General features: G+C 30.0%; 75 protein-coding genes, 2 tRNA genes and 1 pseudogene. 44 read left to right on the top strand and 34 right to left on the bottom strand.

Features of this window, described 5'->3' with window-relative positions:
- Window positions 1-1385: pseudogene (locus ACWYN7_RS13230) on the bottom strand (hypothetical protein); the annotation flags it as partial.
- A gap of 525 nt (window positions 1386-1910) precedes the next feature.
- Here ACWYN7_RS13230 and ACWYN7_RS13225 point away from each other — a divergent pair.
- From ACWYN7_RS13225 to ACWYN7_RS13190, 8 genes are all read left to right on the top strand, one after another.
- Complete coding sequence (locus ACWYN7_RS13225; RefSeq protein WP_462860454.1) at window positions 1911-3122, top strand: RsmB/NOP family class I SAM-dependent RNA methyltransferase; 1212 nt, start codon at window positions 1911-1913, stop codon at window positions 3120-3122.
- Window positions 3123-3196: 74 nt separating this feature from the next.
- Entirely contained in the window at window positions 3197-5368 is a 2172-nt protein-coding gene (locus ACWYN7_RS13220; RefSeq protein ID WP_462860453.1) for an endonuclease, read from the top strand.
- Window positions 5369-6469: an endonuclease gene (locus tag ACWYN7_RS13215; protein WP_462860452.1), complete on the top strand. Its 1101-nt coding sequence runs from the start codon at window positions 5369-5371 to the stop codon at window positions 6467-6469.
- 157 nt (window positions 6470-6626) lie between these two features.
- Complete coding sequence (gene purL, locus ACWYN7_RS13210) at window positions 6627-10310, top strand: phosphoribosylformylglycinamidine synthase (protein ID WP_462860451.1); 3684 nt, start codon at window positions 6627-6629, stop codon at window positions 10308-10310.
- A gap of 97 nt (window positions 10311-10407) precedes the next feature.
- Window positions 10408-11619, top strand: a complete 1212-nt coding sequence (locus tag ACWYN7_RS13205) for a threonine/serine exporter family protein (protein ID WP_462860450.1) — start codon at window positions 10408-10410, stop codon at window positions 11617-11619.
- A 204-nt stretch (window positions 11620-11823) separates the two neighbouring features.
- Window positions 11824-12606 (top strand): pentapeptide repeat-containing protein, encoded by a 783-nt coding sequence (locus ACWYN7_RS13200; protein ID WP_462860449.1) that lies wholly within the window; start codon window positions 11824-11826, stop codon window positions 12604-12606.
- Between the two features lie 281 nt (window positions 12607-12887).
- Entirely contained in the window at window positions 12888-14663 is a 1776-nt protein-coding gene (locus ACWYN7_RS13195) for an AMP-dependent synthetase/ligase (RefSeq protein ID WP_462860448.1), read from the top strand.
- Window positions 14664-14695: 32 nt separating this feature from the next.
- Window positions 14696-15112: a BLUF domain-containing protein gene (locus ACWYN7_RS13190; RefSeq protein WP_462860447.1), complete on the top strand. Its 417-nt coding sequence runs from the start codon at window positions 14696-14698 to the stop codon at window positions 15110-15112.
- A 58-nt stretch (window positions 15113-15170) separates the two neighbouring features.
- Here the strand turns inward: ACWYN7_RS13190 and ACWYN7_RS13185 are convergent, their stop codons facing one another.
- Both ACWYN7_RS13185 and ACWYN7_RS13180 read right to left on the bottom strand, forming a co-directional pair.
- Entirely contained in the window at window positions 15171-15776 is a 606-nt protein-coding gene (locus ACWYN7_RS13185) for a thioredoxin family protein (protein ID WP_462860446.1), read from the bottom strand.
- Between the two features lie 6 nt (window positions 15777-15782).
- Complete coding sequence (locus ACWYN7_RS13180; RefSeq protein WP_462860445.1) at window positions 15783-16316, bottom strand: TlpA disulfide reductase family protein; 534 nt, start codon at window positions 16314-16316, stop codon at window positions 15783-15785.
- 159 nt (window positions 16317-16475) lie between these two features.
- On the opposite strand from ACWYN7_RS13180, the gene ACWYN7_RS13175 reads away from it, so the two are divergent.
- Complete coding sequence (locus tag ACWYN7_RS13175) at window positions 16476-19151, top strand: chondroitinase-B domain-containing protein (protein ID WP_462860444.1); 2676 nt, start codon at window positions 16476-16478, stop codon at window positions 19149-19151.
- A gap of 77 nt (window positions 19152-19228) precedes the next feature.
- Here the strand turns inward: ACWYN7_RS13175 and ACWYN7_RS13170 are convergent, their stop codons facing one another.
- Complete coding sequence (locus ACWYN7_RS13170; RefSeq protein WP_462860443.1) at window positions 19229-20011, bottom strand: S1/P1 nuclease; 783 nt, start codon at window positions 20009-20011, stop codon at window positions 19229-19231.
- A gap of 123 nt (window positions 20012-20134) precedes the next feature.
- Here ACWYN7_RS13170 and ACWYN7_RS13165 point away from each other — a divergent pair, with 123 nt between their 5' ends.
- From ACWYN7_RS13165 to ACWYN7_RS13120, 10 genes are all read left to right on the top strand, one after another.
- Window positions 20135-20992, top strand: coding sequence for an SPFH domain-containing protein (locus ACWYN7_RS13165; protein WP_462860442.1), 858 nt, complete (start codon window positions 20135-20137; stop codon window positions 20990-20992).
- 1 nt (window position 20993) lies between these two features.
- On the top strand, window positions 20994-21158 hold the full coding sequence (locus ACWYN7_RS13160; protein WP_462860441.1) for a hypothetical protein: 165 nt from the start codon (window positions 20994-20996) through the stop codon (window positions 21156-21158).
- Window positions 21155-21313, top strand: coding sequence for a DUF4177 domain-containing protein (locus ACWYN7_RS13155; RefSeq protein ID WP_076686431.1), 159 nt, complete (start codon window positions 21155-21157; stop codon window positions 21311-21313). Before ACWYN7_RS13160 ends, ACWYN7_RS13155 begins: the two co-directional genes overlap by 4 nt.
- A 1-nt stretch (window position 21314) precedes the next feature.
- Entirely contained in the window at window positions 21315-21821 is a 507-nt protein-coding gene (locus ACWYN7_RS13150; RefSeq protein WP_462860440.1) for a hypothetical protein, read from the top strand.
- The gene (locus ACWYN7_RS13145) at window positions 21818-22729 is read left to right on the top strand and encodes an alpha/beta hydrolase (RefSeq protein WP_462860439.1); all 912 of its coding nucleotides are present in this window, start codon (window positions 21818-21820) and stop codon (window positions 22727-22729) included. The genes ACWYN7_RS13150 and ACWYN7_RS13145 overlap by 4 nt, the downstream gene beginning before the upstream one ends.
- 1 nt (window position 22730) lies before the next feature.
- The gene (locus ACWYN7_RS13140) at window positions 22731-22895 is read left to right on the top strand and encodes a type II toxin-antitoxin system antitoxin (RefSeq protein ID WP_081411166.1); all 165 of its coding nucleotides are present in this window, start codon (window positions 22731-22733) and stop codon (window positions 22893-22895) included.
- A 103-nt stretch (window positions 22896-22998) separates the two neighbouring features.
- Window positions 22999-26178 (top strand): WD40/YVTN/BNR-like repeat-containing protein, encoded by a 3180-nt coding sequence (locus tag ACWYN7_RS13135; protein ID WP_462860438.1) that lies wholly within the window; start codon window positions 22999-23001, stop codon window positions 26176-26178.
- A gap of 7 nt (window positions 26179-26185) precedes the next feature.
- Window positions 26186-26857 (top strand): DUF2490 domain-containing protein, encoded by a 672-nt coding sequence (locus ACWYN7_RS13130; protein ID WP_462860437.1) that lies wholly within the window; start codon window positions 26186-26188, stop codon window positions 26855-26857.
- Window positions 26858-28252: a DUF819 family protein gene (locus tag ACWYN7_RS13125; RefSeq protein WP_462860436.1), complete on the top strand. Its 1395-nt coding sequence runs from the start codon at window positions 26858-26860 to the stop codon at window positions 28250-28252.
- A gap of 68 nt (window positions 28253-28320) precedes the next feature.
- Window positions 28321-29025: a DUF4369 domain-containing protein gene (locus ACWYN7_RS13120; protein WP_462860435.1), complete on the top strand. Its 705-nt coding sequence runs from the start codon at window positions 28321-28323 to the stop codon at window positions 29023-29025.
- A gap of 250 nt (window positions 29026-29275) precedes the next feature.
- Here the strand turns inward: ACWYN7_RS13120 and ACWYN7_RS13115 are convergent, their stop codons facing one another.
- From ACWYN7_RS13115 to ACWYN7_RS13075, 9 genes are all read right to left on the bottom strand, one after another.
- On the bottom strand, window positions 29276-30922 hold the full coding sequence (locus ACWYN7_RS13115; protein ID WP_462860434.1) for an alpha-amylase family glycosyl hydrolase: 1647 nt from the start codon (window positions 30920-30922) through the stop codon (window positions 29276-29278).
- A 62-nt stretch (window positions 30923-30984) separates the two neighbouring features.
- A complete protein-coding gene (locus ACWYN7_RS13110; RefSeq protein WP_462860433.1) occupies window positions 30985-32859 on the bottom strand; it encodes an alpha-amylase family glycosyl hydrolase in 1875 nt (624 codons plus the stop codon).
- 7 nt (window positions 32860-32866) lie between these two features.
- Window positions 32867-35293 (bottom strand): TIM-barrel domain-containing protein, encoded by a 2427-nt coding sequence (locus ACWYN7_RS13105; protein ID WP_462860432.1) that lies wholly within the window; start codon window positions 35291-35293, stop codon window positions 32867-32869.
- 46 nt (window positions 35294-35339) lie between these two features.
- The gene (locus tag ACWYN7_RS13100; protein WP_462860431.1) at window positions 35340-36305 is read right to left on the bottom strand and encodes an alpha/beta hydrolase; all 966 of its coding nucleotides are present in this window, start codon (window positions 36303-36305) and stop codon (window positions 35340-35342) included.
- Window positions 36306-36357: 52 nt separating this feature from the next.
- Complete coding sequence (locus tag ACWYN7_RS13095) at window positions 36358-38295, bottom strand: glycoside hydrolase family 13 protein (RefSeq protein ID WP_462860430.1); 1938 nt, start codon at window positions 38293-38295, stop codon at window positions 36358-36360.
- Window positions 38296-38313: 18 nt separating this feature from the next.
- Window positions 38314-40605, bottom strand: a complete 2292-nt coding sequence (locus ACWYN7_RS13090) for a glycoside hydrolase family 65 protein (protein ID WP_462860429.1) — start codon at window positions 40603-40605, stop codon at window positions 38314-38316.
- 1 nt (window position 40606) lies between these two features.
- Window positions 40607-41260, bottom strand: coding sequence for a beta-phosphoglucomutase (gene pgmB, locus ACWYN7_RS13085; RefSeq protein WP_462860428.1), 654 nt, complete (start codon window positions 41258-41260; stop codon window positions 40607-40609).
- The gene (locus tag ACWYN7_RS13080; protein WP_462860427.1) at window positions 41261-42613 is read right to left on the bottom strand and encodes an MFS transporter; all 1353 of its coding nucleotides are present in this window, start codon (window positions 42611-42613) and stop codon (window positions 41261-41263) included.
- Between the two features lie 140 nt (window positions 42614-42753).
- Window positions 42754-43776 carry a LacI family DNA-binding transcriptional regulator gene (locus ACWYN7_RS13075; protein ID WP_462860426.1) on the bottom strand — a complete coding sequence of 341 codons (1023 nt, stop codon included), beginning with the start codon at window positions 43774-43776 and terminating at the stop codon, window positions 42754-42756.
- A 200-nt stretch (window positions 43777-43976) separates the two neighbouring features.
- Between ACWYN7_RS13075 and ACWYN7_RS13070 the strand changes: the two genes are divergently transcribed.
- The 4 genes from ACWYN7_RS13070 (at window position 43977) to ACWYN7_RS13055 (ending at window position 52963) form a co-directional block, all read left to right on the top strand.
- On the top strand, window positions 43977-46889 hold the full coding sequence (locus ACWYN7_RS13070) for a SusC/RagA family TonB-linked outer membrane protein (protein ID WP_462860425.1): 2913 nt from the start codon (window positions 43977-43979) through the stop codon (window positions 46887-46889).
- A gap of 10 nt (window positions 46890-46899) precedes the next feature.
- A complete protein-coding gene (locus ACWYN7_RS13065; RefSeq protein ID WP_462860424.1) occupies window positions 46900-48789 on the top strand; it encodes a RagB/SusD family nutrient uptake outer membrane protein in 1890 nt (629 codons plus the stop codon).
- Window positions 48790-48800: 11 nt separating this feature from the next.
- Window positions 48801-50123, top strand: a complete 1323-nt coding sequence (locus ACWYN7_RS13060) for a SusE domain-containing protein (RefSeq protein WP_462860423.1) — start codon at window positions 48801-48803, stop codon at window positions 50121-50123.
- 62 nt (window positions 50124-50185) lie between these two features.
- On the top strand, window positions 50186-52963 hold the full coding sequence (locus ACWYN7_RS13055) for an alpha-amylase family glycosyl hydrolase (protein WP_462860422.1): 2778 nt from the start codon (window positions 50186-50188) through the stop codon (window positions 52961-52963).
- A gap of 39 nt (window positions 52964-53002) precedes the next feature.
- On the opposite strand, the gene ACWYN7_RS13050 is transcribed toward ACWYN7_RS13055, so the two are convergent.
- Together ACWYN7_RS13050 and ACWYN7_RS13045 are read right to left on the bottom strand one after the other, a co-directional pair.
- Window positions 53003-54136 (bottom strand): cysteine desulfurase family protein, encoded by a 1134-nt coding sequence (locus ACWYN7_RS13050; protein ID WP_462860421.1) that lies wholly within the window; start codon window positions 54134-54136, stop codon window positions 53003-53005.
- A 15-nt stretch (window positions 54137-54151) separates the two neighbouring features.
- The gene (locus ACWYN7_RS13045; RefSeq protein ID WP_462860420.1) at window positions 54152-54697 is read right to left on the bottom strand and encodes a Smr/MutS family protein; all 546 of its coding nucleotides are present in this window, start codon (window positions 54695-54697) and stop codon (window positions 54152-54154) included.
- Window positions 54698-54763: 66 nt separating this feature from the next.
- Between ACWYN7_RS13045 and ACWYN7_RS13040 the strand changes: the two genes are divergently transcribed.
- Window positions 54764-55396, top strand: a complete 633-nt coding sequence (locus ACWYN7_RS13040; protein ID WP_462860419.1) for a low molecular weight phosphatase family protein — start codon at window positions 54764-54766, stop codon at window positions 55394-55396.
- Window positions 55397-55416: 20 nt separating this feature from the next.
- Here the strand turns inward: ACWYN7_RS13040 and ACWYN7_RS13035 are convergent, their stop codons facing one another.
- From ACWYN7_RS13035 to ppk2 (ACWYN7_RS13020), 4 genes are all read right to left on the bottom strand, one after another.
- Entirely contained in the window at window positions 55417-56373 is a 957-nt protein-coding gene (locus ACWYN7_RS13035) for a PorP/SprF family type IX secretion system membrane protein (RefSeq protein ID WP_462860418.1), read from the bottom strand.
- A complete protein-coding gene (locus ACWYN7_RS13030) occupies window positions 56373-61679 on the bottom strand; it encodes a tandem-95 repeat protein (RefSeq protein WP_462860417.1) in 5307 nt (1768 codons plus the stop codon). Before ACWYN7_RS13030 ends, ACWYN7_RS13035 begins: the two co-directional genes overlap by 1 nt.
- Before the next feature lie 80 nt (window positions 61680-61759).
- A complete protein-coding gene (ppk2, locus tag ACWYN7_RS13025; protein ID WP_462860416.1) occupies window positions 61760-62545 on the bottom strand; it encodes a polyphosphate kinase 2 in 786 nt (261 codons plus the stop codon).
- 6 nt (window positions 62546-62551) lie between these two features.
- On the bottom strand, window positions 62552-63412 hold the full coding sequence (gene ppk2 / locus ACWYN7_RS13020; protein WP_462860415.1) for a polyphosphate kinase 2: 861 nt from the start codon (window positions 63410-63412) through the stop codon (window positions 62552-62554).
- Between the two features lie 91 nt (window positions 63413-63503).
- Between ppk2 (ACWYN7_RS13020) and ACWYN7_RS13015 the strand changes: the two genes are divergently transcribed.
- The gene (locus ACWYN7_RS13015; RefSeq protein WP_462860414.1) at window positions 63504-64454 is read left to right on the top strand and encodes a lipid A deacylase LpxR family protein; all 951 of its coding nucleotides are present in this window, start codon (window positions 63504-63506) and stop codon (window positions 64452-64454) included.
- Here ACWYN7_RS13015 and ACWYN7_RS13010 read toward each other — a convergent pair.
- Window positions 64451-65878: an ATP-dependent DNA helicase gene (locus ACWYN7_RS13010; RefSeq protein WP_462860413.1), complete on the bottom strand. Its 1428-nt coding sequence runs from the start codon at window positions 65876-65878 to the stop codon at window positions 64451-64453. The genes ACWYN7_RS13015 and ACWYN7_RS13010 overlap by 4 nt on opposite strands.
- Before the next feature lie 104 nt (window positions 65879-65982).
- Between ACWYN7_RS13010 and ACWYN7_RS13005 the strand changes: the two genes are divergently transcribed.
- The 3 genes from ACWYN7_RS13005 to ACWYN7_RS12995 are packed head-to-tail and all read left to right on the top strand — an operon-like array spanning window position 65983 to window position 68079.
- The gene (locus ACWYN7_RS13005; protein ID WP_462860412.1) at window positions 65983-66717 is read left to right on the top strand and encodes a hypothetical protein; all 735 of its coding nucleotides are present in this window, start codon (window positions 65983-65985) and stop codon (window positions 66715-66717) included.
- A complete protein-coding gene (locus tag ACWYN7_RS13000; RefSeq protein WP_462860411.1) occupies window positions 66686-67519 on the top strand; it encodes a DUF3822 family protein in 834 nt (277 codons plus the stop codon). The genes ACWYN7_RS13005 and ACWYN7_RS13000 overlap by 32 nt, the downstream gene beginning before the upstream one ends.
- Window positions 67519-68079: an RsmD family RNA methyltransferase gene (locus tag ACWYN7_RS12995; RefSeq protein WP_462860410.1), complete on the top strand. Its 561-nt coding sequence runs from the start codon at window positions 67519-67521 to the stop codon at window positions 68077-68079. The genes ACWYN7_RS13000 and ACWYN7_RS12995 overlap by 1 nt, the downstream gene beginning before the upstream one ends.
- On the opposite strand, the gene ACWYN7_RS12990 is transcribed toward ACWYN7_RS12995, so the two are convergent.
- The 5 genes from ACWYN7_RS12990 to ACWYN7_RS12970 are packed head-to-tail and all read right to left on the bottom strand — an operon-like array spanning window position 68076 to window position 73142.
- The gene (locus ACWYN7_RS12990; RefSeq protein ID WP_462860409.1) at window positions 68076-69029 is read right to left on the bottom strand and encodes an AAA family ATPase; all 954 of its coding nucleotides are present in this window, start codon (window positions 69027-69029) and stop codon (window positions 68076-68078) included. The genes ACWYN7_RS12995 and ACWYN7_RS12990 overlap by 4 nt on opposite strands.
- The gene (locus ACWYN7_RS12985) at window positions 69029-70408 is read right to left on the bottom strand and encodes a peptidylprolyl isomerase (protein ID WP_462860408.1); all 1380 of its coding nucleotides are present in this window, start codon (window positions 70406-70408) and stop codon (window positions 69029-69031) included. The genes ACWYN7_RS12990 and ACWYN7_RS12985 overlap by 1 nt, the downstream gene beginning before the upstream one ends.
- Window positions 70374-71222, bottom strand: coding sequence for a hypothetical protein (locus ACWYN7_RS12980; RefSeq protein ID WP_462860407.1), 849 nt, complete (start codon window positions 71220-71222; stop codon window positions 70374-70376). The genes ACWYN7_RS12985 and ACWYN7_RS12980 overlap by 35 nt, the downstream gene beginning before the upstream one ends.
- Window positions 71222-72856, bottom strand: coding sequence for a peptidylprolyl isomerase (locus ACWYN7_RS12975; protein ID WP_462860406.1), 1635 nt, complete (start codon window positions 72854-72856; stop codon window positions 71222-71224). Before ACWYN7_RS12975 ends, ACWYN7_RS12980 begins: the two co-directional genes overlap by 1 nt.
- A gap of 4 nt (window positions 72857-72860) precedes the next feature.
- The gene (locus tag ACWYN7_RS12970; RefSeq protein ID WP_462860405.1) at window positions 72861-73142 is read right to left on the bottom strand and encodes a DUF493 family protein; all 282 of its coding nucleotides are present in this window, start codon (window positions 73140-73142) and stop codon (window positions 72861-72863) included.
- Window positions 73143-73395: 253 nt separating this feature from the next.
- Between ACWYN7_RS12970 and ACWYN7_RS12965 the strand changes: the two genes are divergently transcribed.
- From ACWYN7_RS12965 to ACWYN7_RS12945, 5 genes are all read left to right on the top strand, one after another.
- The gene (locus ACWYN7_RS12965; RefSeq protein WP_462860404.1) at window positions 73396-73947 is read left to right on the top strand and encodes an AAA family ATPase; all 552 of its coding nucleotides are present in this window, start codon (window positions 73396-73398) and stop codon (window positions 73945-73947) included.
- The gene (locus ACWYN7_RS12960; protein ID WP_462860403.1) at window positions 73944-75833 is read left to right on the top strand and encodes a RecQ family ATP-dependent DNA helicase; all 1890 of its coding nucleotides are present in this window, start codon (window positions 73944-73946) and stop codon (window positions 75831-75833) included. Before ACWYN7_RS12965 ends, ACWYN7_RS12960 begins: the two co-directional genes overlap by 4 nt.
- Window positions 75834-75838: 5 nt before the next feature.
- Window positions 75839-76783, top strand: a complete 945-nt coding sequence (gene fmt / locus ACWYN7_RS12955; protein ID WP_462860402.1) for a methionyl-tRNA formyltransferase — start codon at window positions 75839-75841, stop codon at window positions 76781-76783.
- A 186-nt stretch (window positions 76784-76969) separates the two neighbouring features.
- Entirely contained in the window at window positions 76970-77242 is a 273-nt protein-coding gene (locus ACWYN7_RS12950) for an HU family DNA-binding protein (protein WP_462860401.1), read from the top strand.
- Between the two features lie 79 nt (window positions 77243-77321).
- A complete protein-coding gene (locus tag ACWYN7_RS12945) occupies window positions 77322-77879 on the top strand; it encodes a YqgE/AlgH family protein (RefSeq protein ID WP_462860400.1) in 558 nt (185 codons plus the stop codon).
- Here ACWYN7_RS12945 and ACWYN7_RS12940 read toward each other — a convergent pair.
- Both ACWYN7_RS12940 and ACWYN7_RS12935 read right to left on the bottom strand, forming a co-directional pair.
- The gene (locus ACWYN7_RS12940) at window positions 77876-78709 is read right to left on the bottom strand and encodes an aminotransferase class IV (RefSeq protein ID WP_462860399.1); all 834 of its coding nucleotides are present in this window, start codon (window positions 78707-78709) and stop codon (window positions 77876-77878) included. The two genes, ACWYN7_RS12945 and ACWYN7_RS12940, sit on opposite strands and share 4 nt — an antisense overlap.
- Before the next feature lie 101 nt (window positions 78710-78810).
- Window positions 78811-79191: an START-like domain-containing protein gene (locus ACWYN7_RS12935; protein WP_462860398.1), complete on the bottom strand. Its 381-nt coding sequence runs from the start codon at window positions 79189-79191 to the stop codon at window positions 78811-78813.
- A gap of 110 nt (window positions 79192-79301) precedes the next feature.
- Between ACWYN7_RS12935 and ACWYN7_RS12930 the strand changes: the two genes are divergently transcribed.
- The 7 genes from ACWYN7_RS12930 (at window position 79302) to ACWYN7_RS12900 (ending at window position 91254) form a co-directional block, all read left to right on the top strand.
- Window positions 79302-79375 (top strand) — tRNA-Met (locus ACWYN7_RS12930).
- A 310-nt stretch (window positions 79376-79685) separates the two neighbouring features.
- Entirely contained in the window at window positions 79686-81359 is a 1674-nt protein-coding gene (locus ACWYN7_RS12925; protein ID WP_462860397.1) for a tetratricopeptide repeat-containing sensor histidine kinase, read from the top strand.
- Window position 81360: 1 nt separating this feature from the next.
- Window positions 81361-82026, top strand: coding sequence for a DNA-binding response regulator (locus ACWYN7_RS12920; protein WP_462860396.1), 666 nt, complete (start codon window positions 81361-81363; stop codon window positions 82024-82026).
- 588 nt (window positions 82027-82614) lie between these two features.
- Entirely contained in the window at window positions 82615-89799 is a 7185-nt protein-coding gene (locus ACWYN7_RS12915) for a PAS domain-containing protein (RefSeq protein WP_462860395.1), read from the top strand.
- Window positions 89792-90445, top strand: a complete 654-nt coding sequence (locus ACWYN7_RS12910) for a response regulator (RefSeq protein WP_462860394.1) — start codon at window positions 89792-89794, stop codon at window positions 90443-90445. The genes ACWYN7_RS12915 and ACWYN7_RS12910 overlap by 8 nt, the downstream gene beginning before the upstream one ends.
- Before the next feature lie 219 nt (window positions 90446-90664).
- A complete protein-coding gene (locus ACWYN7_RS12905) occupies window positions 90665-91039 on the top strand; it encodes a response regulator (RefSeq protein ID WP_462860393.1) in 375 nt (124 codons plus the stop codon).
- A 142-nt stretch (window positions 91040-91181) separates the two neighbouring features.
- Window positions 91182-91254, top strand: a tRNA-Gly gene (locus ACWYN7_RS12900).
- Window positions 91255-91328: 74 nt separating this feature from the next.
- On the opposite strand, the gene ACWYN7_RS12895 is transcribed toward ACWYN7_RS12900, so the two are convergent.
- On the bottom strand, window positions 91329-91985 hold the full coding sequence (locus tag ACWYN7_RS12895) for a rhomboid family intramembrane serine protease (protein WP_462860392.1): 657 nt from the start codon (window positions 91983-91985) through the stop codon (window positions 91329-91331).
- 80 nt (window positions 91986-92065) lie between these two features.
- Here ACWYN7_RS12895 and ACWYN7_RS12890 point away from each other — a divergent pair, with 80 nt between their 5' ends.
- Both ACWYN7_RS12890 and ACWYN7_RS12885 read left to right on the top strand, forming a co-directional pair.
- Window positions 92066-92983, top strand: coding sequence for a lysophospholipid acyltransferase family protein (locus ACWYN7_RS12890; RefSeq protein ID WP_462860391.1), 918 nt, complete (start codon window positions 92066-92068; stop codon window positions 92981-92983).
- 43 nt (window positions 92984-93026) lie between these two features.
- A complete protein-coding gene (locus ACWYN7_RS12885) occupies window positions 93027-93947 on the top strand; it encodes a lysophospholipid acyltransferase family protein (protein WP_462860390.1) in 921 nt (306 codons plus the stop codon).
- On the opposite strand, the gene ACWYN7_RS12880 is transcribed toward ACWYN7_RS12885, so the two are convergent.
- The 4 genes from ACWYN7_RS12880 to rpsA all read right to left on the bottom strand — a co-directional run bounded on the left by ACWYN7_RS12880 (window position 93925) and on the right by rpsA (window position 99771).
- Complete coding sequence (locus ACWYN7_RS12880; RefSeq protein ID WP_462860389.1) at window positions 93925-95391, bottom strand: aminotransferase class V-fold PLP-dependent enzyme; 1467 nt, start codon at window positions 95389-95391, stop codon at window positions 93925-93927. The two genes, ACWYN7_RS12885 and ACWYN7_RS12880, sit on opposite strands and share 23 nt — an antisense overlap.
- Window positions 95392-95400: 9 nt before the next feature.
- Complete coding sequence (locus ACWYN7_RS12875; RefSeq protein WP_462860388.1) at window positions 95401-96192, bottom strand: hypothetical protein; 792 nt, start codon at window positions 96190-96192, stop codon at window positions 95401-95403.
- A 40-nt stretch (window positions 96193-96232) separates the two neighbouring features.
- A complete protein-coding gene (gene glmM, locus ACWYN7_RS12870; protein ID WP_462860387.1) occupies window positions 96233-97624 on the bottom strand; it encodes a phosphoglucosamine mutase in 1392 nt (463 codons plus the stop codon).
- A 323-nt stretch (window positions 97625-97947) separates the two neighbouring features.
- On the bottom strand, window positions 97948-99771 hold the full coding sequence (gene rpsA, locus ACWYN7_RS12865) for a 30S ribosomal protein S1 (RefSeq protein WP_462860386.1): 1824 nt from the start codon (window positions 99769-99771) through the stop codon (window positions 97948-97950).
- A 215-nt stretch (window positions 99772-99986) separates the two neighbouring features.
- On the opposite strand from rpsA, the gene ACWYN7_RS12860 reads away from it, so the two are divergent.
- Together ACWYN7_RS12860 and ACWYN7_RS12855 are read left to right on the top strand one after the other, a co-directional pair.
- Window positions 99987-100439 (top strand): RidA family protein, encoded by a 453-nt coding sequence (locus tag ACWYN7_RS12860; protein WP_462860385.1) that lies wholly within the window; start codon window positions 99987-99989, stop codon window positions 100437-100439.
- A 3-nt stretch (window positions 100440-100442) separates the two neighbouring features.
- Entirely contained in the window at window positions 100443-101072 is a 630-nt protein-coding gene (locus ACWYN7_RS12855) for a 7-carboxy-7-deazaguanine synthase QueE (RefSeq protein WP_462860384.1), read from the top strand.
- A gap of 175 nt (window positions 101073-101247) precedes the next feature.
- Here the strand turns inward: ACWYN7_RS12855 and cmk are convergent, their stop codons facing one another.
- Together cmk and porQ are read right to left on the bottom strand one after the other, a co-directional pair.
- The gene (cmk, locus tag ACWYN7_RS12850; RefSeq protein WP_462860383.1) at window positions 101248-101937 is read right to left on the bottom strand and encodes a (d)CMP kinase; all 690 of its coding nucleotides are present in this window, start codon (window positions 101935-101937) and stop codon (window positions 101248-101250) included.
- Window positions 101938-101943: 6 nt separating this feature from the next.
- Window positions 101944-102966: a type IX secretion system protein PorQ gene (gene porQ / locus ACWYN7_RS12845; RefSeq protein ID WP_462860382.1), complete on the bottom strand. Its 1023-nt coding sequence runs from the start codon at window positions 102964-102966 to the stop codon at window positions 101944-101946.
- Window positions 102967-103104 lie beyond the last annotated feature (138 nt).

Raw genomic sequence — 103104 nt, 5'->3', positions numbered from 1 at the left:
GTTGTAGTTACATCATCACTTGCATCTCCAGGTGTTCCTGGATCTAAAGTTACAGTTGCGCCTTCTAATCCGTTTTCGCCTGCTTGTAAACCATCGTTATTAGCATCATACCAAACTGTATCTCCTATTGAACCAACTTGAATAATTCCAAAATTCACTTCTGCTTCTATTACTGTACCTACAGAAACTGAAATAATTCCGTTTGTATTTCCATCATTTCCTGCAGATGTACCTTGATTTTCTCCAGTATTAGACCAGTTAGCTGGTAAATTAGGAGTGGTACTGCCAGAAGGAGTTGTGTGTAATACTACTGTATAATCTGTATTTGGTTCAACATTATTTAAAAATTCGTAAGAACCATCATTATTAATAGGTACTGTATCTATAATATTATTAGAACTATCTACTAAACTTGCATATAATTGTGTTCCACTTGGCGTAGAAATACCTGAACCATCTACAGTGTTATCATCTAATTGATCTAAATCGTTAAAAACATTACCTGTAATTCCTGGTACTATTGGATTTGTAGGGTTATTATCGAAAGTATCATCTGAGATACCATAAAACTTAACGTCTGCATTTCCATTGTTATCAATTCTAAATCCATAAATTGGTTGACTTGTATTAAATAAAGATACATCTACAACAGAAAAATATTGCGGTTGATTTGCATTTCTTCCTTCAGAACCATACCCAATATTCCAATCATATTTTTTGTTACCATTACTAGAAGTTGTTCCGTTTTGAAATCCAAATCTTAATTGTCTTGCAGTTCCAATAGGATCACCATTTTCATCTAAAGGAATCATTCTAAAAAACGTATTACCATCTCTTTCACTAACTACTAAATAATCATCATTTGTTAATGCTTTAGACCAGTAAATGTCAAAATCATCAGCTGGAGGTGTATTAGTAGAAGCATCGTAAAACATGTAGCTTAAAGCATTTCGGTTTGTTACCATGTTTTGCATGGCATCTTCCCAAGCAGCAACACCATCTGATATTAAGGTTTCAGTACCTTCATTATAAATCCCTACTCCTGTTGTAGCATTTGTAAAATTATTACTAGCTAAATAAGCGCCTTCTGCATTTAAAAAATCTAGCGTTTTAATGGTACCTCCATCATTAATTTTAATGTAATTCATTAAAACTGGAAGTGAGGTTTGGTTCGCTGCAGGCGTAGGATCTGTACCTCCAGTTGTTTGGGTAATTACGTCTCCATTAAATTCTATTTGAACTTCGGTAATTTCTATATTGTCTGTACCCAAAACAACATCATACAAAGTTTGTGCTTTTACAATTGCAGAAAATAGAAAAATGAAAAGAGTTGATAAAAGTAATTTTGATTTCATTTGATTGATTGTTTTTAATTTGATTTTCATTTTTTAAGCTCAACTATAAAAAAACAATTTGTGTTGTATAAATTGTTGTTTGATAAAAAAATGAAATATTTTAGGTGATTTCTTTTTAGAATTAGGGTTACTTAGGTTTATTATTTATTTCTTAGGTGATTTTATTAATTATACTTTTATGTAACAAATATAGTTCTACACTATTCTATTTTTTTTAGAATATAGATGAACTGCATTGATACTTAGTTAAAAGGTTAGGAAATTAGGACAATACCTGCTACAGAAAGTGAATCTATAACTATAATTCAAATTCAGAATTACGGGGGTTAGTTTAAGGTAATCTATTGGAAATTAAAGATTTATTCGCTTTACAAAGCATTTTTAGCTAATAAATAACACTAAAAACTAGAACTAGTACTAAATAAATTGAGGAATTGCAAACCTAAATAAATATATCAATAATTACAAATAGTTTACAATTATTTTATCTTTAACAAAAGAAAACATTTATGCTTATATTTTGATGTATATTTGCAGCCCATTATTATTAAACCAATGAGACTACATAGAAATTTAACTTTTGCAGTTATAGATAGCATTAGAGATATATTTAACGAAGGCGTTTATGCAGACAAAGCTGTAGAAAAAGCACTTAAAAGAGACAAACGTTGGGGAGCTAGAGATCGTAAGTTTGTGGCAGAGACTATATACGACATTGTACGTTGGAATCGTTTGTACGCAGAAATTGCCGAAGTTAAGGTACCTTATGATAGAGATAATATATGGAGATTATTTTCTGTTTGGTGTATTTTAAGAGGAATTGCATTACCAGATTGGAACCAAATTGGTGATGTACCAGAAAGAAGAATTAAAGGGCGTTTTGCTGAATTATCTAAAACTAGAAAATTTAGAGAATCGATACCAGATTGGATGGACGAGCTTTGTGCCTCTGAATTAGGTGAAGAAGTGTGGACCAAAGAAATTGCTGCCTTAAACGAACAAGCCAAAGTTATTCTTAGAACCAATACCTTAAATATTTCTAGAGAAATTCTTCAGAAAAAATTAAGATCAGAAAATGTAATTACCCAAATTTTACCTAATCATCCAGATGCTTTAATTTTACCAGAAAGAGCCAATGTTTTTAGAACAGAAGCTTTTCATAATGGGTATTTCGAAGTGCAAGATGCTTCATCTCAATTAGTAGCAGCTTACTGTGATGTAAAACCAGGGATGAAAGTTGTAGATACTTGTGCTGGTGCTGGTGGTAAAACGTTGCATTTATCTGCTTTAATGGAAAACAAAGGCCAGGTAATTGCCATGGATATTTACGAAAGTAAATTGCGCAAATTAAAAGTTAGAGCCAAAAGAAATAAGGCTCATAATATTGAAATGCGTGTTATTGGTTCCACTAAACCAATTAAAAAATTACATGGTAAAGCAGATCGTGTTTTAATTGATGCTCCTTGCTCTGGCTTGGGTGTAATCCGAAGAAACCCAGATTCTAAATGGAAATTACAACCAGAATTTATCGACAACATTAAAAAAGTACAGCAAGATGTTTTACAACTATATTCTAAAATGGTAAAACCTGGTGGAAAAATGGTATATGCTACTTGTTCTATTTTACCATCCGAAAATCAAAATCAAGTTAATACTTTCTTAACATCAGAGGCAGGAAAAGACTTTACTTTTGTAAAAGATAAAAAAGTATTGGCTCATAAATCTGGTTTTGACGGATTTTACATGGCGCTTTTAGAAAAAAAGTAAGTTTTATACATGAATTGCTGGTATAAAATTGTAGTGATATTGAAAAAGAAATCATTTCAAATTAAAAGGTATTAATGAAAAGATTATTCAATGTACTTATCATTTTAAGTATTACCCTAAACACATTAGCGCAAGAAAGTTATTATAATGATGTTAATTTAAATCTAACAGGTGTAACCTTAAAAGAAGAATTAGCTACTAAAATTATAAGCACCCACACTCAGTTTTTGTTTTACGACCAAGTTTGGGATGCAAGTAAAGCTACAGACATAAACCCTAATAATAGCAACCAAGTTTTATTAATTTATGGTTATGAAGATGGTTCTGATACAGATGCAACTAACGATCGTGAACGTGGTATAAATGACAATAGTGGTAGTACAGGCGATTGGAATAGAGAGCACGTTTACTCTCAATCTTTAGGTACACCAGCATTATCAGATTCTGGTCCTGGTTCAGATGCTCATCATTTAAGACCTGCAGATACCCAAAGAAACTCTTCTAGAAATAATAGAAAATTTACTTTAGGTTCTGGTAATTCTGGCATACAAACTGATGGTGGTTGGTATCCAGGTGATGAATGGAAAGGAGATGTTGCAAGAATGATGATGTATATGTATGTAAGATATGGAGATCGTTGTTTGCCAACAAACATTGGTTTTGGAGACAACTCCTCTACTCCAGACGACATGATTGATTTGTTTTTACAATGGAATGTCGAAGATCCTGTTTCTGATTTTGAAAAACAAAGAAACATGTATCACGAAAACACAACCAATCTAAATGCACAAGGTAACAGAAATCCTTTTATAGACAATCCTATCTTAGCCACAAGAATTTGGGGAGGTACAAAAGCAGAAGATACTTGGGGAATTTACACAAGTTCAGATACACAAGCTCCAACTGCTCCAACAAACTTATCAGCAACCAATGTTACTACTTTTTCTGTGGATTTATCTTGGGATGCAGCAACAGATAATATTGAGGTAACTAGTTACGATGTTTATGTAGATGGCAATTTAGTTACGGCAACTTCAAATACATCTGTTACTATATCTAACTTAACATCGAATACAAATTATAGTTTTACAGTTTTAGCGAAAGACATTGTAAATAATTCATCTGACTTTAGTACAGCATTAAATGTTTCTACTTTAGCTGATAACGAAGCACCTACAGTACCTACAAACATTACAATAAGCAACGAAACTGAAACTACTTTTATCGTTTCTTGGTCTGCATCAACAGATAATACAAAAGTAGATGAGTACAAGGTTTATATTGATGATGTTTTTGTAAATTCTACCGAAAATGAAATGTTTACAGCTACAAATTTAACGCCTTCTACAACATATAAAGTTCAGGTTTTGGCGGTTGATGAAGTTGGTAATGAATCAAATTTATCGAACGCAGTTAACGCATCTACAACAAATGGTAGTACTACAGCAAACGAATTATTTTTCTCTGAATATGTAGAAGGTTCTAGTAACAATAAAGCCCTAGAAATTGTAAATTTAACAGATGTAGACATAGACATGTCTATTTATAGCATAAAAAGACAAACTAATGGTGGTGTAAATGGTGATGAGTGGGAATTTAATTTACCTCTTACTGGTACAATAAAATCTCAAGATGTGTATGCAATTGTTAATGAAGCTGCTGGCGAATCTACTTCAAGCACATCGCAATCTGTAAAAGAAGCTGGCGAATTTTTAATTCAGCAAGCCGATTTTATTCAAATTCATGATGGAGATACAAATTTTGGAGCTCCTATTAATTTTAACGGAAATGATCCTGTTGGTTTATTTAAAAATGATATTTTAATAGATATTATTGGTACTTACAATGCAGGAACATCTAATTTTGCAAAAGACAAAACCATCCGCAGAAAAAGTGGTGTTTCTCAACCAAATACTACTTTCGATTTAGATAATGAATGGGATGTATACGCCAAAGACAATGTAGAAAATATTGGTACGCACAGTGCAATTGTACTTTCTACAGATCAGTTTTATTTAGAAGGCATTAAGTTTTATCCTAATCCTGCAAACGATTATATCAGAATACAAAACAACGCTAATAAAGTTATTAAAAACTTAAGTATTACTAATGTTTTAGGCAAAAAAGTAGTTTCTGAGCAAAATCCATCAGAAGAAATTAACATTCAAAATTTAACAAAAGGTATTTACATTCTTCAATTTCAAGTTGATGGAAAAATATATTCAACTAAAATCATCAAAAAATAAATGAAAAAAACATTACTTTTTTTACTTACTATTTTCTATACTTTATCAGGATTCTCTCAAATTCCTACAGATTATTATAGCACTGCCACTGGTAATGGTTACACATTAAAAACTCAATTAAATGCCATAATTAGCAATGGTCATACAGACCAAGGTTATAGTGCTTTATATACGGCTTACGAAACATCAGATACAGATCTTTTTTATGAAAATGATAATTCTGTCTTAGATATGTATTCTGAAAATCCAACAGGAACAGATGCATATAATTATCAGCATTTTTCTAGAAATTGTGGTAATTACAATTCAGAGAATGACTGTTATAATAGAGAGCATATTTTTCCCCAAGGATTCTTCAATAGTCAATATCCTATGAGGTCAGATATTCATCATGTTGTGCCTTCAGATGGCTATGTAAATGGGAGAAGAAGCAATTATCCTTTTGGCGAAGTTTCTTCTGCAAGTTACACCTCTAACAATGGTTCTAAAGTTGGTTCTAATACTTTTGATTCGTTTACTGGAACTGTTTTTGAACCTATTGATGAATTTAAAGGTGATATTGCTAGGATGTTGTTTTACTTTGCAACTCGTTATCAAAATGATGTTACAGACAGTTCTTGGGATAATCATGATAGTTCTATAAGCAACCCTTTAGATGGCACAAACGATCAGGTTTACGAAGACTGGTACATTAAATTATTATACAAATGGCACACAAACGATCCTGTAAGTATTAGAGAAACTGTAAGAAATGATGAAGCGTATAAGTTTCAAGGTAACAGGAATCCGTTTATAGATCATCCAGAATATGTTGCAGAAATTTGGGGTTCAATTTTATCAACAGAAAATTTTTCTTCTATTAGTAACATTAAAGTTTATCCAAATCCAACAACAATTAATAGCATAACTATATCAATTCCTGCTGATTTAACAATAAATTCTGTAGTGTTGTATTCTGTAATTGGTGCTAAAATTTACGAAGCTAAAAAACCAGTAATTACCAATAACAAAATAAAAATACAGAATCTAAATAACGGAATGTATCTTTTAAAAATTAATGATGATAAAAGTAGTATCACTAAAAAAATCATTGTAAAATAAATTACATCTAAAAACACTTTTAAAAGACGACTAATTTAGTCGTCTTTTTTTGTTGATAACAACGTTTACAAATCGATAAACAATTTTTCTTTTTTGATAGCCTATTAGACCTAATATTTCTAAATTTACAGCTTTAACAAAATCTAACTCGCAACAAATGATTCATTTCTTTGGAAACGAAAACAGCAAAGTATATGCTGTACAAACTGCAACAGAATTAACACAAGAAACAATTTCTAAATTGGTCTGGCTTTTTGCCAATCAACCTAAAATAGAGCAAAAATCTATTGATGCTTTTTTTATTGGCCCAAGAGCTGCAATGATTACTCCTTGGAGTACAAATGCTGTAGAAATAACCCAAAACATGGGCATTTCTGGCATTATAAGAATTGAAGAATTTATTTCAGTTTCTGAAGAATTCACTGATTTCGATCCAATGATTTCAGAAAAATTCAACAAATTAGATCAAGAATCATTTACAATTGACATTCAACCAGAAGCAATTTTAGAGATTGATGATATTGCAGCTTATAATAATCAAGAAGGTTTGTCTTTAAGTGATGAAGAAGTTGCTTATTTAGAAAGTGTTGCTACTAAAATCGGAAGAAAATTAACAGATTCTGAAGTTTTTGGTTTTAGCCAAGTAAACTCAGAACACTGTAGACATAAAATATTTAACGGAACTTTTGTAATTGATGGAGAAGAAATGCCAACTTCTTTATTTAAATTGATAAAAGAAACCTCTCAAAAAAATCCAAACGACATTGTTTCTGCATACAAAGACAATGTTGCTTTTATAAAAGGACCAAAAGTGGAACAGTTTGCACCTAAAACAGCAGACAAACCAGACTTTTACGAAACTAAAGAATTTGAATCTGTAATTTCATTAAAGGCAGAAACACATAATTTCCCTACAACTGTAGAGCCTTTTAATGGCGCTGCAACTGGTTCTGGAGGAGAAATTAGAGATAGATTGGCTGGTGGAAAAGGTTCTTTACCTTTAGCAGGTACAGCTGTTTATATGACTTCGTATTCTAGATTAGAAGAAAACAGACCTTGGGAACAAAAATTTGAAGCAAGAGATTGGTTGTACCAAACTCCTATGGATATTTTAATTAAAGCATCTAATGGAGCCTCAGATTTTGGAAACAAATTCGGGCAACCTTTAATTGTTGGTTCTGTTTTAACTTTTGAGCACGAAGAAAATGCTGCTTCTAGTGATGCTGCTGCAAGAAAATTAGGTTTCGATAAAGTAATAATGCAAGCTGGAGGAATTGGTTATGGAAAAGCAGCACAAGCATTAAAAGACACCCCTAAAGAAGGTGATAAAATTGTAATTCTGGGTGGAGAAAATTACAGAATTGGAATGGGTGGTGCTGCAGTTTCTTCTGCTGATACAGGAGAATTTGCATCAGGAATTGAGTTAAATGCAGTACAACGTTCTAACCCAGAAATGCAAAAACGTGCTGCAAATGCTGTTCGTGGAATGTTAGAAAGTGATGAAAACTTTATTGTTTCTATTCACGATCATGGTGCAGGTGGACACTTAAATTGTTTGTCTGAATTGGTAGAAGATACAGGTGGTAACATCGATTTAGATAAATTACCAGTTGGAGATCCTACCCTATCAGCAAAAGAAATTATTGGTAATGAATCTCAAGAAAGAATGGGATTAGTTATAGCTGACAAACATCTAGAAACTTTACATAAAATTGCAGATAGAGAACGTTCTCCTATTTACGATGTTGGTGAAGTTACAGGAAATGATCGTTTTACTTTTGAGTCTAAAACTACTGGCGAAAAACCAATGGATTTGGCTTTAGAGGATATGTTTGGTTCATCACCAAAAACAATAATGACAGATAAAACTGTCATCAGAAAATATAAAAACCCGCGTTATAAAACCAAGAATTTAAAAATCTATTTAGAGCAAGTTTTACAACTAGAAGCTGTGGCTTGTAAAGATTGGTTAACAAATAAAGTAGACAGATGTGTGGGGGGGAAAGTTGCCAAACAACAATGTGTTGGACCTTTGCAAATTCCGTTAAATAACGTTGGTGTAATGGCCTTAGATTATAATGGAAAAGAAGGAATTGCTACTTCAATTGGGCACGCTCCTATTTCTGCATTAATCAATCCAGAAGCTGGAAGTAGAAATGCCATTACTGAGAGTTTAACCAACATTATTTGGGCTCCTTTAAAAGATAATTTAGATTCAATTTCTTTATCAGCAAATTGGATGTGGCCTTGTAAAAATGAAGGTGAAGATGCACGTTTATACAAAGCTGTTAAAGCAGTTTCAGAGTTTTCTATTGATTTAGGAATCAACGTTCCAACAGGAAAAGATTCGTTATCTATGAAACAAAAATATCCTGATGGAGATGTAATTTCTCCAGGAACTGTAATTATTTCTGCAGCAGGAAACTGTAACGAAATAACTAAAGTTGTTGAACCAGTTTTACAAGTTGATGGAGGAAATATTTACTACATCAACATTTCTCAAGACGAATATAAATTAGGAGGTAGTTCTTTTAACCAAGCATTAAACGCAATTGGTAACGAAACTCCAGATGTAACAAATACTGCATTTGTAAAGAATAGTTTTAATACAATTCAAGAATTAATTAAAGCAGATAAAATTACAGCAGGTCATGATGTTGCTTCTGGTGGATTGATTACAACCTTACTAGAAATGTGTTTTGCTGATGTAAATTTAGGAGCGGATTTTGATATCTCTTCTTTACAGGAAGAAGATTCTATAAAAGTATTGTTCTCAGAAAATGCAGGAATTGTTTTTCAAGCAGATGCTTCTGTAGAAACAATTTTATCAGAAAATAACATTGAATTTTTTACTATTGGAACTGCAAATAATTCAGGAACTATAAACATCAAAAACAATGAAGATAATTTCTCTTTTGATGTAGCAGAACTGAGAGATGTTTGGTACAAAACTTCTTTTTTATTAGATCAAAAACAAACTGCTAATAATTTAGCTCAAGATCGTTTTGATAATTATAAAAATCAGCCTTTAACGTATAAATTCCCTGAGAATTTTACAGGTAAACTTCCTGTCATTTCGAACGCAGTTGAGAAATCTCGTCCAAAAGCTGCAATCATCAGAGAAAAAGGTTCTAACTCAGAACGTGAAATGGCAAATGCAATGTATTTAGCTGGTTTTGATGTAAAAGATGTTCATATGACCGATTTAATTTCTGGTCGTGAAACTTTAGAAGACATTCAGTTTATTGGTGCTGTTGGAGGTTTTTCGAATTCGGATGTTTTAGGCTCTGCAAAAGGTTGGGCTGGTGCTTTTAAATACAACGAAAAAGCAAATACGGCATTAAAAAACTTCTTTAAAAGAGAAGATACTTTGTCTGTTGGTATTTGTAATGGTTGTCAACTTTGGATGGAATTAGACCTAATCAATCCAGAACACGAAGTTCATGGAAAAATGGTTCATAATGATTCTCAAAAGCACGAAAGTTCTTTTACATCCGTAAAAATTCAAGAGAACAATTCTGTAATGCTATCTTCTTTAGCAGGTACAGAATTAGGAGTTTGGATTTCTCATGGAGAAGGAAAATTCAGTTTACCAGAAGCTGAAGAAAACTATAATATTGTAGCAAAATATGGTTATGAAGGGTACCCAAATAATCCTAATGGTTCTGATTATAATACTGCAATGCTATGTGATAAAACTGGTAGACATTTAGTTACAATGCCACATATTGAGCGTTCTACTTTTCAGTGGAATTGGGCAAACTACCCAGCCAACAGAAAGGATGAGGTTACGCCTTGGTTAGAAGCATTTGTAAACGCCAAAAACTGGTTAACAAAATAATATTGTCCTTAGTAATAATACAATAAAAAAGGGCTTTACAAAAAGCCCTTTTTTGGGTTTTAATCAAAAAAAAAATCAAATTATTACGTAATTAAAAATGAAAGTTCCAAAGAAATATCAATTTATAGTAGACATTGGAAAAGCCTTACACATATACGGAATTCCTTCCTACAAAATTCAATCATACCTAACACAGGTAGCCAAAACAAAAGGGATTACTGGAAGTTTTATGGACTTACCTACTTGGATAAATTATGTATTTTATGAAGATAAAAATTCTTATAATTACATTGAATCCATTCCACCTGGATCTTTAAATTTAGGTGCCTTTTCTAGAATTGACGAATTAACCAATAAAGTTATTGATACAGCAATTAATGAAGATGAAATAGAAGAAGAATTAAAAATTATACACGCAAAAACTAAAGAGGTAAATCATTTTTATTTAACCTTAGCTCATGCTTTTGCTGCTGGCTCTTTTAGTATGATGATTGGTTCTAACTGGATTTCTTTTGGATTTGCTTTGTTATTAGGAGCATTGACTTATCTTTTAGTTTTTTTATCAACTAAATCTAAATATATAGAAAGTGTTTTCGAATCTTTATCTGCTTTAGTAATTACAATTATTTCTTGTGTACTAACCTACATCTTTCCTAATTTTAATTTAGGTTTAACCATTCTAGCATCTATCATTATTTTTATACCCGGTTTAGCTATAACTACTGCTTTAGAAGAAATAACATCTAAAAGTTTAGTTGCTGGTAGCGCAAAACTTTTTGATGCTATCGTGGTTTTATTTAAACAATTTTTTGGTGTAATACTCGGTTTGGGATTAATGACTTCTTTAATAGATATTGATTTAACATATTATGCTTCGAATCTACCAAAATGGACTATATTTTTGGCAATTCCGATGTTTTCAATTACTGTTTTACCTATATTCCAGGTTAGAAAAAAAGAGATGTTTTTTGGTGTTTTAACTGGTATTTTAGCCTTTTTTTTAACGGTTATTTTATCTTCAGGTTTGGGCATTTTAGGAAGCACATTTATAGCCACTTTAGCCGTTGTTGGAATTAGTAGAATATTTGGTCGAATTTCTAAAACTCCTAAATCTGTTTATTTAACGCAAGGTATTGTTATGTTGGTACCCGGAAGCAAATCTTTTATGGGGTTAAGTAATTCTTTTTTTAATCCTTCTATTACTGCTTCTGCTAACTTATTTGGAGAAGTTGCTTTTATTTTAATGGGGATAATTGGCGGTTTACTTTTTGCGGGTACCTTTAGAGAAAAAAGGAATAAAAGAGATTAACTTTATAGATAGAACATTAACCTATATTTTTCATAAATGATAATCAAGTAATTAAACAATAAAATGTTCAAGAAAAAATATTATTAAGGATTTTGTAAATAAGATATTTCATCAAATTTTTATTAAAATAAACATTGTTTTATAAAAACTGTCACAATTTAGGTTTTGATTGGTCTTTAAATAAAACACCAAAACTTTTTAAATATGAAATATAAAATTACACTATTCACTGCTTTATTTTTATCGATATCACTTTTTGCGCAAAAAAAAATTGAAGCATCAGATATTTTAAAAGATATTAAAAATGGTAAATCAATTAACTACCAAAATGCAACAATAGTTGGTACTTTAGATTTTACTTATATGGATGAAGCCCTGGAAAAACTACCATCTAAAAGAAAAAGTAGTTGGTGGGGAAATGGAAGTTCATCCAATGAGATTAAAAAGTTAATTGAAGTTAAAATTTCATTTACAAACTGTACTTTTAAAGATGATGTTTTAGCTTACATACCAGATGAATATTCTGGTTACACTTTTACGGCAAGTTTCGAAGATATCGCTATTTTTAAGAACTGTAATTTTGAAAGAAAAGCAATGTTTAAATATTCTCGTTTTGAAAGAGAAGCTGATTTTTCTGATTCTACTTTTGATGATGATAGCACTTTTAAATATGCTCAATTTGATAAAGACATCAGTTTTGCCAACACAAAATTTGCTGAAATATCTACATTTAAATACGCTAAATTCAACAGAAAAGTAAGTTTTGCAAATGCTGTTTTCGAAGACTCTGCTGTTTTTAAATACACAAAATTTAATGATGGTGTATCTTTTTACAACACCAATTTCGAAGAAGATTTAAATATTAAATATATGCAGGTTTCAGGTGATTTCGATATTTCTAAAATGAAAGTTGGTTATGACATCGATTCTAAATACACCAAAATAAATGGCAAGAGTTTTAATAAATATTTATTGAGTGATGATTAAAAATCAAAAAACATAAATACAAAGGTTGGCTATATGTCAACCTTTTTTTGTGGATTTAAAATCTTAAAATCAGTTATTTTAAAAGTTCTTAAAATTTACATCTAAAAGATTAAAAAACATTTTAAAACAAAATACTTGAAAAGATCGTGCAAACAAGAATTTAAAGAAAAATATAATATTAAACGCTAAAAAATATATATTTCATAAAATAATAAGTGTATTAATTAGTATTTGTAAATTCAAGTTATTTTAGTATTTTGCAATGCTACAAAATAGACTCTATGCCAACAGAAATTACAAGGTTATTTGATTTTCCTTATTATCAATTAGAAAAATACAATCTTAAAAAAGCATTCTCTACAAAATACAATGGAAATTGGCAATCAATTTCTACACAAGAATATATAGATAAATCGAACCAATTAAGCAGAGGCTTACTTAAATTGGGTATACAACCTAATGATAAAATTGCCATCATTTCTACAGAAAATAGAACAGAATGGAATATCTGCGATATTGGTATATTACAAACAGGTGCACAAACAATTCCTATTTACCCAACAATATCTAAAGAAGACTACGAATATGTATTAAGTCACTCAGAATCTACCTATTGTTTTGTTTCTGATGCAGGTATTGTAGAAAAATTAAATAAAATTAAAGGCAATACCAAACTAAAAGCGGTGTACACTTTTAATGATATAAAGGGAGAAAAGAATTGGAATGAAATCTTAGAATTAGGTAAAAATAAAGATAATCAAACAGAAGTTGAAGCAAGAAAAGCTAATGTAAAACCTGATGATTTGGCTACTATAATTTACACTTCTGGTACCACTGGTAAACCTAAAGGTGTAATGCTTTCTCATAGCAATATTGTGTCTAATGTTTTATCATCAGAAAAAAGAGTACCTCTAGAATATGGTAACTCTAAAGGCTTGAGCTTTTTACCTGTATGTCATATTTTTGAACGTATGATTTTATATCTATATCAATATTGTGGTGTAGATATTTACTTTGCAGAATCTATAGAAAAATTATCAGAAAATGCACAAGAAATAAAGCCACATGTAATGACAGCTGTACCTCGTCTTTATGAAAAAATTTACGACAAAATTATTTTAAAAGGCGAAGATTTATCTGGTATTAAAAAAAGCTTGTTTTTTTGGGCTGTAAATTTAGGCTTAAAATACGAGCCAAATGGTGCTAATGGTTGGTGGTATGAAAAGCAATTGACCTTAGCTCGTAAACTTATTTTTTCTAAATGGCAAGCTGCTTTAGGTGGCGAATTAAAATTGATGGTTTCCGGAAGTGCTGCCTTACAACCAAGATTAACACGAGTTTTTGCTGCTGCAGGAATGCCAATTATGGAAGGTTATGGTTTAACAGAAACATCTCCAGTAATTGCTGTAAACGATCAAAAAGATAGTAATTTTAGAATCGGTACTGTTGGTAAAACTATAGATGATGTAGAAGTTAAAATTGCTGATAATGGAGAAATTTTAGTAAAAGGCCCTAATGTAATGTTGGGCTATTATAAAGATGCCGAAAAAACTGCTAGTGTTATGCAGGGCGAATATTTTTGTACAGGTGATAAAGGAGAATTTGACAAAGATGGTTTCTTAAAAATTACTGGGAGAACCAAAGAAATGTTTAAAACTTCTGGTGGTAAATATGTTGTTCCGCCTTTATTAGAAGGCGAATTAAAACAATCTCTTTTTATAGAACAAGTAATGGTTATTGGCGAAGGCGAAAAAATGCCTGCTGCTATTATTCAACCAAATTTTGAGTTTATGAGAGACTGGATTAAACACAAACACTTAGACATTGGCTTAACAAACCAAGAAATAATTACCTCTGATATTGTTATAAAACGTATTCAAAAAGAAGTAGATAAATGCAATAAGAATTTTGGAAAATGGGAACAAATTAAACGTTTTGAACTTACTCCAGATGAATGGTCTATAGATGGTGGTCATTTAACCCCAACCATGAAAATGAAAAGAGAAATTATCAAGAAAATATACATCAATTTGTATGAAAAAATTTACAGAGGTTAAAAATTATTTTATATTGCTTTAAAATTCGAGTTATGTTAAAGCAATTAGTATATTATTCTATAGCTAATCAAATTATTTCTGATAAAATTATTGATGATATTTTAGAAACTTCTCGAAAACACAATTCTAGCAAAGAAATTACAGGTTGTTTGCTTTATTATGACAATGTTTTTTTACAACTTTTAGAAGGTAAACAAGAAGATATTGATAAACTTTATGCAAAAATAAAGAAAGATCAAAGACACTTTAATGTTACGCTAGTTGCAGAAGATTTTGTAGAAGATAGAATGTATCCAAATTGGAATATGGCGTATCATAAATTTAGAGCAAATCAACTAGCAAAAGAGAAATTTAGAGATAGTATAGTATTTTTATCTAATACTATTCCTAAAAAATCAGAAGCCATCGATTTTTTCTGTCATATGGCAAAACAGATTGTAAATAAATAAAAAAATCCCTAGCACATTAATTCCTAGGGATTTTTTTTATAACAATTAACAAACGTTATTATACTTTTATAGTACAACCTATAGCTCTAGTTTCTGTTTTTTCTACTTCCTTACCTGCCAATAACGCATCAACAGCATTTTCTACATATTTTTCAGTAACAGCATCCGGATTTCTAGAACTATTATCTATAGCACCTATGTATTTCACTTTCATATCATTTTTAGTAACTATAAATACATGTGGAGTTTTAGTAGCACCGAATTTTGGATACACTTTTTGACCTTCATCTAATAAATAAGGAAAGTTAAAACCTTTTTCTTCAGCTCTAACTTTCATTTTTTCGAAACTTTCATCTGGCACTGCTGCTGGATTATTAGGATTAATTGCAATTACAGGATAACCCTCGTCTTCATATTTATCATTTAAAGCAATAATTCGATCTTCGTTAGCAACAGAATAAGGACACGTATTACAAGTAAAAATAATGATGTATCCTTTTGCATCATCATAATCTGATAAGGATAAGAAATCTCCATCTATATTTTTTAACTTAAAATCTTCTATTTTGTCGCCAACTTTGTAGCCAGCATCCGATTTTAAAGTAAATGCTGTAGCAGTTATAGCAACAACTACAAGTAATAAAATGTTTTTAATTGTTTTCATAATGTATTAATTTAAGAATGTTTTTAATTCGTTTTCTAGAGTAATATAATCAAAAGATTGTTCGTAAAATTTTCTATTTTCTTTATTGTAAATTATAGTTGCTGGTATTGCCCCACTCCAACTTTCATCAATCGCTTTTATCCAAACATCTTCATTGGTATCATTTAAATACACCACTTTAGATTTTAGTTTTCTTTTATTGATAAAAGGAATCAATTTTTTTTCTACTTGTTTCGGAAAATCCAAACTCACCAAAATAACCTCAACATTTTTATCTGCATAATCTGTATTAATTTTCTCAAAATAAGGCAATTCTTTTACGCAAGGTGCACACCAAGTTGCCCAAAAATTTACAACATAAACTTTATCGTCTTTCTTTTCTAATAAAGGTTTTAATTGTTCGTAATTAAATGTTTTTACAGATGTAACTTGTTGTGTTTCTTCTAAGGATACGTCTTCAGAAACTTTTTTAGTAACTTCTTTTTTACAAGAAGAAACTACTAATAAAAGGGCAAGGAAAAATAGTGTCTTTTTTATCATATCATAAAAATACATATTAAATCAAATTGTATCTTAAAATTAACTCATAATTAACATTTATATAAGATTATATGACTTTAAAATTCTTGTTTACAGATTATTAAATTTATACTTTTGGTAAACCAATTTGGTTGACCAATTAACTAAAAACAATAAATTATGAGAAAAAACTATTTCAAAAACAAAATTTTTGAGCATTTAACAATCGTATTATGCTTTATTTCTGCATTGTCTACCTCTGCTCAGACTACATATAATATTGATGATCCAGAAGATTTAAGAAACGTAATTTACAGTCCTGGAGATGAAATTATCCTAAAAAATGGAACCTATACCACAGACGAAAGAATGATATTTTTAGGTTCTGGTACTAAAGAAAATCCCGTTATTTTTAGAGCTGAAACTCCTGGTGGAGTAATTTTTACAAACGGTCCAAGATTAACCATTGGTGGTGAAACCGAAGACAATGTAAAAGTGGCAACTGGTGAGTATCTAATAGTAGATGGCTTTCATTGGAAAGGTGGTTATGGAGCTAGTAACTTTATAGAATTTAGAAATGGTCAAGACTTTGCACACCACAGTACCATACAAAATTGTGTTATAGATGGTTTGGCTGCAGAACCAAGTGAATTAGCAGAAGATTTAGCTGATGAGCAAATTACAAAACACAGATGGATTGTTCTTTATGGCACATACAACACTGTAATTAACTGTTCTTTCTTAAACAAAACAACTGCTGGAGCCTTAATTTTAGGCGAATATTCTTACAACGCTTTTCCTGATGGAGATGATGGTGTAAACAACAGTTGTTTAGAAGTTGGGCACACTATAACCAACAATTATTTCTATAATTTCGAAAAACTTACAGAAAAATACGGAACCAAAGCAAATGGTGATGCTTTGTCTAATGCTGGTGATAGCGAAACCATTCGTATAGGAACTAGCTCTTATCAAATGGTAAATAGTAACGTTACTGTAAGCAACAATTATTTTGTTCAAGCTGATGGTGAAAACGAAATTATCACCAATAAAAGTAAAGGAAATTCTTATTTAAACAACACTTTTAGAAGATCTAGAGGTTCTTTAGTTTTAAGACATGGATCTAATGCAACCGTAGATGGCAACTTTTTTATAGGCGAAAATGTAGACGGAACAGGTGGTATAAGAATTACAGACAGTGGTCATTCTATTACAAATAATTACATACAAGATTGCATTACTGTGCTAAGTAATGCCAAATGGAATAACGGAATTACATTTATAGGTGGTAGCGAAGATGCTGATGTTGCTTGTACTTCTGATGATGTTTCTAATGGATATCAACAAACAGAAAACATAACAGTTTCTAGAAATACCATTGTAAATACAAACGCTCCTTTATTTTACAATACAGATAAAGGTTCTACAGATCCAACAGGTATTATTTCAGATAATTTAATTTATTTCCAAGATTCTAATGCCAACATTACTCCTGTAATTTCTGGTGATACAGATTCTGCTTTCAACAATCTTGGTACAGCTTTAACGTATACTGGTAATGTTTTTACAGGTACAACTTTAGGAGCAACAAACACTGGTTTTACAGAAGAAACTGGAATTACAGCAACAGCAGCTGACGAAATATTTACATTTTCAGGAACTGCTGCTGCCAACAAAGGTGCAGATTTAGGTGGCAATACTCCAATAAATGATGCTATGGTTGGTTATGGAATTGGAGCTTGTTTTACAGATTATACAGGTGCAAGTATTATAGATGGTAATTGTGTAATTGAAATTAGCGAATCTATTAACGTAAGTGGGTTATCTCCTTTATCTGCAGAAGCTGGTAGTTACAATGTTACTGTAACTGCTAATGTGGGTTGGACAGCAGTTTCTAATAACGATTGGATAACCATTAATGTAAATACTGCTTCTGGAGATGCAACTATCTCTGTTACAGTTACTAAAAACGAAAGCGCAGAAAGTAGAACTGGCACAGTAACTTTTACTCAAGTTGCTGGTGGAGATGACATTATAAAAACCTTAACAGTAACTCAAGAAGGTGCAGATTTAACATCTTTATACACCTTAATAAATACAGGTACAGGTTTAGATACAGACAAAGTAACTGTACATTCTTTTTCTAAACAAAACGACACTAAATCTCCACCTGAATTGGCAATACATTCTTTAGACAAAGATTTAGATACTGAATGGACAGCAGATGATGGGGCTATTCTTTCTGGTGATTATAAAGGTGATGGTGAATATGTTATCTATGATTTGGGTGATGAATATAGTTTAGACTTAATTCGTTTTAACACAACTAATAAATCTGATGCTTTTGGGGTTCAAATTTGGGTTTCTACAACAGGAACAGAAAATGAAGATTTCACACAAATATTACCAACATCAGGAGATTTATTATTTTCGGCAACAAACACAACCGATTTTAATAATTACGAAGTAGACACAGATGCTAAATACGTAAAAATAATTGGTTTTGGTAGATTTAATGCTGCTAGAGATAATAGAGAAAGTGCTTGGACTGCAATTACAGAAATAGAGTTTTATGGAGAATCTACAGCTTTAAGTGTAAATGATTTTTCTACAAAAGACTTTAGTGTATATCCTAATCCTGTAAATAATCACTCGTTATTTATTAAAACAGCGTCAACTAATTTTAACCAAGTAAATATCTACACTATATTAGGTCAAAAAATATTAGAAACAAAATTAATTTCTAATTCTACAACTCATAAGATTGATGTATCTGCCTTAAATTCTGGAGTATATTTTGTAGAATTAAGCAATGGCAAACAAAAAGCAATCAAAAAAATAATCGTTACTGAGTAAATATTATTTTATTTATAAAATAAAAAAAGGTCTTCTATTCAATTAGAAGACCTTTTTAACTTTTCCTAAATTAACTATTAATTAAAAATATCATTTAAAACTTTAGCCAAACGAATTCCTCCTTTTTGCAATTGATTTCTTACAGTTCCAAAATGATCATAATTGTATCTATAACGTAAATTTTCTCCAATTTTTGCAGATTTATATACTTCTGCAGAAATTTCATGTACTTCATTTACCCAATCTACTATAGATCCTTGCTCAATTAATTCTATCTGTTTTTTTGATAAGTCTTTAGCGTTTTCAGCTAAATCTGAATAACTCATACCATAATCGTCAATCATTTTACTATCCCAAACACTGTGTAAATTGGTTCCTCTACCAAACCATTGTACTTGTACATCATTACCTCCTTTATCTTCTTTTCTACCTATATGTAAAGGTTGATGTAAATCGCCAATAAAATGAACCAACATTTTTAAATGGAAATTTTTATCTTCTGCTGTACTGTTTTCATCCTTTAAAACCGAAATACATTTTTGAATACCAGTAACCAAATCTCCTTGCGGATTTTTATCAGATTCTTCATAAGTCTGATCTAAATCCATATTTACATAATGCCAAGGCGAATATTTTCTGTAAGCTCTGTCTGATTTTATTTCATCTGCAAACGTTGATACAAACGCCAAACTTTGCCCATTTAAAATTTTATCAATTTTCTTTTTTGCTCTTTTGGTTAAATACTTTTCAGCAATTTTACCTGTTACTCTATGGCCATTTTTACCCCAAACTACAGTTTCTTCTGTAGAAGAATTGGTTAAAAAAAAGAACGGAATTAACAATAATAATTTGATGTTCATTTTTACGAATTAAATTTAATTTTCGACAAAAGTATAAAAATATTTACCAGAAGTTTTGTTAAATCATTAAAAAATATTATATCTTTGTGATATCATTTTAATATCATTATAAATTCAAATAATATGAAAGCAGAGAAAATTATTAAATTAGCAAACGGTTACTTAATGTTGTTTATCGTTTTATTGTTGTTTTTTGGCGGAATTGCCATGTCTTTCTTTAAATCTCCCATTTTTATTCTGGTTTCTATTCTTGGATTTATTGGTTTTTTCGGATTTATTCTTGTAAACCCAAATACTTCTAAAGTTATCTTACTTTTTGGTAAATATGTGGGTACCATAAAAGAAAATGGTTTATACTGGGCAAATCCACTTTACAGAAAAAAAACAATTTCTTTAAGAGCTAGTAATTTTGATAGCGAGCGTTTAAAAGTAAACGATAAACTCGGTAATCCTGTAATGATTTCAACCATTTTAGTTTGGCGAGTAACAAATACGTACAAAGCTGCTTTTGATGTAGATAATTACGAGAATTTTGTACGTGTACAAACAGATGCTGCTGTGCGTAAATTGGCAAGTATGTATCCTTATGACAATTTTGCTGATGAAGGTCATGATGAAGACATTACCTTACGTTCTAGCGTTAACGAGGTTTCTGAAGCTTTAGAAAAAGAATTAGAAGAACGTTTGTCTATTGCTGGTATAGAGGTTTTAGAAGCTAGAATTGGCTATTTGGCTTATGCACAAGAAATTGCTTCTGCCATGTTAAAAAGACAACAAGCAACAGCAATTGTAGCTGCAAGACATAAAATTGTACAAGGTGCTGTAGAAATGGTAGAAATGGCTTTAGAAGAACTAAACAAAAAACAAATTGTAGAACTAGATGAAGAAAGAAAAGCAGCAATGGTTAGTAATTTACTCGTTATTTTATGTGGTGATAAAGAAGCTTCGCCAGTTGTAAATGCAGGAACTTTAAGTCATTAAGATGAAAGATAAGAAAACCTATAAAAAAGGAAATGGAATTGCAATTGGAATAGCTACTGGAACAGCAATAGGTGTGGCTCTTGGTAATATTGCAATAGGCATTTCTTTAGGATTGATTTTAGGAGTTATATATGATTCTAATAAAAATAAAAAAGCGAAATCATGAAAGAATATAAAGTAGTGAACTGGAAAATGGGGTTATCCAAAAACAATCAAAAACTTGAAGACACTCTAAATCAGTATGCAAGAGAAGGTTGGGTTTTAAAACATCTTGCAGAAAACACAGCAAGAATAGTTCTAGAAAGAGATAAAAACAGATAAGATGAAAGTTTTTAAAGAAGAACAACGTTTTACACAATTGTGGTTAATTGTTTTAATGGCAGTTAGTTTAATTGTTCCTATTACTATTCTTTTTCAGGAATACAATAAACCTGAATCTTCTTTATCTTTAAATAAATTAATCCTAACTATTACTGTTATTCTACTAACTGCGCTTTTAATTTTTACTTTTAAGTTAACCACTAGAATCGATGAAAAAGGAATTTACTACCAGTTTTTTCCTTTTCATATAACGTTAAAATTAATTGCTTGGCAAGATATTTCTAAAGCTTATGTTCGTAATTACGACCCAATTGGAGAATATGGTGGTTGGGGATTTAAAGGAGGTGCACTTTGGAACTCAAAGAAAGGCAAAGCCATCAATGTTTCTGGAGATGTTGGCATTCAACTAGAACTAAAAACAGGTAAAAAACTCTTAATAGGCACTCAAAAAGAAAACGATGCAAAAAGCGTTTTGGCCACCTATGCATCAAAAATAAATTTATCATGATACGTTTTATCAGTTATTTAATTTTTACTGTTTTTTCAATTTCGGTTTCATTGGCACAAATGAATTCTGAAGAAATTATGATACATAATCTTGGCATTCAATTGCCAGGAACTTTAACGTATGCTCAAGAAAATTCACCTTTAATCATTTGGGTTCATGGTTCTGGTGGTGTAGATAGAGATGGAAATCAAGCACAATACATCAAACAATTTAGAAAAGCTGTTAATCAAGAAAATATTGCGTTTTTTAGTTACGATAAAAGAACTGCCAACCCAAAGAATAGTACCATTTTACAACAAGATGGAATTATTTTTAATGATTTTGTAAGTGATGTAAAAGAAGTGGTGAATCATTTTAAAAACGATAATCGTTTTACAGAAATTATTTTAGCAGGTCATAGTCAAGGCTCATTAATTGCAATGTTAGCCTTAGAAAATGTAGATAAATACATTTCTATTGCTGGTGCAGGAGAAACTATTGATAAAACTTTAGTCAAACAAATATCAAAACAAAGTCCTATTTATGGTGCCTTAACAGAAAAATACTTGAAAGAGTTAAAAGAAACAGGGCAAATTAAAGAAGTAGACCCAAACTTAATGTCGCTTTTTGCACCTCAAAACCAACCTTTTCTAAGCTCTTGGATTGCAATAAATCCAACAGAAGAAATTAAAAAAATAACAATACCTACTTTAATTGTAAATGGTGATAAAGATTTTCAGGTTATGGTAACTGATGCAGAAATTTTAAAAGCTGCAAAACCTGACGCAAAAATTGTAATCATAAAAAACATGAATCATGTGCTTAAAAGCATTCAAAAAAATGAAGATAATTTAGCATCGTATTCAAATCCAAATTTTTCGATTTCAAAACAACTCATCCAAATAATTGTTGAATTTGTAAAAAAATAAAATGGCAAAAAAGAAAGCTTTCGCATTGCGAATAAATGAAGATATGATAAAGGCTATCGAAAAATGGGCTGCAGATGAATTTCGTTCTACAAACGGACAAATAGAATGGATGTTAATGCAAGCTCTAAAAGAAGCCAAAAGAGAACCTAAAAAGAAAGAAGAATAGTTTAAAACACCTATTTTAATTGTTAAAAAAACGCTCAATTTTTATTGAGCGTTTTCTATTTTGTATATTGTTGGCTAAATTCAAATTCAATAAATCATACACAATGAAAAAACTACTAACCTTACTTTTTTTATGCACTACTTCCCTACTCTTTTCGCAAGAGTTTTCTATGGATTTAGTAAAAAACATGAAACCTAGAAACATTGGTCCTGGAGGCATGTCTGGTCGTGTTACAACCATAGATGTTGTAGAATCTAATCCAGAAATTATGTACGTAGGTACAGCTTCTGGTGGTATCTGGAAATCTACTTCTGGTGGTATTAAATGGGAACCAATTTTCGAAAAAGAATTAACGGCTTCTATTGGTGCAATTGCCATTCAGCAATCTAACCCAAGTGTGGTTTGGGCAGGTACAGGAGAAGGAAACCCAAGAAATAGTTTAAATGGTGGTTTTGGTATTTATAAATCTTTAGATGCTGGTAAAACCTGGACAGCTATGGGTTTAGAAAAAACCAGACATATACACAGAGTAATTATTCACCCAACAAATCCAGATGTGGTTTATGTGGCTGCAATTGGTTCTCCTTGGGGAGAACACAAAGAACGTGGAGTATACAAAACGACAGATGGTGGTAAAAGTTGGACACAAATTTTATTTAACAATGTAAAAACAGGAGCTGCAGATTTAATTATGGATCCAAAGAATCCTAATAAATTAATTGCTGCAATGTGGGAGCACAAACGCGATCCTTGGTTTTTTAATTCTGGTGGTAAAGGAAGTGGTTTATACATTACTCATGATGGTGGAGATAACTGGAAAAAAATAACAGATAAAGAAGGTTTCCCTAAAGGGGATTTAGGAAGAATTGGGGTAGCAATTGCACCAAGTAATCCAGAAATAATTTACGCTTTAGTAGAAGCTAAAAAAAATGCACTTTACAAAAGTGAAGATGCAGGTTTTACTTGGAAAAAAATTAACGATAAACCAGGTATTGGAAACAGACCTTTTTATTATTCAGAAATTTATGTAGATCCACAAAACGAAAATAGAGTTTTTTCTGTATTTACTTATGTAAATGTTTCGCAAGATGGAGGTAAAAACTTTAAACAATTAATGCCTGCTTATGGTGTAGATAATGGGGTTCACCCAGATCATCATGCATGGTGGATTCATCCAAATAATGGTAAATTTATGATTGATGGTAATGATGGTGGATTAAACATTACTAAAGATGGAGGAAAAACTTGGCGTTTTATAGGGAACATTCCTGTTGCTCAATTTTATCACATAAATGTGGATAATGAATTTCCTTACAATGTTTATGGAGGTATGCAAGATAATGGTTCTTGGAGAGGACCAGCTTATGTTTGGAAAGCACAAGGAATTAGAAACTCTTATTGGCAAGAAATTTCTTTTGGTGATGGTTTTGATGTAGTACCAGATAAAGACGACTCAAGATATGGATGGACTATGAGTCAGCAAGGTTCTGTTTCTAGATTCGATTATTTAACAGGTAATAATTACGGAGTAAAACCAACGCATAAAGACCCAAATGTAAAATTACGTTTCAACTGGAATGCCGCAATTAATATAGATCCTTTTGATAATTCTACTTTATATTTTGGTAGCCAATATGTTCATAAATCTACAGATAAAGGATTAACTTGGACAGTTATTTCTCCTGATTTATCTACCAACGATCCAGAAAAATTAAAACAATCTGAAAGTGGTGGTTTAACTATGGATGCAACTGGTGCCGAAAATCACTGTACAGTTTTAGTAATAGAACCAACTGTTTTAGAAAAAGATGTGTTATGGGCGGCTACAGATGATGGCCAAGTACATATCACTAAAAATGGTGGAGAAACTTGGACAAATGTTGCCAAAAACATTAAAGATTTACCAGCTAATAGTTGGATTACACAAATTAAAGCATCAAACAAAAACAAAGGAGAAGCGCTTTTAATTGCTAACGATTACAGACGTTTTAATTACACGCCTTATGCATACAGAACCAAAAACTATGGTAAAACTTGGGAACGTATTGTAGATGAAAATGATGTACAAAGCTACACTTTATGTATTATCGAAGATCCTGAAAATGCAAACTTATTATTTTTAGGTACAGACGATGGTTTATATATTTCTATTGATGCTGCAAAGACTTGGACAAAATGGACAGAAGGTTTCCCAACTGTACCTGTTAAAGATTTAGTAATTCATCCAAGAGAAAATGATTTGGTAATTGGTACTTTTGGTAGAGCTGCTTGGGTTTTAGATGACATTCGTCCTTTAAGAAAAATGGCATCAGAAAATGTAATTGCAAAAAAATTAGAATTATTTGAACCACCAACTGCTTATCAAGCAGCAACGCAACAACCAACTGGAAGCAGATTTGGAGCAGATGCTTTATACCAAGGAGAAAACAGAAAAGGTGGCGCAATTATTTCTTATTACATCAACAAACCAAAGGTTGATAAAAAAGCAGCAAAAGACAACAAAGAGGTTAAGGCTAAAAAAGTAAAATACGATTCTATTAAATTAGAAATTTTTGATGGTGATCGACAAATTAGAACCTTAAAATTTAAAGCTCCTAAAGAAAATGGTGTTCATAAAACCACTTGGTATTTAAGAGAAAAAGGTGTGGCTAGAGCTTCTAGAAGAATTCGTAAATCTAGAGGAGAACCAGGTGGAGTTTCTGTAAAACCAGGTACATATAAATTAAAAATGACCTTTGGTGATGCAGTTTCTGAACAAAATATAAAAGTTGAATTCGACCCTAGATTAGAAATTTCTGAAGCAGCTATCAATCAAAAATATGAGGCTAGTAAAAAGCTAGAAAAGTATCAAGAAAAGATAGCCAATGTTGTAAAACAATTGGTAGAAAGTAAAAATACAGCAACTTCTATAAAATCTGATCTATCTAAAGAAGACAAGAAAAAATACAAATCAGAAATTAAATCATCAACAGAAATTATTAAAAAAATTGATAGTTTAACTGCCATGTATTTAGGTACAATAGACAAAAGGCAAGGAATTACAAGAAACCCAGAGGTTACTGTAAACCAACGTTTTGGACAAGCAAGTAGATATATCCGTTCTCGTTTTGGAGAACAAACTGAAACTGAAACAGTTTTAATGAATCAATTTATTGATGAGTTTAAAAAAGCATTAGCAGCAACAAATAGCTTTTTTAATAAAGATTGGGTAAACTATAAAAAATCGGTAGAAAATATTAATATATCTCCGTTTAAAGAAACTAAAATTTATTCTGCGAATTAATTTATTTATGAAGCATATCCTATTGATTTTGAGCTTGATTCTTTTATCTTATAAGATTCAAGCTCAAAATTCTTCTGATAACAAAGTAGGTACTTGGTACATGTTTAATGGAGCTCATAAAATCTCTGAAAAGTTTACAATAAAAAGTGCAATACATTTTAGATACTTTGAGTTTATTACAGATTATCAACAAGAAATTTATAGGTTGGGGTTGAATTATAAAATCAATCCAAATACTAATTTTACCTTGGGTAGTGTATATTCTATTACAGATAATTCATATCAACAAGATTTACCAGATTTATATGAATACAGATTTTATCAAGATTTAAATATCAAAGATCAATGGGGAAATTTTGGAGTAAAGCATAGAGTACGATTGGCGCAACGTTTTAAAAGACAAAATTTTGTAAATAAGACAACACATAGAATACGATATGGATTGTTTATGAATCATCCTTTATCAAAAAAATTAACCACATATATTTTTAATGAAATTTTTATAAAGTTTGCAAAAAAAACGTTTGGTCAAAACAGAACTGGTTTTGGCTTTTTACAAAAGCTAAGCAACCAAATGAAATTAAAAATAGGCTATATGTATACACAGTTTAGTAACTCAAAATCGCATAGATTACAACTAGGAATCATTTTAAATACGAATCATATTAGAAATATATAAATGAATATCTCAGAAATAAACAACGACATTCCATTATTTGCCAATGACACTATTATTTTTGGTGTTTTGTGCGTACTATTGGCAGGTATTTTTTATACATCAACCTTAAAATCTTATCAAAAATTCTATAAAATTGTACCAGCACTTTTATTGTGCTATTTTATTCCTTCAATTTTTAGTTCTTTAGGCATTATTGCAGATAAATGGATAAATGTTGATGCCACAATTACACATCTAAATTCATTATATGGTAACCTTACTAATGTTACTGATTTAAACTCTTTAAAAGAATACATTGCAGCAAATAATATTAATAGTACTGTGTATTCTAAATTTACAGGAAGCAGTAAATTATATTATGTTTCTTCTCGTTTTTTACTACCAGCATCATTAGTTTTATTAACACTAAGTATTGATTTAAAAGGAGTTTTTAAATTAGGGCCAAAAGCATTAATAATGTTTTTAACAGCAACAATTGGAGTTATGATTGGTGGACCAATTGCAATTTTGTTTTTTAAATATGTGGCTCCAGATATTTTAGTTCAAGTAGAAGGCACTGAACTTTGGAAAGGGCTTTCTACAGTTGCAGGAAGCTGGATTGGGGGTGGTGCAAACCAATTAGCTATGAAAGAACAGTGGGAAGTTTCTGATAGTTTGTTCAGCATTATGGCTGTTGTAGACGTTTTAGTAGCAGAAGTTTGGATGGCATTTTTATTAATAGGAGTTGCAAAATCTGATGCTATTGATCGTTGGTTTAAAGCTGATAATTCTTCCATCACTACTTTAAAAAATAAAATGGAAAAATTTACTTTAGAAACAGCTCGCGTTCCTTCTTTTAATGATTTAATTATTTTATTAGGGATTGCATTTGGTGTGACTTCCATAGGGCATATTGTTGGTGATAATTTAGGAAGTTATATTGCTAATAATGTTCCTTTTTTAGTTGATTTTGGTTTGGGAAGTTCTTTTTTCTGGTTGATAATTTCTGCCACAACCATTGGTATTTTCTTATCGTTTACAAAAGCAAAAAATTACGAAGGTGCAGGAGCTAGTAAAATAGGTACCGTTTTTATTTACATTTTAGTAGCTTCAATTGGAATGAAAATGAACCTAAACGCAATTGTAGAAAATATTAGTTTGTTTGCCATTGGCTTTGTTTGGATGATTATTCACGTGGGGTTATTATTTTTAGTTGCAAAAATTATTAAAGCTCCTTATTTCTTTTTAGCTGTGGGCTCTAAAGCTAATATTGGTGGTGCAGCTTCTGCCCCAGTTGTTGCAGGTGCATTTCACCCCTCTTTAGCTCCTGTAGGCGTTTTATTAGCAGTTTTAGGTTACGCATTAGGAACATATGGCGCTTTCTTTTGTGCACTAATGATGAAATGGGTGAGTTAATTTTAAACTTTTCTTGGACTTTATCTTAATAAAAATGCATATTTGCATTCCTAATTTTAAACAAAAAAATGAAAAATATAATCACAATTTTATCACTTTCAATAATCCTTTTTGCTTGTTCATCAAAAAAAGAAGGAAACATGATTGTACAAGGACAAATTAAAGGCCTTAAAAAAGGAAAATTGTATTTACAGAAAATGGTGGATACTGTTTTAGTTTCTGTAGATTCTGTAGCTTTATTAGGTAAAGACACCTTCAAATTAACAGACAATGTAGAATCACCTGTTTTATATTACTTAACTTTTGATGGAAACACAACTGATAAAAGAATTTTATTTTTTGGCGAAAAAGGTACAATTACCATCAATGATAAAGTTGATAATTTTGGATCTTCCCCAGAAATATCTGGCTCTAAAAACCAAGAAATATTAGATAAATATATGGTGGTTAGTAGAAGGTTTCAAAACCAACGTTTAGATTTTATCAAAAAAGATTTTGATGCAAAGAAAGCAAAAGATCAAAAATTAATAGAACAATTAGAAAAAGACTATCAAAGATTGGTAAAAAGGCGTGTATTGTATACCACCAATTTTGCTCTTACCAATTCAGATTCTGAGGTTGCTCCTTATTTGGGATTAACAGAAATGTACGATGCTAGCTTACAAATGTTAGATACTGTAAATAATAAACTTTCTGAACGAGTTAAAAATTCTGATTATGGTAAACGTTTTCAAGAATATGTAAACAGTATAAAAGCTGCAGAAAAAAAGTAAACAAATATCTTTAAGAGTAAAAAAAACCGAGCAAATGCTCGGTTTTTTTATGCTAAAATTATTCAGTTATTCTTTCTTTTTTATACTAATTGCTAAGCCACCACCTTCAGCTAAATGAAAACTCAACACCAAATTTTACAACTTATGATTATCTTCCTCGTAATCTTTTTATGATATAACAAAAGACTTTACATCAAAAACAATAAAAGTATTTACAGCACATAAAATAATTAAAACTGTTTTTTTATCATTATTTTTTTTCTAGAAGAACCATATCAAAATCTGAGTTTAGTGCTACCTTTCCGTCTTTTACCTCAAGGGTTTGGTTTGAATAAAAATCATGCAATTGCGTTCCATTCTTAAAGATTGAAGAAACTTCTATTTCTTTGTTTCCTTTTGGCAAATCAATTCCGATAACAACTTGATCATCATTTTTAACTCTAGAAAAAACCAATCCATTTTCTTCTGAAATTACTTGATGTTTACCAGCACCAACAGCCATATGATTGGCTCTAAACTGACCTAATTTTTGCCAGTGTTGCATAATTTTCTGAGTTTCTGCATCAGCATCAATAGCATCCCAATTCATCGTAGAACGTAAAGTGGCATCACCAACAGTACCTTCAATTATTAAAGGTCTTGCAGATTCATCACCATAATAAACCTGTGCAGTTCCTGGTGTTAAAAATAGCATGGTTGCTGTTTTGTAAGGTAATTTTCTTTCTTTATCAAAAGGTTGCCCATCATCATGAGAAGTCATGTAGTTTAAAACGCCATATCCTTTTAAATCATTTTGTAAAATACTATCGTATTTCTTAAAAACAGCGGCTGCTGGCATTTGTTTGGCATTCCATTTAATTTCAAAATTGATTAAACTGTTGAAAGCATTGTCAAAATAATTGACTTTTTTATCACCAAAATCAAAAGCTTTTCCGTGAGAAATTGCATAATTATACACTTCACCAACTAGATAAAAATGGGTGTCATCTAAAATTTTATCAGGGTTATTTTTCTTGAATTCCTCGAAAGCAAAATCACATGCTTGCTTAAATTCTTGCCAAACATATTCTTCTGTGTGTTTTACAGTATCTACTCTGTAGCCATCAATTCCGAATTCGGTTATATAATCTGTCAACCATTTCATAATGTAAAAACGCGGTGCTCTTGGATGCCCAGTTCTTTCAAAGAATTCATTTAATTCTTTAACTTCTTGCTCATAACGTCCTTCTGCTTTCCATTTTGCAACTAATTGCGGAGGTAAATCTACAGTTTCATTACTTTCTGTTTTAATATCTGGCAAGTTGTTTACCAAAGTACAACTAATGGTATTTTCGTAATTATTGTATTCGCATTTTGGTTCTGTTCTTACCCAATTGCTTGGCCAAACAGGATCTTTTTCGGTAACAGGCCCTGTGTGATTGATGACAGCATCTAACAGAATTCGGATTCCGTTTTTGTGTGCAACAGCTACCAATTCTTTTAAATCTTCTTTGGTTCCGTAATTTGGATCGATTTTGGTCCAATCTTTGGCCCAATAACCATGAAAACCGTAAGAAACGCCTGTTCCTTCGTCTGTGCTTCCGTGAATTTGCTCAACAATCGGAGTCATCCAAATGGCATTGATTCCTAATTTGGTAAAATAGCCTTCTTTAATTTTTTGAGTAATTCCTTTGAGATCTCCACCTTCAAAACCACGTAGTTTTCCTGTTTCTTTGGTTCTATTAAAGTTAATATCATTTTTTGTATCACCGTTATTAAAACGATCGGTTAACAAGAAATAGATATTTGCTCCTTCCCAAACAAATTCTTTTTGGGTCGTTTTTTTATCATCTTTTTTTTCTGATGTAGCACAACTATAAAATGCTACTAGACTTAAGAATAAAAATATTTTTTTCATAATTATATGGTGTAAATAGTAGAACTTTCAGCTTTCTAAAACCTGAAAGTTACTTATAGATATTATTGAAGTTTTAAAATAAAAGATTCCAAAGGTTTTATATCTATCCTAACTTTTGCTTGATTGTTTTCTACTTTTAAAGTTGATGAATATTCGTTATACAATTGGTCTTTTAATTGATATTCACCATCCTTTAAATTCCATTTTGTAATGATATCACCTGGTAAACTCAACTCGAAACCATAGGTGTTTTCTGCATTAAAATTAGCAACAATAATCAATTTTTCATCACCTTTATAACGCACAAAAGACACTACTTTATCATTGTACCATTCTGTATTGTATCTGTTATGATGATGTATGTCTTGGTATTCGCCCATCAATGCATCACTTTGTAATGTAAAGTTTAGCAATCTTTTGTAAAAATCTCTCAAGTCCAATTCTTCTTGGGTAGATTGCCCACCATCAAATTGCTTGTTGTTGACCCATCTTTGTAGAGATGGCACTCCAACATAATCGAAAATAGATGTTCTAGAAGGCGTTCCAAAACCGGCATTTTCAGAACCATCTTCTCCAAATTCTTGACCAAAATAAATCATGGTTGGTGCTGTAGAAATAGTGGCAGAAACTACCATGGCTGGTTTGGCTTTTAATGCATTGCCTGCAAATTCTGGACTTGCAATTCTTTGCTCATCATGATTTTCTAAAAAATGCAACATGTGATGTTCTATATCTTTTAAATCGTCTTGAATTGGCGCAATATGATCTGTAGAACCACGACCTTGCATGATGTTTTTAAGGGTATCATACAACTGAACTTTGTCGTATAAATAATCCATTTTTCCTTTTTTAATATAATCTCTGTATAAATGCGGTTGATATACTTCTGCCAATAAAAATGCATCCGGATTTTTCATTTTGATAGATGAGTTCATAAAACTCCAAAACTCAACTGGCACCATTTCTGCCATGTCAAAACGAAAACCATCCACACCTTTGTCTAACCAATACAAGGCAATGTCTCTGAATTTAATCCAAGAATTGGGTATTTTTTTATCTTGCCAAAATTCAAAATGTTTTTTGTAATCTAGGTTTTCTGCACCTTCTGGTAAATCAGAAAAATCTTTTTTACCTTCTGGTGATATTCCATAATTCACTTTTACAGTTTCGTACCAATCGTAAAAATTTGGCTTTACAGATCTTGCTCCATTTCCTGTCCATTTCGATGGATTTTCATCAAACATTCCATCAGATAAAGGATGATTTTCTCCACCCAAAGGTGCATAATCATTTAAAAATTCTGGAACTTGGAAAGGTTTCTCAGGATTGTAATAAAAATTATTATCTACATCATAAACCACAGAAGTATCATCTTCTGCTCCAAAATCTTTAACTCCTTCTGGATTAGACAGACTTTTGTAATTTCTGGCCACGTGATTAGGTACAATATCTATAATTACTTTCAATCCGTTTTTATGAGAACGCGCTATTAAAGCTTCAAATTCTTCTAATCTATTTTCTACATTTACAGCCAAATCCGGATTTACATTGTAGTAATCTTTTACAGCGTAAGGAGATCCTGCTCTACCTTTTACCACATCAGGATCATCATTAGAAATGCCATATTTTGTATAATCACGAATTACATCATGATGTGGCACACCTGTATACCAAATATGTGTAACTCCTAAATCTTTAATTTCTGATAATGCTTTATCTGTAAAATCATTGAACTTACCAACGCCATTTTCTTCAATGGTTCCCCAAGGTTTATTGGTGGTGTTTGTATTTCCAAACAAACGCGTAAAAACCTGATAAACCACTGCTTTTTTCTTTACACTAGGATTTTTCATTTTTTTATCTGATACTTTTTCGGATGTACAACCAATTACAATTGATAAAATTACAGCTAATGCATACGAATGTATTTTTTTCATAATTGATTTATTTTAATGCTATTTTAATTTTTAATTCTTTTTTAGGATTCCATTTTAACGGAATTGTAAGCGTGTTTTCTTTTGATGAAATTCGTGTTCTTTTTCCATTTACTTTTATTTTTTTAGGGTTGTGATGAATGTTATGAACAATCAATTTAATTTCTTTTTCTGACGGATTCCAGTTTTCTCCAAATTCAGCTTCAAAATCTATTTCTAGATACTTTTTATCAAACTCTGCTTCAAATTCTAAAATTTCATAAGCGTCTTTTTCAAAGGCATTGGCTGTTAAACCATCATCATTATAAAACGTTCTTTCGGTTTCTTGTTTTGAACTATGGTAATAATAATGAACTTCTAATTGATCTGCTTTGTACTTGTCTGTAGTTTGCACTAGATTCGTCATTAAAATAAATGCGCCTTCTCTTACATAAGTAGGAATGGAATTTTCTTGAACTTGAACACTTTTTGTTTGTCCTCCTTCAATTTTTTCATCCGTATAAAAATCAATCCAATTGGCAGTTTTCGGAAAATAAATTGCTTTTGTTTCTACTGAATCTTTTAAAATGGGTGTGATTAAAAAATCTTTTCCCCATAAATAAGTCGATGAATTTGTCATTAAGTTTTCATCATCTTCTTCAAAGAAAATAGGACGCATTAAAGGCATTCCTTTTTGATTATTTTCGAACGCCAAGTTATAATTATAAGGCAATAATTGATAACGTAATTCAATAGATTTTTTAGCTAATTTCTTAGCTTTATCACTTCTAAAAACAGGTTCACTTGGTACATCTTCTTGTGCATGAGGTCTAAAAATTGGTTGAAAAACGCCATATTGCAACCAGCGAGTGTATAAATTATCATCTAAATTTGCACCTGCAAATCCGCCTAAATCTGAGTGCATATAACCCAAACCTTGCATCCCCATTTGTAAGGCAATTTCTGGTTGCGATTGCAAACCTCCCCAAGTTCTATTGACATCTCCAGACCAAGGAATCATTCCAAATCGTTGCGAACCAGCAGCTCCTGCTCGCATTAAAATAAAAGGTCTTTCTGTTGGGAATTCTTTTTGATAACCTTCAAAAATTAATTTTGCCCAATCATGACCATACAAATTATGAATTTCATCTGCTTTTAGATTTTGGTTAAAAGTAACCCAAGAAGGCAATACTTCTGGCTCTCCTAAATCTCCCCAAAATCCTTTTGCACCTAGGTTTAGAATCTCTTTATAAATATTCCAGAACCAATCTTTTCCTTCTTTTTTGTAGATATCAACAATGCTAGTGTTACCAAAATAGAAATCATATTTTGCTGAATTGCCAATGCTGTCTTTAGCCAAAATTCCTTTTTGATCTGCTTCTTTCCATTTTTTAGAATTCGATAAAATAAATGGCTCAGTAATTAATACTGTTTTTACGCCTTTGTCTTTTAAACGAGCAATCATCCCTTTCATATCTGGGAAAGAATCTTTATCCACTTCTAAATTCCCCATAGTTCCTTGAACTGTTTTTCCAAACCAATACAAATCTAAAATTACTGCATCTACAGGAATGTTTTCTTCTTGAAATTTTGCTATTGTAGCTTCTGTTTCTTGTTGAGAATGATATCCAAATCTACTCGAAAAATTACCTAATGTCCATCTTGGAGGCAAAGGTTGTTTTCCTGTTAAATTGGTATAATTTTCGATTAAATCTTGCCAAGAATCACCAACAATAATTTGATAAGTTTTACGTCCAGAAATGGTTTCGTAAGTTAACGTATTGTCTTTTTTACTGTCTAAATCTAAATATCCAATTGGAGCATTATCAAAATGAATCATGTATTTTTTTGATGAAATCACTAACGGAATTGTAAAATTCATCAACTCAGATTTTGTTTCATAACCATAATGTGCTCTATTGTACAAAGGCAATCTGTAACCTCTTCTGTTCATCCCTAAAGCTCTTGCTCCTGTTCCATATAAAATTTCATTATTCGTTAAATTGAATTCGATTTTTTCGGTTTCATCTGCAACAATATTTCCACTAACCAAATCTAAAGGAATGTGTTTGGATTTGTAATACCCTTGTTTTTCTGAGGTTATCAAATTATTATTCTTATCAGAATAGGAAATTTGAAAAGGCTCTGTAGTAATGTCAATAGAGATGGATTCACTTGAAAATGAAATTATATTTCCACTATATTTATACGTTGTTTTAATTGGTTTTTGTTCTAAAATAACTGCATGGCTTTTTTTATTTACTTTTTCATTTAGTGGGATAAAAGTTGTTTCAACAATATCATCTGTATAAAAATGAAATTTATAGGTACCATCATTTGTAACTACTGTAAAAACACCATTCTCCTCATTATGAGATTTATATACTCTTTTGGAATTTTGTGCAATTGTAAAATTGACTAGAAAAAGAAATAAGAAAGGGATTATATATTTTTTCATATGATTGATACCTACAAGGTTTTAAAAATCTTGCAGGATTTATAGTTTATTTTTTTAATAAAAAAGTCAATGGAATGTCTATTCTTTGTTGCCAAGAAATTTCTGAATGATTGGTGCCTTCAAAAAATAAATTCTTATAATTTTCTGAAGTATAACCATTATTTAGAAAAATAGCATCCACTTTTGGTGCATATTGTGGATAAAATTGATCTAAAGTTTTGTTACCGTAATCAAAATAAATTTTATGTGTTTTTGCATCAGGAACATTGTTTTCTAAATAGGTAAATATTGATTTTGGTAATGGATTATTTTCTACAGGTTGTGCACCCACCCAATGTGTAGAAATACATGCAGCGCCTTGAAAAACATCTGGATATTGGGTAATTGCATACATAGACATTAAGCCGCCCATAGAAGAACCTGCCACAAAAGTGTTTTCTTTATTGGTAAAAACAGCATAATTTTTATCGATATAAGGTTTAAGTTCTTCAACTAAAAATTTCAAGTATTCATCTCCAGTTAAATCTGACAATTCCACATCATTATTCGAAAAACTTTTTACGAGTTCTAACTCTTTTTGGGTTAGAAAATTCATTGCTTTTTCTGGATACAAATCTAGCCACCTAATTTCAGCAATATTATGAATTGCCACTACAATAAAATCTTTGGTAACTCCATTTTTCATTAATTTTGAAGCCACTTCATCAATTTTCCATTCTTGTTTGTTCCAAGTCGTAGTTTCATCAAATAACATTTGGCCATCGTGCATGTATAAAACTGCATATTTTTTTTCTTCGGAATAGTTTTCTGGCAACCAAACATCAACTGGTCTTGGTTTTATAAATTGACTCGGAAAAGAATCTACTCTTATTAATTTTCCTGCAGCTAAAGTTGTTGTTGATAATTCGTGTGCTTTTATAGCTGATTTTGATGATTCTTGCTTTTGATCTTTTTCAGTTTTATGACAAGAAATACAAATTGTGATTGCTAGTAAGATGAGTATTTTTTTCATGATTAAAAAATATAAACCTTTCAGGTTTTAAAAACCTGAAAGGTCTTGTAAATTAATTATTTTTTGTACTTAAAATTACGCTTCCTTTTTCTGACAGCTGAATAGCATCTTTCCATAAAAAAGCTTCACCTGTAATTATATTTTTTAAAGTTTTACCCTCTAAACCAACTTCTTTAAAACGTTTTAAATCGATACTAATTGGTTTGTCATTTTTGTTGATGATGTGCACTACAACCTCATCATTTAAAACTCTAAACAGAAAATAAGTTCCCATAAAAGGTGCAAAATGAATTGTTTTTCCTTCTTGAATTGCCTTACTATTTTTTCTATAATTTAGAACGGTTTTCAAAAAATTTTGCATTGATTTTTGATCATCAGACAAACCTAAACCTGTAAAAGCATTTACTTGATCACCTTGCCAACCACCAGGAAAATCAGTTCTTATTAATCCATGATCTCCAGGATTTGCAGTATCATCCATTAAAATTTCTGTTCCGTAATAAATTTGAGGAATTCTAGGTAATAGCAACATATAACCTAATGCCATTTTTGCATTTGCTACATCTTCTTTTACTTCTGTATATAACCTACTTTTATCATGATTGTCTAAGAAAATCATGATGTCTTTTGGAGAAGCATAATGAAAATCATTTGCCAAACCTTCGTATAATTTTACCAAACCCTTGTCCCAAGATTCTTCTTCGTTAATTCCCTCTATGATTGCTTTTTCCATAGGGAAATCCATAGTAGATTTTAGATTCGATTCGTAACCATCTTTGTTTTTAGCACCTTTTTGCCAGTAACCTATTAATAAAGGATTGTAGCTCCATTCTTCTCCAACAATTGAAAAATTTGGATATTCGTTCATAATTGCACCTGCCCAATTTGCCATAAAATCTTTATCAGGATAAGGATAAGTGTCTTGACGAATGCCTCCTAAACCCAAAGTTTCTATCCACCAAATAGAATTTTGAATGATATAGTTTGCCATAAACGGATTTCGCTGATTTAAATCTGGCATTGTTGCCACAAACCAACCTTCATTATTTCCTTTTCTATCGGCTTCTGAAGCATACAAATCTTGATTTGTAGTTCTTCTATGATTTGAGTTGATATTGGTTTTATAATCCCAATTCTCAATATTGTCTTCGTAGTTTTTTTGATGATTTACCCAATCTTCAAAAGGCAAATCTTTCATCCACCAGTGTTCTAAACCACAATGATTTGCAACCTGATCCATAATTAATTTCATTCCTTTTTTTCGCAATTCATCTGCTAAATTTTTATAGTCAGATAAATTTCCAAAACGAGGATCTACTTTGTAATAATCTGTAATTGCATAACCATGATAAGAGCCTTTGTACATGTTATTTTCTAACACAGGCGTTGGCCAAACTGTAGTAAAACCTAAATCTGAAATATAATCGAGGTTGTTGGTAATTCCTTGTAAATCTCCTCCATGACGTTTGTAATTATCAGTTCTGTCTACATCAGTTTCATTCATACTTTTGTTAACGTCATTGCTTTCATCAGCATTTGCAAAACGATCTGGAGTAATTAAATAAATGGCATCAGTATTATTAAAACCAACATAATCTTCAGCCTTTTTTTCTCTTTGTTTTAACTCGTAAGTATGTGTTTTTTTTGTTTGATCATCAAAAGTAAAAACGATGTCGAATTTACCTGGTTTTGTATTTGGATCTATAGTTAAATCTAAAAATAAATAATTGTTACTTTTTGCTTTGTTAACTTCTTTTAGAGTTACACCAGCATAAGAAATTGTAGGTGTTGCTTGCCCAATATTGGTTTCTTTTACCAACAATTGCAGCGAAGTATTTTTCATATTTACCCACCAATGCAAAGGTTCTACTCGCTCTAAAAACGAATTAGAAACCGAAACTTCAGAAACATCTTTTTGAGTTTCTGTAGTGTTACAAGAAATTAAAATGAATGTAAATACTGCTAAAAAAATGTTTCTGAAATGTTTCATGATCTCTACTAAAATAAATTAATTTGGTGTTACAGTTACTGTTTCTCCGTTTACTAAAATGTCAATGGCTTTAGTACCTTCTAGTTTAAATTTTGTATCATTCTGACTTACGTTTACCGTAATTACTTGTTGTCTAAAATTCACTTTAAACGAATAAGAATTCCATCCTTCAGGAATTTTTGGCGCAAAAGAAAGTGTGTTATTTACTATTCTCATTCCTCCAAAACCTTCAACAATACTCATCCAAGTTCCTGCCATAGAAGTAATGTGTAAACCTTCTTCTACTTCGTGATTGTAATCGTCTAAATCTAAACGAGAGGTTCTTAAATAGAAGGTATACGCTTGCTCCATTCTATCTAATTTTGCAGCTTGAATACTGTGCACGCAAGGCGAAAGCGAACTTTCGTGTACAGTAAATGGCTCGTAAAAATCGAAATGACGCTCTAATTCTTCTGTTGTAAAATGATCTTCGAACATGTAAAAACCTTGCAAAGTATCCGCTTGTTTGATGTAAGGCGAACGTAAAATTCTGTCCCAACTCCATTTTTGGTTGATAGGTCTTTGGCTTTGATCTAAATCTGCAACAGTAATTAATTCTTTGTCTAAAAAACCATCTTGTTGCAAATACACATTGTGCTTTTCTGAATATGGAAAATACATATTGTCTGCAACATTTTTCCAAGAAGCCAATTCCTCATCTGTAAAAGCTACTTTTTCTTTAATTCTGCTATAATCAGCAGTGAAATCGCTTTTAACAATGTCAATATTTTCTAAAGCGTAATTGATACACCATTTTGCAATATAGTTGGTATAAAAATTATTGTTGATGTTATTCTCATATTCATTTGGCCCTGTTACGCCTAACATTACAAACTTATTTTTATCTGTAGAAAAGTTGACTCTTTGATGCCAAAAACGTGCAATTCCGATTAAAACTTCCAAACCTTTTTCTGGGATGTAAGAATAATCTTCTGTAAAACGATGGTAATTATAAATGGCAAAAGCAATAGCACCATTTCTATGAATTTCTTCGAAAGTAATTTCCCATTCATTATGACATTCTTCACCATTCATGGTAACCATTGGATACAATGCTGCTCCGTTTGTAAATCCTAATTTCTCAGCATTTTCAATGGCTTTCTCTAAATGTTTGTATCTGTACTCTAACAAAGTTCTGGCTACAGATTGATCTTTAGTGGCCATATAAAAAGGAATGCAATACGCTTCTGTATCCCAATACGTACTTCCTCCGTATTTTTCTCCTGTAAATCCTTTTGGACCGATATTTAACGAAGCATCTGTACCTAAATAAGTCTGATTTAACTGAAAAATATTAAAACGAATACCTTGTTGCGCTTTTACATCACCTTCTATGGTGATGTCTGACATGCTCCAGATTTTTGCCCAAGCTTCTTTTTGCATGGCTAATAAAGCATCGAAACCGAAACTTACAGCTTTATCTAAAGCTGTTTTTGCTGCAGCAACCAATTCGTTTTTATCGTGATTTCGATCTACAACATAACCACCAAATTTATGAATGGAATAGGTTTGATCTTTTTTAATTTCTTGTTGATATTTATTGGCTATAAAATTACTTGATTGCTCATTTGTGCTATTCGTTGTAATTTCATTACCATCAATAAATATTTTAGACTCCATAAAAGTACACGTGTAAAAATGTGTTTTCATGGTTCTTGCTTCTATAAAAGACTGATGATTGTCTTGAGAAACTCCTAAAACATCCCAAAATTGGTCATCCCAATTGGTATCTTCATTGGTAATACCAGCATCTAAGTAAGGAATATAAGTGATGGTTACATCATTACTTAAAGGAGTAATATTGTAAGAAATGGCACCAATTTCATCTAAATCTAAACTTAAAAAACGTTTGGTTTCTACTTTAATTTTTACATCATTTTGTAAAACAGCTTCAAAACTTCTAGACAACCAACCCTCTTGCATGTTGAGCTCTCTTTTAAAGTTTACAACTTCTTTACAGGTATATAAATCTAATTTTTCATTGTTAATTAACACGTTAATTCCTATCCAGTTTGGTGCATTTAAAACTTTTGCAAAATATTCTGGATATCCATTTTTCCACCATCCTACACGAGTTTTATCAGGATAATAAACCCCTGCAATATAACTTCCTTGAAAAGTTGGGCCTGTATATTCTTCTTCAAAATTGGCACGTTGTCCCATGGCTCCATTACCAATACTGAACAAACTTTCTGAAGATTTTACCATTTGTGTATCGAATCCTTCTTCTAGAATTGACCACTCATTTGGTTGTATATAAACTTGATTCATCTTAATTTTCTATTAAATCTTTTATAAAACGAGTACTGATTTCTGTAAAATCATTAAAATTGAATTGCGCTTCAGAAAGCACATTTTTATCTCCAATACCAATACTTATCATTTTTGCAGCATTGGCTGCTTGTATACCTGCAACTGCATCTTCAAAAACCACACAATCATTAGCATTTACCCCTAACTGCTGTGCAGCTAATAAAAATACTTCTGGATTGGGTTTTGCTTTGGTAACGTGATTACCATCTACAATTGCATCAAAATAAGGTAACAAACCTACTTTTTCTAAAATGGGTTTTGCATTTTTACTTGCAGAACCTAAAGCAATTGGTATGTTATTTTCTTTTAAATATTCTAATATTTTTGGTACATCAGGTAGTATTTCTGATGCATCCATATTTCTTATAAATTCTAAATAATCGATATTTTTGTCAATCATCCATTTATCAAATTCTTCTTGTGTTGCTTCTCTTTTACCAATTTCTAATAAAATTTCTAAACAGCGTTTTCTACTCACGCCTTTAAAAAGTTCGTTTTGTTCTTCAGTAAATTCGAAACCTAATTGGTTAGCTAATTTTTTCCAAGCTAAATAATGATATTTGGCAGTATCTACGATAACACCATCTAAATCGAATATAAATCCTTTTTTCATCTAATTTGTTTTTACTACATCATCTACGTCTTTTACTTTGTAGACTAAAGCTGCTGCGATTAAGAAACTAATTCCGCTAATAAGTAAAGCAAAAATTGCTTGATTGTTATAAGCGTATTTTACTAATGGACCACCAATTAAGGCGTTAATAATTTGTGGGATTACAATAAAGAAGTTAAAAATACCCATGTAAACTCCCATTTTTTTGGCAGATATGGAACCTGCTAAAATAGCATAAGGCATGGCCAAAATACTTGCCCAAGCGATTCCGACACCAATCATAGAAACGATTAGCCAGTTTTCATTTGGCATAATATAAATTGATAAAAGACCTAAACCACCAATAATTAAAGACAAAGAATGTGTTCTTTTTCTTCCTATTTTTTTGGCGATAAAAGGTAAAGCAAATGCGTAAAGTGCTGAAACTAAATTGTAAATTCCGAAAAGAATACCCACCCAATCTCCTGCATTTTGATAGGTTGTACTGCTGCTATCTGTATATGGCAAGCCATAAATATGTTGTGCAATTGCAGGAGTAGCAAAAACCCACATACCAAAAAGACCAAACCAAGAAAAGAATTGCACCCAACTTAATTGACGCATTGTAGTTGGCATTTTTCTGAAATCTTCAAAAATATCCATTAAACTAGAATTCTCTTCTTCTACTTCAGAATTGGCATCAGAATTTTCATCGAAACTCGCCAATTCTTCTGGCGAATACTCTTTAGTAGTAAAAATAGTGACTAAGATAGAAATGATTAAAATTGCAGCACCAATTACAAAAGACCAAATAAGGTTTTGTGGCACAACACCAGAAGAAGTTTCATTAGAAATACCAAACCAATTGGTAAGTGCATAAGGCAACCAAGACCCCACAACAGCACCAAAACCAATTAATGCCGTTTGCACACTAAAACCTAAAGTTCTTTGATCTGTTCTTAAATTATCGCCAACAAGCGCTCTAAAAGGCTCCATAGCAATATTAAAAGATGCATCCATAATCATTAACATTCCTGCACCAACCCAAAGAGCTGGTAAAAATGCAATAAATAAATCTGCCTGTGGCATTAAAATTAATCCTATAGAAGCCAGAATAGCACCTACTAAAAAATAAGGTTTCCTTCTCCCGAATTTACCCCAAGTTTTATCGCTATAATGTCCAATGATCGGTTGTACTATTAAACCCATTAATGGGGCTATAATCCAAAACCAAGAAAGCTCATGTACATCTGCACCAAAAATTTGTAAAATTCTACTAGCGTTTGCATTCTGAAGAGCAAAACCCATTTGTATTCCTAGAAATCCAAAACTCATGTTCCAGATTTGCCAGAAGCTTAATTTACGCTTTTCCATTATCGTAATTATTAGTTTATACGATAAGTGCTTTGACTTATCAATTAATAAATTTTGTGGAATGTAATTTATTGATAAATCTTAATAATGTAACAAAGATATATTATTTTTATCAAGTTGATAAAAATGAATACAAATTTCTACGACGACGGTTTCGTAGATTCTCGTAATTTTAAGTTGCTAGAAATAACGATTTTTTTAGGGCTATACACTTCAGATTCTTTCTCTATTCTTTCTATTAAAAGTTCTACTGATTGTTTACCCATGGTGTAACCATGTTGTGCTATTGTTGTGATAGATGGAGAAGAATATTCTGATATTAAACCATCTGTAAAACCAATAACAGAGAAGTCTTCAGGCACTTTTAAGCCTTTATCTTTGGCTATTCTAATAGCGTTTGCAGCATAGATCTCATTAACCGCAAAAACACCATCTATTCCTTCACTAAATAATGGTTTTATTTGTTTTTCTATATCAAGGTTTTCATCTACCTCTACTATTAATTTGGCATCTGTTTTAATATAATTTTCTATTAACGCTTTTTCATAACCTTGCCTTCTTAGTGTACCTACATTAACGTGTTTGGGTGTTGTGATTAATGCGATTCTTTTTCTGCCATTATCTAACAAATGTTTTGTGGCTTTATAGCCTGCTCCAACATCATCTACAACTACTTTATCGCATAAAATATCATCTACTACTCTATCAAATAAAACCAAAGGAATTTCTTCAGAAACCAAATCTATAAAATGCCTAAAGTCTTTGTTTTTTAAGGTTTCATTGGCTATTGACACAATAATACCATCAACACTACCATTAGACAAAACTTTTAAAGTTTCTACCTCTTTTTCATAAGATTCATTAGAAAAACAAACCATAATATGGTATCCTTTTTCTATAGCTCCTTCTTCTATTCCTGTAATTACTGTAGAAAAGAAATGATGTACAATTTTAGGCAAAATTACACCGATAACTTTTGTTTTTTGATTTCTTAACTGCAGCGCTAAACTATTGGGTTTATAGTTGTAAAGATTTGCATAAGCTTGTATTTTTTCTTTTGTTTCTTTACTAATCTCATGACTATCTTTTAAAGCCTTAGAGACAGTAGAAGTAGAAACACCTAATTCTTTAGCGATTGTTTTTATGGTAATTTTTTGCTTCATTTTTTTATAAAAAGGCAATTTTTGATGTTAAATATTGGCTATTTAATGATTTTTAACAAAAAAACTTGTTAACACGAAACCGTTTTCGTGATTTTTATCATATTGAAAACAGCAACCTTGTATCTATATTTACAATGTGGAATGTGAATTTATTGTTAAGTTAAAAATCAAATTTACAGTTATTATTTAACAAATTATACATGAAAAAATTTAAATTATTGTTAATTGGAATTCTTTTGACTTCGTCATTTACAATGTTTGCGCAACAAACAATAAATGGTGTAGTAAAAGAAAAAGCAACAGGTGAACCTTTACCTGGTGTTAGTATTTTGGTTAAAGGTACAACAAAAGGTACTCAAACCGATTTTGATGGAAACTTTTCTTTAGATAAAGTAAACTCTGGAGATGTTTTAGTTTTTACCTATTTAGGTTTTGCTAATAAAGAAGTAGTAATTGGTACTCTTTATAACTTAGAAATTGAGCTGATTGAATCTTCTGAACAATTAGAAGAAATCGTTGTAGTAGGTTATGGTACTGTTAAAAAAACAGATTTAACAGGTACAACAGATTTATTAACTAGCGACGACTTTAATAAAGGGCCTATAGTATCTGCACAATCACTAATTAGTGGTAAAGTTGCAGGTGTAAATGTAATTGCTGGTTCTGGTGCTCCTGGAGATGGTCAATCGATTAATATTCGTGGTACAGGTTCTTTATCTTTAACTAGTCAACCATTGTATGTTATCGATGGTATTCCTCTAGATAATGGAGGCGTTGGCGGATCTAGAAATCCGTTAAACTTTATTAACCCAAATGATATTGAAACATTTGTAGTATTAAAAGATGCATCATCTACTGCTATATATGGTTCTAGAGCAGCAAATGGTGTAATTTTAATTACCACTAAAAAAGGGAAGGATAGAGATTTTAAATTCAACATTAGCTCTCAAACTACGGTTTATACATTAAGAGATCAAGTTGATGTACTTTCTGCTAATCAATTTAGAACATTAATTAATGATATTGGTACGCCATCTCAAATTGCTTTATTAGGTGATGCAAATACAGATTGGCAAGATGAAATTTATACTACTGCAATTGGGCAAGATCATAACTTTAGTGCTTTAGGTAACCTTTATGGTGTACCAGTAAGAGCTTCTTTAGGTTATTCTGAACACGAAGGTATCTTAAAAGGTGATAATTTAGCACGTACAACTGCTTCTGTAAACTTATCTCCTTCTTTTCTAGATGATCATTTAAAAGTAGACTTAAATGCAAAAGGAATGTATACCGAAAACAAATTTGCAAATAGAGGTGCTATTGGTGGTGCAACTACTTTTGATCCTACACAAGCAGTTTTCGACCCTAATTCGCAATATGGAGGTTATTTTGCTTGGTTAGATGCTGGTACTGGAAACCAAAATAATTTAGCACCAACAAACCCGATTGCTTTATTAGATTTAATAGATGATACCGCAGAAATTAGACGTTTGGTTGCCAACGCAAAAATAGACTATAAAATTCATGGTTTAGAAGATTTAACGGCCACTGTTAATATTGGTTTCGATACTTCTAACAGTCATGGTAGAACAATTACTTCTGAGTTTATTCCAACTTCAGACGCAACATTCAATGGTTCATTAACCAGTTTTATTCAAAAATCGGACAACAAAGTTTTTGATGCTTATTTAACCTATAACAAAACATTTAACGAAGCACATAATTTAACTGTAGTTGGTGGGCATGCTTATCAATCTTTTGAATATGACAATTATAGTTTTGATAGTGAGGCACAAGAAGATGGTAATACTTTCGAATTTATAGACAAATCTAAAAATGTATTGTTATCTTATTTTGGTAGAGCAAATTACGATTATAAAGGTAAATACTATTTAACTGCAACTTTAAGAGCAGATGCATCTTCTAAATTAAATCCTGATGATCGTTGGGGAATTTTCCCATCATTTGCTGCAGCTTGGAGCATTCATAAAGAAGATTTTATGGAAGATTCTTTCTTTAACGAACTAAAATTAAGAGTTGGTTATGGAGAAATAGGAAATATTAACGGTTTAGGAGATTATCAATTTTTAACAAGATACAATGGTAGTACAGATACTGCTAATTATCAATTTGGTAATGCTTTTTATCAAACATTTAGACCAGAACCTATCAACAAAGATTTACGTTGGGAAGTAGGTAAAACCTTTAATGTGGGTATGGACTTTGCTTTTTTAGACAGAAGAATTTCTGGTTCTGTTAATGCATACATAAAACAAACAAACGACTTAATTGCGAGTTCTCTTGTAGATCCATTTACAAATTTTGGAAACAGAATTAATGCCAATATTGGTAACATGGAAAACAAAGGTTTAGAGTTCAACATAAATGCAACTCCAATTAGAACCGATGATTTTGAATGGTCTATAAACTACAACCTTTCTTTAAATGATAATACAATTACAGAATTATCTGTAGATCAACCTCAAGGAGGTATATCAACAGGTGTGGGTAATAACGTACAAGTTCACAGAGAAGGAGAAACTGCAAATAGTTTTTACGTTTTTCAACAAGTGTATGGCACAGATGGTAAGCCTTTAGAAGGTGTTTTTGTTGATAGAAATAATGATAATACTATTAATGACGATGACAAATATATTAACGAAGATCCTTTTGCTGATGTTTTAATGGGCTTTAACACTAATATCAATTATAAAAATTGGGATTTTTCTATTCAAACAAGAGCAAGTTTTGGTAACTATATGTACAATGATGTAGCTGCTAGCAGAGGAATAGAAATTAACGCTACAAACAACAACATTTTATCTAACTTACATTCAGATTATTACAATAGTGGATTTACCGTAATTAGCGATAAAACTGCATTAAGTGATCATTATGTACAAGATGCATCTTTCTTTAAGATAGATAACATCTCAATTGGCTATACCTTAGATAAGATTAAAAACACAACATTCAGATTCTACGGATCTTTACAGAATGTTTTAATTGTAACAGATTATGATGGTTTAGACCCAGAAATTAATTTAGGGATAGACAATAATTTTTACCCAAGACCAAGATCATTTGTCTTAGGTGCAAACATTAACTTTTAAATAAAAAATAATGCAACAAAAATTTAAATATTTAATTGTAATCATGTTATTCTCTTTAGGAGTAATATCATGTCATGAAGACTTGAATCAATCTCCAATTGATCCAGATAGTTTTACAGAAGAAGATGTATTTTCTAATGTAGCAGATGCACAAGGTGCACTTGCTAAATTATATGCAAGTTTGGCTTTAACAGGTCAACAAGGTCCTGCTGGTCAAGCAGATATTGCTGATATTGACGAAGGTTTTTCTCAATACTCAAGAATGTTATTTAACCTAAACGAATTAACTACAGATCATGCAGTTGTGGGTTGGGGAGATGCAGGTTTACCAGATTTACATGGTTTATATTGGTCTGGTAGTAACGATTTTACAGAAGCTATGTACTACAGATTAGCACAAGAAGTTTCTTTTTGTAACTCGTTTATAGACAATGCCGCAATTTTATCAGATACAGAAGTAGAAGCTTATATTGCAGAAGCTCGTTTTTTAAGAGCATTTGCGTACTTTAATTTAATGGATTTATATGGTAGTGTACCTTTAGTTACAACAGTAACAACAGAATTACCAGAACAAGCAACAAGAACAGAAATCTTTAATTTTATTGAATCTGAATTATTAGACATCCAAGATAAATTAAAGCCTAGTGGTTCTAATGAATATGGAAGAGTAGATCAAGTTGCTGCTTGGGCTTTATTATCTAAATTATACTTAAACGCAGAAGTTTTTACAGGTACTCCAAGATATGCAGATGCTGTAACATTTTCTAACAATGTAATATCATCTAGTTATTCAATTAACACCAATGATGCAAATGGAAATGGAACTGCTTATGACGAGTTATTTTTAGCTGATAATGATGTAAATGGTGCTCAAAACGAATTTATTTTCACTTTAAATTTCGATGGATTAAGATCACAAACTTATGGAGGGTCAACATTTTTAGTTCACGCTGCAATTGGTGGTACTATGAACGCTACAGAATTTGGTGTAAATGGTGGCTGGGGAGGCTTAAGAACTACAAAAAGTTTGGTAACTAAGTTTGATGTAGATGTTACAGCTTTAAACAACAACTTAGGCACTATGTCTGATTGGGGATTAGTAGGTGATGCTACAACCAATGGCTGGGATGGTCCTGATATGGAAATGTATGAAACTGGTAGCAATACTTACGCTATATATGCGAGTTTAAATACGGGAGAAATGAAATTTAGATTCAATGAAGATTGGGGTAATAATTATGGTGATGATAATACAGATGGTTCTTTAGAAGCTGGTGGAGCAAATATTCCTGTAACAACAGCTGGTACGTATTTTATCACTTTAGATTTAAATTCATTTACATACACAATGAGTCCTTTTGTAGGTGATAGTAGAGGAATGTTCTATAAAGACGGACAAACTTTAGAAATTGATGAAATACCAACTTTCGAAAACGGTTATGCTGTTACAAAGTTTAAAAACTTAGACTCTAATGGTAACCAAGGTTCTGATGCTGCAGGAGATTTTGTAGATACAGATTTACCTTTAATTAGATTGCCAGAAATTTACTTAAACTACGCAGAAGCTGTGCTTAGAGGTGGTGGTGGAGATTTAGGTTTGGCTGTTTCTAAAATTAACGAACTTAGAGAAAGAGCTTTTGGTAACACAAGTGGAAACATTACCAGTGGCGATTTAACTTTAGATTTTGTGTTAAACGAAAGATCTCGCGAGTTGTACTGGGAAGGACAAAGAAGAACAGATTTAGTAAGATATAATTATTTTACAACTGATTCTTATTTATGGCCTTTTAAAGGAGATTCTAGAGATGGTGTTAGTGTAGAAGATTACAGAAACATTTTTCCTTTACCAAATAATATTATAACAACCAATCCTAATTTAACTCAAAATCCAGGATACTAATAAATAAAGACATGAAAAAAATATTAAATTCATTATTCGCTCTAATTATTGTATCAATTGGTTTTACCAGTTGCGAAGATATTAGTGATCGAGTAATAGTAAATGAAAACGTAAACGCTACAACAGAATTAATTGTTGCAGAAACTACACCAATTATACTTTTAGAAGCAAATCAAGATAATATTGCTTTAAATACAAATTGGGCAGAACCAGATTATGGCTTTAGTGCAGCACCAACTTATAAATTACTTGTAGATTTAGCTTCAGGAGATTTTACTGGTGCAGCAAGTATCGATGTTGGCGATGATTTAGAAAAATCATTTACCACAATAGAACTAAATGCAATTGCTTTAGGTTTAGGTGCAGAAGCAGATATGGCTTCAGATTTATCAATAAAATTACAAGGTTTTGTTGGTGGACAATTATTAATTGACTCTGAAGCAAAAACCATCAATGTAACTCCATATTCTAGTATTTTAGATTTATCTACAACTTGGGGTGTAGTTGGTTCTGCTGCAAATGATTGGGGCGCAACTCCAGATTTACCATTCTTTACAACAGCAGATTCTGGTGTTTTAGTGGCTTATGTAACTTTAATTGATGGTGAAATTAAATTCAGAGAAAATAACGATTGGACAAACAATTATGGTGATACTGGTGCAGATGGAACTTTAGATGCTGGTGGAGATAATATTGCTGTAACTGCTGGTTCTTATAAAATTCTTATGAATTTAAACGATCTTACTTACACAATGGAACCTTTTACTATTGGTATTGTAGGTTCTGCTTATAACGATTGGGGTGCAACTCCAGATTTCGCTCTAACTTACGATCCTTATTCAGATCAATTTAGAGGAACAGTTAAGTTAGAAGAAGGTGAAATGAAATTTAGAATGAACAACGAATGGGTTACTGATTATGGTGATTCTGGTGCTGATGGAACTTTAGATTTAGGAGGAGATAATATTGCAACCACAGCTGGTAGATATATTGTTACTGTTAATTTAAATGATTTATCATACTCTTTAGAACCAATTGAACATATTTGGGGTCTTGTAGGTTCTGCTTATAACGATTGGGGAGCTACTTCAGATGCTCTTTTTACAAGAGATTGGTCTCAACCTAATGATGATATCTGGGTTTTAAACAATGTAACACTTTTAGATGGTGAATATAAATTTAGATCTAATGAGGCTTGGGCTTTAGATTATGGTGATACTGGTGCTGATGGAACTTTAGATCAAGGAGGAGATAATATTGTTGCTGTTGCAGGAACGTACTCTTTTGTTTTAGATTTTACAGATCCAGATAACCCTACTTACACAATAAATTAAGTTTTTTTTTAACTTAACAAAGGCTACCAATGGTAGCCTTTGTGTTTTAAAATCAATACAATATGAAAAAAATTACGATTCTATTTTTATTAATCAGTTCTTTAGGTTTTGGTCAAATAACCATAACACCAAATCCTTTTGATATTAACGCATCTATTACCATTAGTTTAGATGCTAACAGTACTGCCACAGATTGTAATGGCTTAAATAATCCGTCTAAAGTATATTTACATTCTGGTGTAGGTAATGCAAGCGATGCTTGGGGCACAAGTGTTGTTGGTAATTGGGGACAAGATGATGGAGTTGGAGAAATGACTTATAATTCATCTAACAATCGTTGGGAAATTACTTTTGTACCAAAAACCTATTATTCGTTAACAGATGCAGAAGCAACAAGCATTACCAATATGGGTATGGTATTTAGAAATGCTGCTGGTAACCAAGAATTAAAAGACAATGGTTGTGCAGATTTTATTTTTAATGTGGGTTCTTTTCAATTAACATTAAATGCACCATCAACCTCAACAACAATTTTAAACGCTGGCGAAACTATAGCTATAAATGCAACAGCTTCTTTAAACGCAAACTTTACTTTAAAAGCAAATGGAGCTACTATAGATCAAAAATCGAACTTAACATCTTACAGTTTTTCACCAACAGTTACAGAAAACACAACTTATATTCTAGAGGCTGTTAATAATGGCGAAACTAAAAGTGCAACCTTTCAGGCTATTGTAAAACCAACTGTTACAGAAGCTTCTATACCTGCAGAGTTAAAAGATGGTATTAATTTAAATGCTTCTGATAACACAAAAGCTACCTTAGTTTTTTACGCACCAGGAAAGGAATTTGTACATGTAATTGGTAATTTTAACAATTGGGAAATTGACAACAATTACTTATTAAAAAAAGACAGCTCTAAAAATCGTTTTTGGATAGAACTTACAGGTTTAACTCCACAAACCGATTATACTTATCAATATATTATTGAAGCAGATTTAAGAGTTGCAGATCCCTACTCTACTGTGGTTTTAACAGAATCTAATGATCAATATATAGATGATGTTACGTATCCAAACTTACCCAATTATCCTTCAGGAAAAACAAATCATGCAGTTACTTTGTTAAGAACTGGTGATGCAGATTATGTTTGGCAAAACACAAATTTTACAAAACCTGCTAAAACAGATTTGGTAATCTATGAACTGTTGATTCGAGATTTTGATGCCCTACATACTTTTGATGCTGTAAAAGCAAGATTAGATTATTTACAAGAATTAGGTATCAATGCTATCGAATTTTTACCTGTTATGGAGTTTGATGGTAATGAATCTTGGGGATACAATCCTTCTTTCCATATGGCTTTAGACAAATATTATGGAACAACAACTGCTTTTAAACAGTTTATTGATGAATGTCATAGAAGAGGAATTGCTGTAATTATTGATGTTGCATTTAACCATGCTTCTGGTCAAAATCCATATTACAGAATGTGGAATACTGATAATGGTGGTTATGGTGGACAAGCAAGTACAGACAGTCCGTTTTTTAATCCAATTGCAAGACATTCTTACAGTGTTTTTAACGATTTTAATCACTCTAAACAAGATGTTAGAGATTATGTAAAAAGGGTTTCTCAATATTGGATTAATGAATATAAAATTGATGGTTTTAGATGGGATTTAACCAAAGGATTTACTCAAAATTGTACAGGAAGCGAAGCTTGTACCAACGCATATCAGCAAGATAGAGTGGATGTTTTAAAAGAATATGCAGATTATCAATGGGAAATTGATCCTGATTTTTACATCATTTTTGAACATTTAGGTACAAATACCGAAGAAACTGAATGGGTAAATTACAGGTTAAATGAAGGCAAAGGAATTATGGTTTGGGGCAACCACAATCATCAATACAACCAAGCTACAATGGGTTTTGGTAGCGATTCAGATTTTTCTTGGATTTCTTTTAAAAATAGAGGTTGGTCTGTGCCTGCAAATGTAAGTTATATGGAAAGCCATGATGAAGAACGTTTAATGTATAAAAACTTACAATTTGGTAATTCTAGCGGAAGTTATAGTATAAAAAACACAAGCACAGCTTTAGATAGAGAAGAATTAGCTGCTGCTTTTTATTTTACAGTTCCAGGACCAAAAATGATTTGGCAATTTGGCGAATTGGGTTATGATATTTCTATTAATCAAAATGGAAGAACAGGTAATAAACCTATTTTATGGAATTATTTTGATGATCAAGACAGAAAAGATGTGTACAACACTTGGTCTAAATTAATTCAGTTAAAATTAAAATTTGACATTTTTGAAACGTCTGATTTTACCATGGATGTTGCAAATACAAATGGATTAAAGAAAATTCATTTAACTGATGATACTGCTCAAGAAATTCAATATGTAACCATAATTGGAAACTTTGGAGTTACTACGCAAAATATAACTCCTGCGTTTCAAAAAACTGGAGTTTGGTACGATTTGTTAAAAGATGATCAAACCATTACTGTAAGCAATGTTAACGATGTTATTTCTTTAGCTCCTGGTGAATTTAAAGTTTACGGAAACAGTAAAGCTGCTTTGTCTACAGAAGATTTATTTTTAGATGATGAAGTTTTGGTTTATCCAAATCCTGCAAAAAATGCATTCAAATTAAACATCAATACAAACAGCGTTCGTGTTTTTGATATGAATGGAAAAAAAGTAATGGATTTTTCTGGAAACTTTAGCGCAAATGAAACTTTTAATGTTCAGCAATTAAACAAAGGAATTTACTTTTTAGAAGTTAAAAATCCGGAAGGAAAAGCTTATAAAAAATTAATTATAGAATAAGTATTTTCTTAAATATTTTACTATTAAAAAAGAGTTGCTTTACAGCAACTCTTTTATTTTTTTTACAGTTTCTGTAATTTCTTCTTTGGTTGTAAACTTAGAAAAAGAGAAACGCACAGAAGTATTATCTGCATCTTTTTCATCTAAAATTTCTGCAAGTACATGAGAGCCAATGTTACTTCCACTTTGGCAAGCAGAACCTCCAGAAACAGCTATTCCTGCCATATCTAAACTAAATAAAAGCATCTCATTTTTTACTGGAAAACGCACATTTAAAATAGTATAACTGCTTTTATTTAAATTTGATGAACAACCATTAAATTCTATGTTATCAGAAATATTTTTTAGTTCAGAAATGAAGTAAAGTTTTATACTTTCTATATAACTTCTATCCTTTTCTAAATTGGTATAAGCAATTTGCAATGCTTTATCCATACCTAAAATACTATGCACATTTTCGGTACTTGATCTTGCACCTCTTTCTTGATCTCCGCCATGTAACATGGGTAAAATTCCAAAACCCTTTCTAAAATAAGCAAAACCAACCCCTTTTGGGCCGTGAAATTTGTGTGCACTTGCCACAATAAAATCAACAGGAGTATTTTTTAAATCTAATGAATAATGCCCAATGGCTTGCACAGTATCTGAATGCAATAAAGCATCGTATTTTTTACAGATTTTAGAAACATCATCTAAAGGTAAAATGCTACCAATTTCATTATTAATGTGCATTAAACTCACCATAGTTTTATGTTCTGAATCTGAAAGTAATTTTTCTAAATGCGCTACATCTACATCACCAAATTCATCAACATTAACAAAATCTAATTGTATATTTTGTGTTTTTGCCAAAAACTCACAAGTGTGTAAAACTGCATGATGTTCTATTTTAGATGTAATAATTCTGTTAACGCCTAAATTTAAAACGGCATTTTTTAGAATTAAATTATCGGCTTCTGTACCACCTGCAGTAAAAACAATTTCGCTAGCAGTTACATTAAAATGTTTGGCAATGTTTTTTCGCGCTGTTTCTACAGCAGATTTTGCTTTTCTACCAAATTGATGCGTAGAAGAAGGATTACCAAAAAACTCTTGCATAGAATTGTACATCAACTCTAAAACCTCATCATCAATTTTTGTGGTGGCTGCATTGTCTAAATAAATAGCTTTCATAGGGCAAAAGTACAACTAATTCGCATTCTGATATACATAAACTTCTGTGGCTCCTAAACCATATTTTTTATAAGAAGCATCGTAAAATTTAACAGGATATTTGTTGAGTAAAGAATGCAATTCGCTTTTTAAAACACCTTCTCCTACTCCATGTATAAAAACAATTTTTGATATTCTTTTACCAATTGCATATTCAATTTTTCTTTTGGCAGTATCTAATTGCAGGTTTAACATATCGTAATTATCTAAACCTCTAGTAGATTTTACAAGTTGATTTATATGCAAATCTACTTCTAAAATAACTTCGTTTTTATCTTTAACAAAAGCACTTTTCTTTTGTTTTTGCGAAGCTATTTTTTCTTTTAAAAAAGGATTGTTAATGTCTGAGAATTTAGTGAGCTCATGTTGTTCTTTTTCTATCTTAACCAATTCATTACTTTTGAAAATAAAAAGCATTCCATCTTCAGTTTCAACTGAAATATCATCACCATTAATTTGGGTGATAATTCCTTTTAAAACATCATCTAAAACAGCTACTTTGTTTCCAATTTCTAAACGCATTCTTAACTTTATATTAATTTACAAAAATACAATTTTAGTCTAATTTTGTTCTAAAATAAAAGGAATATGCTGAAAACTTCTAACACCTCTACTAAAAACTTTTTTGAAACTTCTTATAAGAAAATTTCTATTTCTGAAGATAGAACAAAACTATTACTAAAAATTGCAGAAACTATTGCAAAAGAGTACACAATTAACGAGAGTGTTAACCTAAATTTTATTTGTACACATAATTCTAGAAGAAGTCAATTAGCACAAGTTTGGAGCTTTTATGCTGCACATTATTTTAATTTAAATATTAATGCATTTTCTGGAGGAACAGAAGTAACTGCTTTTTACAGAAAAACGGTTAAAACCTTGCAAAAAGTTGGTTTTTTATTTCATTTGTCAGATTTTTCTCATCAAAACCCTAAATACCAAATCTCTTTTGATGGTGCTACAAAAACAATTTTAGGCTTTTCTAAGTTATACAGTAATCCTATAAACAATGAGCCTTATATGGCAATTACTACTTGCAATGATGCAGATAAAAACTGTCCTTTTATTCCTGGAGCTAATTATCGTTTTGCATTGCCTTTTGTAGACCCTAAACATTCTGATGGTACTCCTGATCAAGAAAAAGTGTATTTACAAGCTAATGCACAAATAGCCAGCGAAATCTATTTAATTTTTGATAAAGTAAAAAAATTGCTTTCTTAATTCTGCTTGACTCTTTCTGCTTAAAAGTAACACATATTATGAATTAACCATCTTGTGTTTCTTTTAAAATTAAGATCGATATGAAATATAATTTCGTGAGAACTTAAGTTACCACCTAATGTAGAAAATCGATGATCGTAAGCATAACCAATTCTAAATTTTTTATTTACAATTACACTAAACAAGGTGCTTACAGAACTTTTATGACGATAAGATAGCCCAGCTTCTATAATATCTTTATACAAGAAATTTGTATTTACATCTACAGAAATTGGTAAATCTGCTGTATATCTTACCATGGTTGATGGTCTGAACATTAAATTTTCTGATAGTTTAAATAAAACTCCACTTGATAAAAAATAATTAGGATTGGTTGCCAAACTTCCTTTTTTATAACTGTCTTCGATATAAAATTGTGGGGTTTCTAATAAATAAGGAATAGAGAAGCCTACGTAAAATTTTCTATTGTAAAACAACGCACCAAAACCTACATTGTTAAAATTGCCAGATGTTGATGCATAAACATCGCTATCTGGAGTAATTCCATCAAACAAATTATTATTAAAAAAAGTAATTCCGCCTTTTAAACCTAGAGCAATTCTGCTGTATCTAGAAGTTATTAAAGTGTAAGAAGCATCTAAATTAATATTAGTGGTTTCAGATAAACCAATTTTATCATTAACCACTGTTAGTCCTACTCCAAGGCCATTTCTTGTTCTTGCATTTAAAGAAAAAGTATTGGTTTTTGGTGCTCCAGGCACTCCTACCCATTGCTGACGTGTTAAAATAGAAGCACTTAATTCAGCTCTGTACCCCACAAACGCAGGATTTACTATTTGCATATTATATAAATATTGCGTGTAATGTGGCACTTGCTGACTTTGTGTTTTTAAACTTACTCCAAAAATAAGTATGAGCAATAACTTTATAGTGAGCTGAATTTTATTACCTAAGATAACTTTTATTTGCTGTATCATTATCTTATTAATTGAATAAAATTAGTAATTGGTTCAGATACTCCATCGTTAAAATCTAATCTATAAAAATAGACACCTGTTGGAGCAGGATTGCCATTGTAAGTACCATCCCACCAAACAGGATTTGCATTGCCATTATTGCTATAATTGTAAATTTCGTTTCCTTGTCTGTTGTAAATCGTTAATTTAAAATTTGGATAATCTTCTATTCCAGAAATTTCAAAAACATCACTTTTACCATCACCATTTGGTGAAAATAAATTTGGATAATCGTTATCTTTTAAAGTTCCTGTTCCTCTTGGAGACGTTGTATTTGCCACGTTAAAACTGAATAAATCTGCTTGCAAAAACAGGGTTTCTGTATCTTCGTTTAAATTATCGTTTAAGGTTTTTACGATTTGCGTAATTGTGGATGAATAAGCAGGAATTGTAGCTTGTTCAGATAAATATTCATAATCATAATTAGCAGTTGTGGTTTTATCTACAGTAACAAAATTTAAATTGATAGGCAGATAATTCTGCATGAGTTCATCATTTTCATTATAAAGATTAATGGTAAACGTTAATGTGCTACCTTCTATACCTTCTTCGTTACTAATAACCACTAAAGGATTTGGATCTACATCTACAATTGTAGCTGTTTTATTTAAATCTTGTGTGCCTACATTATTGGTTTGCACCACACCCACAACCTTTAAAGGTTCTAATTCTAACTCGTTTAAATTGTCTAAGAATGATGAAATTGTAAACGAAACTTCTGTATTTGCGTTGTTTTCATCAATAGTGCCAGGTATCACTAAAACATCAGAAAAGGAAGCATAATCATCTGGACTTATCGCAAAATCATCGCTTGTATTTACTTCAATTTCAATAGGTGTAGAACAAGGATTAGAAATAACAATGGTATGTTCTAAATCTACATTTTCATCTTCTTGAGAATTGTTCATTGTAATATCTGGTGCAGCATCATTATCTAAAATTGTGCCTATTCCACTAAAATTTTTAGTAATTGTATTATCAGTAGTAACTGTTCCATTTAGGGTAAAAAACTCAGTGAGTTCGTAAATATTATCTTCTAATGATGCAACTGTAAATTGTACTGTATTTACAAGAGGAGGAATTGTAATACCTGAATTAGAAATACTTGTATAATCAAAAGGAGCAATTGCAACATCATATTGCCCAGTTGAATTGGTGCCATCTACAGTGGAAAAATTAATATCTATAGGAGATGCACTTTCTATTAAAATTGAATTGTTGTTTTTAGTTACTAATTTTATGGTAAAAATAAAATCACTACTTTCTGATAAACTAACATTATCTATAAGTACAATAATTGCCATAATTTCTCGCCAATCTCTTTCTGATGTATCTGTATTATCTGCATTTGGAAAACTTTGAGGTGTTTGTCCATTTGTTGGATTTAACAGACCATCATTATTATCAAAAGCATCGTCTAAACCATCATTATCTGCATCAGAATTTGAAGCAGTAATTTCTGCAGTTCCATCACTATTTATATCCCAACCTTCTAAAATATCATCTCTAATATCGTTATCGGAATTGGTGTCTAAATAATCTGGAATAGTATCATTTTCAGAATCTATAGGTGTTAGTCCATTTGGGTAAGCTGTATCTATACCTGCATCAGAAAAAACACCTGTTGTTGTTACATAATTATTTGTGAGTTGCGCTTCTATGTTATCTACAATTCCATCACCATCTGCATCAATATCTAGAAAATCTGGATTTGTTGTACCATCTGTATTCGGTAAATTATAGTTGATAGTTGCATTAGAACCATCATTGGTTTCTTTAGAATTATCCAATCCGTTTGTACCTACATTGTTATTTGTTCTACCATTGTTAGAGGTATCATCAGTTGCATTTCCTGCTTCTGTAATGTCTAAAATCCCATCATTATCACTATCTAAATCAAAATGATTTGGTACACCATCATTATCAAAATCAAAAAGATCTACAATTCCGTCTAAATTATTATCTGGGCCAAAATCAGTATCTCTATAATTGGGTATAAAATCGGCATCATCATCATCTAAAGGATTTAAACCATTATATTCTAAAACATCTGCAATAGTATCATTATCATCATCTAAATCAAAATCATCTATAATTCCATCATTATCTGTATCTGTAGATGCATTAACGCTGGTTGAATTTGATGATGAAATTTGCCTATCTAAAGGATCTTTTGATGTAAAAAAAGCTGAATTAGACCCAATACAAGACTCACTGTACAACACTGTAAATTCTACTGTAATTGTTTCACCAATTTTTAACAATCCAGAAGTGCCATCAAAAAGATTTGTATCTGAAACCCCATCATAATTTGGATTTAAATTAGGATTTGTAGTTGCTGATGAGTTAAAAATTGTTGGTGTAGAAACCGAAAGCACATTGCCACCACAAGTACTGTTTAAATTATCTGTAATTTGCAATTCGTCTAACTGAACAGAATCACTTGTATTTTCTATGGTAATTTGATAGGTAATTTCCTCGTGTTCTAAAATGCCATTTGGTATTTTAACAACATCTGTAATTACTTTATTGGTTTTTGTTTCTGCATCAAAAATAAAACGCATCCCAGCAACTGTGCAATTGCAATACAATGCAGAAGTAATATCTGCTGATGCTGAATTAGCAAAATAATAACGATCTAAATGATTACCCAAACCATCTGACCAACTTACAAAAGAATACTCTCTTTTATTCTGATCAGTTAAAGCGTTAAAACCATCTAAACCCTCTTGTGTTTGCGATAAATCTGTCTGTTTAAAATAACTATAACTACCATTATCTATAGGACCAATTTTATAATAAATTTCTAAAACTATAGTTTCATTTGCGGGTAAAATATTATTTGGTGCTAAAAGTGTGGTTTCTGTTTCTCCATCGTAATTGTTGTTTACAGTAACAGCTGGCCCTGAAACTTGTGATATTAAAAAATCTGTAAACACAACTCTATTTCTAAAATCGTTTAAACCCATATTAAAATTAATGTTTTGGGCATCCACAGGTCCTTCATTAGTTAAAATTACTGTATTTACATAATCGTAAGTACCATCAAAATTCACCAATCCTGGTGGATTAATAGACAAATTATTGAATTCTGGAACGTATAATCCTGCAGACACAACAGCTTCTGTTGTATGAAAATCTGTTAAAGTAATACTATCAACAGCATTATTACCTTTGTCTGTATTAACGCTGATTGTATTTGTAAAATTGATACCAGAGCCAGAAGGAGTTGGATTAGGCCTACCATTACAAAATGGATTTACGGTTACACAAAAATCAACAAAAATAGATTGCCTAGGATATAAAGTTAAAGAAGCAATAGCACTGTCATTAAAAAATGAACTTGAATTACCGTTTAAAAACTCTGTATTAATAGCAGAATTTGTAAACTCTCTTGGAAAATCAGTTCCTTCTGCAATGTTTTCTACTGTATTGTTATAAACAGATGCATTTTCTACATTTACAATACAACCCGTACCAAAAGCAGTTTCTAAATTATCGATTAAATCGATATTTCTAATTAAAGCAGGCTCATGCAAATCTCTTGCATTATTTCTATTGGTAAGCAAAATACTGTAAACGATTTTGTATTCTCCATTTGCATTAAAACCTTGATTACAACTACCCACTGAATAGATTTCTAACAAATCTTCAGTAGGTTCTACTGTTAAATATAAATTAGCTGATCTAGTAAATGTGCCATCTGTAATTGTATACACGATGTTTGGCACTTCGCCTATATAATCTGCTGTAGGTTCAAAAATATAACTTCCATCTTGTGCAATGGTTAAATTACCTTCTGCTAAATTAGCAGTTTGACCTGCGTTAAATGTAGTACCATTTACATTAAACTGCGTTACTGTTAAAATATCTTGTATGTTAATGTCAGTATCATTTACAAAAACACCTGGTGCAGCAACATTTAAAGTGGTATTTATATCTACTGTATCATAATCGTTCTTGGCAACAGGTGGCTCTGGAGGTAGATACACTGTAAGATTTAATTTTGCTGAACTTTCAAAAACTCCATCTGTAACCGTATAATTTATAGGAGGTACATCACCTACAAAATTTTGAGTTGGTGTATACGAATAAGCACCATTTGCTGATATGGTAATTGAACCTTCAGAAAAATTTGCTGTTTGACCAGCATTATAATCTAAAGTATTTACCGAAAATTTTGAAACAGAAAGAGCATCTCCATCTAAATCAATATCATTTTTTAAAAGTCCAGGTGCTGCTTCTGTAATTGAAAGATCTACTATTGTGGTATTAACATCACCATTGGCTTCTGGAATGTTTTCTACAGAGATATTTAATTCTGCTGAACTTGTAAAATTTCCGTCTGAAATGGTATAACTTATGGTTGGTACATCACCAGTAAAATTTAAATTTGGCGTAAAGTTATAACTACCATCAGGAAAAATTAAAATACTTCCTTCAGAAAAATTGGCTATTTGGCCTGCATTATAGGTTGTTCCGTTAATTGTAAAATCGGTTATTACAAGTACATCTCCATCTCCATCTGTATCATTTTCTAAAAGCCCAGGAATAATTTGGTTTAAAACTGTGTTTACTGGAATAACAATTGTATCGTTATTGGCTTCTGGTATGTTTTCTACTGAGATATTAAAGTTTGCTGAACTCGTAAAATTTCCGTCTGAAATGGTATAACTTATGGTTGGTACATCACCAGTAAAATTTAAACTCGGTATAAAATTATAGCTACCACCAGGAAAAATTAAAATACTTCCTTCAGAAAAATTGGCTGTTTGGCCTGCATTATAGGTTGTTCCGTTAATTGTAAAATCGGTTATTACAAGTACATCTCCATCTGCATCTGTATCGTTTTCTAAAAGTCCAGGAATAATTTGGTTTAAAACTGTATTTGCTGCAGTAACAATTGTATCGTTATTGGCAATTGGAGGTTCTTTAATATTAATGTTTAAGTTTGCAGAACTTGTAAAAGTACCATCTGTAATTGTGTAATTTATGGTTGGTACAATTCCTGTGTAATCTAAAGTTGGAGTAAATGAATAACTTCCGTCTTTAAAAATCTGGATGGTACCTTCTGTAAAACTTGCTGTCTGATCTGCAGTAAGTTCTATTCCATTAATTGAAAAAGCTGTAACTGTAATGGTATCTCCATCTGCATCTGCATCATTTGCTAAAATTCCTGGAGCAGCAGTATTTGTCTTTGTATTTATTAAAACAACAACATTATCGTTACTAGCCAATGGTGCAGTTTGTGCAATTACTAATTGCATGCAAAACAATAATATATATAATGTTATAGAACGTTTAATTAGCATACTATAATTTTAAATTGGGGGATTTAAACTAAGAACTAGATTTCTAAAGTTTTATCATAAGGAATACTTTTTAATATATGATTAATTACGTTAACTCTAGCTTCTGTTTTTCTATTGGCTCTTATAATTTTCCATGGAGAAATTTCGGTATTCGTTTTTTCGAACATGGCATTTTTATATTCTGTATACTGGTCCCATAAATCTTGTGCCTTTTCATCTAACTTTGTCATTTTCCATTGTTTTAAAGGATCGCTTTTAATTTCTGCAAAACGCTTGGCTTGTTCTTTTTTAGAAATAGACATGTATATTTTTACCAAATGAATGCCAGATTCTAAAATCATTCTTTCAAAATCATTTACTTGATTCATAAAAACCTTATATTCTTCTTGAGTACAAAAACCATTTACGGGTTCTACTACTGCTCTATTGTACCAGCTTCTATCAAAAAAAACCATTTCACCAGCTTTTGGTAGTTGCTCTACATATCTTTGAAAATACCATTGAGATTTTTCGTCTTCTGTAGGTTTTGGCAAGGCTACAATCCTCATAAAACGCGGATTGATTCTTTCTGTAATTCTTCTAATTGCACCACCTTTACCTGCTGCATCTCTACCTTGAAAAACGACAATTATTCTTTCATCATTATTAATTACCCAAGTTTGTAATCGAATTAACTCGGTTTGTAATTTTTTTAATTTTTTTTGATAATTTATATACCTTAAAGCTCTTTCTACGCTTAAAGGTTCTTTAGATAAAAGTGCCAATAAACCTTTTTTAGAGTTTAAGTTTTTTAAATCGGATTTTGTTAAGTTATTACTCATACTTTTTTAATCTATTTGATGAACATTAGAACGATAATAACGCATTACAATGTTAGGGTCTGGATTTAAAACAGTGCCTGCATCAGATTTACCTTCGTAATCAAACTGAGATAAAACGTGTCTTATGGCTTCTAATCTTGCTACTTTTTTATCATTTGTTTTTACAATCATCCAAGGACTGTAAGTGGTGTGGGTTTTGGTAAACATTTCTTCTTTGTAGTACGTGTATTTATCCCAAAGAATTTGACCTTGCCTATCTACAGGGCTAAATTTCCATCTTTTTAACGGATCTTCTTTTCTACCTTCAAAACGTTTTGCTTGTTCTTCTTTAGTAATAGACAACCAAAATTTAATGATGATTAAACCATCTTCATACATCATGTGCTCAAACTCTGGCACCTGTTGTAAAAATTCTTTGTATTGTATTTCTGAACAAAACCCCATAACTGGTTCTACTACTGCTCTATTATACCAACTTCTATCAAAAAAAACAATTTCACCAGGGTTTGGTAATTCTTTAATATATCTTTGAAAATACCATTGCCCTTTTTCTACTTCTGTTGGTTTATTTAATGCTACTAACCTACTAGAACGCGGATTTAAATGCTCCATAAATCTACGAATATTACCACCTTTACCAGCAGCATCTCTACCTTCAAAAATAATGGCAACTCTTTTGTTTGTATTAGATACATAACGTTGTAGTTTTACCAATTCTATTTGTAGCATTCGCAATTCACTATTATAATTTAGCGTACTTTCTACCTTAGAAAAAGAAATGTTTTTTTCTTTTATAAGCGATAATAATTCTTCGCTATTGGTTAAGTTTTCAAAATCTTCAGCACTTAGGGTTTCCTTAGAAATCATATCTTTAATTTGATTGCTCTAAAATAAAACCTTTTTTTAAAATTGCATTAAAATTTATCATTTTAAATTGATTCATTTATATTTGCCTGCAATGAAATATCGGGCTTTATTTATAGTTTATTTTATCTGTTTGTCTCTTTTTTCTCAACAAAAATTCTCTAGAGAAATCAGTTTTGTTAATGATAATGACCTCTATTCTTCGCTAAACAGAGATCGATATTATACAAACGGAATGTTTCTAACATACAGATATCTTGCTACAAAAAAAAATGAATCTTTAGAAAAAAGTATTTTTGAGTGGCAAATTGGTCATAAAATGTATACTGCGTATAAACCTGTTGTTAAAACTATGGATTTGCATGATAGACCTTTTGCAAGTTATTTGTATGCGAGTTTTGGTGTGAAAAAAGTATACAAAAGTAATAAAATTTTAAACACTTCTGTGCAACTAGGCTTAATTGGCCCTGATGCTTATGGCAAAGAATTACAAGATTTTATTCATAATATATATGGTTTTGAAGAAGCTATTGGATGGAAATATCAAATTAAAAATGCCTTCGGATTAAATTTTGGTGCAGAATACATTCATTTTTTAACCAACAACAAATCGAATACTTTTGATATTTCTTGGATAAATTCTGCAAATATTGGTACCGTTTTTACAAATATAAATTCTGGATTAAATATTAGATTTGGCTTTTTGCCTTTGCAAAACATGTTAAATTCTATGGCATTTAACACCAATTTAAATGATAAAAACTCCAAATTTAAAAGAGAGGTAGAATCTTTCTTTTACATAAAACCTGGATTACGATATGCTTTTTATGATGCCACTATTCAAGGTAGTTTTCTAAATAAAAATAGCCTTGTTACTAAAGAAATTGTTCCTCTTGTTTTTAACATAGAATTAGGCTTTAAATTTACCGCCAATCGTTTTAATTTTGGATACGGATACAATTACAACTCGAACGAATCTAAAGGTTTAAGATATGATAATGGCCATAAATATGGTACAATTTCTATAGCCTATTTATTGCGTTAATCCTCGAAAAAATCATCTTTAAAACCTATTAAATATAATTTTTCTTGAGCTCTTGTAATAGCTGTATAGAGCCATCTAAAATATTCTTTAGAAACACCATCTGGCAAATAAGGTTGTTCTATAAAAACGGTTTTCCACTGGCCTCCTTGAGATTTATGACAAGTCATTGCATAAGAAAACTTTACTTGCAACGCATTAAAGTATTTATTTTTTTTAATGGCTAAAAATTGTTTGTATTTCGATTTTTCATCAGCATAATCTTCTTTTACAGCTTGGTACAATTTATTCGATTCATCGTAAGTTAAAGACGGACTTTCACTAGTTAACGTATCTAAAAGTAAAACAGTTTCAAAAGATGGCATGTCTGGATAATCTATCATTTTTAATTCTACCTCAGCAAATTTAAAACCATATAACTCTTTAATAGAAAATATCTTTAATACTTTACAAATATCACCATTGGCAATAAAACCAGCTTTAGAAGATTCGTTTAACCAGAAATAATTATTTTTCACAACCATTACATAATCTCCAGCAGAAATCTCATTTTCTTGTCCACGAATTTTCATTCGTATTTGCTGATTGTATTGATTTGCTCTTTTGTTAGAACGCACTACAAAAGCAGTATCTTCTACTCCTCCATCATTATCATAAGCAGTAACTAAAGCGTCTTCTATATCATAACCATCAATTAATCTTTTTATATCAGGAAAATCAAGATCAAACTGAAAATGAGAACCGTTATTCTGAATTAAAAGTCGTAATTGAGTTGCATTGGCTAAAATTCCAGAATTTTCGTGCTGACGCATTACTTCGTCTAATTCTATTTCAACTACATTTTTATGGTAATTATACTGCAAAGTTTCTTGCTCTAAAGCAGGACTTATATCTAATTTAACAGGTGGCAACTGAGCAGTATCTCCAATAAATATTAATTTACAATTCTGACCATTATATACGTAAGAAATTAAATCATCCAAAAGAGAACCCGATTCAAATAATTTTTGATTTTGACGACTATCAGGAATCATAGAAGCTTCGTCAACAATAAAAACAGTATTTTTATGCTTGTTGGTTTGCAAAACAAAATCTACCCCTCCATTACTTTGTTTTTTAGGAAAATATATTTTTTTATGAATTGTAAATGCAGGTCGTTTAGAATAAACAGCAATAACTTTTGCAGCTCTACCTGTTGGAGCCAATAAAACTGCTTTTTTACCAGAAGTCCAAAGCGAATTTACAAAAGTACTTATTGTTGTCGTTTTTCCTGTACCAGCATAACCTTTTAATAAAAAAAGTTCATCTTTATCATCATTAAAGGTAAAATCGCTTAATAATTGTAATAATTTATTCTGTTTTTGCGTTGCATTATAAGGAAATTTATTTTGTAGTTCTTTGTAAAAATCAGCGGGTAATTTTATCATAAAAAAATTAAAGTTGTAAAGATACATTTCTTTGCAAAGAAAATTTTTATCATTAAAAAAAAATTGTAGATTTGCTGTAACACTATTAAAAAAACAAATAAAAAATGAATTTAATACTAATGATTATAGGAGCTGTGCTGGTATCGGTTCTTATCGCTTTTATTATAGTTAAATATTTACCTTTAAAGTTAAGATGGCTACCATCTATTTTACTGCTGGCTGCAGCTGCATTTTTAGGTGTAAAAATTTACGATGGGATTATGGAACCTATTAATTTTGCTAAAATTAAAGTTCAAAGATATACTCCAGTAATTAAAAATTTAAAAATAATAAGAGATGCTGAAGTTAAATATTATGAAGTTAATGGTGTTTATACTAAAGATAAATCTGGTTTAATTAAATTTATTGATACTGCTCAATTAGCCTTAACAGAAACTAAAACTGTTGTAGAAAAAGTTAATAAAGGTGGTGGTATTATTATTGATGAAGAAGTAAGAGTAACAGATACAATAGGTTATGAACCTGTATTAAAATATTTTAAAGATAAAGATTACAAAAATATGTTTGCAGTTCCTGGTGTAGAAGGTACTGATTTTGAATTAGAAGTTGGTTCTGTAGAAAAAGTACCTGGTTTAGTGGTACCAACATTTAGAGCTAGAACTCCTAAAAAAGGTATTTTAAAAGGATTAAATGAATCTTTAATTAAACAAGAATTAGAGGCAATAGAATCTGTACAAATTAAAGGAGAATATGTTTCTGTAGGTTCTTTAGAAGAAGTTTCTACTGGTGGTAACTGGCCTCCTTCTTATGATGCGAAAGACAGTGCAGAAAAAGAGTAGCAAAACATCTTCAGAGAAAATAAAGGATATAAAATTATCCATCCAATTTAGTTTGGATGGATTTTCTTTTTGTATCTCAGATTTAGAATCTGATGAAAATTTATTTTTTACAGAATATTTTTTTGACGGCGCTCTAAATTCTCCTGTAGATTTATTAAATAAGATCAAAACTATTTTTAAAGAAGATGCCAATCTACAGCTAGAATACACTAAAGTAGAAGCCATTCATCAAAACAATTTATCTACATTAGTACCCAATGCATATTTTGATGAAAATACTTTAAACGCTTATTTAAAACACAACATCAAAACTTTAAAAAACGATTTTATCACCTTTGATGATTTTAACAATCTTGATGCTAAAAATGTCTATGTTCCATTTGTAAACATCAACAATTATTTGTTTCAAAATTTTGGGGAGTTTGAGTTTAATCATCATTTAACTTTATTAATAGATAAACTGCTAATTCTACCTTCTTCTGATGAAAAAGTGATGTATATCAATGTTGCTAAAAACAGTTTTGATATCATCATCTTAGAAGATAAAAAACTCATTTTATCAAACTCATTTAGCTACACTTCTAAAGAAGATTTTATCTATTATGTATTATTTATAGCCGAACAAATTCAACTGAATACAGAAGAATTTAAGTTGTATCTTATGGGTGAAATTAATGAAACATCAGAAATTTATAAAATAGCTTACAAATACATAAAAAACATTTCCTTTTTAGAAAGTAAAAATGCCATTTTTAAAGATTTAGAAGCACCAAACCATGCTAACTTTATACTATTAGGCTAATGAGAATTATATCTGGAAAATTAAAAGGAAGACGTTTAAAAGCACCTAAAAACTTACCTGTTCGTCCTACAACAGATATGGCTAAAGAAGGTTTGTTTAACATTATAAACAATCTTTATTATTTTGATAGTATTGCTGTATTAGATTTATTTTCTGGCACAGGTAATATTAGCTACGAATTTGCTTCTAGAGGCACAAAAAACATTTATGCAATAGACGCAAATTACAATTGCATTAGATACATTTACAACACCGCAAAAGAGTTAGATTTAGACATTAATACTTACAAAAGTGATGTTTACAAGTTTCTAAATAAAACCAGCATTCAGTCTGATATTATTTTTGCAGATCCTCCTTACGATTTTGAGGTTGAAAAATTTTTAGAAATTGCAGATGTAGTTTTTGAAAAAAACTTATTAAAAGATGATGGTGTTTTAATTATAGAACACTCTAAACATACAGACTTAACAACACATAAAAACCATAGTTACGACAAACGTTATGGAGGAAATGTGTTTAGTTTTTTCGAAAATTCTTCTGAAGAAAAAAAAGAAGACTAAAGCAAAGAAGTAATAATATTTGCTATAGTAATACCTTCTGCTTCTGCCTTGTAATTCTTTACTATTCTATGCGATAAAATAGGAATGGCAACTGCTTTTACATCTTCTATATCTGGCGAATATTTTCCGTGAATTGCGGCATGCGCTTTAGCTGCTAAAATTAGGTTTTGTGATGCTCTAGGTCCAGCTCCCCAATCTAAATAACTTTTTACCATTTCTGTGGCAGCATCAGATTTTGGTCTTGTTTTACCAACCAAACTTACTGCATATTCAATTACATTATCTGTAACTGGTATTCTACGTATTAATTTTTGTATGGCGATAATTTGATCACCAGAAAGAATTGAGTTTACCTTTTCTGTAACACTACTTGTAGTGCTTTTAACAACCTGAACCTCTTCTTTAAAAGAAGGATATTCTAAATTTATAGAAAACATAAATCTATCTAACTGTGCTTCTGGTAAAGGATACGTTCCTTCTTGCTCAATTGGATTTTGTGTTGCCAAAACAAAAAATGGCAATTCTAACTTATAATGATTTCCAGAAACTGTTACAGAACGCTCTTGCATGGCTTCTAACAAAGCTGCCTGAGTTTTTGGTGGAGTTCTGTTAATTTCATCTGCCAAGATAATATTCGAAAAAATAGGGCCTTGTATAAATTTAAACTGTCTATTCTGATCTAAAATTTCGCTACCTAAAATATCGGAAGGCATTAAATCTGGTGTAAACTGAATTCGATTAAATTTTAAACCTAAAACATCTGAAACTGTATTTACTAATAAAGTTTTAGCTAAACCTGGTACCCCAATTAAAAGTGAATGGCCACCACAAAAAATAGACAATAACGTAAAATTTACTGCTTCTTGTTGCCCAATAATTACTTTACCAATTTCGGTTTTTAATGATTTGTATTTTAAAACTAAATCATCTACAGCTTTAACATCAGACATTATTTACCTGTTTCTTTTTTCCAATTTTTATTAAAAGTACATTTTCTGTGAGCATCTGCCATTTTAATGTACGTATCCATTATTTTTTCTTTTGCCCACTTGTCTATAGTTTCTTCTTTCTTTTTTGTTAACGCTAATTCTTGCACCTTAACATAATCGTTAACCAAATCTGCAGTGTGTGTATTGGTTCTATCTCTCATTAAGATAAACTTGTACATTTTTTCTCCACTTTGGTTTTTATCATAAAATACATCCGTAAATTCACCTTTTTTCAATTCAGCAACTCTAGCATACAAAGCAGGATCCATACCTGTTAAATCGAAAGTAGATTCGCCAGTATAAGGATTGATAATTAAACCAGCATTATTTTTAGTTTCTTTATCGTCTGAATATTTTTTTACAGCTTCTTCGAAAGTAATTTTACCAGATTTAATATCTTCTACAATTTGTTCTGCTTTTTCTCTTGTTTCTACAAGTTTAGAATTTGGTACATCTGGTTGCATTAAAATATGAGATGCTACTCTAATATTTCCTCTAACTTCGTGCAATTGCATTAAATGATATCCGTATTCAGATTTAAAAGGTTTAGAAACTTGCCCCACATCTAAATTAAATGCCATTTCTTTAAATTCTTTAATAAATGGAGATTCTTTAGTTACCTCATATCTTCCTCCATTTTTTGTAACTCCAGGATCATCAGAATTAATAATCGCTTTCATTTTAAAAGGCGCCCCATCTTCTATTTCTTTTTTAAGCTCATTTAACTTATTAAGAATTCTTTCAATTTCTTCTTTTGATGGTTTTGCATTGATAACCACTTGAGCCAACTCAATTTCTGCAGAAAATTCTGGTAATTCTCCTTTTTCTTTTAAACCATTATAAAAAATACGAACCTCTTCTGGTGTTACATCGATTTTTTCAGTAATTTTTAATTGTTCTTTTTCAATTAAAACATTTTCTTTTTGTACCAAATATAATTCCTTTTTTAAATCATCTAGATCGTTAAAACCATAAGCTTTAATTACTTTGTCTACAGTACCATATTGTTGTGTAAAATACTGTACACTTCTATCAACTCTTTGTGTAATTTCATCATCAGAAACAGTAACACTATCAATAACAGCATGATGTGCTAATAATTTTTGTTGCATTAACTCTTCTAACATTTCGCAATCAGAAATTTTAATTTTACCTTCTGAACGTACTTCAATTTCTTGTTTAAATTTATCGATATCAGAATCTAAAACAATGTTTTTACCAATTACTACTGCAACACCATCTATTTTTACCTGTGCAAAATTAGCAATGCTCATTAACCCAAAAAAGGCTGCTAAAAGTGTTAATTTAGTATACTTTGAAATTGTTATTTTTTGTTGCATCTTTTACTAATATTTTTTCTATATCTCTTATTAATTCAATTTTACGCTTGTGTAAAATCATTTGCTTTATGGTAGGTTTTATATAGCTTAAGGGTGCAATATCATTTCTAACCAAAACATCTTTTATAGCGACCAAATATAAACCTAATGAATCTTGTTTCTGAATAAATTTTGTTTTTTTTAACAGGTTTTCTTTAGAAAATGGTAGTTTTAACAAAACCTTATCTAATTGTGTCCAAATTGTATCGTTAAACTGATAAAACTTAAAGCTTAATTGCTGTTTTTCTAATGCTTCTACATCAACAATACTATCTGATTTAAAAAGTGTTGTTATTTCTTTTTTATTGATGAGATTCTTATCAAAATGAAGGTATTTAATTTTTAAAAGTTCTTCGTTTAATTTAAAATTTTCTTTGTTTTCTAAATAGAACGCTTCTATCTCTTCATCATCAATAATAGTATCTAATTGCTGTTTTATTAATCTTTCTTTATAACTGTTAATTAACAAACTTTCTTTATAATCTTTTACAAGTGCATTAATTTGTTGCACATCTTCTAAAGAACTATTGGTTTCGGCCTTTTTTAACAATAACTGTTTTATTGCCCAATCATTTATGTAACCTCTTACCAAAACAATGCTGTCTTGTTTGCTAATATTAGAAGGTAAAATGCTTTTTAAATCGTCTTTAAAAAGTTTTTCTGTATTTACAATAGCAACAATTTCTGATGTTGTTTTTTCTTTTTCTTGTATCTCAAGATAATCGCAAGATGCAATTGCAAACAACATTAAAAAAAGAATTGCATAATTTTTCATTAATTTTTATTGTAAAATTTAATCAGTTTTTTTAGTTGTTTTTTATCGATTTCTATAACGCTTTTCTGTCTTAAATCTGTAATCCAATTTTTTTCTAAGTAATTTTGGTAATCGTTCATTACCTCTCCTTTTACTCTTTTAAACTCTTTGTTTTTATACTTGCTTAAGTTTGTTGTATAATGATTTTTTAATCCTAAGGTATCTTTAGACGATTTTTCCCAAATTTTTCTTTGCATTAACTCAAACAACAGTAAACCATCTTTATATTCTTGCAACGTATTTGCAAATTCTGGTTCTGTTTTTTCTAAATTTTCTTTGTAATAAGTTAGTATTTCTTGATCTTTAAAATCTTTATATAACTCAAAAACAGGTTTGTTTTTTCTGTTTTTTATATAATCTACAAAGGCTTCTTGTTTTATTTCTTTGTTATTTATTGATAATAAAACGGATTGTAAAGAATCTTTAGCAATGGATCTTATTTTTTTATTCTCAAAAATTTCTTTTGCCAATTCATTTTCAGAAATGCTATATTTCTTTTTTAATTTATCGATAACTGCTTTTTTAGACAATTGCGCTCTATCACCAGATTTTACTTTGCTTTTTAGCTCATGCGCTAATTTATTGAATGATGGTACAGGATGTTTTTTAATTAACTGTACAATATGCCAACCAAAACGAGTTTGAAAAGGTTTAGAATATTCGCCTTCTTTTTCTAAACTAAAAGCCACATCTTCAAAAGATTTTACCATAACACCTGTTCCGAATTTTCTTAGTTTACCACCTTTAGATTTAGAGCCAGTATCGTTAGAATATTTTCTTGCCAAAGCTTTAAATTGTACATCTTTTTCTAATTCGTTATAAATTGAATCGATTAAAGCCTTTGCATTTTTGGTTTCTTTGGTTAACAAAATATGTGCAACTTCAATCTCTCCTTTAGATGGTCTTACATCATCAACTTTTACAATATGATACCCAAAACGTGTTCTAAAAGGTTTAGAAACCTCACCTACTTTTGTAGTGTATGCAGCTTCTTCAAAAGGAAACACCATTTTAAAAGCAGAAAAATAACCTAAGTTACCTTTATTCCCTTTTCGTTTTCTTTTTACATCATCTCTTGCAGAAGGATCTTCTGAAGTTTCTTCTGCAACCGCTTCAAAATCTTCGCCATTTAAAATACGGTTTCTAATTTCTACTATTTTAGTGTAAGCCTCTAAAGTATCTTTTGGCGTTGCAATTTTTGGTGTTCTAATTAAAATATGTTTTGCTTTAACCTCGTTCTTTGTTCTAAAATAAGCATTTTTTACCAACTTATTTATGTAAACAGTATCTTGTAGATAAGGTGCTGAAAGTTGATTTTTATAACCTTCCATTTCTTTAACATAAGAAGGCAAAGTATCTAACTTAATTCGATAAGCTTCTTTTACTTTTAACTTATAATTGATAAATAATTCTAAGTTTTTTTCTACATCTTTTGCTTCTTCATTATCAATAGCATCTAAATTTTTTTCATAGACTCTTTTAAAATCAGAAACTGTAGTAACTTCTCCGTCAATTCTTAATAACTCTTTGTCTTTTTTTTGCGCAAAAACTGAATTAGCAAGACATAAAACTACTAATAATACTAGCTTTTTCATAAATTTATAATGATATAATTCCCTTAATTTCTTCAACTTTTTTATAATAACTAATAACTTCATCAGCATTTTTAAGCTTTAAAACTATAGTTATGCTAATGTATTTACCTGTTTTAGATTTTTTGGTATTAATTACGGCTCCTTTATTATCGAATATTGTTTGTACTTCTTGTAACTGATTACCATCAGTAGGTACAATAAACTTGTACATATAATCCGCAGGAAATGTTGTAGTATCTTCTAACTGACCTTTTAACTTTATATAAAAAGCTTTTTTATCACTCATAATTATAATTGCATTTTACTAATAACAAATAGCAAGCCACAAAATTACATTAAAATTTAGTTTTATAAAGCGAATGATTTATTTTTGTGATTCTCACTAAAAAGTGAATGTCAAAAATAAAGTTTTTTTTAATTTTTTAACACATCAATTAAAACTGTATTTTAGAAAAAACAAAAGTAACAAACAAGTGGTAAACTATATTTGGCAATGCTAACGTAGTTTTTACAACTTTATAATTTTTAAAAGAACATACTTGCAAAACAATCAACAAAAAATAGTTTTAATAGGCGGACCAGGTACTGGAAAAACAACGGTTTTAAATGCATTAAAAGAAAAAAATTTTTTTTGTTTTGATGAAGTTTCTAGAGCTGTAACTCTTAAAGCGCAAGCAAAAGGAATAGAACAATTGTTTTTAACAGAACCACTTCTTTTTAGTGAAATGCTTTTAGAAGGCAGAGAAGAACAGTTTTTAGAAGCACAAAAAAGCAAAGAAAATATTATTTTTTTTGATAGAGGAATACCAGATGTATATGCTTATCTCAACTATTTTAAAACTGAATATCCATCACTTTTTGTAGACAAAAGCAAGAAATATGCCTATGATTTAGTATTTCATTTTTCGCCTTGGGAAGAAATTTATATTACAGACAATGAACGTTACGAAACTTTTGAAGAGTCTATTGTTATTGATAATTTTTTAGTAAACACCTATTCAGAATTAGGTTATAAAATTATAAATGTTCCTTTTGGTTCTGTTGATGAAAGAACTAATTTTATTATCAATTCGCTTTCTTGCGATTTATGATTACTGCCAAAAACATATTAGATAAATATTGGGGGTATACAAGTTTTAGAAAACCACAAGAAGAAATAATACAAGCAGTTTTAGATAAAAAAGACAGCATTGCTCTTTTACCAACTGGAGGAGGAAAATCGATTTGTTTTCAGGTACCAGCTTTAATCAATGAAGGTGTTTGCTTGGTAATTTCACCATTAATTGCTTTAATGCAAGACCAAGTAGAAAACTTAAAGAAAAGAAACATAAAAGCTACAACCCTTAAATCTGGGTTATCTCAAGACGAAATTATTACTCTTTTTGATGCCATAAAATTCGGGAATTACAAATTCTTATACATATCTCCAGAAAGGTTACAAACAGCTTTAATTCAACAAAAATTAAAAGAACTAAACATTAGTTTTGTTGCTATTGATGAAGCACATTGTATATCTGAATGGGGTCATGATTTTAGACCTACTTACAGAAATATTAAAGTTCTAAAAGAACTTAAACCAAATGTAAATTTTATTGCGCTAACAGCAACAGCTAATGAAAGAGTATTAAATGATATTGCTAAAAATCTAGAATTAAAACAACCAAAGATTTTTAAAAAATCTTTTTACAGAGAAAATTTAGCGTATCAAATTTTTGATGTTGAAGATAAGTTATTAAGATTAATTCAGATATTTACCAAGACAAAAACACCTGCAATTGTTTATGTAAATTCAAGAAAAAAAACAAAAGACATTGCCAACTTTTTAAATGCAAATAATTTTAAAAGTAGTTTTTATCACGGAGGTTTATCTTTATCAGAAAAACAAATTGCTTACGAAAATTGGATGTCTGAAAAGACAAAAATAATGGTAGCCACCAATGCATTTGGAATGGGTATAGACAAACCAAATGTTGGCATAGTTGTACATTTCGATTTGCCTTTTTCTTTAGAAAATTACATTCAAGAATCTGGAAGAGCAGGTAGAAATGAAAATAAATCTTTTGCTGTTTTACTAAAAAACAAAAACGATATTTTAATTTTTAAAGATCAATTAAAAAAAAGACTCCCAACACTTACAGAAGTAAAAGAAATTCATAGAAAATTATATCAATATTTTAGAATTGCAAAAGGAGAAATTTTAGAAGAAATGTTTCAATTTCAGATTTCAGAGTTTTGCAAAACCTATAAATTTTCTCAAAAAAAAGTTGCTTCAGTTTTAAAAATATTATCAAATAATGGTATCTTAGAAATCTCTAATACCTTTAACCAAAAATCTACAGTAATTTTTAATGCAAACAGTAAAAAAGTAATTTCTTACGCTATAAACAATATCTATACTAAAAACTTTATAGACACATTTCTAAGAACTTATACAGGATTATTTCAACAAGAAGTTAAAGTAGATGAATTTTTGTTGGCAAAAAAAATGAATAGCACTTCTAAACAAGTTATTGCCCATTTAGAGCGTTTACATCAAGATAATATCTTAACGTATAAACGAACTAAAACAGATGCTGAAATTCGTTTTTTAGTACCAAGAGAAGACGATAGAACCATAAATTTATTTTCTAAAGAAATAGTTCAATTTATAAAACAAAAGCAAAAAAAATCTGATGATTTTTTAAACTATATACAAAATTCAAATAGCTGCAGAAGCATACAAATTTTGGATTATTTTAATGAAAAATCAACAAAAAAATGTGGCATTTGTGATGTTTGTTTATCAGAAAAAAAGACAAAAATTCAAGATATTTCTTCTGAAATCTTATCGCTTTTAGCAAAAAATAAGAGCTTAACATCACAAGAAATTAATCAACATTTACAAGCCAATGAAAAAGACATTTTAATACATTTGCGATTCTTATTATCTGAAAATAAAGTGCAGATAAATCATCAAAATAAATACCTTTTAAAATAAAATTTATGAAAGATTTACGTATCGTTTTTATGGGAACTCCAGATTTTGCTGTTACCATTTTAAAACATTTAGTAGATAATAATTACAATGTTGTTGGTGTTATTACAGCCACAGATAAACCTGCAGGAAGAGGTAGAAAGTTAAACGAATCTGCTGTAAAAAAATACGCTTTATCTAAAGATTTAAAAATACTACAACCTAAAAATTTAAAGAATGAAGAGTTTCATGAAGAACTAAAAAGTTTACATGCAGATTTACAAATTGTGGTAGCTTTTAGAATGTTACCAAAAGCAGTTTGGCAAATGCCAAAGTTAGGCACGTTTAATTTACACGCTTCTTTATTACCAGAATATAGAGGCGCTGCACCCATTCATTGGGCCATAATTAATGGAGAAACCCAAACTGGAGTTACTACGTTTTTTATTGATGATAAAATTGATACTGGCGAAATTATTTTACAAGAAAAAATTGAAGTTACTGCAACAGAAACTGTGGGTTCTTTGCACGATAAATTAATGTTTCTAGGTGCAGACTTGGTTGCAAAAACTGTAGATTTAATTGAAAAAGGAAAGGTTACCACTCAAAAACAACCCGAATTAGAAGAAAAATCTGCTCCCAAATTAAATCCAGAGAACACTAAAATAGATTGGTTAGACACTTTAGATAATATTTACAATAAAATTAGAGGCTTAAATCCTTACCCAACAGCTTGGACTATTATTAAAAATGGTGATGAGGAAATTTCAGCTAAAATTTATGCAATTAACAAAGAGGAAGAAATACATAATTATGAATTTGGAAAGCTTATTTTTTCTAAAAAAGAAATTAAAGTAGCTGTAAAAAATGGATTCATCAATATTAAGGAAATTAAACTAGCAGGAAAGAAAAAAATGGATGCCATAAGCTTGTTAAATGGCTTCAATTTTTCTGAAAACTCCAAAATGCTGTAAAACCTTTACTGACAAGCTTTTTAGTGATTTTTCATTTTTTTTACTTGCCTTATTAACAATTTAGGGGTATTTATCAACAAAACACTGTTTTTTTAGGGCACAAATTTGCGCAAACCCTTAATCCGTCTATATTTGTTAAGCATTTAAGCGAAATAATATACAATTAATTTAAAAAATCTATTTATTATGAACAAGTCAGATTTAATCGACGCAATGGCTGCAGACGCAGGAATTTCTAAAGTAGCAGCTAAAGCAGCTTTAGAATCTTTTACAGATAATGTAACATCTGCTTTAAAAGCTGGTGATAAAGTAGCATTAGTTGGTTTTGGAACTTTTTCTGTATCTCACAGAGCTGCAAGATCAGGTAGAAATCCTCAAACAGGAAAAACTATAGAAATTGCTGCTAAAAATGTAGCTAAGTTTAAAGCGGGAGCTGGATTAAGCGACGCTGTAAACTAAGAAATACAGTATAATTTATATAAAAACTCTCTTTTTTAAGAGAGTTTTTTTTATTCCTATATTTTATATATATTTACTTATGCCCTATTTAAAGCCACTTAAAGGAAGATTATTAATTGCTGAGCCTTCTATTCTAAATGATAGTTCTTTTAACAGAACAATTATTTTAATCACGGAGCATACAAATTTTAACTCTGTTGGTTTTATCTTAAATAGGCCATTAGAATATACGTTGCAAGACTTAATTCCTGAAATCGATTCCAATTTTACTATTTATCAAGGTGGGCCTGTAGAACAAGATAATTTATATTTTGTGCATAAAGTACCAGAATTAATACCAGAAAGTATAGAAGTTGCTAATGGTATTTTTTGGGGAGGTAATTTTGATTCTTTAAAACAATTATTAAACGATAATTTAATAGATGAATCTGAAATAAGATTCTTTTTAGGATATTCTGGTTGGGGCAAAAATCAGCTTACAGATGAACTTAACATAAACTCTTGGTTTATTTCAGAAAATGATATTGATAATATTTTTTCTGAACAAAACGATACTCTTTGGAGAAACAAAATTTTACAAAAAGGTGGCAACTATAAACTTTGGGCAAATGCACCAAATGACATCCAATTGAATTAATTAGACGTCACTTCTAAAACCTTTAAACTTTTGCTAATTTTATTTGCAAAATCTACAGAAAACTTCTTCTTTTTATAATTTGTAACTGGCTGAATACCCATTATTGCATTAGTGATAAAAACTTCGTCTGCTTTCTGAATTTCGAAAGGAGATATACTTGTTTCTTCTAAAGTATAGTCTGCATTCTTCGCAAGAATTTCAATCACTTTCATTCGTAGAATTCCTTTAATACAACCTTCAGATAAAGCAGGAGTTTTAATTACATTCCCTTTTACAACAAAAATATTGGCATTGGTTACCTCTACTACTCCCTTTTTTTCGTTGATTAAAACACAATTGTCCAAATCATTTTCATTGGCATAAATACTAGCTAAAGTATTTACCATTCTGTTATTCGTTTTTATAGTTGATAACAAACCAGAATAATTATAAAAATCTTTAAAAACATCTACTTTATAAACTTCTTTGGTTTTATAATGGTATGCTTTAACATCAATTAAATAATCAATCTCATTTGTTTTTGGAGTGTATAAACCGCCATCTTTTCTAAAAACAGTCAATCTAACTCTAAAAATACTTGCTTTTTCTTGTACAGCAATTGTTTTTAGAATTTCTTCTTGCAGAAACTCTAAAGTAAATTGCATTGGTATTTTCATACGTAACATTCGCATAGATGCCATTAATCTAAAGTAATGATCTTCCCAAAATACAATTTTATTATTGCTCACTTTTATGGTCTCAAAAATTGCATCACCATATTTAAAACCTCTATTTTCAGCAGATAGTTTTACATTTTTATTAAACAGTAACTCTCCATTAAAATTAATCATCTATGCTTATTTTTGTGAGTGCAAAATTAGTGTTTTTTGTTAGATTTAGAGCACAAAAAAACTCAACCTAAAGTTGAGTTTTCATAATTTTAATTTTAATGCTAAGCACCAATGGTATGCTTTAATTCGTCTATTTGATTTTCCCAAAGCTGTTTGGCTTCTTCTACCTCATCATCTTCTGCAAAATCTGTAATTATTAAAGAAACATCTTTAGTTAAAGCATCTACTTGAATTTTAATTTCAAAATAGCTTTCATCATCTTCGCTTTCTAACCATTTAAAACGAATTTTTTCTTCTGATTTTTTTGCAATTAGCTCAGCTTGTTCTTCTGTTCCATCCCAGCTAAAAGTAAAAATTTTACCTCTAGAATTAACACTATCAGCAAACCACTCTTGCAAATTAGAAGGGGATGATATGTATTGATACAACATATTAGGCGAAGCATGAATTGGAATTTCCAATTCGAATTTTACTTTATCCATTTAATATAACTTTAGTTGACAAGATAGGTATTAATTCTATTTAAAAAAAATTTTAAACACAACTTGCCAGAATGCAAAAATCAATTATATTTGCACCCTCTAATACCAATGGCGAGGTAGCTCAGTTGGTTAGAGCGCAGGATTCATAACCCTGAGGTCACGGGTTCAAATCCCGTCTTCGCTACAAGCTTAAAGCTAATTAAATCAACGAATTGTGTCTCACAATTCGTTTTTTTTATGCCTTCATTTTTCTTACTTTTACAAAGAGTACACGATAGAGTACACGATTTACCTATGAAACTGAATTATTCTGAGCCAAAAATCTTTACTGGCGGAGTATAATTTTTTAATAAAAAAATCAGAATTTATATAAATTTCAGTTAAAATTCAAGATTGTTTTAATGAAAAAGAATAACTATTGTCATCACCAAAAATAAAAAATGACTACAACTAAAATTACCCAATTACTCAAAATTAGTTAGTATTTTTGAGAGATGAAATTGATTAAAGACTTACCCCTAATTATCTATTTACTTGTTTTGTGCTTTTCCGCAAAAAACTTACATTCTCAACAAATTAAAGATAGTATAAGCCATTATTACAGCCTTTATATAAATCCAAAAGGTAATAACGACTTAAAAAAAGCTTATACCTTTTTTAACCTGCGTAAAGAAGTCAACAATCAAAAAAAAGATACAACCAAACTTGTATTCAATTTAAGAATTCTTGCAAGTATTGAGTACAAATTTGGAAATCTTCATAAAAGTGACGCAACCGCAATTTCTGCTTTAGAATTAATAGATAATATGAAAACTAGCAATACTACTATTGAAGCTAAAATTGGTATTTTGAATCATTTAGGAATTGTTTCTTATGAATTAGGAAATTATGATAGAGCATTAGACCTTTACGATAGAGTTTTAAAAATTGCAAAAAATCCAAGGCAAATTAATTCTGTTTTAAACAACAAAGCCAATATTTTTAGAAAGAAAAAAAATTACAGATTATCAATAGAACAGTTTGAAAAAGTCTATGAAAATAATCTAAAATTTGATGATAAACTCAAAATTGCACGATCTCTAGATAATTTAGGTTTAGCCGAATCTAAATTGAATTATAGTAATGCTTTAGATAAAATGTTAGCAGCATTAAAAATTAGAGAAGAAGAACAAAATATTGACGAACTATTTGTTAGTTATAAACATCTATCAGAATATTTTACAGATAGAAAAGCAACAAAAAAAGCAAAATATTATGCAAATAAGGCTTATAAAATTGCTAAAAAAACTAAAAACGCATCTTACAAATTAGAAGCATTATCACTTTTATTAAATGCAGACAATCAATTACAAGTTATAGAATTTAAAAAACTGAGTGATAGTATCCATCTTGCAAATCAAAAAAATGACAACATGTTTGCTTCTATGCAATATGATTATCTTGAAGAAAAAAGAAGAGTTGATGAAGCCAAACTTCAATTGGCAGAAAGCAAATTAGATGAAGAAAAACAAAAAAGATACAAAATAATTTATTTAAGTGGTGGAGCATTCATACTTCTCAGTTCAATCTTTTTATTTTTTATTCTAAAATCTCGACACAAAAAAGAAAAACTAATTGAAGTATATAAAACTGAAACACGTATTTCTAAAAAAGTACATGATGAAGTTGCTAATGATGTCTATCATGTAATGACAAAATTACAAAGTAGTAAAACAATTAATGAAGATGTTTTGGATGATTTAGAAGACATCTATACCAAAACAAGAGACATTTCTAAGGAAAATAGCGCAATTGATGTTACCCAAAACTTTAATGAAATCTTAAATGATTTACTTTTAAGTTATAGAAGCACACATATAAATATTATCACAAAAAACATTTCTAAAGTTGATTGGCAGAAAATATCTAATGAAAAAAAGACGGCTTTGTACAGGGTTTTACAAGAATTAATGACTAACATGAAAAAACATAGCAGTGCATCCATTGTTGTTTTAGCCTTTAATCAAAGTGAAAAATTAACCATAAATTATAGTGATAATGGTGTTGGATGCAACATCAAGAAAAATAATGGTTTACAAAATGTGGAAAACCGTATAAAAACTATTAACGGAACAATTAAATTTGATTCTAAAATTAATGAAGGGTTTAAAGCTAAAATTATAATGTAATATGTTTAAGAAAGTACTAGTTTCAGATGATTTAGGAAGCATAAATCAGGGAGTATTATCTGTATTAAACAAACTAAATATTAAAGACGCGCAACAAGTGCAATATTGTGATGATGCGTATCTTAAAATTAAAAGGGCCATTTTAGACGATGCTCCATTTGATGTATTAATAACCGATTTATCTTTTGTAAAAGACCATAGAGAGCAAAAATATACATCTGGAGAAGCCTTAATTATCGCACTAAAAAAAGAATATCCATCATTAAAAGTCATTGTTTATTCTGTTGAAGATCGATTACAAAAAATTCGATTATTAATAAATGTACACAATACCAATGCATATGTTTGCAAAGGTAGAAGAGGTTTATTAGAATTGGAAAAAGCAATATTGGCTGTTTATAATGGTGAAACTTATGTATCTCCTCAAGTAGCTCATGCATTAAACTCAAAAAATAATTTAGAAATAAATGATTTTGACATCCTATTGATACAACTTTTATCTAAAGGTTTATCGCAAGATGACATTAGTATTTATCTTAAAAATAAAAGCATAACACCAAGTAGTTTAAGCTCAATAGAAAAACACTTAAACAAACTTCGTATTCAGTTTAAAGCAAATAATGCCATTCACTTAGTGGCTATTGTTAAAGACTTAGGACTTATTTAAAAATACTCTTAAACTACGGTTTCCCGTAAATAATTTTTAATCAACCAAAGTATATTTGATTTAAATTTATTTTTAAAATATTTTGGGGGATTTTATAATGAAGGAGAATTGCTATGCGTGTAAAACCTTACGGAAATCCGTAAGGTTTTTTTGCTAATATAAAGTAAAATTAAATTATTAATTCTTCTTATTAACTTTAAATAATAATTTCTTAACTGCAACATTATGTAGATTTTGCTAATAAATTCAACAATAATAAAACCTTTAACATAAAATCTATTTATGTTAGCTAAAAACTCTAAATTTTGTAATAAAAACAAGAATTTTTAAGACTAAGTTAATCCTCGGTTTTATTAAATTTAAAAGCAAGCTACTGAAATACTATAATTCTTTTTATCTACAAACTACATTTAAAAAAGAGGTTAGTAATTATTTAAAAAACAAACTTTACATTATTCGCAGTAATAATTTATTATTATTCTAAATTACTAGTTTTTAACAAAAAAGATTGATTACTTATCAAAAATACTTATATTTAAAGATAAAATTAACGTTTTAACTTTAAGATTTCCCCAACAACTTTAAGTTATGAATTATATCCAAATACTTACCTTGTTTTTGCAAGGTACAATAGTTGCATTTGTAATACTTTTATTATTTAGACTTCGTAAAAAATTAGGCCTAGGTGTTTTATACGCTTGTTTGGGCTTGTTTCAATTTGTACAAGTTGTTTTTGCCAGCAATATTGCTTTTCAAGAAACTTATTTAGTTTCTCCTGGTACAATTTTATTTATTTCTACACTTTTTGCTTTACTTATTATTTATATAAAAGAAGATGCTAGCGAAGCTAAAATAATTATCTATGCATTATTAATTGTTAATATTTTAGTATCTGCTCTTTTACCTTTATTTGGATTAAATTTTGATGAACTAACAAGTATTAGCCCCAAAAGTTTTTCATCCACATTTTTAAACACAAGTTCTTGGATTTTATTTACGGGTACTTTAATATTATTTTTAGACTCACTATTAATTATAATACTTTATGAGTTTTTTGCTAAAATAATTAAGCCCTTATTTTTACAAATATTTATTACAATGCTGGTTGTTATGAGTTTTGATACCATATGCTTTACTATAATAGCATTTTGGGATTTTGAAATACTAACTTCTTTAACCAAAACAAACTTAATTGCGAGAGGCTCTTTAATTCTTTATTACAGTGTTCTTTTTAGCCTATACTTAAAATATCTAGATTTTTCTGATAAAATAACAATTATTAAAGTAAAGGACATTTTTAAACCACTTACTTACAAACAAAAGTTTGAAGCTGCTTTAACCAACATTAAAAAAAGTGAAGAAATATATCGTATTATTACAGACAATTCTTACGATATTATTTGTTTGTTAGATCTTGATGGAATATATAAATACATAAGCCCGTCAATAAAAACAATTCTAGGATACAATCAATCAGATTTTTTAGGTAAAAATATTTTTAACATTGTTCACAAAGATGATTTTGTAGAACTTAAAAAAAATATAGCTAATAAATCTTTTAAAAATAATGAAAATACGTATACAATAAGATTGTTACATAAAAACGGACATTACTTATCCATAGAATATACTATAGCTCCCATATATAAAAATAATAAAATAACCTCTTTTGTATCATCTGCAAGAGATGTAACAAAAAGAGTTAATGCTTATAATCAATTTAAAAGATCTTCTGAACTTTTAAAAATTAGAGAACATTTTTTAAACGAATCTAGTAAAATAGGTAAAATAGGTTTTGCAGAGTACAACAATGACAGTCAATCATTTACTTGGTCCGATTACCTGTATACACTTTTTGAAGTAGAAAAAACAGACAAACTGCCCACTCATGAAGAATTTCTCAATTATTTTGACGAAGCGTCTCAGCTAAAACTAAAAAAAGGAGTAGCAAAATTATACACCGAGGGCAAACCTATTGAAGAAGAATTAAAAGCCGTAAATACTAGTGGTAAGGAAATTTGGATAGCTGCAATTATTAATCCTATTTATGATGCAAATAATAAAATAATTGGTAGAAGAGCTGTTGTACAAGATATAACTGCTCAAAAATTAAGACAAATTGAGATAGATGCACAAAATAAAGAATTAAGTAAATTAATCAGTAATTTAAATGAAGCTCAAAAATTAGGAAAATTAGGAAGTTGGGAATATATTTTGGAAACAAATACTCTAACTTGGTCTAAAGAATTATTTAGAATTTTTGAACTTTCAGACAAATTAAAACCACCTAAGTACGCTGATCAAAAACCATTATATACAGCAAGTAGTTTTAAATTATTAGATAAAGCTGTTATAGATTGTGCAGAAAATGGAACTCCTTATAATTTAGAGTTAGACATAATTACATCAAAAGGAACCAAAAAGCATATTATTTCTAGAGGTAGGGCATTAAAAGATAATAATAATAATATTTTTGGATATTATGGAACGATGCAAGATATTACTACATCTAAAAAAGCACAACTAGAATTAGTAGAATCGAAACAAGAAATTGAAAATTCTCTTAATTTATTAAAAGAAAAAGAAAACTCTTTAAAACAAACTAGTAAAATTGCCAAGATTGGCTACTGGCAATATCAGATTAAATCTGATAATTTTACTTGGTCCAATTATGTCTATACCATCTATGGATTAGACCCTAAAAATAAAATTCCTTCTCGTAAAGAAATTTTAGAGTTTTACGACAAAAACTCAAGAGACTTATACGAAAAAGCCACAAAAAACCTTGAATTTAATGGCATACCTTGCGATTTAGAATTAAAAATAATAAACGCCAAAAAAGAAGAAGTTTGGGTTAGAGTTGTGGTACAATTAATTCGAGACAAAAACAACAATATTACCGGAAAACAAGGTGTTATTCAAGATATTACCGAAACTAAAAAAGCTAGAATAGCTTTAGAAAAATCGAATTTAAAAATTAAAAATTCGATAGATCTTTTAGAACAAAAAGAACGCTCTTTACAAGAAACTAGAAAAATAGCTCAGCTTGGGTATTCCGAATACATTTATAAAACCGAATCTTATATTTGGACAGATTATATGTACACCATTTTTGGATTAGACCCTAATAGTGAAATTCCGAAAAGAGATGAATTAATGGCCCTACATGATGAGGAGTCTTTAATTAAATTACATAAAGCTACAGAAAAACTAGAAACAGAAGGCACACCTTATGATATAGAGCTAAAACTCATTAATTTTAAAAAAGAAGAAGTTTGGATAAGAATTGTTGCACACCTTATTTACACCCCTCAAAACGAAATAATAGGACGAAGTGGAGTATTTCAAGATATAACAGCATATAAAATAAATCAAATTAAATTAGAAAGCTATTTAAAGCAGTTAGAAAAAAAAGAAATTGATTTAAAAGAATCTAATAAAATAGCCAATATTGGTTATTGGGAATATTATTTCGAAGATGAAAACATATCGAGTTCAAATTATGTTTACAAAATTTACGGATTGGAACCTAATCAAGAGGTTCCGAAACGTGAAGAAATCATGAAACTCTACGATAAACCTTCTCTAGAAAAATTAAAAGAAGCTACTATAAAATTAATGACAGATGGTAAACCCTATGATATTGAAACAAAATTAACCAATTTTAAAAACGAAGAAATTTGGACAAGAAGCATTGTGCAGCCTATTTTTGATAAAAACAATAAAATAATAGGTCGTAGAGGTTTAGTACAAAATATAACAGAATACAAAAAAAACCAAATAGCATTAGAAACCTCTTTAGAACTTTTGGCTAAAAAAGAACTATCCTTAAAAGATTCTAGTAAAATTGCAGGTATTGGCTACATAGAATATGATTATGCTAAGAACATCTACACAGATTATTCTGAATATATTTACACTATATTCGGTATAAATCATGGTGAAGAAGTAGCTACTAAAGAAGAAGCTTTAAGATATTTTGATGAAGAATCTAAAATTAAATATTTACAAGGTTTAAATGATGTTAAAAACGGTAAAATTTCTGACATTGAATTAAGAGGTAAAAACAGAAAAAACGAAGAAATTTGGATAAGAAGTGTATCTAGCCCCATTTTTAATGATAAAAATGAAGTTGTAAAAAGAAGGGTTGTATTGCAAAATATAAAAAACTATAAAAAAACTCAACAAGAACTTCAAGAGTCTCTAAAACTTTTAAAACAAAAAGATCTATCATTAAAAGATTCTAGTAGAATAGCAGGTATTGGTTTTGCAGAATACAATTACAAAAACAATGCATACACCGCATCAAAATACATTTTTGATCTCTTTGGTGTAGATTATAATGATAAACTTTCAGAAAAAGATTTAGTCCACTTTTTTGACAGAGAGTCTCAATTAAAATACATACAAGCCATAGAAGATTTTAGAAAAAATGGTACTAACTACGACATCGAATTAAAAGGTAAAAACCAAAAGAATGAAGACATTTGGTTAAGAAGTGTGGGTAGCCCAATTTATAATGATAAAGGTGATGAATTATTAGGCAGACGAATTGTGTTACAAGATATTAAAAACTACAAAAAAAATCAGTTAGAATTAGAGCAATCTAAACAAAAAATACAAAACTCATTAGACTTAATTAAAGATAAAGACGATACTTTAAAAGAATCTAATAAAATTGCAAACATTGGGTATTGGGAGTACGATTTTAATAATGATACTTATGTTTGGTCTGATTATATCTATAAAATATTCGGATTAAATCCTAAGCAAAAAATACCTTCTCGTGAGTCTTTAATAGACTATTATGACCAAGAATCAAAAGAAAAAATAAAAGTTGCTACGCAAAATTTAATTACTCATGGGGTTCCTTATGATATTGAGCTAAGATTAATAAATGCAAACAACGAAGAAACCTGGACAAGAAACGTAGTGCATTTAGTTTTTAATCATAAAAATGAAGTTATTGCAAGAAGAGGATTAATGCAAAACATAACTGCTTATAAAAAAGCGCAAAAAGAAATAAAAGAATCTTTTAAGCTATTAGAAAGAAGAAAATTTGCTATTGATGAAGCTAGCAAAATAGCTAAAATAGGTTATTATGAATACGATATAGCAACCGATAATTTAATTTGGTCAGATCATCTTTATCGTATTTATGGTCTAGACCCTAAAAAACCTGTTCCTTACATTAATGAAATTTTTTCTTTAATAGATAAAGAATCTTTACCAATTGTTAAACAAGCCACAGAAAATTTAAAACAAAAAGGAATACCTTATGACATTGAATTTAAAGTTCTAAACAGACAAAAGAATAAAGAAGTTTGGGTTCGTAGCGTTTCGCAACCTGTTTATAATAATAACAATAAAATTATAGGAAGAAGAGGCGTTGTACAAGACATTACAACACAAAGAAACAACCAAATAGAATTAGAGAAAAAAAATAAAGAAATTATTAGTTCTTTAAAACTTCTAGAAAGAAGTGAATACAGTAAAAACGAAGCAAGTAAAGTAGCCAAAATAGGTTATCATGAATATTATACCATTACTAAAACTTTTTATTGGTCAGATTACATGTATACTATTTTTGGGGTAGAAGCAGGTCAAAAAATACCAAAAAGAGAAGAACTTCTTGAATTGTTCTTAAATGAATCAAGAAAAAAATTAATAAAAGCCACTAACGATTTAGAAACCTATGGTATACCTTATGACTTAGAATTAAAATTAATTAATTTTAAAGGTGAAGATGCTTGGTTAAGAATATCTAACCACCCAATATATGATACAAACAAAACAAAAATAATAGGTAGAAGAGGTGTAGCACAAGACATTACTGAAAGAAAAAAAATAGAAGAAGAACATTTAAAAGTTAAAAAAGACTATATCAGATTATTTGATAATGCAACCATTTCTATCTGGAACGAAGATTTAACACTACTTTTTAAAGAAATTAGTAGACTTAAAAAATTAAAAATTAAAAATATTGCTGTATATTTAGAACAAAACCCAGAATTATTATTTACGCTTATAAATAAAATAAAAGTAAAATACGTAAACAAAGCAACGTTAAAATTATTTAAAGCGCAAAATGAGCAAGAGTTCTTTAAAAACTTAAGTTTAACCTTTGGTGATGAAGCAGAAAAAGTATTTATAAAATTAATTGAAGCCGTTTGGAATAATGCAGATACATTTACATCAGAAGTAAAATACAAAACAATAGAAGGAGACCAATTTACAGCCATTCTATCTGTAGCAATTCCTAAAACCATTAAAGAACAAAAAACGGTACCAGTTAGTATACAAAGTATTCAAAGTATTAAAGATGCAGAATTTGCCCTAAAAGAATCTTTAACCAAATTAAAAGAAGCACAAAAATTAGGACGTTTAGGAAATTTTGAAGTAAACCCGATTACAGAACAATTTACGTGGTCTGATGAAATTTATAATATATTTGATTTTGATCCTAAAAATGGGCTCCCATCTTATGAAGCGATTTTAAATACAGTGCATCCAGATGATCTAGAGTATCATAATCAAAAGATTGATGATGCTTTATACAAAGGAATTCCTTTTGATTTTGAGTTTAGAATTATAACCCCGAAAAAAGTAGAAAAACATCTTAGGCTCATTTGCGAATTAGTAAAAAACGACCAAGGAAAAGTAATTTTACTAAAAGGAATAAACCAAGATATAACCGAACATAAAAAAATAATTAATGAAATAGAAAAAACACAAGAAATGTATCGTTTAGTAACAGACAATACAAACGATTTAATCTGTCTACACGATATTGATGGTAGAATACTCTACATAAGTCCATCTGTTACAGAACTATTAGGTTATGATAACTTAGAATATAGCAGACCGTTTATAGATATTATTCATTATGATGAACAAGATAAAGTAAAAGAACACATTAAGCTTAGCAGTAAAAATAGTAACTTTAAAAAACCAATAGACTTTAGAGCCAGACATACAGATGGCCATTTTATTTGGTTCGAAGCCTTAACATCATCAGCTTATACAGAAAACGATAAAAATATGTTTGTTACTATTGCAAGAGACATTACTGAATCTGTTTTAATTGAAGAAGAAATAAAAGAATACCAAGAATCACTTCAAAAATTAACTACAGAAATAACACTTGTAGAAGAGAATCAGAAAAAAGAAATTGCCACCAACATACACGACCATTTAAGTCAATCATTGGTTATTTCTAGCATGAAAGTTAAAGAATTAAAGCAAAAAGAAAACCTAAAAGAAATAAATGAAGAATTAAATTTTATTGAAGAACATATTTCTGACGCTTTAGCTAACAGTAGAAAAATAACCTCAGAACTATCACCACCAATTTTATATCAATTTGGTATTATAGAAGCCTTATATTGGTTGTTAGAAAATATAGAAAACAAACATAAAATTAAATGCGATATAAATAATAACGTAGAAAGTTTTAAATTAGACGATGTAAGCGCGATATTACTTTATAGAAGTATTCAAGAAATTATAAATAATACCATAAAATATGCACACGCAACATTAATAACCATAGATATACTTAAAAAGAAGAAAGGTTTAGAGTTTGTTATAAAAGATAATGGTAAAGGCTTTGATGTTGGTAACCTAAATAATTTACGCAAGCAAAATGGATCTGGTTTTGGCTTATTTACTGTAAAAGAAAGAATAAGAAATATAAGAGGTAAATTTAAAATTGCATCAAAAATAAATAAAGGAACAACAGTACACATTTTTATACCACTCAAAAATGAATAATTTAAATACAATTAATATAATATTGGTAGATGACCATAAGCTATTAAGAGATGGTTTAAGAAATATTATAGAACAAAAATCTCATATGCATATTATTGGAGAAGCTTCTGATGGCAGAGAAGTTATAAAACTATGCAACAAGCTAAAACCAAATGTAATTATTATGGATGTTTCTATGCCCGGTTTAAATGGTGTAGAAGCCACAAAACAGATTATTCAACATCATCCAGAAATAAAAATAATTGGTTTATCTATGTACTCTAGCAAACAATTTATACAAGGTATGTTTAAAGCAGGTGCATTTGGATATTTATTAAAAGATGGTAGCTCGTTTGAATTGGTAACGGCTATAACCACTGTTGTAGAAAATAAAAGATATTTATCTAAAGATCTTAATCAAGAACTATTAAGCCAGATTAAAAAGGGAGAATCTATAGAAAAAACGGAATTAAGTTCTAGAGAAAAAGAAGTTTTACAATTAATAGCAGAAGGAAAATCATCTAAAGAAATAGGTGAAATACTGTTTTTAAGTTCTAAAACAGTAGATGTACATAGAAATAATATTATGAAAAAGTTAGAATTACATTCTATTCCAGAATTAACAAAATACGCTATTCAACAGGGCTTAACCTCTTTAGATATATAAAAAACTAGATTTATTTTAATATATAAATCTAGTTTTTAGTAGCTGTTTAATTTTTAATTAAACTATTTTATTGGGGGACTATGAATAAGCTTATAAAATTTAACTTATTTTATACACCAAAGGTACACCAGAAACATAAATCTTTTAATAAGTAATATTCTTATTTTTTCAAAGAATACTTACCATATTTAAAGTTAAATATTTTAAAAATTATAATTATTGACAACACCAGAAAAAAAAGTGCTAATTGTAGAAGACAATGCTATTATAGCAGAAGGTATTTCTAAAGCTATTTCTATAGAAAATTACACGATCAAGAAAAATTTAACCGACAAAATTAAAGAAGCTATTAATTTATTAAATACTCATATATTCCAGTTAATTATTCTTGATTTAAGTTTACCAGATGGTAGTGGTTTAGAAATATTAAAAATGCTTAATGAAAAAAAAGTTGAAAAGAATGTACTTGTCTTTTCTACCAACATTCATTTAAAAAGAATCTGTTTAAAATACGGTGCATATGCTTTTTTTGATAAAGCTACCGATTTTGACGAGTTAGTAAAAACCTCTAAATCTTTACTTCTGTACAGTTAATTTACTTGTAATTAAACAAGTAAACTAATTATCTTAAAATGCTTAGGATTATTATTAAAACAGTCATGATTTTATTATTATTTTTTGATTAAAAATCATTGCAAATATCAAAAATGATTTTATATTTGCAGTCCTTTACCATGCGAAAGTAGCTCAGTTGGTAGAGCGTCAGCCTTCCAAGCTGAATGTCGCCAGTTCGAACCTGGTCTTTCGCTCAAAAAAACCTTACTATTTCTAGTAAGGTTTTTTTATATTATCAGAAATATTGATGTTTTCAATTCAAAAATCTTTATAATTTCTTAAGTTTATCACCAAAAAATAAGAGTAACACAATAGGTATTGCTAATAAAACTATAAAAATTGTATTTGTAGAAAATAAAATTGGTCTTATTAAAAGTGTTAACACAAATCCGCCAATTGCACCACCTAAATGTGCAGCATGCCCAACATTACCAATTTGTTTTTTCATACCATAGATGGAATACAACAAATACCCTACTCCAAAAATATAACCTGGTATTGGTACTGGTATAAACATTAAATACAAACTCATATCTGGATTTAACAAAATAGAAGTATATACAATACCAGAAACTGCACCAGATGCGCCAACTGCACTATAATAAGGTTCGTCTTTATGATATTGTAAAGCATACAAACTACCTGCTAAAAGACTTCCAAAATAGATGATTAAAAAATAAGTATTTCCTACTATTTGAGTCACAAAACCACCAAACATATATAAAACATACATATTTAAAATAAGGTGCATCCAATCTACATGTAAAAAACCAGATGTTAACATTCTAATTTTTTCATCACCTTTTACCCTACCCACTTGAAACTTATATTTATCTAAAAAAGCATAATCGTCAAAGCCTTTTTTAGAAAAAATAATGTTGGCAACAATAAGAGTTAATAATACTGGATTAAAGTTTTGTAGCATATCACAAAAATAACAATTCTGATTTGTTTTACTATATTCTTTTAATATTAATACTGATATTTGTAAACTAAAATAAATAAATGCAATTCTTAATTTTTGTTATAGTTTATCCATTTATTTGGGTTCTGTCTAAACTACCCATGCGTTTTTTATATGCTATTTCTGATGTGCTTTTCTTAATAATTTATTATATAATTAAGTACCGAAAAAAAGTAGTTTTAGAGAATTTAAATTTGGTATTTCCAGAAAAATCTTCGGATGAAAAAAATGTGATTGCTAAAAAATTCTTTACGCATTTTACAGACCTTTTTATGGAAACGATTAAAGCAATCTCAATACCAGAAAAAGAAATCTTAAAACGATATCAGTATAAAAACCCAGAATTGGTAAAAACTTTTTTAAACAAAGACAGAAGCATTGCATTTGTTAGTGCTCACCAAGCCAATTGGGAATGGTCTGTAAATTTGCCATTAATTTTAAGCTGTAACGTAAATGGTGCTTACACCAGTTTAGGCAACTCTTATTTTGATAAAGTTGTAAAAAAATCTAGAGAACGTTTTGGTTTTACTTGCTACCCATCAGCTAAAACAGTTCAAGCAATTTTTTCAGATTTTAAAAAGAATATTCAGGGTATTTATCTTTTAATTAGTGATCAATCTCCGCAATTAGAACACACCCTTTATTGGCAAAGTTTTTTTGGTATTAAAGTTCCTTTTCATGTGGGTGCAGAAAGTTTGGCTAAAAAGTTTAATTTAGTTGTAATAAACTGCGCTACAAAAAAATTAAAAAGAGGTTTTTACGAAACTGAGTTTACGTTAATTTCTGAAAATCCGAAAGAGATGGAAAATTTCGAAATTACAGACAAATACATTCATCTTACAGAACAATTGGTTTATCAACAACCAGAATGTTATTTATGGTCTCACAAAAGATTTAAACATCGCTATCGTTATAAAGAATGGCTAGCCTTAAAAGCAAATAAATTAAAATCAATTTAGCCTTTTAATTTTATATACGATATTTGTGCTTTAATTTAATTTTATGAATTATATAGTTTTCTATTTAACTTATCCTATAATCTGGTTAATTTCTAGATTGCCAATGCGTATTTTATATGTAATTTCAGATTTTTTCTATGTGATTTTGTATTATATCATCGGATATAGAAAAGATGTAATTTTAAAAAATATAGAGTATGCAATACCAGAAAAATCAGAAAAAGAAAGGCAAAATACTGCCAAAAAATTCTACAGACATTTTACCGATATTCTTGTAGAGAGCATAAAGGCATTTTCTATATCAGAAAAACAAATATTAAAACGTTACACGTATAAAAATCCAGAATTGGTAAATAAATATGCTAAAGAGGGCAAAAGTATTGCTTTAGTTAGCGCACATTTAGCCAATTGGGAATGGTCTATAAGCATACCTTTGGTTTTAGACATTAATGTTTTTGGGGCTTATAATAAATTAAGAAATGAAACTTTTGAAAAAGCACTAAAAGAAAGTCGTCAAAAATTTGGAGTTTCTGGTGATACAACTGCTAATTTTATGAAGTTAATAAAAAGCAACTTCGATAATAAAATTCAAGGGGCTTACATTTTATTAAGCGATCAATCTCCACACGTAGAAAAAACCTTTTATTGGGCAGAGTTTTTCGGTGTAAAAGTGCCAGTACATACAGGTGCAGAAATGTTGGCTAAAAAGTACGATTTGGTTGTAATTAATTATAAATCTAAAAAGATAAAAAGAGGTTATTACGAAACTGAATTCGAATTGATTACAGACAATCCTAAATTATACAAAGATTACGAAATAACCGATAAATATTTACGAGTTACAGAGAAAAATATAAAGGCTCAACCCGAATGTTATTTATGGTCTCATAAAAGATTTAAACATAAAGATCGTTTTAACGAATGGCAAAAGTTGCAGGAAACTAAACAGCAAACCAAGAGCTAACTAACTCTTTTTCTATTGGTGTAAAAGTATTATGTACATAATCATTTTTAATAGGATCGTAAGTATAATCTTTAGACCAGTTTTCGATATTTTCTGATAATTCTTCTAAAGATTTACAAACATAATTTAGCTCTGCATTTGTAATTGTAGGATGCAAAGACAAACGAATCCAACCTGGTTTATCTGTATTGCAACCGTGTAAAATTTCGTCCTTAATTCTGTTTGATGTTTCTTGATCTACATTTAATAAAAAATGTCCATATGTTCCTGCGCAAGAACATCCTCCACGAGTCTGAATTCCGAATTTATCATTCAATAATTTTACCACTAAGTTAAAATGATATTTTTCGAAATAGAAAGAAAAAATACTCAATCTATCTTTATGGTTTGGTGCTAGTATTTTAACATCCTTTAAATTCTCTAAAGTTTCAAAAACTACTTTATTAAGTTCTTCTTCTCTTTTCTTAATATTAACAGTGCCCATTTTTTCTTTTAACTGAATAGAAAGTGCAATTTTAATAGTTTGCAAAAAACCTGGTGTACCACCATCTTCTCTAGTTTCTACGTCATCGAAATAATCGTGTTGGCCCCAAGGATTTGTGTAACTCACAGTACCACCTCCTGGGTTATCTGGCACAGTATTTTTATATAATTTTTTATTAAAAATTAAAACTCCAGAACTACCTGGACCTCCTAAAAATTTATGAGGAGAAAAGAAAATGGCGTCTAACATTTCATCTTCATTCTCTGGATGCATATTTATATCTACATAAGGTGCACAACAGGCAAAATCTACAAAACACAAACCATTATAACTATGGATTAATTTTGCAACATCATGATAAGGTGTTTTAATACCTGTAACATTAGAACAAGAAGTAATTGATGCTATTTTAATTTTTCTATGTTGATGTTTTTTTATGCACTTTTCAAAAGTTGCTAAACAAACCAAACCTTCATTATTACAAGGCACAACTTCTACATCTGCAATGGTTTCTAACCATGACGTTTGGTTTGAATGATGCTCCATATGAGACACAAAAACAATTGGTCTTAAATCCTCTGGAATTGAAGTATGATTTTTTAAATTTTCGGCAACTTTAATCCCTAAAATTCTTTGGAATTTATTTACAACACCTGTCATCCCAGAACCTGTTGTAATTAAAACATCATTACTATTTGCATTTACATGACGTTTTATAATATTTCTAGCTTCGTGATAAGCCAAAGTCATTGCAGCACCAGAGGTAGAAGTTTCAGTATGTGTATTTGCCACAAAAGGGCCAATTTGACTGCTAATTTTGTCTTCTATAGGTCTGTATAATCTTCCGCTTGCAGTCCAATCGCAATACACTAAATTTTGTTCTCCATAAGGAGATGTAAAGGTTGCATCTACACCAATAATTTGATTTCTAAATTGCGAAAAATACTGCTCTAAACTCATTCTTAATTTTTAAAATAATTTAAATCTTGCTCCAAAAACAATTGTTTTTTCTAAAAAGGTAAAACTCTGTTCTGCAGAATCTTCTGGGTTTTCTGTAGTTCTAATATTTGGCATATTTATATAGCCATAATTTAAATCAGATTGCAAAAAGAAGTGCTTAAAAAAGGTAAGGTTTAAACCAGCACCAACAGAAACTCCCCAACCAGAAACATGAAAATTGTCATACCTTTCTTTGTTTAATAAAGTGGTGTTTGTTCGTGGATATAAAAAACCTGCTCCAAAACCTTCGGTTATATTTAATTGCAAATTTTCATCATTCATGCCAATTAAATGCCCAATTTCATCAAATCTTTTGATTTCAAAATTTACATAATTTAAACCATCAGTATGTTCGAATTGTAAAAAATCGTGAGTTAGCCTAATATCATCGTTATCATAAACTCCATCATAAGGCGTATTGGCATTAATTTCTCCATTTATTTTTACAGTTTGATAACTTTCTACTACGTATTTCATATGATCTACTCCAATAGAAATAGTGTAATGATCGTTTAAAAAATACCCCAATCTAAAATTTGTTTGCGGTAATGTTATTTTTGTTGGATGAAAATAATCTAAAGTAAAACTTGATATTCTGTCATTTGCAGCAACATCTTGCAAAGTAAAATCGTAATTACTCCCTTTAAAATTAATATCTGAATTTGAGTAATCTGCTCTGTTCCATCCCCAATAAATATAGAATTTTCCTTTATTACCTACTTTTGTTTTTTCTTTTTCTTGTGCTATAAATGACAATGACACTGTTAACAACAAGAAAAAAATTGATTTTGTTTTCAAAATATTATGCTATTATTTCTTTAATTTCTTTTATAAATCTTTCTGCTAAAGCATCTGCAGCTTCTTGCGATTTTGCTTCAGTATAAATTCTGATAATTGGTTCTGTGTTCGATTTTCTTAAATGAATCCATTCTTCTGCAAAATCAATTTTTACACCATCAATGGTATTTACATCTTCGTTTTTATAAGTTGATGCCATTGTTTCTAAAATTTGATCAACATCGATTGTTGGTGTTAATTGAATTTTATTTTTACTCATAAAATAACTTGGATAAGAATCTCTTAACGTTTTGCAAGATACTTTTTGATGTGCTAAATGCGATAAAAACAGGGCAACACCCACTAAAGAATCTCGTCCATAATGAGAATCTGGATAAATAATTCCTCCATTTCCTTCTCCTCCAATTACAGTATTGGTTTCTTTCATTTTTATAACCACATTTACCTCGCCAACTGCAGAAGCTGTATAAGTACCTCCATGTTTTTGAGTAATATCTCTTAAAGCTCTAGAAGAAGATAAGTTAGAAACTGTATTACCACCACCCAATCTTCCTAAAACATAATCTGCACAAGCTACCAAAGTATATTCTTCGCCAAACATAGATCCGTCTTCAGAAACTAAAGCTAATCTGTCTACATCTGGATCTACCACAATTCCGAAATCTGCTTTTTCTTTTACAACCAATTCAGAAATATCTGTTAAGTGTTCTTTTAAAGGTTCTGGATTATGAGGAAACTGTCCATTTGGTGTACAATACAATTCTACACACTCTACATTTAATTCTTTTAATAAAGCAGGAATAAAAACACCTCCAGTTGAATTTACACCATCTACAACCACTTTAAAATTGGCTTTTTTAATAGCTTCTACATCAACTAAGTCTAAATTTAATACTTCTTGTATGTGTTTTTCTAAATAAGAACTGTCTTTAGAATAAGTTCCTAAATCATCTACTTCTGCGAATTCAAAATCTTCGCTTTCTGCTAAGGCTAAAATTTCTTCACCATCTGTTCCGTTTAAAAACTCTCCTTTTTCGTTTAATAACTTAAGTGCGTTCCATTGTTTTGGGTTGTGAGAAGCCGTTAAAATGATACCTCCGTCTGCTTTTTCTAAGGGTACAGCTACTTCTACAGTTGGTGTTGTAGATAAACCTAAATCTACTACATTTATACCTAAACCTACTAAAGTATTTGCTACTAAACTAGAAATCATTTTACCAGAAATTCTAGCATCTCTACCAATAACTACTGTAAGTTTTTCTTTGTTTGGGTTTCTATTTTTTATGAATGCTCCATAAGCTGAAGCGAATTTTACAGCATCAATTGGGGTTAAATTATCATCAGTTCTACCACCAATAGTACCTCTAATTCCTGATATTGATTTTATTAATGTCATAAATTTTTAGTTGTCTTTTTATGCATAACAAATATAATTCTATTATATGATAAAATAAATTAGTAAAAGATAAATTTTGATACTGCTATTTGCTGCTTAAATAGTGCGTTAGGGATTGTAGCAATTGTTTGAGCTCTTTTATGAAGGTATGAATAAAAAGCGAGTGCGAAAAGCCTGACCTTTAGGTAACGCCAAAATAATGGGGTGTAAGCTGTAAGCTGTAGGTAAAAATAAAAAATCTTAAATTATTTCGTTTAGAAAATAAAACAAAAAAAACCGATACAAATTGTATCGGCTTTCAAATATTTTAGAAATGTAAATGATTATTTACCTTCTTCCATTTTTTTCTTTAAGGCTGCAAGACCTCCAATATCACCTAATGTAGTTTTTTCTGCATCAGAAGATTTTTTAGCTTGTGCTTTAATATTCTTACGTTCTTGCTCTTTAAAGATAGACGTATGAGATACAACTACTCTTCTGTATTCTTTAGAGAATTCTAGTACAATAAATTTTAAAGTTTCGCCTTTAGCTAATTTAGTACCATCTTCTTTTTCTAAAAATCTACTTGGCGCAAAACCTTCTACACCATCATCAAAAGTTACAACAGCTCCTTTATCATTCTTTTCTTTTACAAGACCTTCATGAATAGAACCAATTGCGTATGTTGCTTCGTGTGCATCCCAAGGGTTATCTTGAGTTTGTTTATGACCTAAGTTTAATTTTCTGTTTTCTACATCTAATTCTAAAACTTGTACTTCTAATTTTTGACCTACAGTTACAAAATCTGATGGGTGCTTCACTTTCTTAGTCCAAGATAAATCAGAAATATAAACCAAACCGTCTATACCTTCTTCTAACTCTACAAATACACCAAAGTTTGTGTAATTTCTTACTGTACCTGTATGTACTGAGTTAATTGGATATTTTTTAGTAATATCTGTCCAAGGATCTGGGTGTAATTGTTTGATACCTAAAGACATTTTACGGTCTTCTCTATCTAAAGTTAAGATTTGAGCTTCTACTTTATCTCCAACTTTTACAAAATCTTGTGCAGAACGTAAATGTGTTGACCAAGACATTTCAGAAACGTGAATTAACCCTTCTACTCCTTGTTCTACTTCTACAAACGCACCATAATCTGCTAAAACAACAACTTCTCCAGTTACTTTATCACCAATTTTTAAATCAGCATCTAAAGCTTCCCATGGATGAGCAGATAATTGTTTTAAACCTAATTGAATTCTAGATTTGTTATCATCAAAGTCTAAAATTACAACGTTTAATTTTTGATCTAATTCTACAACCTCATTTGGATGATTAATTCTAGACCAAGATAAATCTGTAATATGTACTAAACCATCTACACCACCTAAATCTACAAACACACCATAAGAAGTAATGTTTTTAACAACACCTTCTAATACTTGTCCTTTTTCTAACTGACCAATGATTTCTTTTTTCTGTAATTCAATATCAGCTTCAATAAGTGCTTTATGAGATACAACAACGTTTTTAAATTCGTGGTTGATTTTTACAACTTTGAATTCCATTGTTTTTTCTACATACTGATCGTAATCTCTAATTGGCTTAACATCAATTTGAGAACCTGGTAAAAATGCTTCGATTCCGAAAACATCTACAATCATACCACCTCTTGTTCTACACTTAACAAAACCGTTAACTACTTCACCTGTTTCATGTGCATTATTAACTCGTTCCCAAGCTTTAATTACTCTTGCTTTTTTATGAGATAATACTAACTGACCAGAAGAATCTTCTCTTTTATCAACTAAAACTTCTACTTTATCTCCTTCAGCTAACCCTTGGTTATAACGAAATTCATTTAAAGATATAACTCCTTCAGATTTAGAGTTAATATCAATAATTGCATCTCTGTCTGTAATTCTTATTACAGTACCTTCAATTACATCACGTTCATTAACAAAACCAACAGTACCTTCTAAAGCTTTTTCAAACTCTTGTAATTTTTCTTCATCAACAGCTTCAATACCTTGCTCGTATTTGTGCCAGTTAAAATCAGCTAAAAATTGTGTTGGATCTTGTTTTTCTTCTACAGCAGGAGTTGCTGTTTCTTGTACTTCTGCAGCAACTACTTGCTCTTCAGTGTTTTTTGTTTCTTCAGACATGTGTCTAAAATAATTTTGTATCTTGTTGTTTTTCAGATTTTTAACGAATTAAACTTCAAGAGATGTTTTTAAATTTTGTTTTAAATAATTCCTTTTCTAAATCTGTTATCGTAAAAAGGAGTGCAAATTTACAAAAATTACTTGATTTATAACCAATTACAATAAAAATAATTCTTTTTTATTGTGATTATATTTGTACTGAAAATCAAAATATTATGAAATCTATATTAAAATTAACAGTATTTTTATTGCTGATGATAAATTTCGGATGTAAAAAAACAACAAATCCTGTTGTACAATATCATAAATCACATTTAAAAAGTAGGAAAAATGTTCCTTTTTCTGATGCTGTTCAAGTTGGCAATTTATATTTTTTAACTGGGCAAATTGGTAAAAATCACCATTCAGGAAAATTAATAGAAGGTGGTATTAAGGCCGAAACAAAACAAGCTCTTTTAAACATAGAATCTGTATTAAAGCAACACAACTTAACATTAAAAAATGTTGTAAAATGTACGGTTATACTTTCAGATATTAAGGATTTTTCTAAAATGAATACAATTTATCGCAGTTTTTTTACCGATAATTTACCTGCAAGAACTACATTTGCAGCCAATTTAGTAGCAGGTGCAAAAATTGAAATTGATGTGGTTGCAGCAAGAAAGTAGATGATGGATAAAAAGACACAAGAATTAGTAAATAAAGGGATTATGCTTCCGTTAATGGAAGAATTTTACACCATACAAGGAGAAGGTTCTCACACAGGAACTGCAGCTTATTTTATAAGAGTTGGTGGTTGCGATGTTGGGTGCCATTGGTGCGATGTTAAAGAAAGTTGGAATGCAGATTTACACCCACCAACATTGGCAGATAAAATAATAGAGAATGTAAAAAAACATGCTGATACTGTTGTAATTACAGGTGGTGAGCCTTTAATGTGGTCTATGGATTATATTACCCAAAACCTACAAAAAAACAACATAAAAACGCATATAGAAACTTCTGGAGCGTATTCTTTTTCTGGAAAATGGGATTGGTTTTGTCTTTCGCCAAAGAAGACAAAATTACCTTTAGACGAGTGTTATGCTCAAGCTGATGAATTAAAAATGATAATTCATAATAAATCAGATTTTGATTTTGCAGAGCAAGAAGCTGCTAAAGTTGGGGAAAAATGTCAGTTATTTTTACAACCAGAATGGAGTAAAAAAGAAAAAATGACCGAACAAATTGTAAATTATGTAATGAAAAATCCAAAATGGAAAATTTCTTTACAAACCCATAAATACTTGAATATTCCTTAGTATTATTAGTAGCTATTTCCTGCTTTACACTATATCTTTTTATGCTGAATAACTTATAACTTATTCATTATATATATATTTTATAACTCTATATAAAAATTTATAGCAAATTTAATTCAGCATAAAAAGGATGTCGTTTCAATCAGGGCTAAGCCTACTTAAAATCGTTTAGAGTTTAAGCTATTTTTTGATCTATTAAATCACAAATTGTTTTAAATTGTTCTTCTATAGTCATGTCAGAATTATCAAATTCTATAGCATCATTAGCTTTTACTAATGGAGAATCTTCTCTAGTTGAATCAATTCTATCACGTTCTTGTACGTTAAAAAGAATTTCTTCATATTTTACTTCATCTCCTCTATCTATTAATTCTTTATAACGTCTTTTTGCTCTTTTATCAGCAGAAGCAGTCATAAATAATTTTAAATCTGCATCAGGAAAAACAACTGTTCCAATATCTCTTCCATCCATAACTACTCCACCTTCTTTCCCCATTTCTTGCTGTTCCGCTACTAATTTTTTTCTAACTTCTGAAATTGCGGCTACTTTACTTACCAATTGAGAAACTTCTAAAGTTCTAATTTCTTTTTCTACATTAATATTATTAAGATACATTTCTGCAAAACCTAAATCTTCATTAAATTTAAATGAAAGAGAAATACTATTTAAACTAGAAATTAAATCTTCTTTATTTAAAGTATTTAAACCCACAAAATCATTATTCTTTGCAAAAAGTGTAACTGCTCTGTACATTGCACCAGTATCAACGTAAATATAATTGTATTTCTTTGCCAATAATTTGGCGATTGTACTTTTACCTGTTGAAGAAAATCCGTCTATAGCAATAGTAATTTTTTTATTCATTTATATTTATCTTTTATCTAAATCAATTTGTAAACTAAAAGTACTTGCATTTGTTGCAGAATGGAATTTAGAATATGCATAATTAAACTTTATTTTATTCATTTTTATTCCAAAGCCAAAAGAAATACCTCCAAAAGTTCTTACGTTTTGTAATTTTAGTTCTGCAGCTCTTCTAAAATTATATCCCATTCTTAAATTTATTGCATTTTCTGGAAATAATTCTGCTCCTACAACAAAATGACGAAAAGTATTATCAATAAAACCTATTTCTTCTTCAGTAATATTACCTTCTAAATCTGTAGTTTGCTCAGATGGATTAGAAACTGCAACATTCCATTGTTGTAAATTATCTAAAGTTAAATACCATTTCAATGGAACATATTCTAATTGATATGAAGCTCCTACTGCTATTTTAAATGGCAGTTCTTCATTTGTTCCATCATAAGATTTAATTTGTGTACCCACATTTCTAGCTACTAAGGTAAATGAATAAGGTTTATAAGGACTGTAATATAAGACACCAAAATCTGCAGCAATTCCAAAAGAAGTATAATTGCTAATAGAAGAATTAATTAACTTTACATTAGAACCAAAAAATAAATTGGTCCAAGGTAAATTTCGAGCATAACCAATGGAAAAAGCAATATCACTTGCACCAAAATTACCTGTTTCATTACCTTGTTCATCTGCTCCAATCAATGTTCCATAATCTATATATTTTATATTCGCTTGAAGAGTGCCAAATCTTCTTGAAATTAACTTACCATAAGAAACTGATCCTATATTAATACCAGCCAAATAACTAGAATAATTTACAGAAACTTTATTATCAATCTCAGGATTAATCGTTGAAGGATTCCAAATCGGTTGATTTACATCATCCATAAGTGTTAATACCTCACCTCCTAGCGCAATTTGTCTAGCAGCAGTAGATAGGTTTAGAAATTGGTAAATACTTTCCCCACCAACTTGCCCAATACCTTGAATTGAATAAAAAAGTAAAATAAATAAAGTTAAATTATATTTCATTTAAAATTAAGCCTGTCATATAAAAAACGAAAATACCACAGAAAATTGCATAAAAAAAGTAAAGCATCTAAATAATAAAAAATAAAAAAACCTCATATCGTAAGATATGAGGTTTAAAGATCTTGGTATTAGCAAGAT

This window comes from Polaribacter sp. M10 (assembly GCF_054968445.1).
Note: the sequence above shows the minus strand (reverse complement) of the source record. Positions and strands in the feature narration are given on the sequence as shown.

Excerpts from the sequence above, each read along its gene's own strand:
- ACWYN7_RS13225 (WP_462860454.1), top strand. The coding sequence starts at position 1,911 with ATGAGACTACATAGAAATTTAACTTTTGCAGTTATAGATAGCATTAGA.
- ACWYN7_RS13220 (WP_462860453.1), top strand. The coding sequence starts at position 3,197 with ATGAAAAGATTATTCAATGTACTTATCATTTTAAGTATTACCCTAAAC.
- ACWYN7_RS13215 (WP_462860452.1), top strand. The coding sequence starts at position 5,369 with ATGAAAAAAACATTACTTTTTTTACTTACTATTTTCTATACTTTATCA.
- purL (WP_462860451.1), top strand. The coding sequence starts at position 6,627 with ATGATTCATTTCTTTGGAAACGAAAACAGCAAAGTATATGCTGTACAA.
- ACWYN7_RS13205 (WP_462860450.1), top strand. The coding sequence starts at position 10,408 with ATGAAAGTTCCAAAGAAATATCAATTTATAGTAGACATTGGAAAAGCC.
- ACWYN7_RS13200 (WP_462860449.1), top strand. The coding sequence starts at position 11,824 with ATGAAATATAAAATTACACTATTCACTGCTTTATTTTTATCGATATCA.
- ACWYN7_RS13195 (WP_462860448.1), top strand. The coding sequence starts at position 12,888 with ATGCCAACAGAAATTACAAGGTTATTTGATTTTCCTTATTATCAATTA.
- ACWYN7_RS13190 (WP_462860447.1), top strand. The coding sequence starts at position 14,696 with ATGTTAAAGCAATTAGTATATTATTCTATAGCTAATCAAATTATTTCT.
- ACWYN7_RS13185 (WP_462860446.1), bottom strand. The coding sequence starts at position 15,776 with ATGAAAACAATTAAAAACATTTTATTACTTGTAGTTGTTGCTATAACT.
- ACWYN7_RS13180 (WP_462860445.1), bottom strand. The coding sequence starts at position 16,316 with ATGATAAAAAAGACACTATTTTTCCTTGCCCTTTTATTAGTAGTTTCT.
- ACWYN7_RS13175 (WP_462860444.1), top strand. The coding sequence starts at position 16,476 with ATGAGAAAAAACTATTTCAAAAACAAAATTTTTGAGCATTTAACAATC.
- ACWYN7_RS13170 (WP_462860443.1), bottom strand. The coding sequence starts at position 20,011 with ATGAACATCAAATTATTATTGTTAATTCCGTTCTTTTTTTTAACCAAT.
- ACWYN7_RS13165 (WP_462860442.1), top strand. The coding sequence starts at position 20,135 with ATGAAAGCAGAGAAAATTATTAAATTAGCAAACGGTTACTTAATGTTG.
- ACWYN7_RS13160 (WP_462860441.1), top strand. The coding sequence starts at position 20,994 with ATGAAAGATAAGAAAACCTATAAAAAAGGAAATGGAATTGCAATTGGA.
- ACWYN7_RS13155 (WP_076686431.1), top strand. The coding sequence starts at position 21,155 with ATGAAAGAATATAAAGTAGTGAACTGGAAAATGGGGTTATCCAAAAAC.
- ACWYN7_RS13150 (WP_462860440.1), top strand. The coding sequence starts at position 21,315 with ATGAAAGTTTTTAAAGAAGAACAACGTTTTACACAATTGTGGTTAATT.
- ACWYN7_RS13145 (WP_462860439.1), top strand. The coding sequence starts at position 21,818 with ATGATACGTTTTATCAGTTATTTAATTTTTACTGTTTTTTCAATTTCG.
- ACWYN7_RS13140 (WP_081411166.1), top strand. The coding sequence starts at position 22,731 with ATGGCAAAAAAGAAAGCTTTCGCATTGCGAATAAATGAAGATATGATA.
- ACWYN7_RS13135 (WP_462860438.1), top strand. The coding sequence starts at position 22,999 with ATGAAAAAACTACTAACCTTACTTTTTTTATGCACTACTTCCCTACTC.
- ACWYN7_RS13130 (WP_462860437.1), top strand. The coding sequence starts at position 26,186 with ATGAAGCATATCCTATTGATTTTGAGCTTGATTCTTTTATCTTATAAG.
- ACWYN7_RS13125 (WP_462860436.1), top strand. The coding sequence starts at position 26,858 with ATGAATATCTCAGAAATAAACAACGACATTCCATTATTTGCCAATGAC.
- ACWYN7_RS13120 (WP_462860435.1), top strand. The coding sequence starts at position 28,321 with ATGAAAAATATAATCACAATTTTATCACTTTCAATAATCCTTTTTGCT.
- ACWYN7_RS13115 (WP_462860434.1), bottom strand. The coding sequence starts at position 30,922 with ATGAAAAAAATATTTTTATTCTTAAGTCTAGTAGCATTTTATAGTTGT.
- ACWYN7_RS13110 (WP_462860433.1), bottom strand. The coding sequence starts at position 32,859 with ATGAAAAAAATACATTCGTATGCATTAGCTGTAATTTTATCAATTGTA.
- ACWYN7_RS13105 (WP_462860432.1), bottom strand. The coding sequence starts at position 35,293 with ATGAAAAAATATATAATCCCTTTCTTATTTCTTTTTCTAGTCAATTTT.
- ACWYN7_RS13100 (WP_462860431.1), bottom strand. The coding sequence starts at position 36,305 with ATGAAAAAAATACTCATCTTACTAGCAATCACAATTTGTATTTCTTGT.
- ACWYN7_RS13095 (WP_462860430.1), bottom strand. The coding sequence starts at position 38,295 with ATGAAACATTTCAGAAACATTTTTTTAGCAGTATTTACATTCATTTTA.
- ACWYN7_RS13090 (WP_462860429.1), bottom strand. The coding sequence starts at position 40,605 with ATGAATCAAGTTTATATACAACCAAATGAGTGGTCAATTCTAGAAGAA.
- pgmB (WP_462860428.1), bottom strand. The coding sequence starts at position 41,260 with ATGAAAAAAGGATTTATATTCGATTTAGATGGTGTTATCGTAGATACT.
- ACWYN7_RS13080 (WP_462860427.1), bottom strand. The coding sequence starts at position 42,613 with ATGGAAAAGCGTAAATTAAGCTTCTGGCAAATCTGGAACATGAGTTTT.
- ACWYN7_RS13075 (WP_462860426.1), bottom strand. The coding sequence starts at position 43,776 with ATGAAGCAAAAAATTACCATAAAAACAATCGCTAAAGAATTAGGTGTT.
- ACWYN7_RS13070 (WP_462860425.1), top strand. The coding sequence starts at position 43,977 with ATGAAAAAATTTAAATTATTGTTAATTGGAATTCTTTTGACTTCGTCA.
- ACWYN7_RS13065 (WP_462860424.1), top strand. The coding sequence starts at position 46,900 with ATGCAACAAAAATTTAAATATTTAATTGTAATCATGTTATTCTCTTTA.
- ACWYN7_RS13060 (WP_462860423.1), top strand. The coding sequence starts at position 48,801 with ATGAAAAAAATATTAAATTCATTATTCGCTCTAATTATTGTATCAATT.
- ACWYN7_RS13055 (WP_462860422.1), top strand. The coding sequence starts at position 50,186 with ATGAAAAAAATTACGATTCTATTTTTATTAATCAGTTCTTTAGGTTTT.
- ACWYN7_RS13050 (WP_462860421.1), bottom strand. The coding sequence starts at position 54,136 with ATGAAAGCTATTTATTTAGACAATGCAGCCACCACAAAAATTGATGAT.
- ACWYN7_RS13045 (WP_462860420.1), bottom strand. The coding sequence starts at position 54,697 with ATGCGTTTAGAAATTGGAAACAAAGTAGCTGTTTTAGATGATGTTTTA.
- ACWYN7_RS13040 (WP_462860419.1), top strand. The coding sequence starts at position 54,764 with ATGCTGAAAACTTCTAACACCTCTACTAAAAACTTTTTTGAAACTTCT.
- ACWYN7_RS13035 (WP_462860418.1), bottom strand. The coding sequence starts at position 56,373 with ATGATACAGCAAATAAAAGTTATCTTAGGTAATAAAATTCAGCTCACT.
- ACWYN7_RS13030 (WP_462860417.1), bottom strand. The coding sequence starts at position 61,679 with ATGCAATTAGTAATTGCACAAACTGCACCATTGGCTAGTAACGATAAT.
- ppk2 (WP_462860416.1), bottom strand. The coding sequence starts at position 62,545 with ATGAGTAATAACTTAACAAAATCCGATTTAAAAAACTTAAACTCTAAA.
- ppk2 (WP_462860415.1), bottom strand. The coding sequence starts at position 63,412 with ATGATTTCTAAGGAAACCCTAAGTGCTGAAGATTTTGAAAACTTAACC.
- ACWYN7_RS13015 (WP_462860414.1), top strand. The coding sequence starts at position 63,504 with ATGAAATATCGGGCTTTATTTATAGTTTATTTTATCTGTTTGTCTCTT.
- ACWYN7_RS13010 (WP_462860413.1), bottom strand. The coding sequence starts at position 65,878 with ATGATAAAATTACCCGCTGATTTTTACAAAGAACTACAAAATAAATTT.
- ACWYN7_RS13005 (WP_462860412.1), top strand. The coding sequence starts at position 65,983 with ATGAATTTAATACTAATGATTATAGGAGCTGTGCTGGTATCGGTTCTT.
- ACWYN7_RS13000 (WP_462860411.1), top strand. The coding sequence starts at position 66,686 with ATGATGCGAAAGACAGTGCAGAAAAAGAGTAGCAAAACATCTTCAGAG.
- ACWYN7_RS12995 (WP_462860410.1), top strand. The coding sequence starts at position 67,519 with ATGAGAATTATATCTGGAAAATTAAAAGGAAGACGTTTAAAAGCACCT.
- ACWYN7_RS12990 (WP_462860409.1), bottom strand. The coding sequence starts at position 69,029 with ATGTCTGATGTTAAAGCTGTAGATGATTTAGTTTTAAAATACAAATCA.
- ACWYN7_RS12985 (WP_462860408.1), bottom strand. The coding sequence starts at position 70,408 with ATGCAACAAAAAATAACAATTTCAAAGTATACTAAATTAACACTTTTA.
- ACWYN7_RS12980 (WP_462860407.1), bottom strand. The coding sequence starts at position 71,222 with ATGAAAAATTATGCAATTCTTTTTTTAATGTTGTTTGCAATTGCATCT.
- ACWYN7_RS12975 (WP_462860406.1), bottom strand. The coding sequence starts at position 72,856 with ATGAAAAAGCTAGTATTATTAGTAGTTTTATGTCTTGCTAATTCAGTT.
- ACWYN7_RS12970 (WP_462860405.1), bottom strand. The coding sequence starts at position 73,142 with ATGAGTGATAAAAAAGCTTTTTATATAAAGTTAAAAGGTCAGTTAGAA.
- ACWYN7_RS12960 (WP_462860403.1), top strand. The coding sequence starts at position 73,944 with ATGATTACTGCCAAAAACATATTAGATAAATATTGGGGGTATACAAGT.
- fmt (WP_462860402.1), top strand. The coding sequence starts at position 75,839 with ATGAAAGATTTACGTATCGTTTTTATGGGAACTCCAGATTTTGCTGTT.
- ACWYN7_RS12950 (WP_462860401.1), top strand. The coding sequence starts at position 76,970 with ATGAACAAGTCAGATTTAATCGACGCAATGGCTGCAGACGCAGGAATT.
- ACWYN7_RS12945 (WP_462860400.1), top strand. The coding sequence starts at position 77,322 with ATGCCCTATTTAAAGCCACTTAAAGGAAGATTATTAATTGCTGAGCCT.
- ACWYN7_RS12940 (WP_462860399.1), bottom strand. The coding sequence starts at position 78,709 with ATGATTAATTTTAATGGAGAGTTACTGTTTAATAAAAATGTAAAACTA.
- ACWYN7_RS12935 (WP_462860398.1), bottom strand. The coding sequence starts at position 79,191 with ATGGATAAAGTAAAATTCGAATTGGAAATTCCAATTCATGCTTCGCCT.
- ACWYN7_RS12925 (WP_462860397.1), top strand. The coding sequence starts at position 79,686 with ATGAAATTGATTAAAGACTTACCCCTAATTATCTATTTACTTGTTTTG.
- ACWYN7_RS12920 (WP_462860396.1), top strand. The coding sequence starts at position 81,361 with ATGTTTAAGAAAGTACTAGTTTCAGATGATTTAGGAAGCATAAATCAG.
- ACWYN7_RS12915 (WP_462860395.1), top strand. The coding sequence starts at position 82,615 with ATGAATTATATCCAAATACTTACCTTGTTTTTGCAAGGTACAATAGTT.
- ACWYN7_RS12910 (WP_462860394.1), top strand. The coding sequence starts at position 89,792 with ATGAATAATTTAAATACAATTAATATAATATTGGTAGATGACCATAAG.
- ACWYN7_RS12895 (WP_462860392.1), bottom strand. The coding sequence starts at position 91,985 with ATGCTACAAAACTTTAATCCAGTATTATTAACTCTTATTGTTGCCAAC.
- ACWYN7_RS12890 (WP_462860391.1), top strand. The coding sequence starts at position 92,066 with ATGCAATTCTTAATTTTTGTTATAGTTTATCCATTTATTTGGGTTCTG.
- ACWYN7_RS12885 (WP_462860390.1), top strand. The coding sequence starts at position 93,027 with ATGAATTATATAGTTTTCTATTTAACTTATCCTATAATCTGGTTAATT.
- ACWYN7_RS12880 (WP_462860389.1), bottom strand. The coding sequence starts at position 95,391 with ATGAGTTTAGAGCAGTATTTTTCGCAATTTAGAAATCAAATTATTGGT.
- glmM (WP_462860387.1), bottom strand. The coding sequence starts at position 97,624 with ATGACATTAATAAAATCAATATCAGGAATTAGAGGTACTATTGGTGGT.
- rpsA (WP_462860386.1), bottom strand. The coding sequence starts at position 99,771 with ATGTCTGAAGAAACAAAAAACACTGAAGAGCAAGTAGTTGCTGCAGAA.
- ACWYN7_RS12860 (WP_462860385.1), top strand. The coding sequence starts at position 99,987 with ATGAAATCTATATTAAAATTAACAGTATTTTTATTGCTGATGATAAAT.
- ACWYN7_RS12855 (WP_462860384.1), top strand. The coding sequence starts at position 100,443 with ATGGATAAAAAGACACAAGAATTAGTAAATAAAGGGATTATGCTTCCG.
- cmk (WP_462860383.1), bottom strand. The coding sequence starts at position 101,937 with ATGAATAAAAAAATTACTATTGCTATAGACGGATTTTCTTCAACAGGT.
- porQ (WP_462860382.1), bottom strand. The coding sequence starts at position 102,966 with ATGAAATATAATTTAACTTTATTTATTTTACTTTTTTATTCAATTCAA.